Genomic DNA, 115343 nt, shown 5'->3' on the forward strand with positions numbered 1-115343 from the left:
GCTGCATGAGGGCTTTAAGGATGCCCTGCAATTTCTCAATAAGCTCTACAATGAAGGGATGATCAGTAAGGACTTCAGTCTGGACGAGGATAAAACACAGTTGGCCAAGGATATCCAGAACGGCAATGTAGGCTACTGGTCGGAGGATGTGGATGTTTTGTTCTATGCCGATGGTACCCTGGATAATCTCTACAAAAATGTAGAGGGAAGCAAGGTGCTGCCGGTAGACGTCTTAACCAACGCCAACGTTGATAACAAGCACATTAAATCCCGGTATGCCTCCAACGGCATGTACATCATGATTCCGAAGAGTAGTAAACGCGCCGTGGAAGCCGTTAAGTATCTCGATTGGATGGCTTCGGATAATAATCTGATTGATATCCAAAATGGCGTAGAAGGTGAAAACTACGACCTGGTAGACGGTATTCCAGTGGCCAAAACAGATGTTTCCCAGGAGTTCGCCGATCGTCTATTTAATGCTGGCGACATGGCCATTATCTCCAACGGCAAAAACATCGGTGATCAGGCCACTAATGAAAAAGCATGGGCGCTGGGCTTCCCGGAACGTAACCGGGAGATGCTGACTCAATCTATCGCTATCGCCAACGCTGACACGGTGGGTCCGCTCGTCTTCGGCAAGCCGATAGAAGCGGAATCGCAATATGGCACAACGCTCAAAGATAAGCTCAACGTAATTATTGTAAAGACGGCAATGGCCAAACCAGAGCAATTTGAAGCGGTTTACGAGCAAGAAATGAAAGATTACATGACTTTGGGCGGAACCAAGCTGAAAGAGGAACTGGAGAAGTCGTTTAAGGAACTTTCGGCTCAATAAACAAATATATAGTGAAAACCGGGGGGAGATGGTGCTGCGCTCCACCCGGTTTTTCTCCTTAGGAGGAAAACGACTTGAGCAAAGCGACATACTTTAGACGGTATTGGCAATTGTACGCGCTGCTTTCGCTGCCTATTATTTATTTCCTGATCTTCCGCTATGGTCCGATGTATGGTGTGCAGATTGCTTTTAAGGATTTCAATTTGTTTCAGGGGATTGGAGGCAGCGAGTGGATTGGCTTTGATGCGTTCCGCGAGGTTTTTGGAATGAGAGAGTTCTACACCACCTTGCGCAATACCTTTATGCTGAATTTTCTGGATTTACTTGTCTCTTTTCCGGCTCCGATTATCCTGGCGATTATGCTGTTCGAAATTCGTTCGGTGTGGTTCAAGAAAATATCGCAGACGATTTTGTATATCCCCCACTTTATTTCCTGGGTGATCATCGGGGGGATCGTATATCAATTGTTCGGCAACCAGTCCGGTATGGTGAACGGTGTGCTGGAGAGCTTAGGCCTTACTCCCATCCCGTTTCTGACTGAAAAAAATCCGTGGCTGATCACTTATTTATTCACAGGCGTCTGGCAAAGTGCCGGTTGGGGGACTATCCTTTATCTGGCGGCGTTAACCGGTGTCAACCGAGAGCTGTTTGAAGCTGCTGAAGTGGATGGAGCGACAAGGCTGAAGAAAATCCGCTACATTACACTTCCTAGCATAAAACCAACCATCGTGACGCTGCTTATCCTCAATCTGGGAAAGATGGTCAGCATCGGTTTTGACCGCCCTTACATTATCGGTAACACTGCTGTGCGTGAGTATTCTGATGTGCTCAGTACCTTTGTGTACCGGGTGGGTCTAGAATCCGGACAATATACGTTGGCTACTGTAGTCGGATTGTTCCAGGCCGTGGTGGGACTGGTGTTTATTTTTGGCTCCAACTATATTTCGAAAAAAGTGACCGGAGACGGTATTTTATGATAAAGAAAGAAGGAGGCGGAGTGCTATGAGTGAACGTACCTCAAACCGGATATTCGATATCGTCAATATAACGTTTGTTGCCTTGTTCGTCTTGTTCTGCTTGGCTCCGTTTTTGCATGTGATTGCCGTGTCGCTTAGTTCCAACCGGGCAATTACTTCTGGAGAAGTAACGATTTTCCCCATTGAATTGAACTGGAATGCATACATTAATGTTTTTTCCAATAATGCGATGATCCGCTCTCTTGTCTTTACGGTTATTCTGACGTTTGCCACAACGGTGCTGTGTATGCTTTTCACTGTCGCAGCAGCTTATCCGCTGACCAAAAGAAAACTGAAGGGCCGTAAATTTTTTATGTATCTGATCGTTATCACTATGTTTTTCAGCGGCGGTATTATTCCTGAATATTTGTTGATCCGTGATTTGCATTTGATTAATTCGGTCTGGTCGCTTATCCTGCCAGGTCTGGTCAGCCCCTTTAACCTGATTATCCTGATCTCCTTTTTCAATAACATCCCTGCCAGCCTGGAGGAATCGGCCGAAATCGATGGCAGTTCCCATCTTCGTACCCTGATGAGTATTATATTGCCGCTATCCATGCCGGTTATGGCCACATTGGCGCTTTTCTACGCAGTGGGAAGGTGGAACGGCTTTCAGGATTCTTTGATGTATATCAATAATCCGGATTTGTATCCGCTCCAGCTCAAGCTGTTCCAGATGGTGCAGAACAACATGGTATCCGAACTGACACAAATGGAAGGTGCCAACCGGACCCCACTGACACCAGAGAGCCTAAAAGCGGCCACCGTTATCTTTGCAACAGTACCGATCCTTGCCGTATATCCATGGCTGCAGAAATATTTTGTCAGCGGTGTAATGCTTGGTGCCGTAAAAGGTTGAACCGTAAGCTGTAACAAGGGAGGAGAACATAATTATGGAGGACAAAGGCATATTTTCGTTCTCAACTTGCTGGAACATTAAGCGCCACACTGCCGGTGACGCCATGTTGCGGGAAATCCGCGATCTCGGCTTTCAGCAGGTGGAGCTGAACTATAATGTGACTAAGGAAATGCTGGAAACGATCGAGCCTATGCTTGAGCGGGGGGAGATGGGGATCTCCAGTGTCCACAACACCTTCCCGCATGTGCAGGACTCCGATTATGGCACAGATTCCGTGCTGCTAGGTTTTGAGGATGAGGAGAAGCGGCAGCGGGCGATTGAGCTGCTGATTGGCTCGGCTAAGTACGCTCAGCGTTACGGAGGAGAAGCTGTTGTTGTGCATCCCGGTGAGGTACCCTTTCCAAATGATATCAGCAAAGAGCTGGAGCAGATTTATAAAGGTGAGGGTAGAGATTCTAACGCTTATCGCAGCAAATGGGCGGAACTGATGGAGCGGCGGGAAGCCTATAGCGCCGGCTATGTGCAGAAAATTATTGAAAGCCTAGATGAAGTATGTAACCGGGCAGTTTCTGAGGGGCTAAACGTACGCTTTGGTATCGAAACACGTTCCAAACCGCAGCAGATTCCGACGCTTGCGGAAGCCAAAACGATTATTAAGGCGCTAAAAGGAGCACCTGTGGGCATATGGTATGACACCGGGCATGCCATTATGATGGACCGTTTGGGTTTGTACGACAGTGTGGCGGAAATGGAAGGTCTGATGGATGATATTGTAGGTGTTCACATTCATGAGACCATCGGTCTGTCTGATCACTGGTGCCCTTATGTAAACAGCGGGAATATGGAATTCTATGATGCTTATCTGCCGATGATTGAACGGGCGCGGGTCAAGGTGTATGAGCTGAAGGCAGCTTGCCAGCCGGAAGAAATTGCTGAAAGTCATCGGCTGCTTATGGCCAAGTTAGCGCGTAGAGGGCAGGTCTGATGTTGAACGATGAAGACCGTAGGTTAGCTATGAAGTATGCTCCGCGCTTATTATTCGATCAGAACGAGCCATTTTTTCCGGTACGTCTCGGTATAACGGTGATGCGGCAGGAGGAGGAGTCTCTTTCCTTCCGGCGCCGTCTAGCTGTGAACCATCCGGATGTGCTGGCCGTTGTGGAATACGCGATTTATTACGATTATGATATTCAGCATTTATATGATCTGGAGCATGTGTGGGTTTACATCGGTAGAGACGGGGAAGTGGTGGATGCCGAAGCGAGCTTTCACGGGAAATTCCTTAAAGCGCTGCTGCGCGGGGGCAGCAATCTAAGCGGGACACGGGTGGACCTCTATGTCCAACCCGGCAAGCATGCTCTTGCCCCGTTCCCTGAAGTCTTTGAGCTGTTACCGGGATTCGCATCCAGTACACAGGATGGAGCAGGTGCGGAGGGTCTGATTTATGGCGACTTTTTTCACGGCATTCTGGCGTCCGATGGAGAAACTGACCGTCTTGTCCACCGTTATCTGCAAACCTGCCGGTTCACGCCTTCCCTGTCCTATTCGTGCTGGGAATATGCGGACCGGGAGGAATTGTTCGTTTCTTGGAATCAACTGTTCACGGAAATTCCTGACCGTATCCGACAAGAGCTGGCGCGGCTTCAGCTCCTGTTACCACCCAGACATTGAGCAGATTGTTAACATGGAGGGAAGTATAATGTACAAGCAACTGGTAGCCAGTAATGATAGAGCGGCAGTGGAGGGATTATCCCGGCAGGTGCTTGATCCGACGAGCCGCTATTATGGAGGGACAATAGATCCGGGTACTGGCGTTGCCTGGGTTAATCATACGACCGGCACACCAACCGATATGTGTTATTGGGGAGCGGCTCTGGTTAACCCGGATTCCGCATTCTACCGTGATGAGCTGCTGCTGGCCCGCCTGCTGCTGGCGACGGAGTTCGTGCTGCGTGCACAACATGAGGATGGCTCGATCTCTCCGGGCTGGACGAACTATCATTCTCCCCCGGATACAGCCTTTGTCATCGTCGGCTATGCTCAGCTATACCAACTGTTGGCGTCGCAGGATTGGGAGCCACTGCAACAGGTGCTTGATAATATGCTCTTGTTTCTTAAGCGAACTATTCCCGTCATGCTTACAGGGGGCTGTCACACGCCGAATCACCGTTGGGTATTGTGTGCAGCACTGGGATTTCTGCATGAACTGTTCGGACTGGAGGAGGCTGTCCAACGGGCGGAACAGTGGTTGGCGGAAGGGATGGATATTACACCTGATGGAGAATGGACGGAGCGCAGCAACGGTATTTATAGTGCGGTCAGCGACATCATGCTGATTCATGCCGCTCGTCTGCTGGATCGGCCGCAGTTGCTGGAGCCAGTTCGTCTGAATTTACACATGATGGTCTATTTGGTGCATCCTAAGGGCGAAGTTGTGACCGATTATTCTGGGCGCCAGGATCTGGGGAGCTTTCACGACCTGTCTCCATATTATTTACCGTACGCTATTCTGGCCCGTTCCGATAAGGAGCCATTGTTTGCGGGGATGGCCGAATGGGCAGGCAGAGCACTGGAAAATCCGGGGGTCTGCTCTGTCAACGTACTTGTACGTATGCTGCTGGAGCCGGAGCTTCAGCAACCTTTTGAAGATTCGGCAGCTCTGCCTGTAAAATATGAGAAAATACTGAACGGCGATTTTCCACGACACGGCTATCTGCAGGATATGGAGAAGTCCGGCCATCAAGGGCGAATTTACCACAGCCGGCTGCATACTGATTTCGGAGCACCGGTTGCGCGCTACAGGGACGGGAACACTAGCGTGACCTTAATCACGGAGACGCCGTCTTTTTTTGCACTCCGTCACGGTGCCGTCAGGCTGCTTGCAGTCCAACTGGCTTCTTATTTTTATCCGGGATATGTACCGATGCAGGAAATGATCAAACTACCTGACGGATACCACCTGTCAGGAGAACAAAAGAAGGGTTATTACGGTCCTGTAGAAGGTGAACTGCTTCCGCAAACATCTGGGGAGCCAGTAAGCCCTTGGTATCTGCTACCGCATCAGAGCCGCGCACTTACGCATGAACAGACATTCCGCGTGGAGACGGAGGTTCAACGCACGGACAGAGGGTGGACCCTCCGGTTGCATGCTGAGGAACCTACAGAGGTTATGACACAGCTGTCTTTTATTTTTGGACGGGAAGGATGTTTCACATCGGGTGAATTGCAGGCTGTCGGAGAGGACCATTATCTCTGGAACGGCGGTAACCTCCGCTATAGTTGTGAAGAGGACTGGATTGAACTGACAGGGGGCGAGCTTGGCCATCTGGCGGCTACGGTGCGTGAGGCGAAGCTACAGGATAACTGCAAGGCGGTGTTGGTCAATTTTATGACCCCATTCGATAAGACGATTACGATCACTCTATCTCCTTCCATGATAAGAGAGTAACCTTTGCAACAATTTACAATTTAGCAGACGTTGACGTTACACCTCAGTTTTAGAGTAATAAGCCTTATTAAAAAACCTTCCATTAGAAGCAAACCTGGAGTTATCAGGTCTAATGGGAGGTTTTGTTATGCATCTGCTAAGCATAGACTCACCAGATTTTAACCGTGCATAATGGTATAAGTAAGAAATCCGGGGACACCAGCAGTCAGTGATTCAAACATTCTCCGAAGCCGTGATTGTCAGCTTTTATAAAATTTCCTTTAGTTTGGTTTACATAGGCACTTTTTTCGGTGGTCAAGTGTTATAGAGATATAAAGGTTAAGGAGGTGCTTACATCGCCACAGGATTCGCTAGACTCGACAGAGTTGGAAGAGCTAATCGTTAGGATTCAAAAGGGAGATTCCGAGCAGTATGCTTTAATTGTCAGGTCATTCCAAAAGCCGATCTATCGATATTGCTATCGTTTGTTAGAAAACAAGCAGGATGCGGAGGACGCGGTTCAGGATATTTTGGTAAAGGGTTATCAATCTATCCGGCAATACAAAACGCAAATGCATTTCTCGGCATGGCTCTATCGTATCGCATATCATCATTGCTTAAATCTGCTGCGCAGGCGTCGTCTGCATAAGCAAGTCATGCGTATTTTTCGTCCGGAAGTACTGTCTGCAAGCCCTGAACAGGAGCTGGATGCTCGGTTGTACAGTCCTTCATTGTCTGCGGCTTTAGCGGGATTGTCGCTTGAGGAGAGAAACATGCTTATTCTGCGGGTGTTTGAGGAACAAACTTATGCAGAGATAAGTGAGATTCTAGGGGTCAGTCCCAATGCGCTAACTAAAAGAATGAATCGGATCAAGCTAAAGGTTCAGGAAGCTATGAAGTCGGAGGAGGAGATCACATGGAAAGAAACAAAATCAGCAATGAATACCAAGATATAATTTATGCCTCGGCGGGCAATGAACTTTTGGATGAGGTAGATGTAGAAGATAAGGTCATGGGGCGTATTACTGGCATAACAGGTCGAAAGCGATCGTTCTCGCTGAGGGTGATGAATAAAACAACGGCAGTGGCCAGTATGTTAACGCTGTTTCTGCTGATTTCTGTGACTGCGTATGCTGCGTCTGAATATATCCAAATCCGCAATAGTGAAGGAGTAGTGAAGGTCCAACATGTTGCGCCGACTGAATCTGCAGAAAGGGCTTCTTATGATAAATATGCGCAGCAAGCAGAAGAGTTCGCTAAACCGGGTGAATTGATCGCTTATCTTGTGAAAAATAAAGCAGGTGCAGCAGGCTTGGCGACAGAATTGCAGTTTAAGTATAAAGAGCAGCGGATAGATGCGTATTCTGATTTTTTAAAAGAAATCAAAAGAACAGGGGCGCCAATGCTTCCCGAAATGGCAGCGGGGTACGCTTTTAAATATGGTGTAATCCATCCTAATTCTCCGACTACGGATAAAGCTAAGCTAGGTTCTCTGTATAAGGAAACATTAAATGATCTTACCGCTCAGGCAAATAAGGACAAGGGGACCCGCAATTTGTTTATGAAGGCTATACCGTGGTCCGAGCCAGGGGGGCTAAGTGTAACTTATTCGAAGAACAATGCTTTTATAGGGATCTCAGCAACGCTCATGCATGGCGGTAAGGTTTTCGTGGAACAAACGCCTGAGAATCAAGCTAATAAGCTCACAGTTGCAGGGACAGAAGTTATCTATAACAAGGTAGTAAGGGAAGAAGTCAGCTATGATTATCTGAACTGGTATAACGAGAAGCAGGATGCGTATTATACACTCACCAGCTATGGAGATACGATTTTGACCCAGGAGCAATTTTTACAGCTGGCTGAGGAGCTATTGAAGTAGAGTTTTGAAGTTTGAAGTTTGAAGTTTGAAGTTGGTAGTTCGTAGTGTGTAGTATGTAGTGTGTAGTTTGAAGGTGCATGCGCTAAGTTAGTTGTATTATGTGCAATTAAAGTTCACCAATAGCTGTATATAGGCCCTTTAGTTGTATTTGATGCAGCTATTACTGGTTAAATTAGTGGAAATAGACGTTTTTACGGATTTTAGTTGTAGAGAATGCAATTAGAGAAGAGGCTATGAGCGGATCAGAAATAAATAAGTGTATAAAATACAGTTAAATCGTATACAGGGAAGGCAGCAATTGGATCCAGATATAAAAAAAGGTATCCCCAAAGCGAGAACTGTAGGGATACCTTCTTTATATTCTTATGTCTTCGGAAATTCGAAGAGCGTTAGCCTTCTAGCAGTAGTGCTTCCGGATCTTCCAGCAATTCCTTCACTTTGACCAGGAAGCTTACCGCTTCAGAGCCGTCAACGATCCGGTGATCATAGGAAAGGGCGATGTACATCATTGGACGGTTTACGGTTCTTTCTTCGTCCAGCGCGATCGGACGCAATTGAATCTTATGCATCCCTAGAATACCCACCTGTGGTGTATTCAGAATCGGTGTGGATAACAAGGAGCCGAATACGCCACCGTTGGTGATGGTGAATGTTCCGCCTTGCAGCTCGGAGAGGCTGAGCGTATTGGCACGTGCTTTGGAAGCGAGCTCGCCAATCTGGCGCTCGATTTCCGGGAAGCTGAGCCGATCCGCATCACGGACTACGGGAACTACAAGTCCTTCTTTCGCTGCAACAGCAATACCGATGTCGTAGAATTTCTTAACGACCAGATCTTCACCGTCGATTTCGGCGTTCAGCAGTGGATAGGTTTTAAGCGCACCGATCACGGCTTTGGTGAAGAAGGACATGAAGCCTAGTCCAACTTCATGTTTCTCTTTAAATGCATCCTTGCGGCGCTTGCGGATGTCGAGGATCGCTGTCATGTCCACCTCGTTGAAGGTGGTAAGCATGGCCGCGGTCTGCTGCGCTTCGACCAAGCGGCTGGCAATCGTGAGCCGTCTGCGTGACATGCGCTTGCGCTCCACGTTTTTGCCCTCGTCCGGCGTGGCTTTGCCCGCTGCCGGCTTCGCTGGCTCCGGCTTGCCTTGCGGCGCCGGAGCTACCGGTGCAGCGGCCTGCGGCGCTGCTGCACCATGACCGGACACATCGGCCTGACCAATCCGGCCGATAGGATCACGGGCGCTAACCTCGCCGAGGTCGATGCCGCGCTCCCGTGCCAGCTTGCGTGCGCCCGGCGATGCCAAGGCAGCATGGCTGTCGCCACCTGCTGCAGGCACTTCGGGCGCAGCTACAGGCGCGGCGGCTGCTACTGCGTTGCCGCCTGCCGGAGCCGCTTTAGGCGCTTCGGCTTCGCTTGCAGCGGCCCGCGGCGTACTGCCGCTTGCGGCTCCAATGATGCCGATGGCTTCGCCAACGGCTACGTTCTCGCCCGCTTGACGCAGGATGGTGGAGATGACACCCTCCACCTCTGCACTAATTTCCAGATTGACTTTATCCGTTTCCAGCTCAGCAAGCACATCGCCTTGACCTACCGTGTCGCCTTCTTTAACCAGCCATTTGTAGATGGTTCCTTCGGATATGGATTCTCCCAGATCGGGTACTAAGATTTCTGACACAGGCCGTTTCCTCCCCAAACATAATGGTTTACGCTATTGTGATACCGTCCTCTTAAGAGGACGGTACAGCCGCTTGTACGTTCGAATTTGATTTTAGGGCTTCTGTTACAATTCTACGTTGTTCGAAGCTATGCACATCTGCATAACCACTGGCCGGGCTGGAACGTTCCGGACGGCCGATATATCTTACGCCGGCATTTTTCGGTGCGATGGCGCGTAACCGAGGCTCACTATAGCTCCAGCCGCCCATATTTTTCGGCTCTTCTTGCACCCAGACAATTTCCTGAAGGGAGCTGAAGGAGTTTAAATGTTCGCTTAGCTCCTGTTCCGGGAACGGATAAAGCTGCTCTAGGCGAAGAACATGCAGCCATGACCAATCCTTATCCGGTGCTGCTTCCAGTTCTGTTTGGATGTCGATAGCGACTTTACCGCTGCAGACTACGAGCCGTTTAACTTCACTTGGTTTCTGGCCAAGCAAAGATTCAGCTAATACAGGCTTGAATTGTCCTGAAGCCAGCTCGGTTCCGGCAGAAGTGCTGCGCGTATTCCGAATGAGACTTTTCGGCGTCATAATGACTAGCGGTCTAGCATCTTCCTGCCCGCATAACGCTGCTTGGCGCCGCAGCAGATGGAAATATTGCGAAGCGGTAGTCAGGTTAGCGACCGTCCAGTTCTCCTCAGCGGATAGCTGCAAGAACCGTTCCAGCCTACCGCTGGAGTGCTCAGGTCCCTGTCCTTCGTAGCCATGCGGCAGCATGATGACGAGATTGCTGCGCTGTGTCCATTTGGCGCGTCCAGCGGCAATGAACTGGTCAAAAATAACCTGACCCGCATTGGCGAAATCACCATACTGTGCTTCCCAGATTACGAAGGTTTCCGGTGCAAACACATTATAACCATATTCAAAGCCTAATACTGATGCCTCTGACAATGGACTGTTGTATACGCCAAAGGAGGCACGGGAATCGCTTAGCTGATGCAGCGGAGAGAATAAATCTCCTGTTTTACTGTCGTGCAGCACCAGATGGCGATGTGCGAAGGTTCCGCGCTGGGCATCTTGACCGCTCAGTCGGATGGGCGTTCCATTTTTCAGAATGGTAGCGAAGGCTAATGTTTCAGCTAGTGCCCAGTCGACCTTTTCACCCTCATTCAGTGCATCTTTACGACGTTGTAAAATGCGCTCCAGCTTCGGATAAACCTGGAATCCAGCAGGAACCGTCAACAGTTCACGATTGATCTCCTGCAGGCTGGAGATGGATACCGCTGTAGTGTTTGCCGCTGCGCGGTCCGTTTGTAGAGGAATGAAGGCTTTGGGTTCTTTTTTCTTATGATTGCCTTCCTTCATAGTATCGTACGCACGCTGCAATACGCTTTCTGCTTCAGCATTCATCTTTTGTACGTCTTCGGCGGTAAGAACCTTTTCGTTTTTCAGTCTCTCTGCATAAACCTTGTAGACGGTTGGATGATTGCGAACCTTGCCGTAGACAATAGGTTGTGTGGTTTCAGGATCATCCATTTCGTTGTGACCATGACGGCGGTAGCCGATGAGATCAATTACGAAATCTTTTTTGAATTGATGGCGGTATGCGCTAGCTAAACGTACAGCTGCTACGCAGGCCTCTGGGTCATCAGCGTTGACATGGACTATTGGGATTTCATACCCTTTGGCGATGTCACTCGCATAATGCGTAGAACGGGAATCTTCACTTTCAGTCGTAAAACCAATTCGGTTATTAACAATGATATGGATCGTCCCACCATTTTGATAACCTTGAAGTTTGCCGATATTAAGCGTTTCTGCAACAATTCCTTCACCTGGAAAAGCAGCATCGCCATGCATCAGCACCGCCATAGCTTTACTGGTATCAATCTTCGGCAGTCCTGCAGTGCTCCGATCTTCTTGTGCGGCACGAGTGAAACCTTCCACGACAGGATTGACGAATTCCAAGTGACTTGGGTTATTCGCTAGTGTTATTCTTGTGCGTACGGTTTCTCCTTCACGGACAGCACGGTCTGCACCGAGATGGTATTTCACATCACCTGTCCAACCATAGTTAATGCCTGTGGAGCCTTCGGAAGGGAAAAGCTCCTTGTTCGGAGAATGATGAAACTCTGAAAATATGATATCATAAGGTTTGCCCAAAATATGTGCAAGAACGTTGAGGCGGCCGCGATGCGCCATGCCCATCAAAATATGCTCCGCACCGTCATGTGCAGCAGCACGTACGATTTCATCTAACATCGGCACAAGAGCATCATTGCCTTCAAGACTGAAACGCTTCTGACCTACAAAAGTCTTGTGGAGGAAGGTTTCAAATTGCTCTACCTGAATCAGGCGGTTCAGGAGCTCTTTGCGTTCTGTATTATTTAGGGGTGCTGGTGAGCTGGTGGATTCTGCCTGTCTATTTAGCCATTGCAGTTCTTTTTCTTCATGCACATGCCCGAATTCATAGGCGATGGTCTTGGTGTATGCCTGACGCATACGTTGCACGGCATCCCATCCGGTATGCACATCATTCGGCGCATTTTCCCATATAAGCGTGGCAGGCAGTGCGATCAGGTCTTCGCGGGTCAGCCCATAGGTTTCAAGCTCAAGATATTTTGCCATGGGATTCTGATCGCGTACCAGCGGATCAATTTCAGCGGCCATATGGCCATATATACGAATATTGGCGATTAGCTTGGAAGCTCTTACTGCTTTTCTAAGCCATTCGGTGTCTCCCGAGATGCGCGGCTGAGGAGCCGGTTCGCTATCCGGAGTTAGGGGAGGAGGTCCCGAATTTGTAAAAAGCTCGCGATAATTATTTTCTACGGTGGAGGGATCTTTCACAAACTGTTCATATCTTTCTTGAATGTAGCCTAAATTGGGTCCGTAATACTTACTCCAAATGGATTCGTTATAGGGCTCTTTGGCTGCCATGAATACATCCTCCTTAACGGATGAACTCCATACGTGACATTTTGTGTCAACGCTTACTGGAGCTGTGATGATTGCGGTTTCATTTCTCATCTTATTGTGCTACTTTCGGCCACTGTAATCAATTCATTCTTTCGTCCAATACGTTCGCAAAATGGTATGGGTTAGCTTGTTCTAATGAAAAGAAGGGTGTTTCTTCTCATTACCCATTCTAAAGGCCTATTAAAATGATTCTATTATCCTTATTTTTAACTATTAGGTCAGTAAATATTTATTTTGCTAGTACAATTTATTTTATGTAACGGACGAGTATCGTGATAATCGGACAAGATCTTTGAAAAAAAATCTTTTATTTTTCGTTTTTAAAATAGAAAGTAACCAGGAATCGACACACTTTTCCGCTTTCTTTTTGTATAATGTTATTGCAGATAGTAATTTTATAGTTTTTTAAGCAGATCCTTTCGTGAAAAGGGTCCAGTAAAAGGTAAACTTGCCGAAAGGCAGGGGCACAAAGTCGCGGGTCTAAGGTAGAGATACTATGACAGCCGGATTGCCTGGGGACGTAAAATCTTAGGGGGAGATTTTTTGGAAAAGTCCAACCAGGGTAGCAACAGAGAACAGCAGTTTATTGATCTGGATCAAGAGTGGGTACATTTATTATTAGCAGCTAAGAAGGCTGGCATTAAGGCAGATGAAATCCGCCAGTTCTTTCATGAGAAAACTGTGCAGATCGTGCAGTAATACATTAGAGGGGTTACATATCGAAAAAGGGCACAGCGGTTCTTCGCTGTGTCCTTTTTCGATATGATTTAGTAGAAGAGAGGATCGTACCAGATTAGTAGGAAGTATTAATCCTTTTGATCGAGCTTCCATTTCTGATAGTCCAGAAATTCTTTGAATTCGCGTTTGCTAATGCCTGAGTCCATAGCTTCCTGCACCAATCGGAACCATTCCGAATCTAAATGTGATTCCTCTGCATCATTGGGTTCTCCATAGAGTAGGGCATGAATGGATACCTGAAGCGCGTCAGCGATTTTTTCGATAAACTGGATGGATGGATTGGATTGGATGTTTCTCTCCACGTTGCTAAGATACGACTTAGCCACATCTGCTCTGTCCGCAAGCTCAGATAGGGAGAAACCCTTGTCTAGGCGGAGCTGCTGGATACGTTGGCCCATATTCTGTGGCACTATGCTGACGCCCCTCCGTAATTTTTGTTATTAGTATAGCAAATATCAATAAATCGGACAAAGTTTATTGTAAAGAGAAGAGCAGCAATCTGCTTATCCGTGGCCGGATTCAGGATCTGCTGCTCTTCGAGTATTTTATTAAATTACTTTATTGATCTTAGTAGTCTTTTTTCGCACCTTGTTTAGCTACGAAATCCCAAGTCAGTGTTAAGCTATCGCCTTGGAAAATATTTTGATCTTGGTTATTTTCCACAAATTCGAATTGGACGGAGAAGCTGTCGTTGGTACCGGCTTTAATACCGGATGCTTCGGTAAAGAGTTGATCCCAACCTGTATTTTTTACGAGATCCGGATGCTGACTTTTTAAAGCAGCAAGTGTAGTCTCATAAACTACATTTTCAGGAGAGACGATAGGTACTCCTTTATCATTATTTCTAAGGAATTTAACTTTAATGAACTCGGCTAAATCCAGGTAGTTATCTCCTTTAGCATCCGTGATTTGAGTCGATGTATTCAGAATAATAGATCCGATATCGAGCGAACCATCGTTTTTCAATTTGAAGGATTTAGTTACCGTATCACCTGGTTTCAGGTTAGGAATATTAACGATGACAGAAGGGTCGGAGTTCAGATCGAGCGTGCCCGCTGCGAATGTAGCTGTGCTTTGCGCAGTGTCGCTAAAGTATGCGAAGGTTCCTCCGCCGATTAATGATAAACCCAGTGCTGCAGATGCTACGCCAAGACCCAATGTTTTCTTGATACCCATAATAAAATTCCTCCTCAAATTTGTGTTTGAATTTTTTATAAAATTTATATATTGTATCTTCCGGTTCGTAAGCGGAAGTGGACAATCAACTTAGGGCTGTGTTTCTGTTGGGGGCGGTGAGGCTGGCAGTAGGGCAGCATTTTTCTTTTCTAATACAGCTACAGCCTTCCAAGAGGTATACAGAGCATAGAGCAGAAGCATCAAGCCAGGCACGATCATGAGGACTACACTTCCAGCTTTGGAAACCGCGAAATTCATAGCGTAACCGACATAGGGTACAGTGACCCCGGTATACTGAGCTACAACATTCACAGAACTGGTAGGGTTCATGTCGGGCGCGTCGTTGTTATCGCCTTTAGTGCGATAAACAGCTTCACCAGTAGCGTTATTGACGGTCGCTTCTACAATCCGGTGAGTAATGAGCAGATTATCTTCATTCCTAAAGGTGATGACATCGCCTGGTTTGAAACGATTCATATCCCCTCCGGGTTTTAATGCGACAATTGAGCCTGTCTGAATTCCTGGTTCCATCGATCCTGAGAGTACGGTTTTGATCTCATATCCGAAGAAAGCAGGTTCACCGCCGGAGGCCTTGGATAACACTACGGCTGCCACCAGCAGAATAAAGATCACAAGCATTAAGCTCGATAGGGTATTATTGATAATTTTTTTAATTCGCATCTTATTCTCCACCTTTCTCAGGTTGAGGGTCCGAAGGAGCTTGGGTTGCTACCGGCGGGGTAGTCGTATTGTCTTCCGCCTTTGGCGTCTCTTGTGGAGCCTCTTGCTGAGGGACATCTTTTGGAATTGTGAGCTCTTCGTCAATTTCCGGCTTAACCGGGTCAGTGGCTGGGGCTTCAGGTTGTTCTTTATTTGGGGCTTCCGGAGCAGCTTCACCTGATGTTGGAGGGGTTGCCTCAGCTTTCGCTTTATCCTCGGCTTCTTGTTGCTTTTTCTCCTCAGCCAAACGTTCTTCTTCTTTTTTCGCTTCTTCTTCTTTCTTTGCTTGCTCTTCTTCTAGCCGAGCTTTTTCAAGCTCTTCTAGTTTTTGCTCGCGAGTCTGACTGATCAATTGGAGTTTATCTTGAAGGGTAGTGATACTTGAGGTTGCCGATTCTTTATGGTTAGTCAATTCGGTATTTAGAGCTTCATAAGATGAGGTGAGGTCGCTAGAGATCACGCCGTCTGGTTGAGTGAAGGTAATCAGGAATGGCAGTGGCTGTGGGAACTCTCCTTCGCGTAATTCAAGTTGTCCATATACATCACTGGTAACTACCGAAGCGAATGGAAGACCGACATCGTGTATGGAGGTTAGGTAACTAATAACTCCATTTAAGGAAGCATTCAAGGATTCCGAGATCACACCGCTTTGATTCAGGCTGCTTTGTAAATCTCTGAAAAATTGCTCGTCCTTGATTTCTAGACAGTTGGAATCTAGAGATGTCATATATCCTCCTATCTGGAAGAGTAAGGCTGCTGCTGCACTTAGCTCATTGTGGATTTGATTCCAAATTTGGCTGTTAGCCGCCAGTTGCTCGTTAACGCTATCTATTTGGGATTGAAGCGCCGCTATTTGCGAAGAAATCTCTTCTGCAGCGACATCAAGCTCTTCCAGCGACATCCCTTCTATTCCCGAAACGTCCGAGTAGTTAGCTGATGAGGAAAAGGGCTGTAGTGATTCTTTTAAAGTGAGCGCTCGATTAACATGCTCTTTGAACTCTGTAAGCAGTGCCTTGATCGAATTCGGAAATACTTCGCAAAAGCTAATCGTGCTAGTGGTTTGCGTAGCGGCTCCAAAGCCTCCATAGGTACCACCAACTTGCTGCGAGGTATATAGAAATAAGACGGAGACAGCCATTCCTGATTGCAGTATACGTAATCCGATTTTCCTGTTTCTTCTAGGTCTTCTCCTTGCTGATCTGGGTCTCAGAGGAATACCTCCCCTCAATGTCTGTTTCTTTGGTTCGTTATTATCGTTCTTTATTAAGAACAACTTCTGTAATGAATCATACATGGAATAAATCAAAAAGAAAACTGCCAATAACGCGCATTTGTGCTCTATAAAGAACAAAAATGATAATTTATCTCTGAATAACTCCATTTATCGCTCGTTTACTAAATATATTCGCAATAAAGAACGATCCGTTAGGGTGATTCGCAAAAAAATACCCGGCTCGCAGTAGTAACGCGAGCCGGGCATAAGCGGAGTAATGAAGTTGAGAATATAAATGTATATGTTACGGAAGTTTTGAACCGCGTGAACTAACATACAGGTCATACCATTCTTTACGGCTAAGCTCCAGCTTGTCCGCATCGGCACAGGCAGTAATACGCTTCGGATTCACAGTTCCAATAACAGGCTGAATGGCAGCTGGATGTGTCATTAGCCAAGCCAGTACAATGGCTTCGGGTGTTGTTCCTTTTTCATCTGCGAGCTGTTGGACCATAGCTGCTGTTTGGACGATATTCTCCGGTTGATCCTCTAATGAACGCCCGCTAAATAGACCTTGGGCGAGTGGCCCCCAAGCTTGAAGCTGAATGTTCTCCATTCGACAATGTTCAAGGGTTCCCTCAGGGAAGATAATATCCTTCCATGGTTCACGATTTACACTGATTCCAGCATCCACCCAGCTGATCTTAGCCAAGCTCATATGCAGCTGGTTTACGATAAAAGGTTCATCGCAATAAGTCTGCAGCAGCTTGATCTGAGCGGCGCTCATATTGGAAACCCCGAAATGACGAACCTTACCAGCGGCCTTCAGTTGATGTAATGCGGAGGCTACTTCCTCGGGATCCATTAAGGGATCAGGTCTATGCAGTAGAAGAATATCAATGTATTCGGTCCCAAGTCGTGACAATATTCCATCTACACCGTTCAGAATATGTTGGCCAGAGAAATCAAACGTATTAGTACTGTCTCCAGGTTCCATTAGCTTAATTCCACATTTAGATTGAATTATGATTTCTTCACGTAGTCTTGGACGATCCTTAAAAATCTGACCGAATACCTTCTCCGCCTTCCCACGAGTATAGATATCTGCATGATCAAACATGTTGATGCCGATGGAAAGGGCGGCATCAACCGCTTCATGTCCCTGTTTAACATTCTCCGCAGTAATCGGCTCATGGTCCCAGTCACCGCCTAGCCCCATGCAGCCTAAAGCAATGCGGCTTGCGGGAATCCCGCGCTTGTTTAAAGGTAACGCTTTCAACAATGTGATTCCTCCTTGGAAATTATGATTGCGTACTTGTAGATATTGTACACTCTCAGAAGCCCGTATGGTATTTTTTGTCGCTGGAAGAGCGGTGTTTGGTCTCTTCTTTATTCTTTTCTTCTTGCTTTTCCAGCGTCAAATCTTCCATCGGAATCGGGTCTACATTCTGCTCACTTTCATGAAGATCGAATAGACTTTCTTTTTCTGTTGGATATTGTTCCGGGTGATCCCGTTTGTCACTATTCAGCTGATGTTTTTCTTGAGTCATTTTTACCGCCTCGCCTTTCTTTGAGATTTAATGGCTATTGTGCTCGTTAATAAACGTATTTTGACTCCCTTAAACAGAAAAAAGAGGCCATTAGGCCTCTAAATTCAACGGTGTCCCTATGTCTTTTAGCTTGCGCGCTACAACATCATCGTATAGGCGCTGCAGCCATTTCAGCTCAGTCAGGGTGTGCTCATATGTACCGTACATTAGATGCAGGGCAGAACGAGGCACGATGGAGATATGCTCCTCGTATACCTGATAAGCCAGATTAACCTGATGTTCTGTTTCCCGGAGGCGTTCCTCGAGCAGCTTCTCGACCTTGTTCTGATCGATATGACGGGACATTGCCAGGGCCATATACATCGGATGATAGAAGGGTTCGTTTTTCTTAATTTGTTGCAGGATAAGCTGTTCGAATAAAGCTTTACCTTGCTCCGTTATGGCATAGATTGTTTTGTCCGGCCGATCACTGCTGCGGATGACCTCTAAAGCTTCTATATAACCATCTTGTGCAAGCTTATCCACAGCATAATAGAGTGATCCCATCTGCAGCTTCGTGATCCGGTCCATGGAACGTTCCTTCATCACTAATGTGATTTCATAGGGATGCATGTTCCGCTCCAGCAGTAAACCTAGAATGGCTAATTTCATGGACATAATGGTTACCTTTTGCCCTCGGACGCCTGAACAGCTTTAGCAGGAATGGTAAGACGGTCTTTTGGCATGAGCAGTACAAAGACTAGACCGAGCACTGCAGGAATCAAGGCCCACATAAAGGTTTGTGCAATAGAGGTGGATAACGCACTTGATATTTTCTCTAATATTTCAGCAGGGATCTTCGCTCTTGCTTCAGGTGTTAACGCAGCGCGTGGATCTCCGAAAGCTGCTGACTGTTCACTACCGCCAAAAGCATCGCTTAGACTGTTAGTAAAGCTATTCCGCTGAATAATCCCAAAGATCGTAATTCCCAGCGTCATTCCAAGGGAGCGCATGAAGGTACTGGTCGATGTTGCCGATCCCCGTTGGCGCATATCGAAATTATGGATAGCTGCCATACTCAGCACGGAGAAGGAAAAGCCTACGCCGAACCCAGTCAGAGCCATAAATACATTAAGCATGAGACGGGAGGTATCTGGTGATAAAGTGCTTAGGCTGTAGACCCCTGCGACAAAGCAGACTGCGGATAGGATCATAATGTTGCGGAAGCTGGTTTTTGTGGTAAGCAGCCCCCCGGTCTGACTGCCAACGACCGTACCGATCATCATCGGCATAAGGATCAGCCCTGAGTTCGTAGCTGAGCCGCCAAATACACCCTGCACAAAGATAGGAATGTAAATAGTAGCTACGATAAAAGCAGAGCCATAAAATAGGCTGGTCACGCTGCTTGTTGCAAACAACCGTTTGCGGAACATAGCGAACGAGATCACAGGTTCAGCAGCTACTCTCTCAATAAGGATAAACGCCAGCAAGAGAACAGCAAAACCTACGAATAAGCCAAGGATGGCACTGGAATCCCAAGCATATTGATTACCACCAAGTTCCAGAGCGAACATTAGGCAGATAATCGCGCCAACTAGAGTGAAGGCTCCGCCCCAGTCAATGCGCTGTTTAGCGTGGGAGATCGACTCCTTATAAGAAGTTGCAATCAGGAACAGTGCAATAATTCCTAGCGGCAGGTTAATGTAGAATACCCACTGCCAACCAACATAGTCGGTAATATAGGCACCGAGTAAAGGTCCAAGTACACTGGAGATTCCGAAGACGGCTCCAAAGAGACCGGTCAATTTCCCTCTTTTTTCAGGCGGGTAAATGTCGAAAACGATGGTGAAGGCGATTGGCATTAGTGCACCGCCGCCGATCCCTTGAATGGCACGGTAAATACTGAGCTGTGTGATACTGGTGGCAGTACCGCACAGAGCCGAGCCAATCAGGAATACAATCAATCCGAAAATGAAAAAACGTTTACGTCCATACATATCAGAGAGCTTGCCGAAGATAGGGGTTCCGGCCATTACCATTACCATGTAAGCGGAGGTGACCCATACGATTTTATCCAGACCGCCAAGATCTGAGACTATCGTTCCCATAGCTGAAGCTACAATGGTATTGTCCATTGCGGACATAAGAATCCCAAGCAGCAGGCCAACCACTACGAGTTTAAGATTACTTTCTTTAGTATGCATGCTTCGCAGCTCCTTTTTCTTAATAGTGATAGTGATAGTGATAGTGATAGTGATAGTGATAGTTCTGTTCGAAAAATGTTCATAATTAGAAGCAAAATTTATTATATTCAAATTTGAATAGGGAGGCAATAGTTTTTTTGAAAAAATAGAGATGTATAGCCAACCGTAGAAGAATACGGCGGTAATATAGGGACAAACTACCCGTGGAGATCATCTGTGGATGAATTAGGAATGCCTCTTGACATACCCTACGGGGGTATATTATATTATAACCAAGGAGGCTGATTCTTATGTCTACTGCCAAGAAAGAGCAAGCTGCAGAATCCTGCGACATAAATTGTCATTCTTCATCATCAGGAGAACGAAAAAGTCATCATTCGGCAGAATTCAAGAATAACTTGAATACGCGCCTCAACCGGATTGAAGGCCAGATCCGCGGGGTAAAGGGTATGATTGAGCGGGATACCTATTGTGATGATGTACTCAACCAGCTCGCGGCGGTACAGGCGGCGTTAAATGGTGTCGGTAAGATGCTGTTAGAAGGACATATGAAAAGTTGCATTGTTGAGCGAATCGAAGCTGGCGAACATGAGGTTATCGACGAGCTCCTAATTACGGTTAACAAATTAATGAAATAATAAGCTAATGCTTCTAGAGCATAGCTTCACAACATTTATTGGAGGTTATATTAATGTCAAACGCTACATTAAACGTTGAAGGAATGTCTTGTGGTCACTGTGTTAACTCTGTAGAGAAAGCCGTAGGCAATCTTGGAGCCACAGCTAAAGTTGATCTTGCTGCTAAGAAAGTTTCCGTCGAGTATGATGAGAACAAAGTAAGCCTTGGTGCGATTAAAGAAGCAATTGTAGATCAAGGGTATGACGTAGTTTAATTTGAAGCACAGTAATAAGGCTTGGAGTGATATGGGGAAGCTGCCCAAAGCTCCAATGCCTTTTCTTTTAGAAATTATCATACCCTATAGGGGTATGTGGAGGCGTGGAAATCATGGATAAAACCAAAACAACAGCTTCACCAAACGAACAGCAGGCAACTGTACAGATTACAGGTATGACCTGTTCCGCTTGTGCAACCCGAATTGAGAAGGGTTTGTCCCGGATGGACGGCGTATCTCGTGCGAATGTGAATCTAGCCTTGGAACAGGCTACTGTTGGATTTGATCCGACAGTATCAGGGTTGCCACAAATTGAAGATAAAATCCGTTCTCTTGGTTATGACACTATTAAAGAATCTGCGGATTTTGATATATCGGGGATGACCTGTGCTGCTTGTTCCTCACGGATTGAAAAAGTGTTGAGCCGTACACCGGGCATAGCAGCAGTTAATGTGAATTTGGCGCTGGAAACAGCACATGTAGAATATACACCCGGTAATATCAGTCCAAGGGAGATCATGGAGAAGGTAAGCAGTATCGGCTATAAAGCTTCTCTTAAAGAAGACCGCAAGGATCATGTGGATCGTCGTGGAAAAGAAATTCAGCATAAAAAGTGGAAATGGATCATTTCTGCAATTCTTTCGTTCCCATTGTTATGGGCGATGGCGGGTCATTTCTCCTTCACCGGCTGGATTCCAACACCGGATATATTTATGAATCCTTGGTTCCAGCTTGTGCTGGCTACCCCTGTGCAATTTATCATCGGTTGGCAGTTCTACGTCGGTGCTTATAAAGCCCTTCGTAACCGGAGTGCCAATATGGATGTGTTAGTCGTATTAGGGACGTCGGCAGCTTATTTCTACAGTCTTTATCTGACTATTGATTCCTTAAGCATGAAGGGAATGAATCATACTGTAGAAATGTATTATGAGACGAGTGCTGTACTCATTACACTTATCCTTGTCGGTAAATGGTTTGAGGCGCTGGCGAAAGGCCGTTCCTCTGACGCAATCAAAAGCTTAATGGGGCTTCAGGCAAAAACCGCCCTCGTAATTCGGGATGGGCAAGAAATGAATATCCCGACAGATGAAGTCATTCCTGGCGATATTGTACTGGTGAAACCCGGAACAAAGGTACCTGTGGATGGTGAGGTAGTCGAGGGATCTTCTTCTGTGGATGAGTCTATGTTGACCGGAGAGAGTATTCCTGTGGAGAAAAAAGCAGGGGATACCGTGATCGGTGCCACTATGAATAAGAATGGTATCTTGAGAATCAAAGCCAATAAAGTGGGTCGCGACACTGCGCTGGCTCAAATTATCCGAGTAGTGGAGGAAGCTCAAGGCTCCAAAGCTCCGATTCAGCGGATTGCCGATGTAATCTCAGGGATTTTTGTGCCGATTGTTGTGGGTATTGCCGTAATAACTTTTCTGATCTGGTATTTCTGGGCAGCCCCTGGCCAGTTCGCTGATGCCCTCGAAAAAGCCATTGCAGTGCTCGTAATCGCTTGTCCATGTGCGCTAGGTCTGGCAACGCCAACCTCCATTATGGCAGGATCGGGCCGGGCAGCAGAGCTTGGAATTCTCTTCAAGGGTGGGGAGCATTTAGAGGGAGCGCAAGGGATTCAGACCGTTGTACTAGATAAAACAGGTACAGTGACGAATGGTAAACCCGTGCTTACCGATGTTGTGACTACTACTGGAATTGCAGCTTATGGAAAAGAAAACGCGGAAAACCGATTGTTAGCTTTAACTGCAGCTGCTGAAAAGCTATCTGAGCATCCACTTGCGGAAGCTATTGTTGCTGGCGCTGCTGATAGAGGTTTGGCTTTGCCTACTGCTGAGCAGTTTGATAATGTGCCCGGACGTGGAATTATGGCCGTTGTCTCCGATCAGCAGGTTATGGTAGGCACGCGGCGGATGATGGAAGATCATCAGCTTGATATCACAGAATGGACTCCAATTATGAAGAAGCTGGAGGAGTCGGGAAAGACAGCTATGCTAGTAGCGGTAGAGAGTGAAATCGCTGGGATTGTGGCCGTTGCTGATACGATTAAACCGACCTCAAAAGCGGCTGTAGCCGCGCTCCATGATATGGGTATTGAAGTCGTAATGATCACTGGTGACAATAAAATTACAGCTGAGGCTATTGCGAAGCAGGCAGGGATCGAAAAAGTGTTAGCAGAGGTTCTGCCAGAGGGCAAAGCCGAAGAGGTTCGCAAGCTCCAACAGAATGGGACTAAGGTTGCCATGGTTGGGGATGGGATCAACGATGCTCCGGCACTGGCTACTGCCGATACGGGTATGGCGATTGGGACAGGAACGGATATAGCTATGGAAGCAGCTGATATTACGCTGATGCGCGGGGATCTGAAGAGTATTCCTGATGCGATCATGATGAGCCGCAAAACGATGAGAAATATTAAACAAAATTTGTTCTGGGCGCTTGCTTACAATACAATAGGAATACCGATTGCTGCACTTGGGTTTCTAGCCCCATGGCTGGCAGGAGCTGCGATGGCATTTAGCTCCGTGTCTGTTGTCTTGAATGCACTTCGGCTACAGCGGGTAAAGCTGTAATATCACTATCACTATTTAGGGAGTGGCCACAGTGCAAGTAAATAACGATACAATTTCTCTGTTAATGAAACATGCATCTGTCCGCAAGTTTCAGGATAAGCCAGTAAGTGAAGATCAGCTTAGCGCTATTATTGGAGCAGCTCAGATGGCTTCAACCTCAAGCAATGTTCAGGCTTATAGTGTTATTGCAGTTACTGACCCGGCACTAAAGACGGAGCTTGCGGGACTAGCGGGCAATCAGGCTTATATAGAACAATGCCCAGTGTTTTTGGTCTGGTGCGCTGATCTGTATCGGCTGCGCGAGGTGACGAAACCTCATTTGCAGGGAGAGACTTCTTATGAAGATTCTGCTGAGAACCTGATTGTTGCTACCGTTGATGTTGCGCTTGCTGCACAGAATGCTGCAGTGGCTGCGGAGTCACTAGGACTTGGAATTGTATATATCGGTGGAATCCGTAACCGGATCGCGGAGGTATCGGAATTGCTGGGACTGCCTGAATTGGTCTATCCGCTATTTGGGATGTGTGTAGGTTATCCTGACGGAGCTTCGGGCCTGCGTCCGCGGCTTCCACTAGAGGCTGTTCTGCATCGTAATCGCTACAATGCGGAAACCACTGTGGAGCAGGTCAAAACTTACGATAAAGTCTCCTCAGACTATATGCGTGAGCGGACCCACGGCGCCAAAGACACCCCTTGGTCGGCCATTATGGCGGAGCGATTGTCACAGCCAGCACGGCTGCATATGAAGGAGTTTCTGCTGGAAAAAGGATTCCTTCGGAGGTAACTAAACTTGCTTCACCTAAAGAGGCTGCCTTATTAGTAGTTCATTCTACTGATAGGGCAGCCTCTTTTTTTTATTCGAAGCCAGGAAGGTGACAGTTGTCATCTTAAAGAAATGACAGTCCATACTAATGTCATGTCTTCTTTTTCCATATGATTGAAATAGATCAAACGCATTCGGAAGCGGAGGGATTACGTTATGGATAATATTATAGAAATGCACGGGGTCAGCAAAATATATAAGGATAAAAAGGCCGTAGATAATATCAGCTTTAACATTGCTAAAGGTTCGATTACAGCTATTCTGGGACCGAACGGAGCGGGTAAAACAACGGCATTAGGCATGCTGCTGGGGCTAATAGAGCCTACCGAGGGTACAGTGGAGTTGTTCGGTCATCATCCGAAGGATAAAGCAGTACGTGAAAAGACTGGAGCGATGCTGCAGGAGGTAAGTGTAATGGATCGGCTAAAGGTGCGGGAGATCATTGATCTGATCCGCAGCTATTATCCAAAGCCTATGGATATGGAGTTTCTAATTAAGGCTACTGGACTTGCGCCAGCCGATTTGAATAGATACGCCGAGAAGCTCTCGGGCGGTCAAAAGCGTAGTTTGGGCTTTGCGCTCGCCCTCGCGGGTAATCCGGAGCTGATCTTTTTCGATGAACCTACAGTCGGACTTGATATTACTTCCCGGCGGCGGTTCTGGGAAACGGTTCGTGGACTTGCGGAGCAAGGAAAAACGATTGTGTTCACGACCCATTATTTGCAGGAAGCAGAAGATATTGCGGATCGTATTCTATTATTCAGTAAAGGCCACTTAGTTGCGGACGGAAGTCCAGATGAGATTAAATCGCGGATTGTGAAGCGTTCCGTGTCCTTCCTGCCTGTGGGTGATCGCTCGCAATTGCGCAGAAACCTGCTAGACCTAGCTGCTATAGAGGATTGTTATGAAAAAGATGGCCGCATTCACGTGACCACAGAGGATACAGATGAGGCGCTTAAAGCGATTTTTGTGGCTGGACTTCCTGTGAAAGATGTTCGAATTGATCAGGGACGTTTGGATGAGGCTTTTGAACAATTGACCATGAACCAAGAGGAGGCTGTCTAACCATGAGACTAATTACTGTACAGTGTAAAGCGGAAATGCTGCGGATCATCCGTAATCCCTATTATGTGTTCTGGTCTTTGCTCATGCCCATCATGTTCTATTTCATCTTCACCCGGGTGGTCAATACAGGTAGCGATGACCTAACGTGGCGTGCTCATTATTTAATGTCTATGGCGACCTTCAGTGTAATGGGCTCAGCCATTATGACGCTTGGCATCCGGTTGGTGCAAGAACGAACACAAGGCTGGACCACCTTTATTCGGATTACACCGCTGCCGGGATCGATCTATTTTTTCGGAAAAATGTTCGGACAGACGATGATGCATCTGTTTTCGGTCATTTGTATTTTTATCGCAGGCTATTTAATCAATGGCGTCTCTTTATCCGCAGGTCAATGGGTGCTTAGCGGGCTGTGGATCCTGATCGGTTCTCTACCATTTTTAGCGATTGGTACGCTTGTAGGTGCTATGAAACGGGTGGATACAGCCAGTGGAGTCAGCAACGTGATTTATATGGCTCTTGCTGTAGCAGGGGGCATGTGGATGCCGATTGAGATTCTGCCACGATTAATGCAGCGGATTGGTCATTGGTTGCCTTCCTATAACTATGGGAATGGAGCATGGGAGATCGTTCGTGGCTCAGCTCCGACGTGGAGTAATGTCTTGATTTTACTCGGATATTTGGTAGTTTTTATGTTACTATCGGTCTATATTCGAAAAAAACAGGAAGCGGTGTGAATGAATGGCTGAGCGTGCGAAGTTCCGGTTATTTCCACAAAAACAGGGATTTTTCCCTTTTGTATGGGCTGTTTATCTGGTTATGCCCATCCTGAATTTGCGCGGGGAGACTGGAATGAAGCTCATTCTGGGCGGGATTATGATAGCGGTATTTGCCCTCAGCTATCGCCAGCTGTATTGGGTGCGGGGTGGAGTGTTTAATGTTTGGTTAATTATTCAAATGTTGATCATCGTGGTGCTTAGTGTGTTCTATACCCCCTATAATCTGTACATGGGCTTTTTCACCGCAAATTTTATCGCATATTATACGGAGAATAAAGGGTTCAAAATTGCATTTGCTTCTTTTGTGATCATGATCCTTTCGGTGCTGGTCTTAGTGGGTCGTGAGATGGAGTGGGGAAGCGTGATGTTTTTAGCTCCGTTTATTATTATTATGTTGATTAGTCCGTTCGGAGTGAGGTCCATGAATCGGAATCAGAAGCTGGAGAAAGAGCTGGATCAAGCCAATGAGGTGATTAAAGAGCTGGTGAAGCGTGAGGAACGAATGCGAATCGCCCGTGACCTGCATGATACCCTTGGCCATACCTTGTCCTTGATTACGTTAAAGAGCCAACTCGTAGAGAAGCTGGTGACGAAAAATACGGAGCGAGCTCAAGAGGAAGCACGAGAAATTCAGCGCACTTCACGGGCTGCGCTCCGTCAAGTGCGTGAGCTAGTGTCGGAAATGCGAGCGATCTCAGTAGCAGAGGAACTGGCTGAAGCTGGAGAGATGCTGCGAACGGCAGAGATCGCCTTAGAAGTGGAAGGGGATATCTCTCTGGAGGGGGTATCCGACCTGACGCAAAATATCCTTAGCCTCTGTATCAAAGAAGCAGTGACTAATATCGTAAAGCATAGTAGAGCGGACAAATGCTTCATAGGAGTGGCAAAGCTGGCTGGAGAAGTGCGAATTACCGTTAAGGATAACGGCATTGGTCTACAGCATGGGGAGAGAGGGAATGGTGGGCTTAGCGATGGAAATGGCATGAAGGGAATGGCAGAGCGTCTATCCCTGATTGATGGCTCCCTGTCGCTAAGCTCAGCTGAGGGTCAGGGAGCTACGCTGATCGTTACCATCCCGCTAATCGTAAAAGATGCACAAGGGGGTGAGACTGCATGATAAGCATTGTTATAGCGGAGGACCAACGTCTGCTTCGGGGAGCGATGGCTTCTTTGCTGGATCTTGAAGACGATATCGAAGTAGTCGGAGAAGCTTGTGATGGGGCGGAGGCGTTAGCTTTAATCGACAAGCTTCAGCCAGATGTCTGTCTCATGGACATTGAAATGCCGTTCAAGAGCGGGCTGGAGGTTGCAGAAATATTGCGGAGTAAGGGTTGTCCGACCCGAATTATTATTTTGACCACCTTTGCCCGTCCAGGGTATTTTGAGCGTGGAGTAAAGGCTGGTATTCAAGGGTATTTGTTGAAGGACGAGCCTGTAGATAAGCTAGCTGAATCTATTCGTCGTGTCATGGCTGGACATCGGGAGGTATCTCCTGAGTTAGTCTTCGGCAGTCTGCGGGAGGAGAATCCATTAACAGCACGGGAGCGCGAGATTTTAAAACTGGCTGGAGAAGGGCAAACCGCGAGCGAGATAGCCTTTTCGCTGCATCTGTCTTATGGCACTGTCCGCAATTACATCTCTGAAATACTCAATAAGCTGGAAGTGAAAAGCCGGATTGAGGCGGTACGGCTGGCGGAAGAAAAAGGCTGGATTTGAGGGGAGGAGGGCATTGTTATGCAAATATTTCTGATTCGTCATGGTGATCCGGACTATTCCATAGATGATCTAACGGAATTCGGGCATCAGGAAGCAGCGGCATTGGGAAAACGCATGGCATCTATCGGACTGGATGAATTATATGCTTCACCATTGGGTAGAGCACAGACAACAGCAAGTTATGTGGCCAAAGAGACGGGACTTGTAATTCAGACAGAACCTTGGACTTGTGAATTGGATTGGACAGGGATTATGTTGGATGGACAAATGGCGCCTATATGGGATAGTCCGGGAGAACATATTAGTGAACTATCGAGTGGAAAAAGAGAATGGTCTGATCAAACAGATCATTGGTTAAAACAAGAGGAATACAGATTGCGGTTTAGCGAACTACAAGCGGCTTCAGATCAATTCTTGCTTAGCCACCACTATAAAAGAGAAGATGGCCTATATCGTATCCTCGAGCCTTCTACCAAGAAGATTGGAGTTGTGTGTCACGGTGGCTTTGGCCTTGCATGGCTAGCCCATTTATTGCAGATTCCTTTAGCCTTGGCTTGGTCCGTATTTTGGCTTGCTCCAAGCTCGGTAACGACGATCTTGTTTGAAGAGCGCAGCGAGCACTATGCAGTTCCCAGATGTATTGGATTGGGAGATGTCTCCCACCTCTATGCTGGGGGTATGAACTATCGCCCAAGGGGATTAATGGGTAATCATGTTTAAGGTGACTGATTAAGAGCGAGCAAGAACATTGTCTATGAAGTGAAAGGCCATCCCGCAGAGGATGGCCTTTTTTAATAATACAAGAAAGTATAAGTTTGGCACGAGACATTATCCTTCTATTTCTCCCATAAACGCTTACCGTCCTTTAGGGGCACCGAAGGCGCTTTTGCTTGCATATAAGAATCATGCCCCTTGCCCAGTTCCTGATTTCCACTTGCTATTGTGCTAACGGACTTAGATGCAGCTATTTGTACATTTTAAGCCTTTTGGAGGAAGTTGCGGACTCGAGAGATCTTATTTTCCATAAATGGAGGGAATATCGTGCTATTTTAGTGATATAAAGTCTCTGAAGTCCGTTAGCATCCCAGAACAGCGAAATAGTTACGAATAAGGGCTGTGGTGTCCGAACGCAATTCTGAATTCTGCTCGCAATAAAGCTACATTTGCAGATAGCAGCAGCTTTTTCATGAAATGGTCCACTAATTTTGGTTTTGAGCCTAAATTATCTGAAATTCCACTCTTCACCGTGGATTTAATTTCACCTGTGAACCTTTGCCACCTGTCTGTATGCCAGTTTCCTTCGTTCCAACTTCCTTCAAGTCAGTCACTAGTCGTTCCAATACGGCCTTGGAGGCAGCAGCTTCCTTCGCACCGGAAGCTTTGACAACTAATTGCACCGGCTTGCCGGAGCGTAGATGCTTCTCGGCCTGACGGAGCTTCGTATCGTAGTCATGCTCTTCAATATGAGCAGTGAAGCGGAGCTCTTTGACCTTCTCCTTGCTGCCGCCCTTTGCAGCTGAGCCCCCACTGGCCTTGCGTGCTGAGGCTGCTTCTTTCTGCGCGGCCGCTTTTGCTTTGCCCTTTGCAGTTAGGCTGCAGGGCGGTGGGCTGCTCATTAGCGAGGTGCATACCAGATCAGCTCCCGCTGATCTGGCCATGGCCAGCGCCTCTTCCCGGGAGACGATCCCCAGCTTTTCACCCCTAAGTCCTGTAAGGACTACTTCGGATGCTCTGATTTGTTCATTGATTAATACTGCCACTGCTATGAATCCTCCCCTGATAACGATGATAAAGCTATCATATATGGAACTAGCTTGAGGTTCAAATGTGGAGCGTAGGATTAGCGTTACTAATCCTCTCAATTTCTTTTTTTATGATTTGTAGGATTAGTTTTTTAGATGATGTTGCTAGATATTCTCGGTTGCGCTGCTGTAATATACCCACTTGAATGAACGGCTCGCTTAGTTCAACATCTATTTTTACGATATCTGTCATTAAAGCTGTCGAATCAAGCACTACCCCCACCCCAGGGTTCTTTCTTACAAAATGAGGAATAGCAGAAATTTGGCTTATGGTGGATAAAGTGGGCTTTGATTCGAATCTCGAAAATTGCTTAGCTAACCGAAGGTAATATAAGCAAGTGCGTCCTCCAGCTATAATTGGATATTCAAGAATTTCTCGAAATGAAATCTCGTCTCGTCCGTTTAAAGGATGATTTTCATCTACTATAAAAGCGATTTTCTCGTGATAAAGCGGTTCGAAATAAAAGAAAGACAGGTCGGACGGCTCACCGCAGATGGCGAAATCCAGTTCTCTTTGTAGAACAAGTTGTGAGAGGGAATCAGTGTTACCCTGAATGAAGTTACATGCCATCTTTGTTTTTTGCTCCTGAAACTTTCGCAAGGCGTTCGGTAGGACGGATTCCATCATGGATTCAATGCTTCCGATATGAAGTGTACCAATTTCGTCATGCTGTAAAGCTTTGGTGAGTTCTGTTACATAGTTCCAATGTTGAATAAGGTTATCGATTTCCCCTGCAAAAACTTGCCCAGCACTTGTCAGTTCTACTTCCCAGCCTCTGTGAAAGAGTTGTATGCCCAGTTCTTTTTCAAGTCGTTGAATTTGGTTGGTAATAGTAGACTGTGCATAATTCAACTTCTCGGCAGCGCGTGAGAAAGTGCCTTCTTGAAGAATGGTCTTAAAAGCCATCAGTTCTTTTAGATCCATCGATTGTCACCTCTATCGGTATAATTGATTAAGATTATTATCTTATTCAATTATATAAATAAAAATACTGAGAGTACAATAAAAGAATTCCAAAGAAGGAGTGAATTAAAATGCCATTTATTAGAGTCAGTTATCTGGAGCAACAATACGACATTCATCAGCTAGAAGGAATATGCAGAGCGATTATGAGCGCGTTAATTCAGCATTTTCATGTACCGGAGGATGATATGTTTCAGGTTTTTCATGCGCATAAAGCGGGGGAATTTTTTTATAGTAAAGATTATTTAAATATTGAACGAAGCGACGGACTGATATATATCCAAGTTACGCTAAAATCCGGAAGATCAACGGAACAGAAGAAAAGCTTTTACGCGAGGCTAGCCGAGGAATTATCGATGACGCTAAACATCAGAAAAGAAGATATATTCATTGTGCTCGTCGATACGGAATTCGAAGATTGGTCGTTTGGTAACGGTGTTGCTCAAATGCTACAACCTCCGGTTAGGGAGGTGTAATATGGCGCATCAGAAAATCGTCACAAATGTACGGGAATCGTTAGGGGAGTTCGCTCCGGCATTCGTCGACTACTCGGAAAATGTGTTATTTGGGGACTTATGGAGACGTGAGCAATTATCACTTCGGGATCGTAGCATGATTACGATTTCTGCCTTGGTGATGGGGGGCATGACGGAACAACTCCCCTATCATCTGCGCTTGGCTTTAGAGAACGGCTTACAACTTGAAGAAATCGTGGAGGTCATCACCCACCTTTCTTTTTATGCAGGTTGGCCGCGAGCCTCTTCAGCTCTAGAGGTTGCAAAGGATGTCATAGGAAAAAATAAATAATGTCTGACTTTTCAATCCCATCCGTAACCTTTAGGAACTTCATTGGCACTTGTATATAATACGGAAGAAGGGAGCGGAGGACAGATGCTTCAGTATATCGAAGAGGCTAAACAAGGAGACCGACAAGCTTTTGAACAGATTGTTAAGCACTTTACACCGATGGCCAATGCAGTTGCGTTCGAAAAGCTGCGTGACTATCAATTAGCGGAAGATGCTGTGCAGGAAGCTTTCACAGAAGCCTTTTTGCATTTGAATAAATTACGAGCAGTAGAGGCATTCCCGGGCTGGTTTAAAGCTATTGTGGTGCGGCAATGTTATCGCATCTTGCGAAGAAAGCAGCATCCTGCATTACCCTACGAGGAAGCTGCGCAAGCGACAGAATCTTCATTTTCTATAGCAGATATTATTGAGAAAAAGGAAACCCAACGGCTGGTTCACGAGTCTATAGCTGCATTAACGTCCAATATGCGGATTGCCGTTCAATTATATTATTTTCAAGGCTACTCACTACAAGAGATTGCTGACTTTCTGGGGACTTCGGTTTCGGTATTGAAGAAGCGACTTTTTGATGCCCGCCGCAAGCTGAAAGGTGCATTGCCTGTAGCAGATGTTCTTTCCGTATTCAACCATTTGTACGAAGGGGGAAAAGCTGTGCTTCACATTGTAAATGGAGATGTAGTGGGAGAGAAGCTGCGGCAAGGAATCGTGAAAGGTGATGTACTAGTGTGGAGAGAGGTATATTCGCATGGGCCGGTATTTTTGGATCCTGCCGATGGAGATAACCGCGCTGTTCGAGCGCAATATTTGGAACAAACGATGGGGATTCCGCAGAGGGAATTTATCGCCAATAGTGAGAGGCAAGAGAAGATTTTAGCTGATTTCCATAAATATGAAGAAGTGGTGTTATGGTTCGAGCATGACCTTTTCGATCAGACGATGCTCAGTTATTTACTCCATTGGTTCTCGAAGCAGAAAATGTTAACCACCAAGCTAAGCTTACTATGCATTGGAGAGTATCCGGGAATAAAGTTATTTCGAGGACTTGGACAACTTTCTATAGAGCAGATGGAAACATTATCAGGCACATGGAAGCTAATCGGAGCCAAAGAATTAGAAGCAGGTCAAGCACTCTGGGAAGCCTATGTATCACCGAATCCAGAATTGCTGCAACAACGATTAACTACAGATACATCGGCGTTACCCTTTGCACATGACGCCTTCCGGGCGCATTTATCGCGCTTTCCTTCTACTACAAACGGACTTGGCATCGTAGAACAAATCACGCTGGAGATGATCCATGAGGGAATAAAATCACCCTATGAGCTGTTCAAAAATGTGGGTGATAAGCTTCATATCTTGGGAATGGGCGACTTGCAATATTGGCATATCCTAAGAAAGATGGTACAAGGCACGTACCCTTTGCTACAAACCCATGGATGCAATGAGTTCCCTGTTTATAACGATTCAGTAATGCAATTTAAAGACTGTGAGCTTGTATTAACAGAGCTAGGTAAGAGTGTAATAGCTGGAAACGAAGACTGGGTGCAGAAGAATGGCAGCGATGAGTGGTTTGGAGGTGTACATCTGCAAGGATTGACTCCGCGCTGGCGGTGGAATCCGTTGGTCGGTGCGCTTCAGGAGAGAAGTGCCGAGGCGTAATTTATTAATCTAAATGTTTGCTACACAAGGCATATTGAGCATAAAAAGACTTCCACTAACTTGGAGATACTCAAACGCTCCAGAGGGGGAAGGCTTTTTTGTTGTATCCATATATTATATGAATAGTAAATATAGTATATATCATCTATTTAAAGGGTGATTGATCTTTGTTGGAGAATATTATCTATAGAATAAATAGTGAAAGTATTCACTTGATGATGCAAAGGGAGGAATATTCGTTATACGATAGGAGGATGATGTATCAATGTCCATACAGAATAAAACAGCAATGATAAGAATTGCAAAAGCAAATTTAAAAGCGGAAAAAACCAAAAATTACTTTGTAGGCAGTGTGATAGCTTTAGCTGCGTTTTTATTAACTGTTGTAATGACCTTTGGTTATAATTCTTTTACTAACCTACAACATGAGTCGAATTTCCAGGCTTTATTCTATAATCTCAATAACAATGAAATCTCACGATTGAAAGAAATAGAGGGAATTAATAAAATCGGACTCTATAAGGAAATAGGCAGAGAGAAAAAAGAAGAACGCTTATTGTCCATTCTCTACACGGATCAAGCCATGATGGATTTATCAAATGCCAATATCGTTCTGGGGAAGTTCCCTACAAAAGAAAATGAAATTGCAATAGAAAAAGACTTTCAGTTATCCGATGATCGAAGCCTGGGGCTTGGCGATTCTATTTCTTTGCAATTTAGAAACAATGCCAGCAAAGAATTTCAAACCAGCCAATTTGTGATTTCTGGAATTCTGCAAACAACCGCATCAGGTAACGAGAATCGAATCGGCTACAATGCTCTGGTATCAAGCGCGTTCGTTGAGGCAGATCCGTTTCTTTCCAAAGAGGATTACTCCGCGGCAATTAGCATCAACAACAGCAGCAGTTATTCCAACGAGGAACTGAAGTCAAAAATCAAAGAAATAGGGCAGCGAATGGGTATCTCTGAGAGAAATATTCAGATCAATAATGTGAATGTGGACAGTAATAATCTGTCAGGAAGCACTGTGATATCCATCTTGTCTATCATGCTGATCATCGCACTGGCTTGTTGGCTAGTTATCTACAATATCTTTTATATTTCAATTACTAAGCGAATTAAACAATACGGACAACTTAGAGCAATCGGTGCAACAAAAAAGCAGATAAAACAGCTAGTTCTATATGAAGGGAAAAATCTTTCAAGAAAATATATCCCTATTGGAGTTATCTTAGGATGTTTAATGAGCTGGATTTTAAGTGGCTTTCACTGGAATGCAGTTCCAAGTTTTTCACTTGCCTTTTTAGCCGGTTTGCTCACCAAAGTAACAGTTAGAGCTTCATTAAACGCACCATCTAAATTCGCATCAAGAATCTCTCCTATAACGGCGATTAGACATGTAGATGCCGATGTTAATACAAAAAAGGAGAAAAGAAACTCGAAAAGACTCACACCATTTTCTTTAGCTGCATTGAACTTATCAAGAAGCAGGAAAAAGACGGTGTTAACTTTGCTGTCTCTTTTTTTAAGCGGAACGCTATTTGTTTCCTTGGGGACATTGTTAAACTCGGTCGATCCAATCTCAAAAGCAGAGAAATATTTTCCGAATCATGGTCGGTTTGATATTCAAATTAATAATGAGTTGTATTCTGAAACAACCTCATTAAGTGATCTTCAGACGGAAGGGCAACTATCTACTTCTTTAAAAAATAAAATCCTAGCTATAAATGAAGTTGAGGACGTAATCGAACATCAGTATATTGAAGCTGCTATCGAAGGAATAAAAACGGATGATGGGGCCGCGATAGTCAGTATTGAGAATATCCCTACGTTAAACAACGAAAGATGGAGTAGTCATTTGGCTGAGGGGAAGATCCCGGATGTTGATTCGTCGGATGCATCCTACATTCTCCTTAACAGCGCCAGTAGTGACTTAGATTATTACGGGGCTCATTACGCTGTCGGTGATCATATTTCATTCATAATTGCTAATGATCAGGAGAAGGTTAAACATGATTTTGAGATCATTGGAGATATTACGGATAAGAATTCAGGAACTTCATTTTATCTTCCACCCAAAGTAATGCAAACTGTAGCCCCTTTTAATAGCAATAAGAGCTACGAAGTTATTACTATGGATAAATCGAATGAAGAGTTAATAAAGAGTGAGTTAGAGGGTGTGATTCTCAATGAGGATACACTCAAATTATTGTCTTTTTCCGAAGTTGTGGAATCCAATAGAATTGCTTTTAGAACTATCACTATTTCAGTGTATAGTTTTATGGTTTTTATAGCAGTATTCAGTATGATCAATCTCTTGAACACCATAATCACCACTATTTCTGCAAGAAAAGGGGAGCTAGGCCTTATGCAAGCCATAGGAATGAGCCGAAAACAATTAATGGCTATGTTAACCTATGAAACAGGATTTTTAGTTGTTGGAAGCTTTACGATGGCTCTTTTTACGGGCAATCTAATGGGATACATGATAAGTAAGAGTGCAGGGAATATGGGGGGGCTTTCCTACATTCAATACCAATTCCCTTGGAGTGCTATTTTCCTGTATTTCTTGGTTATTTTACTTGTCCAGACTGGTATGGTTCAGTTTGTTAGACGATCAATATCGAAGCAGAGCATTATAGAGCAATTAAATTAACGATGCGGAAAGTTTAGCTATATTTAATAAATCCCTCGCCTTTATACGGGCCAAACGTGAAAATAAATAGTGAGTAGCAATTAACGTTGAAGGGTGATTTATATGCTGAAACTGCCGGTGTATCATTCCGTAATTTCTTCCCATGCCATAGTACCCGTAATTAATGATCTTTATGAAATCGGGGATGTTCTGGAGTGTAGTTTTTATGAGAACGGACTTAATGATACCTATTTACTAAAGACCTCTATTGATAAATACATTCTTAGGATCTATAAAGCTCATTGGCGAAATAAACATGAGATTGATTTTGAAGTGGAGTTATTGAATCACTTAAATAAGAAGAATATCCCTGTATCGGCTCCGGTAATCAGCAGGGATGGTGGTTACCTAATTGAGCTGGAGGCTCCTGAAGGAACACGTTACGCAGTTCTGTTTACTTTTGCAAAAGGCAATTATTCCGATGAAAAAGCTAGCTGTGAATTATACGGTGAACAAGTGGCTAAGATGCATCTGGCTATGGATGATTTCGAATGTGGGCAGCAAAGATTTACGCTTAATCTGGATCATCTGCTTAAAGAACCGCTTCAATCGATTCGCAAGCCTTTATCCCACAGGCAAGAGGATATCGATTATCTAGAATCTTTGTCGGAAGTATTGGCAAATAGCATAGCTGAAATCTCATCAGAGCTGGATTGGGGGGCATGTCATGGTGATCTTCATGGAGCGAACGTACATTTCTACGAGGATACCCTGACTCATTTCGACTTTGATTGCGGAGGTTTTGGCTGGAGGGCCTATGATGTTTCCGTGTTTCTGTGGTCAAGGGTTAGAGGGAAAGAACGAGAGCATTTTGACAATGAACAATGGACTGTTTTCCTGGATTCATACCAAAAGCATAAAGTATTATCTGAGAACGATTTAAAGGCAATCCCTATATTTGTTGCTATCCGGGAGATATGGTTGATGGGTCTGCACACAGGGAACGCACAGGTTTGGAGTTGTGGGTGGCAAAACGATCATTACTTCAATACTAATCTGCAATTCCTACGTAATTGGTGTGAAGTTCATTCTATCCAATAGACAATACCCAAACAAGAAGCCACTCCATATTTAGGGGTGGCTTTACTTCAGTCATTATTCATAAACGTCTTATGATAAGCGTTACGATATTGGGTGGGTGTCATGTTTTCGTATTTTCGGAAGAGGCGCATGAAATATTTATCGTCGGTGAATCCCGTCTCTGTCGCGATGTCCCTCACGCTTAATGCGGTTCTGGTTAGTAGCTCCTTCGCTTTAGTCACACGTACTGAATGGATATATTCTAATGGCCCCATGGAGGTATGCTGTTTAAATAGCCGAGCTAGATAGTCCTTGTTGTAATTGAATTTATCCGCGATGATGGCCACGGTAAGCGGTTCGCTTGCATGTATCCTTGTCCACTCAGCTATTTTGACGAAGGTGACATCTTGCTGTGCGCGGATCAGCTTACTGGCGAACGGCTGAAGTGCATGCTCAGACAGCTCAATTAAAAGCGAGGTCAGCAAATAATTAACGCTGGAATAGGTTAAATACCCCGAGTTGGCCACATGAAGGATTTGATTCGCTAGAATATGAATCCGGTCACTATGTTGGATTTTTATGATTTGGGGCAGATATAGATCATGTACGGACCATAAGCGCTGTGTGCGCGAAAAGATTTCTTCTGCCTCAGGCTTCATTTCCTCCTCACTCAGTAATAACCCCTCGGTTGTCAGTTCGAAATGAAACCAATAAAACTTAACCCCGGGTCGTGACTCTCTATAGCCGACATGTGTGCGATTAGGCATGAGCAGAAGAGCTTCGTCGGGGCCTACTTCAAATTGTTTGTTCTCCTCACTCAAATATACCGTTTCGTTCACGCCAATGATTAGTTCGTAGTTCCCCATAACACGCTCCACATGCTTCCATGGTGTTTCTGAGATAAATTCACCTGCCGCTGTAAAATGAACAGGTGCATCTGCATTTATTTTTAAATAGCTCATGCGGTCCTCCTAGTATTCATAAGTCGGGTTTGTCCACTATTTGTACGACTGGTCTACCGACAAATCAACGTTCCGGTGTTATCTTATGGATACAAATATACACTTGTCATCTAACCCTGACAAGATTGCGAGGGAGCGATTTCATTGAAGACGCAAGCTTTTGATCTACAGAACGTACGAATTGATTCAGGTCCACTTCTCCATGCGATGGAGTTAAATACTGATTATTTACTTAAGCTTGAGGCAGATCGGCTTCTGTCGCGTTTTCGCGAATATGCTGGCTTAGAGCCTAAGGCTGCTCACTACGAGGGCTGGGAATCTCAGGGTATTAGCGGCCATACGTTAGGCCATTATATTTCTGGATGTGCGTTAATGTATGCCTCTACGGGAAATGAAGAGCTGCTACAACGCGTGAATTATGTAGTAGATGAATTAGAGCAATGTCAGGATGCGCATGGCAATGGCTTTATTTCCGGCATTCCTCGTGGCAAGGAGTTATTTGAGGAAGTGAAGGCAGGCGACATTCGCTCACAGGGCTTTGACCTCAACGGAGGTTGGGTGCCGCTTTACACGATGCATAAGCTGTTTGCAGGTCTTCGCGATGCTTATCGATTGGCCGGCAATCAGAAGGCGCTCGTTATTGAAACGAAGCTGGGGCTGTGGCTTGAGGATATTTTTGCAGGGCTGAGTAAAGATCAGATCCAAGAGGTGCTGCGTTGTGAGTTTGGCGGCATGAATGAAGCGCTGACGGATTTGGCAGAGGATTCCGGAGAAGATCGTTTCCTCGCGTTAGCGGAAAGCTTTTATCATGGGGAAGTGTTTAATGATCTGGCCGTAGAAAAAGATACCCTAGCTGGAAGACATGCTAATACACAGATTCCAAAAATCATCGGAGCTGCTAGACAATATGAGGTAACTGGGAAGGAGCATTATGCAGGTATTTCCCGCTTCTTCTGGGATCGGGTCGTGAATCATCATTCTTATGTGATCGGCGGCAACAGCTATAATGAGCATTTTGGTGAACCGGATAAGTTAAATGATCGATTGGGTGAAGGCTCTTGTGAGACATGCAACACGTACAACATGCTGAAGCTGACTAAGCATATGTTCCAATGGGATGCGTATGCAGCGTATGCAGATTACTACGAACGTGCGATGTATAACCACATCTTAGCCTCTCAGGAGCCGGTAGATGGCCGGGTATGTTACTTCGTATCTCTCGAGATGGGTGGACATAAATCGTTTAATTCGCAGTTCGAAAGCTTTACGTGTTGTGTAGGTTCGGGAATGGAAAGCCATTCTATGTATGGCTCGGCGATATACTTCCATAGTGCAGATGAGCTTTATGTCAATCAGTACGTACCTTCTACAGTGGCTTGGAAAGAGCAAGGCATTAGCTTGCAGCAAGAGACCAGGTTCCCGGCAGAGGGACAAGGTATACTACGGATCAGTGCAGCACAGCCAACGAAATTCACATTAAAGCTAAGATATCCTTACTGGGCTGAGCAAGGGATGAGTGTTAGCGTAAATGGTGAAGACGTTCAAGTAAATGTAGGCAAATCTAACTACTTTACTTTGGATAGAGAGTGGCAGGATGGAGACGTTGTCGAATACAATATTCCGATGTCGGTGAGAATCGAGACGATGCCGGATAATCCGAACCGAGTTGCATTCCTTTACGGGCCACTTGTGCTCGCAGGTGATTTTGGGCCTATAAATGCAGAGACCAATAGAGATCGCGCCCTTGCTTCCGTATTAATCGGAGATCGGGACACACTGACGGACAACCTCATCCAATCTAATGTGAGCAAAAATGTGTTCCGGATGAAAGGTTTAGGGTATACAGGGGATCATGAGCTTCGTCCGTTCTACCCTATGCATGATCATCGTTATTCCGTGTATTGGGATTTATTCACACCGGAAGAGTGGAAGCTGGCAGAGGCTGAATATCGCGAAGCTGTGGAGAATAACTTGCTGCTTGAGCAGTTAACTGTCGATTCGGTACAACCTGCTGAAATGCAGCCTGAACGCGATCATAATTTCACAGGTGAATTTGTAGGCTTAGGTAAAATCCACAATCGCAAGTATCGGGACAGCTGGATCAATGGCTGGTTCTCCTTCACGATGGAAGTTTTGCCGGATAAGCAAGTGGATTTGGTGGTCACGTATCTGAAGTCGAACGATACTTCGCTGGCATTTGATATTTTGGCGGATGGGGAGCAACTTGGTGTAGGCACTCTTGAGTCTGAGGAGATGAATAAGCTGGAGACGATTCGCTATGAACTCCCGCAGCCGATCACGAGCGGCAAATCAGCAGTTACGATCAAGTTTGCTTCTCATGAAGGACATAAGGTTGGCCAAGTGGCCGGACTACGTATCGTTAAACGTAATTCTTGAATAAAAAGGCTTACAGAATTATAATAGGGTCAATTCTTTTAATTGAGGTGAAATGGATGTCTTTCCGTACCGTTACAAGGAACTAGTTATCGGGCTGGGTGAAACGCGTACCAGCTATCAAGGGGGGAGTCTACCCTTTTGATTACAACTAACTAGAGCTTTGAACGGTGCCATAGGCAGCTATTTTTGTAGAGCCAGGCACTTAACCTATTTAACTTAGAGAACCGTTTATTTGTGGATGGTTTTTTACAGTGGGATAGGAGCGTCTGGCTTTTTTGCATTCAATTAAAAGAGGGGATAAACGATATGTTAAAAAAGAGTCTAGCTCACCTAAAGTGGTGGGTATGTGGTTATATTTTATTGGGTTTTGCCATTCAGCTGTTAAGTAGTTTAGGGGTTGTTGTCTTTCAAAAAATATTAGATAAGGCCACGGTAATCAACAGTTTTGGTGAAATATCCACATTAATTATAGTGTATGGGGCTCTGCTAGCTGGGGTGGCGATCCTGAATTATATAGACGAATACCCGAGTGTGTTTTTATCGAACAGCATCACGGAGCGGTTAAAGATTCTTGCACTGTCCAAAATATCAAAAATGGATTATCAAGCGTATCAGGATATGGGAACAGGGCAGATGATTAAGGTGATCGAGAACGGGGCAGCGGCTGGAAACAGCATTATTTTTTCTTTTTTTCTCAAAACACTACATGAGTTGTTACCTACTCTTCTATTCAGTCTAGTCTTTATCAGCTTCTATGATCTAAGGATCATGTTAGTGATTGCAGCTGGCTATGTGGTCGTCTTTCTGATAACAAATCTGTTGTTGAAATTTCTGTATGCGATGAAGGCTGCCATTCTCCAAGAGCAAGAAAAGATGTCCAGATTCTCTATCCGCGGGTTTATGGAATTGGTCGTCTTTAGAACCAACAAGAGATATGAGAAAGAGATCGATAAATTAAGCCAGACCGCACGCACTATCATTCATAAAAATGCTCAGCTAAAAATGATCCATGAAGCTTTTTTTGCTATATTCGAGTTATTTGTCACGATCATTAAAGTTGTTGTCCTGATTTATGGTGTGAAAAGCATTGTCGCAGGCGAGACCTCCCTTGGTATTGTGGTCGCATTGTTTATGTTCATCGATAAAATTTATACCCCAATTGCCATCTTTAATGTTTTATTTGTAGATTACAGACTGAATAAAGTGACCTACAGAAGATTCGAGGAATTTATTGCTGCCCCAGAAGATAAGAACTTGGAATCCGGAGAAGCCATCACTGAGCTCCAAGGCAATATTGAGTTTAGGGAGGTGTCCTTTACTTATGGGAATGTGCAGATTCTGAATAACCTGTCATTTTCGCTTACGCGAGGAGTTTCCGTTGCTATTGTCGGATTAAGTGGAGGCGGGAAATCTACGCTGATTAAATTGATTGTGGGGTTATTAAAAAAGGGCGAAGGTGAACTCTTACTGGACGGTAAGGATATCGATGAGATTCGTTTGAATAGCTACTATGATCATATTTCCTATCTATCCCAAGATACGCCGATTTTTGATGCTACGATAAGGGATAATATTGTATTTGATGAGGATACTCTGTCGGATGAAGAGCTATATGAGATTCTGGGAAAAGTTCATTTGCAGGAAAAAGTAAGCCATTTGCCGGATCGCTTAGATACTTTGGTGGGCGAAAAAGGTCTCAAATTATCAGGAGGCGAAAGACAGCGATTAGCCTTTGCCAGAATCATTGCCCAAAAAAGAAATATTCTAATTCTGGATGAGCCTGTGTCAGCGCTTGATAATATCACTGAGCAAAGTCTTATGGAGACGATTTTAAATGAATTTAAGGACAAAACTATCATCATTGTGGCCCACAGGCTTAATTTTATAAAAGACGTTGATAAGATATTGGTAGTGGATCAAGGGTCAATTGTTGGGGAAGGGAAGTTTGATGATTTAATAGAACAGTGCGAAGCTTTTAAAGCGTTATGGAATAGAAAAATATCGTTTACAGATTATCGATAAATTGCTAGACTCTTCTAAAAAAAGAGGTGCTATCTATGGCTTGGCCAACACATATTGTAGCGGTGGGTGGAATTGCAATAAATGAAGAGGGAGATATTCTTTTAGTAAAAACACATCATGGTGGGTGGGTATTTCCTGGAGGACAAGTGGAAGTTGGAGAAAACCTAATGGATGCACTAATTCGCGAGATTAAAGAGGAAAGTGGAATAGATATCGTTGTTTCTCAATTGATTGGCGTGTATTCGAATACAGGTATGCATAAATGGTATGACGGTGAGACGGATGTTCCTACCAAGGTCATGTTAGACTTTATCTGCAAGCCCGTGGGTGGAGAATTAAGTACTTCGGAGGAAACATCTGAAGTGATGTGGGTAGCCAAGGAGAAGGTGCTGGATCTGATTTCTGCAGCGGCTATTCGTACCCGCTATCAAGCTTATTTGGATTTCGACGGAAATACTAGGTACATGGATTATGTAACTGGAGGTGCGTTTGGAGTTAAATTGGATCGGACGGTGTAAAAAAAGAAGCTTTGAGGCTTTCCCGAAAGGGAAGGCCTCTTTTGTTGGGAATGAGCAATCATTCCGCTATATCGTATAAGGATTGTATCGAATCATCTCAATTAAATTCACTGCGGCTGCTGATAAGGGCTCATTTTTACGTGTACAGATTGCAATGGTATTTTTCAGATGGACTCCTTCTAAATATACTCGGCACAATTCTCCACGCTCTACATATTTGCGTACGACTAATGAAGAAACGAAGTTTGCGCCATATCCGGCGATAACGGCTTTGATGGCTTCATGTAGTCCATTAAATTGCAGAGAGATGATAGGAGCGGGTGTGTTGTATGTGCGGCATAAAGATAATAATCGCTCCCGCGTTGAACTCCCTTCTTCACGCATAACGAAGGGTTCCTTCATCATTTCGGATAGAGAAACTTGCTGATTGGCATAACGATGATCGGGTGCGACTACAAACCATAACTCGTCCTGAAATAACTCCTCTGTCTGGATTGTATCTGGATAAGCCTCGGCGATTCCTCCATAAATAGCTATATCCACATCTACATTTAACAGCTGCTTGAGGGCATCACTTGAGTTGGTAGTGGTGATCATCATCTCCACTTGTTCATATTGCTGCTTAAACTTTGCAATCCAGGTAGGAATGAGAAAGTGAGCAGGCAAATACGTTGCGGCTAGACGGATACTTCCGTTACTGCCGTTAACATAATCTTGAGCGAATTGCTCAATTTGTTGTTCTACGGCGAACAGTCGCTTGGCGAGTAGAGTAAGCTCTTCCCCTGCATCTGTTAAAGCAATTCCTCTGCCTTGAGGTTTAAATAGGGCAAAGGACAGTTCCTTTTCGAACTTCTTAATCTGCGCAGTGATGGCAGGCTGACTTATATTTAAAATTTCTGAAGCGCGTGTCACACTGCCTGCCGATGCGATTACATGGAATAAGCGTAAGGCATGTAGGTTCATGGTTAAACTCCCATTCTTCGATTCATATATTAAATATATAAATTAAATATAAAGATATATTATATTTATGATTATAACTGATTTACAATACAGATATAAAGATGAACTTGGAAAGATGAGATTAGGGAAAGGAATAATGGAGAGGAGGTTTGGAACTGTAGGAGCGTAGCGATCGCCTTTGTCTCCGGATTTCAACCATGAACAGTGTTTAAATTGAAGAAATCTGGAGACAACAGCGACCGGAAGTCCAAACACTCCTCATAGTTACGAACGATCCCTAAATGTGGAATTTATAAGTTCATCTAAACCAAAATCAATACTAAAGGAGAAGTGATAAATATGAATCAAACGACTACTTGGGATAAAGTCGATCAGTATATTACAGAGCGCCTGATTCCACAGGACGCTGTATTGGAAGAAGTGTTGGTCACCAATCAACAGGCAGGGTTGCCGCCCTTTGATGTTTCGCCTAGTCAGGGGAAATTCCTCAATCTACTGGTGCAAATGAAAGGTGCACGCCGGATTTTGGAGATTGGCACCTTGGGCGGGTACAGTACGATTTGGATGGCAAGAGCCCTGCCGTCTGACGGACAGATAGTTACCTTGGAGCTGGATCCTATTCATGCGCAGGTAGCTAAAGCTAATCTTTCGCTTGCTGAGGTGGATCATCTGGTAGAGCTTCGTGTAGGGGATGCATTAGAGCAACTGTCTCAGATGAAACAAGAGGGCGTTGAACCCTTCGACTTTATTTTTATAGATGCCGATAAACCGAATAATCCTAACTATTTAAAGTGGGCGCTGCAATTCTCCCAGCCCGGAACGGTGATCCTTGGAGATAATGTGATTCGTGAAGGCGAGGTCATTAATGAGAATAGCGAAGACGCTCGTGTAGTAGGCGTACGGGAATTTTATGATCTGTTGGCTGAAGAGTCTAGAATTTCGGCTACTGCCATTCAGACGGTGGGAAGCAAAGGTTATGATGGATTTGTATTGGGGATTGTGAATAGCTGAGGGATTCGACAGATCCTCTAAGCGTTACGGACCCCGTTGGCGTTATTTGCGAATTTTTAGCCTATAGAGCAGGGTTTCGGACTCCAGTGACGCTATTACTTAGAAAGAGGTTCATCTGTGTCCGATAGATGCCGGTGCCTCCTACCTGTAAATGATATCAAATCAAACAAAGGTGTCCCTAAGCCATGATGGCTTTTGGAACACCTTTGTTATTTTAAAGCGCCTCTTTAATTACCTTTTTGTAATAGAAGACGGACAATATTGCAAAGATCGAATACAAAGCAGTGTATAACAGCATCACCAGAATCATCGGTGTCCAAAGCTCTGTGCCGAATAAGAACCAGCCGGATTTAACGGCGAAGTAGCTGTGAAGCAGACCTATGACTAATGGAATACCGAAGTTGAACAATTGTTTCATCTGTATACCTCTGAGCAGATCGCCTTGCGTGAATCCAAGCTTTCTCAGAATAGTGTAGTTAGGTTTTTCATTTTCACTTTCATCCATTTGTTTAAAGTATAGAATACATCCGGAGGTAATCAAGAAGGTTAACCCCAGAAAAGCAACGATAAACATAATGAGTCCCATATTTTGTTTTTGACCTTTTATCGACTCTAATTGAGAGTCTTGTTTGTTTTTCTCATCAAATTTCAAGGTCTTGAAAAGTTCATTTGCCTGTTCAACGCTTGCCCGGACTTTCATATCAATCCCGATATTAAGGGAGGATCCCCTTTGAAGGGCAGGATCTAAATCCTTCTTTAAGCGCTTAAAGATCGATTCGTCTACAACCGCAACCGGTAAGCCACCTCCTGTGTAATACCCTGAAATGGGACTTTCGATATCTAATCTTTTATAATCCTGTGGAAAAACCTCATGTAACCCTTTGAGTTCAATCGCACCTTTATCTTTCATAGTAACAAAATTATCCAGTGCACTGCTTGATTTCGTAAAATAAGCTTTATCTGGAGTTAGATCAACGTCTTCAAGTGCATTTTCACTTATGACCGCCAGGGTCATAATATTTGAAAACATATTGTCTCCGTCCGGTTTTTTAACAAGAATCTCTTCAACATCTACATCGACCTGAAGGACTTGGGTCCTTCTTTCTGTAAATACTAAATCATTTGCCGTTAGGATCTTTGTAAATTGTTCAGCCTCTTGGGCATTCGTGAATACAAAATCCGTTGGGACATATTGCTTGGAAGTTTTCTCAGCAGAGTAAAAGGAAATGTAGCTAAGGGATAATAAACCCAGGGCTAGTGCCGATACCGTTGTAATGATGGTTAATAATACGGCATTGGATTTCATGCGAAACATAATGGAGGAAAGAGATAGAACCTCTCTAATGTTCAGATAGCCGTTTTTCCGCTTACGAATGATATGAAAAATAAAACTTACCGAGCCTTTATAAAATAGATAGGTCCCAATAATGACGGATCCCAAAATAGTAATCATGGATATAGCCAATTGATTCATTGAGGTTACGTCTTCGGTAAGTAATTTAGAGGAGAGCACATAGCCCAGTAGGATTAGGCCAATTCCGACAATCCCTATGATCATTTCAAAGAAGGATAACTTTTTCACTGTACCTTCTGTTGTTGAGGTTACCCGGAACAAGGATAAGATACTTTGTCTTTTAATAAATCCATAATTCATCAGCATGATCAAAAGATAAATCACACAGAATACGATCAATGTCTGAATCAAAGCTTCGATAGAGAAATGAAGGGAGGCTATAGCATCGACCCCCATTATTTTAAATAAGATCATGAGGATCAATTTTGAGATAGAAAAGCCTACTAATATCCCTAGGATCAGGGAACCGAAATATAGGATAAAGTTTTCTGCCGAAAGAATGCGGAAAATTTTATTTTTGGTCATTCCAATTAACTGAAATAAGCCAATTTCTTTGCCGCGTCGTTTGATAAAGATCGTATTAGCATACAACAGGAAAATAGAGACAATTACGACTAGTAAAACCGAGGCAGCCGTGATGGCGGCGCCCCCTTTGATAGAGCTTTCCAGCTCATCCATCGAGGGATCGTATTGCAAGGTGACAAAGGCGAAATATAAGGCCACACTAAAAACTAGCGCAAACACGTATAGGTAGTAATTTCGGATGTTTTTTCGCAGATTTCGAATCATTAATACATTAATGCTCATTCTGCACACCGCCTAATACACCCTGTGTTTTTATAATGTCGTTGAAGAAAACTTGTCTTGATTGTTCTCCTTTATTTAGTTGCGTATAGATTTTTCCATCTTTTATAAAAATAACTCTACTGCAATAACTGGCAGCCACTGGATCATGTGTAACCATAACGATGGTTGCTCTTCGTTTTTGATTGAGTTCACTTAGCTTATTTAATAAATCAGAAGCGGATTTAGAATCCAGCGCCCCGGTAGGCTCATCAGCAAAAATAATACTTGGATCATGAATGAAGGCACGAGCTGCTGAGGTACGTTGTTTTTGACCGCCAGAGATTTCATTGGGGTACTTATTTTTTAATTCCAAAATCCCCAATTCCTTTGCGAGACTTTCGAATTTCTGATTGGCGGCTTTCTTGGGTGTATTGGTAATGGATAGTGGCAGCAGGATGTTTTCCTTTACCGTCAGCGTGTCCAAGAGATTATATTCTTGAAATATAAAACCTAAATGATTCTTGCGAAATTCAGCAAGCTGCTTCTCTTTCATATTGGAGATTTCATTGCCCTCGATGGTAATAGATCCGTTACTGATTTTGTCGATCGACGAGAGTACGTTGAGTAGGGTGGTTTTACCTGAACCGGAAGGCCCCATGATGCCAACGAATTCGCCTTCTTCTATACGAATATCGAGTCCGCTTAACACGGATTGTTTGTTTAATTTATTGCCATAGCTTTTATGAATTTTAGTAGCTTCTAGAATTGCCATAATGATTCACTCCTTCGTTTCTTCTTGTATAGCTTTATTATAAAAAAGTTTATTGTTCTTATCCTGCGATTGCCCGAACAAAATATAAAAGCATGTGACATTGTTGTCACATGCTTGAGATTTTAACGAATTCATTTTTGAGTGGGAAGGTTAGCGTAAATGTTGATCCCGCTCCGAGCTTGGATTGAACCCCGATGATGATGAGTAAGGATTGAGCTGCTTTCTGAGCTAAATATAAGCCCATGCCTGTGGCGGCATTGTCGCGATGTACAGTAGTGGAAGTAAACCCTCTGTCGAAGATGCGCGGCAGGTCCTTCGGATCTATCCCGCGCCCGCAATCCTTTACCTCAAGAACGATATGTTCAGCTTGCTGGTAGCTATTCACTGTAATATCAGAAGCCTCACTATATTTTACGGCGTTGGTTAGAAGTTGTCTGAGGATAAAAGCCAGCCATTTAGCATCACTAAGCACTTCAGCAGCTTCTAAGTTCAACTCAAAGCCGATTCCCTTCTGAATACACCAAGATTGTAATGTCTTAATCTCACTAAAAATAAGCGTTTCTATATCGATTTGCTCCATGTACAGGTCGTTTTCAATAAATGGTATCCGTCTTTGATGGAGCTGCTGATCCAGCAGCAGGTGAATACGCAGCCACTCATAGGTCAAGTGCCCCTTCATAACATCATCTTCTATACGCTCAATCATTAGATGCATTGCGGTCAGTGGAGTCTTTACTTCATGAATCCAGGATAACAGCTCATCCTTCTCTTGCTCCAAATTCATTAAATTGTCTGAAGCAGTCCGCTTTAACAATTTTACTTGGTTGGTGATGCTCTCTTCGATGATTTTCTCAAAAGGACTTTCGGCAAGAGCGATGCTTGTCAGATCGAGATCATCGTCCCGCTCATTTAAGCTTTTATAAAATCTGGTTTCCTTAGGATAGCGAATGACTAGAAAAATTACGAAAAAAATCATCGATAAAGAGACCAGATAGAGCACTGAAGACAGGGGGATGGTCGGGTCCATAAAGGTGATAAAGAGCATAAATAGATGTACAAAGAGAAAAAGCAAAATCCAACCGAGTCTTTCGAGCAGGTACTTTTTAATCATAGAGAATCCTCTTCAATGGCTACGTACCCTTGTCCAACCTTCGTCTCAATAAACGCCCCTAATTCAAGCTCGTCGAGCTTTTTGCGCAGCCGATTTACGTTGACGGTAAGGGTGTTATCGCTAATAAAGCGCTTATCGTCCCATAAGCTATTAATTAATTCCTCGCGGGTGACAATTTTATTCTTTTTCTCAATGAGCAATTTCAATATGAAAATCTCATTTTTGGTAAGCTCAATCGTTCCCGTGTCGTTGGTCACTGAATTCCGCTCATAATCGACGGTAGCTCCGCACCACGTTTTGAGTTCAATGTTATCCGTATTGTAATTGTACACACGCCGGAGAATGGCTTGCACCTTGGCAATGAGTACATCGAAATGGAAGGGCTTTTGGATATAATCATCGGCTCCCAGCTGCATGGACATCACCATATCTGTCGGATGATCCCGAGAGGATAAGAAGATAATCGGCAGATTAGAGTGAGAGCGAATCATTCTGCACCAATGAAACCCATCGAATTTGGGTAATTGGATATCAATTATCACTAAATCAGGTTTGATTTCCGTGAATTCCTGCGTAACATTGTTGAAATCTTGAATGCCATATACATCATAAGACCACTGCGTAAGCCGTTCTTTGATCTCATTAAACAGCGTTGTATCATCTTCGATTAATAAAAGCTTGAACAAATCGGTCACCACACTTTTAGTTTCGTGCCTTGCGTTTAGAATACGCTTAAATGATTGAAGCCATACTTTGATTGTGCTTAGAGCATTGCAGATAACACTGTCTGATAATGCGCAAATTCCTTCGTTTCATTAAACTGAGGGCACATTTTCAAGGAGAGCAGGGCGCTTTCGATTAAGAACTCTCTTGGTTCCTTGTTGTTCATGATCTCTTCTTGGATAAAATATAACAGCTTCAGTGCATTGGACAGGCTAGGATCATCGGCGGCGAATGATTTATCAATAATTTTTTTTAAGCTTACGGTCGCAAACGATAAATCATTATTAAAAAAATCAGTGTATTCAGCAACAGGCAATAGTTTCCCTACATGATCGGGGGAGATAAGCTGCATTCCTTTTTCACTTAAGTCCTCAACAATCGTCTGGATAAGAGTAGTGCAATAATTAATGATTTGTTGAGAGGTAATGACTTCATTCATGGCACTGTTAATTTGCAGCATATGTTGCAAGATGCCTGTGAAAATGATGGCTCCATCCAGTAGATAGGGTTTTTTATCTTCAGAAAATATATGCAGGAAACGTTCATGCACCCAGGTTAATAAGGTGAATTTAGTTTTTTTGATGAACGTAATTAAATCCGGATCATTGGAGACCAGGGCATCTTCAACCAGCTGCAACAATTTATTTTTTTTATTGATTTTCATAACCAGTTGAACTTGTTTAGCGAATATATCAATGTCAGAGGGGTCCTGGCCAATGAGCAGGCCATTTCTGCCTTCTTCCAGCTGGTCATGAATAGAGGTGAATACAGCTTTAAAGAGATCCCCCTTGGAAGGGAAATAATTATAAAAAGATCCTTTGGAGATCCGGCTGTGATTCAGAATGTCCTGTATGGATGTGGCGTGGTAGCCTTTTTCAATAAATAATTCATGTGCTTTTTGAATCACTTGCTCTTTCCGTTTATTTATCATCTTAGGTGCCCCTTTAAGCTGGACTCTTTTGTGCAAAAAAACTCTTCACGTAGAATAGACTAGCTTATATTTCCACTTAATACAATTTAGTTTTTAAATGAATTCTGACTTGCCAAGCAGTAAATATAAGAGTAATATATTCTACGTTGTAACATAAGTTCAAATATGAACCGACGGTATGATTATAGAATGGAGGATTCCAAAATGAAAACGAAAGAAAGTAAAGCGTCCTACGGGATTTTGGCAATCCTTATGATTGGTGCATTTGTTGCCTTACTGAGTAATACCTTACTCAATATAGCTTTACCATCGATTATGAAGGATTTTGATGTCAGTGCCTCAACGGTACAGTGGTTATCGACGGGTTATATGCTAGTGAACGGGATCATGATTCCTTCAACGGCCTTTTTAATTCAAAAGTATACAGCCAGACGATTATTCCTAATCGCCATTGGATTATTTGCAATAGGGACCTTTATTGGAGGCTTTGCTCCAAGTTTCCCTGTATTATTGATTGCGAGAATGGTCCAAGCCTCAGGGGCCGCGATTATGATGCCATTATTAATGAATGTATTGTTCACCACATTTCCACCTGAAAAACGTGGCTCGGCCATGGGGATGTTTGGTTTGGTTATGATTTTTGCACCAGCCATTGGTCCTACACTGTCAGGATGGATTATTCAGCATTATGAATGGCCTGTGCTGTTCTTTATGATTGCACCGATCGCCGTATTGGTGTTCATTCTTGCCTTCTTCAAACTGCATGATCCTAAAAAAGATGTGGCTATTAAAATTGATATTCTATCTGTAGTTCTATCAGCGATTGGGTTCGGGGGTCTTCTATACGGCTTCAGTTCCGCTGGGAATAAAGGATGGGATGATCCAATGGTCTACTCCACCCTTATTATCGGGGTTATTGGTTTAGTGATATTCATTATGCGCCAGATGAAGATGAAGGAGCCTATGCTTAACTTCAGAGTGTACAAATATCCGATGTTCGCTTTATCCTCAGCGATTTCGATTACACTGAATATGGCGATGTTCTCAGCCATGATGTTAATGCCGATTTATCTGCAAAATATTAGAGGCATTTCACCTCTGGATTCGGGACTCCTAATGTTGCCTGGTGCGTTGATTATGGGGGTTATGTCTCCAATCACAGGTAAATTGTTCGATAAATTCGGCGGCAAAGTCTTAGCGTTAATCGGTCTGGCTATCGTAGTGATCAGTACGTATTTCTTTAGTGATCTAACTGAGACAACGAAATATTCGACACTTATGATTTTGTATTCTGTGAGAATGTTCGGGATTTCAATGGTTATGATGCCTGTGATGACCAATGGTCTGAACTCCATTCCGGCTAAATATACACCGCATGGTACAGCCATGAACAGTACGATTCAGCAAGTCTCCGGGGCGATTGGCGGGGCGCTGCTTGTAACGATTATGTCTAACAGTACCACATCACATGTCAAAGATATGGTAGCTGAAGCTGTGAGTAAATTAACGGCTAAGCCTTCTGCAGAGCAATTGCTTGGCATTCAAAACCAAGTCATCGCAAAAGCAACGATCGAAGGAATTAACGATGCATTCTTAGTGTCAGTAGGCGTAGCCATCATTGCCTTTATCCTAGCTTTCTTCATAAAAAGAGGGATACAGCCTAAGGATACAGAAACAATCGAGGAAAAAGTGGCTGTTAAACAAGTTTCATCCGCTAGATCGATGTAATTTGATATGTAGAAAGACGCTCACCTATGGTGGGCGTCTTTTTGTCTTAATTAAAAATAGAACTCTGAGTGAGTCTTGGTCCATCTTGAATGACCGTTATGGAGTCGTTTCCACCTACATAAATTCTATTTGTGAGCGGGTTTAGCACAGTGCTGCCTGATACGGAGGAGAATCTTGCGAGCCGTTTAAACGTGGTGGCGTTATAAACGGACATATGATTCTTATCAAAATTACCAACAAATAAATGATTTGTATTCGGGTTGATAATCGTGTTGGAGGAGGTAGGCAACACCTTTGTGGTTATAATTTTGTTGTTGCGCCCATCTATGACAAACAGCCTGCCCTTACCCTCCACTTGTGCACTTGAGACATAAATACGATTCGTCAGCGGATTTATAACGACCTCACTTTGCAAACGTCCCAGCTGTACATTACGCAACAATTTATTGGTTCGGCCATTGATCACAGAAAAAAACCGGCTCAAGTTATTAGCGACATAAATACGATTGGTAATTTTATTAAGTGCTGGCGCTATCACGGGGTTACTTCCGACTTTTATTGTCGCAATGATCGCCTGTGTAGTTCCGTTAATGACGGTGACGCTATCATTTACTGTATTGGTCACATAGACACGGTTGGTAAGCTCATTGATAACAATTCTGGAGGGGCGTCCACCGATTTCAATCTTTTTACGGACCTGATTTGTTTTCCCGTCTATGACGAATAGGGTTCCGAATGCGCTAGTTACATAAATCAGATTGGTTCGAACATTTACTCCGATATTGTCTGGGAATCGGCCTACTTTGACAGTTTTGATTACCTGGTTTGTCCGCCCGTTTATGACAGATACGTTTTCGTCACGGAAGTTAGGTACATAAATCCGGTTGGTTTGGGGGTTGATTCCGAGCTGAGACGGCAGTCTTCCTACAGGGATCCGAGCGATAATGCGATTAGTTCTGCCCTCCAATACCCCGATAGTTCCAGCCTCGGTGTCTGGGTTTACAAAGTATACTCGATTCGTGACGACATTTACTTTTATATCTCCGATCGGTCCGGCAGAGCGGACTGTAGCAATCACTTTTGGCTGCGCCATGCTTTTACCCCTTTCCAAGTAAATAGATACTTCATTATATTTAGGCTTAGGCAAAAGGGTACTTCATTTATCCTTGCAAGATATATATTAGGAGTGTAGAATGGTACTCCATTATCCAAATATTAGGTTAGGTGTAGGCGTTTTATTTTTTGAGAAATTGAGATTGATTGGAGGTTGGGGTTGAGATGGTGAAATCAGTGTTGTCGGATATTTTATTAACACCTGATAAGACGCAGGTTCATAGCGAATTATTAGAGGAAATTGGGCAGTATATCACACAAGAAATTCTAAATCATCCGTTAATGAAAGAGGAGAGTCAGCGGGTAAGTATTCTCCTTGATGGATCGACCGCACTTGGTGTGGTGGATGAGCAGTCGGATGTGGATGTAATCATTATTTGTCAGGATGAGTATTATAGCAGCATTAATCATCGGTTCGAGCAAGCGGGGCTGATCCCGGAGCAAAGTAGTTTTTTTATGGATTTACGACTTCCCAGCGGCAAGTCCGGACATTACACACTGCATAAAATATCAGAAATTAAAGCGGCGTTAATGAGCGGAAATATGGAATGGCTGTGGAATGCTTCTATTTCATATATCTACTATGACCGATTGGATGTAAAGTCACTTTTTGATGCCTATGTGCCCCTCCAACCTGAAGTCCTAATGAGATTTCGTAAGAATTCATACATACAGTTAAGAAGTTATGCCAAAAGCTTAGATAATCCGGTAGTGCGTGGCGACGCCTTTCCTATTTTATTTTTAGCGGTTTCTCTTTATAAAGAAGCATTACGCTGTGCCATTACTATTGAAGGTCACCCCTACCCCTATGACAAATGGCTGGTACCTGTAGCCAAACAAACGACTGTCGGCCGAAAGATTTTGGAGTGTGCGGGCGATTTTTGGAGTTTTATTAGAGATGATGAATCCTTTGCCCCTATGTACCAGGAGGATAATAACTTTGTCAAAATGGAAAAACGATTCCGGAAGATACTTGTAGAGGAATTCCGCATGCGGGGGATCGATGAATCTTGGTTAGTAGAGTGGTGGAAGTTTATGGAGGAGTGAGTGGAGCTATAGGGTGTTTGGGTGAGTAGAGTAGCTGTGGTGGCGGGGTTGCTGGGGATGGCTGTAGTGGCTGGGATGGTCGGAGTGGTGGAATGGTCGGATGGTTGAAGTGGCTATAAGTATTTGGGTGAGTGGCTAGCTGGCTGTAGTGATTAAGTAACTTAAATGACTCCCCTTCCTCCTCTTGATTATGGTAAGGTATATTGAAGTGGAATTTTAGTGAGAGGTGATTATATGGACGGGACAGTTTCAATATTAGGAGTTCCCTTTTCAAAACTAACACTACATGAGACAACACTTCATCTAACAAAACATATTCAATCTGGGGAATCGAAACTTTTCCATTTGATCACGGCTAACCCGGAAATTACGATAACAAGTCAATCGGACGAGCTGCTACGAACCATACTTCAAGAAGCGGATCTAATCACTCCTGACGGGATTGGCATTGTGATGGCATCAAAAAGAAAAGGCGATCCTATTGCTGAGAGGGTAACTGGATATGAGCTGCTTCTTGAGCTTTTGGAGCAAGGAAATAGCTTGGGATGGAGTTTTTATTTCTTGGGAACAGATGAGCTTACCAGCTGTAAAGCGGTCGAAAAGATCACGGAGTTATATCCGAATGTGAAGATTGCAGGAAGACATAATGGTTTTCTTACCAAGGAAGAGGAGCCTGCCATTGTAGCAGAAATACAGCGCGCACAGCCAGATTTCCTGATCGTTGCGATGGGTGCGCCATACTCTGACAAATGGGTATATAAGCACAAACAGGAGCTTACGCAGGTAAAAGTTGTTTTTGGCGTGGGGGGCAGCTTGGATGTAATAGCGGGAAAAGTTACTCCTGCACCAGCGCTATGGAAAAAACTCAATCTGGAGTGGTTGCATCGACTTTTGTTCGCTCCCGTTGCGAAGGGACAAAAGTCGCGATGGCGCAGACAGGCAGTGCTGCCCAAATTCGTGTTCCGAGCTATGATTAGGAAATGAAGAAAAGGCCTCGTTTATGGGGCCTTTTTTAGGTTCGGTTGGTGGGAGAGGAGGAGGGGGAAGAGTAAGAGAGATTAGTGGGAGTAAGGTGAGGAGTATGAGCAAGAGTGAGTAGTGAGATTGAGGTAAGGACTAGGAGTAGGAGTAGGAGTAGGAGTAGGAGTAGGAGTAGGAGTAGAGTAAGAGTAAGAGTAAGAGTAAGTAGTGGGATTGAGGTAAGGAATGGGAGCAAAAGTGAGTAGTGGGAGTATGTGTAAGAGTGGTGAGTAGGATGTAAGTGCGACTATAGCTGTGACCTTTAAACAAATTAATAATAATAAACAACACCGATTCTGGTTGATGCCATAGTCTCGTATTTAATTCAAACTATAAGCTAAAGAGGAACAATAAGGGCAAAAATGCCCCTGAGTCACTGGAATTCCGCCCGAAGAGGCAAAAGAAAGGCAAAAATGCCCTAGATCGGGCGCAATACAGCCCTAAGGGGCAAAAGAAAGGCAAAAATGCCCTAGATCGGGTGCAATTCAACCCGAAGTGGCAAAAGAAAGGCAAAAATGCCCTAGAATCGGTGCAATACAGCCCGAAGAGGCAAAAGAAAGGCAAAAATGCCCTAGAATCGGTGCAATACAGCCCGAAGAGGCAAAAGAAAGGCAAAAATGCCCTTGAATCGTTGCATTTCAGCCCGAAGTGGCAAAACAAGGGCAAAAATGCCCTAGATCGGGTGCAATACAGCCCGACGAAGCAAATCAACGGTATAAATCCCGCAGAATGAGCCAAATCCGGCCCGACGAAGTGAATTAACGGTATAAATCCCGCAGAATGAGCCAAATCCGGCCCGACGAAGTGAATCAACGGTATAAATCCCGCAGAATGAGCCAAATCCGGCCTGAAGCAGCAAATCAACGGTATAAATCCCGTAGAATGAGCCGAAACCGGCCCGACGAAGCAAATCAACGGTATAAATCCCGCAGAATGAGCCAAATCCGGCCCGACGAAGTGAATCAACGGTATAAATCCCGTAAATGTCCCCAGCCCGCCCGGTTACTATCCATTACCAACAGGGAGTCGGTTTTCGCCACACATTTAATGTGATCCCTATTATGATGAGTGAAATTTGTTTAATTGAGCAGATACATCCGCGTTAATTGAAAATAGGGTAGGAGTTTATCGCTGCAAAATAAAAAAACTGACACCGCTATACCAGCGATATCAGTTTACAGAGCTTAGCGATTAAGCTAGCGGCTGCCTATTTTTAGCTTGTTCCTCTCGCATCCACTGTGACAACTGGCGTTTGAGCTTAAGGAACTCGGGAGAGTCCGTAATCTCATCACGGCGTGGCCGCGGAAACGGCACATCGACTGTATGCAGAATGGAGCCGGGGCGGCCGGAAAATACATAGATACGATTAGAGAGCAGCAACGCTTCTTCGATGTTGTGAGTGATGAACAGCACAGAGCGGCGATTCTCTTCCCACAGCTCAAGTAGCCAGCGCTGCATTTCACTGCGAGTTAGTGCATCCAGTGCACTGAAAGGTTCATCCAGCAACATTAGCTCCTGCGGAGCGAGCAATGCTCTGAGAAAAGCTGCACGCTGCTGCATCCCGCCAGACAGCATATGCGGATAAGCATGTTCGAACCCGCTTAACCCAACCTTGGCAAGCCACTGGCGCGCTTCCTCGCGGGCTCCATCCCGCAGTGCGCCCTTGATCTCCCCAGCAAGCAGCACATTATCCTCAATCGTACGCCAAGGAAAAAGCGCAGGCTGCTGCGGCATATAACTAATTTCACCGCGTTGACCTGTAACGACCTTACCGTTCATGCGGATCGTGCCTGCATCGGGTTTCACAAGGCCGCCAATCATATGGAATAAGGTGCTTTTTCCGCAGCCGGAAGGACCAACGATCGAAACGAACTCTTGTTGCTCTACCTTGAGAGAGACATTATTCAGAACGTTCGTCTCACGGCGACGATGGGAAAAAGATTTGGAGATGCCGCTCACTTCAAGGGCGGGTGCCACGGTATGAGCTTCAGGAGAGCTTATGACTTCTGTTGTTCTGTGTTGCATTTGCGTCGCTTGAGACATACAGGCATCTTCCTTTCTATGAGTTACGGCGCGGCTTCCAGCGAACCAGCCATTTTTCCAGCAATGCAATAATAGCAAAGAGTACAAGACTTAAAAGTACAATAATAACAATAGCAACAAACATCCGATCCGTACGATATGCGGATTTCTGCAGAAGCATATAATAGCCAATACCTTTATCCGCGCCAATCCATTCAGCGACCACGGCGCCCATAACCGCATAAGTAGCAGATATTTTTACGCCGGAAAATAGTGCCGGGATAGAAGAGGGCAGCTCCAGCTTGGTGAAAATTTGCCACTTGCTTGCGCCAGCCATTTTCATATAATTCATCATGACCTGATCACTTTGGGCCAGACCGCCCATCGCAGCGACAGCTACCGGGAAGAAACATACTAGTGTAATCAGCACGATTTTGGGCAAAAGACCAAAGCCGAACCAGATAATGAGCAGGGGTCCGAGCGCGATGGAGGGAACATTTTGACTCAGAATAATAAGTGGATAAAAAGCCCGTCTAGCCCAAGGCAAAAGATGCAAAAGCAAAGCAACGATCAGGCCTACCCCCGTACCAATGGGAAAACCAATTAAAGTGAGCCGCAGCGTAGCCATCGTATGAGCCCAAAGACCAGAAGCGTTACTGGTGGATTCACGAGCAATATCAGCAGGACTCGGCAGAATCCAGGATTCAATATGAAATACAGATACAGATAGCTGCCATACGGTTAAAAAGAAGACGACCGCCACAAGGGGCGGCCATATTAGCTTCCAGGTCGATCTCACGGCCGATATTTCTCCGTCAATTTATCCATGCTGATTCCGTTAGGATTATGAGCGATTTTGATCTGCGAAATTACGCTTGGACTGCCTGCTTCGATCAACGCCTCCTGCATCTGACGCACAACCTCCAGCAGCTCGCTAAGCTCACCTTCCATTGTGGTTTCCAGCGGATTCACTTGATGTTTAACACCGGATTTCTGAATGACCTCAATCGCTTTATCTACGTATGGGATGGAATCCTCATTGTTCGGAGTTTTTGGAATTACTTGAATGCTTAGTAGGGTGTTAGCCACAATAATCAATCCTCTCATTTTATAAGGTAAGTTCAAAAAGCCAACTTTGATAACGAAGTAATTCATTACAATTGTTGTTTACTCCGCCGGTAAAAAATCATTACTGAATGCACTAGCAGCATCCAGCGGTTTATCCAGCAACTTCAGATCGTACATCCAGTCGCCATAATTCTGCCAGACCTCGGTTTTTTGCTCGCCCCAGCGGGCAGCATCGTCCTTGTATTTTGGGCTAAGCCATTTTTGGCTAGCTAGGACAAGGTCGGCGTCCAGGTCAGGAACGGCCTTCGATAACATACCGGCAGCCTCTTCCGGATGATCAATGGCATATTGATAACCTTTTGATGTGGCTTTCATGAAGGCCTTCACCAGATCAGGATGATCTGCAATTTGCTTCTCACTCGTCGTCAGCACAGGCGTGTAATAATCGAGCTGTGGCGCATAATCCTTTAAGTACAGCATATCCAATGGCTCGCCACGCAACTCAGCCTCAACACCAGTCCAAGCGTAGAAAATCCAGGCGAAATCAATGTCACGTTTGACGGCGGTAAAATAATCAGCTTCACCGATACTGATCAGCTTCACCTTTTTTACATCGCCACCTTCAGGATCCATGATAGCTTTCATGGCTGCTTCTTCGGCCGGTGAGCCCCAGCCTCCGTAGGTTTTACCTTCAAAATCCTTTGGTGATTTAATATTGCGATCTACTGGAGCAGCGAATCCCGACGTATTATGCTGAATAATAGCTGCTATCGAGACAAGGGGTACGCCTTGTAGACGGGCTAGTGTTAATCCTTCTTGGGCGCTGATGCCAAATGCGGCTTCGCCAGAAGTAACCATAGTATCAGAACCCGCTGCGCCTGGCTGAACGATCTCGACGTCCAAACCTTCTTCAGCGTAGTAACCAAGATCCTTAGCTACGTATAGACCGGTATGATTCGTGTTCGGTGTCCAGTCGAGTGCGACTTTAACTTTGGTGAGCTCTTTTGGAGCATCCGTCCCAGCCGCAGCAGTTGGATCAGTAGCATTTGCTTTGTTTCCGGCTGTATTCCCATTGTTGCTTCCGCATCCGGCAATGGCAAGAATGAGTACACAGGTGAGGCACAACGTAAGTGCTTTTTTGAGGTGCATGTCTTCTTCTCTCCTTTAAGGTTACAAGAATCCCGTCTTCACAACATGAACCGTAAAGTGTAGTATGTACGTTTTTCTACATCTTTTAGTGATCTTACAAAAAAAGCGCCCCGAGTGATCGGGACGCTGGCTTGGCGCAAGGTTAGTTAAGGTCACAGGGACCAGAACCAATTGGCGATTCCTACGCTGGCATTATCCAGATCAGGTATAAGGGTCAGTATCTTGTGGGATACAATCTCAGCCGGCCAATTCCAGCACCCCTGGTTCTATGAAGTTAACGGGTATTTCTATGTGCAATATAAGTAAGTATAAGTTTTGTACCCATACTTTATATCTTATATTTCTCGCATACGGTGTATTATAGACGGCTGTACTCGGAATGTCTAGTAGTGCACTCCTGAATTTTTCCAATCCAGTAGTTTCTTTTTTGCTAGTCTAGATCTTTATATTTCTTGCGGTGACGCCGTTTAAGCTCACTAACCAGCGCCCCTAGCGTGAGGACAACGCTGATCAGAATCCCGCTCATGATCACGAAGAGGGCAAGAAATTCAAAGGGAGAATAACCAATCATTTTACTCCATTGAATCTTTCCATCCAGATCGTCAATGACCTGATTCATGCCGTAAATCCCGCTTACTACCGTAAATACAGTAAGAATCATCAGCAGATTATCCCGTCGCTTGGATTGAAACTTATCCTGATACTGAAACAGGTCATTTAAGGTTTCTTTCACTTCCTCGAACAAAGCGTCGTTTCCGTATACTTTACGCAGCTGAAGAAATATCTCCCGGCCCTGCGACTGGGAAATCAACTCCAAGAAGTAGAACTTTGCCGAGAACTTATTAATGGAGTAGATTAGATTGTCTATTTCCTCATAATCATGATTAATCCGAAGTCGGGAGTGCATATTGGCGAGCTTTAGCAGAACGATTTTGTGGAAAATATTGAGTAAAAATCCGTAATAATATTGCCCGTACATCTGGTTGGCTAGACTAACAGCAATCTCCTGTTCAGCGCGGGTCATGCAGCAAAAGGTTTGCTCATTCATCATATAATATGTGTCTGGACCCCAGCGATTATAGGAATGCTCATGACAATAGTTTGCAATATACGCAGGATCGCTGGCACTGGCATAGGGCTTTCCGTTTAGATCAATTCCATCAAGCTGTGAAGCACGATAGCGCAGATTTACACTAATCTCATCAGAGCTTTCTTCATTCTGAAAGCCATAAAAAGCTTGCACCTGCATTCTTTCATCTACGAAAAAAGGAAGGGTCTCGAAATAAGCCCCATTGATATCCGATTGATCCAGATATGGCTCCAGTCCATCCACCAAATTTCGGAAGACAAAATCCTCTACCATCTCATAGGTCTGTTCCCCGCAATGAATATAAGTGTAATCATCCTGTATGAAGGTATTCTCTAGCGCACGGAAACGATCCGCGAATTCTAGGGCAATACTAAAGGGAATTGAATCCCCCTCCAGCTGGACACGTATCGTCACGAATCCAAGCTGAAAAGGACATATGAATATATCCGTCGAGAGAATTTTGAAAAATATAGATTGCTGCGGAATCTCCAGAATGCAGTCGAGATTATTTACTCTGGAAAAACGGCGAAACGAGTCGGCATCCTTCCTGCGTGGAAAAAGGACATGTGCAGCAAACGGTAAATAGGTGCGCTCCATTCGTTCATGGGAAACACAGTAGCCATCTCCGTAATAGGCAGCTTCAAGCTCTTTATTATCCAGAAAAAAACGTGTGAAGCCGTCGTTCTGTAATTGCTGGATAAGCTGCTTAGAATCGCCCTTTTTTATAGAAAAGGGAAATATAAACTGCATGAGCGCAGTATGTAACAAAGGCTCAGTTGAAGACTCATTCATTCATCGTCCATCCTTGTGCTCAGAATATGCTTATAGATCACATTACCCTAAAAGGATAACGTTGATACTGTTCTAAATACGGGAACTCTTTCCTTTCACCGCTTGCATGGACTGGAACCTCCATGCGGCAATGCTTAGCAGAAACAAGAAGGCGGCAAAAGCGGCGAGTAATCCGGCTGTTTGTGCCACTTCTAAATGGTCCATAGACCAGCCCATAAACAGAGGTAGCAAAGCACCGCCAACACCTCCGGAAGCAATCATAATGCTGGGTGTTGACTCTTCGGTGCCAGGCAGCATTTTGCTGGAGAAGACTAAAGCAATGGAGAAAATACCGGACATAAACAGCCCCAGCAGCAGAATTACAATGAAAGCAGCCATTCGATTGTCAGTGAACGGAAAGAGTGTCAGCAGTAACAAGGTTAGTAAACAGCTGCTGAGAATGTACACGCGGTAAGATATTTTTTCGGCAATTACACCCGCAAACAATCTTCCTGTAGACATCGCCAGCCAAAAGAAAGTGACTGTCAGTGCTGCGGCAGACTCCGTCATCCCTAGCTTGGCAATAAAGATAGCCGGCATAAAGTTGACTAAACTCATCTCTGTGCCTACATAAAGAAAAAAGAAAACGATGAAGATCCCTAACAGAATCCATTGCTTACCTTTATACGGAAATTTTTTGTTAGAACGTGAGCTTGAGGATTGCGAATTGTCTGCTCCTTGGACAGAGGCACGTTCATCCAGCATTCGTTGTAGATTACCGAAGTGCCCTCTTGTCCAGAGGATAAGAGAAATTAAGGAGAAGGCAGCGACGATTAGAAAGGCCAATCTCCACGCTCCGGCAGCAATGAGTGGACTGGCGATAAGCGGCATCACGAGTGCGCCTATCCCGAATAGCACTTCAAGCCGGCTCATTGCAATAGCAGTTCCTTCGGTTACAGCACCAATAATAATGGTGCCGATAACCGCTTCGATCATCCCGAAACCAAAACCTGCGGCAACAGCGATAACATACATCCAGCCCCAAGGCGGTAGAAAGGCGTAGGCAATTTCTGCAACTAGTAGAAGACTGGTGGCAATGAGGATGCCTCCACGTTTACCGAAGCGGCGATTAAGCAGGGGAGAGACCAACACGCCTGCTAAAAAACCAGCGAATTGACTAAAGATTAATTCACCGCCAGCACTATAATTTTGATCATAATGTTGCAGTAGAACGGGCAGAATAGATCCCAGCACAACATGTGCCAGACCGATAACGAAGTAGGAAAGACAGCCGATCCAAATCAGTTTTTTCACGAAGTAAGCTCCTTATCTTGAAGTAGTTTATGAAGTAAGGTCGGATTCAATGTGAACCTGAAGGGTACATTATAATAAGCACCATTGTTATGATAAATCCAAACGGTGAGCTTGGATATATAAACTTTTGTTTACATGCTTGAAGGGAGAGATTTACGTAATGGATAACAAACAACTGGAGCAACTCATTATTAAAGCATTGGATGACAACAAGTTCGGTTCCTTTGGTACGATCGAAGAAGGAAATAAGCCGAAAGTACGTTATATGGCCATTTTCCATGAGGGTTTGAAGATTTATTTGGCTACAAATCGCAAAACTCATAAAGTGGAGGAGTTATCCGATAATCCGAATGCTTTTGTACTGCTTGGCTATGAGGCAGGCGGAAGCAAAGATGTGCTGGAGATTGAAGCAACTGCTACCGTCTCTAAGGATGAAGGCTTGCGCTCCAAGGTATGGAATAAAGAGCTGGAGCCATGGTTTACAGGACCTGATGATCCTAATTATGTAATTCTGGAGCTTACTCCAACACGTATTGAGTATGTAGGCAGCAATAAAGAGCATGGAGTATGGCAGCCGTAAGCTTTAGCGTTGAATTGATCAAACAGCCCTCCTATCCCATATGGGGTAGGAGGGCTGTTTGATGTGTTATAATGACTTCAACTTTTTAGGTATTCATATCGGGGAGGAGCTAAAGCTACATGAGCGTTACTCTGTTATATATTGAAGATGATCGTGAAATTGGCAGTGTAGTGTCTGCTGATTTAAGCGAAAGAGGATATAGTGTCCGCTGGTTACGGAGCGGCGAAGGAGCGATGGAAGAAGCCGGCGCCTGCCAACTGGCTATTCTCGATGTTATGCTACCAGGTCTGGACGGGTTTACGATCGGGCAACGTTTGAAACGTTCTTACCCTAAGCTGCCCATTTTGATGCTCTCCGCCCGGACCTCGATTGATGATAAGCTGCAAGGTTTGGAGTTCGCAGATGATTATTTGACCAAGCCCTTTCATCCGGATGAATTGGCCGCTCGAATCGAAGTGCTGCTCCGAAGGAATGGGGCATCGGTTCAGGATTCACTCACACTTAAACATCTAGTCGTATATGAAGGGGATAACCGCGTGATGAATGCTCAGACTCAGGAAGAAATCATGCTTACAGGTAAGCAATTTCAGATTTTTTCCTATTTGCTGCGTCATCTTAACCAAATTATGACGAAGGAGCAGATCTACGAGGCCGTGTGGGGTGAGGCTTATATCGAAGGAGATAAAACTCTAATGGTACATATTCGTTATTTGCGTGAAAAGCTGGAGCTTGATCCGGGTAATCCGGAAATTATCGAAACTGTCCGTGGGATCGGCTACCGGGTAAGAGCATGAGAGGATTAGAGCGCATTCGCAAGAAACGTAATTCCTCTTTGTTATCAGGGTATTTGCTAATTATCGTATCTGCACTGCTATTTATCCCTGTGGTCCTTCCGTTGTCTTTTGTTGGCTACAATATTCTTAACGAAGTGACCAAAGGTGCCCCGCCTGTAGATACATCCCTGTATTCGAATATTGCACCGCTGGAGACTATGTGGCATAAAGAGGCACTTCACTTAGAAAATGCTTCTTCGGAAGCCATAAATCAGCGGCTGCATGAATTGAGTCGAAAATACACTGAGGCTACTATGTTTTGGGTAGACGGGCAGGGAAAAACCCAGTTGATTCTCACGCCTGAAGAAGGGGATAAGGATAAGATTTACCCTGAAGTTCCTGATCAGTGGACTGCGGCTGAGGCTATTTCATTTATGAAAGAAAGTACGAATCGTGATCCTTTAGCCATCGTTGCTTTCGTGGGGGACAAAGTGGAGGCAGACAAGGGATTTATGGTGATGCAAATTCCAAGCAAGCTGCTGAACAAAGGGGCTTATGGGGGATTAGGGGCTTGGGCTTGGTATAACTTTGTGTTATTTACCCTTTTTGGAGGGTTCGCTCTGGTTTCATGGATGTTCTTTAGAAAAATTCGCAAACGGCTGCTGCAACTGCAAACCGCGATGACGATCACAGGCCCGGATAGAATGCCTAAGTCTATAGTGACAGGAAAACTGGACGAGATCGGTCGCTTGGAGGAAGCTTTTAATACGATGGTAACTAAACTGGATGAAAGCCGACGCAGGGAAATAGAAGAGGAAGAGTTGCGTAAGCGTCTAGTCTCGAATTTATCTCACGATTTACGCACACCCCTAACCGTCATTCGCAGCCATATCCATGTTATGACCAAAGAGGATCTGACCTCAAAAGGTAAGCAGTCCTTACAGCTTATGGATGAGCGTATTGCGGATCTTAGCGTCCTGATCGAGAATCTTTTATCTTACAATCTGCTCAATAGTGGACGGGTAACCTTAAAGCTGGAACGTAAAGATGTTTTACGCTTGTTACGGGAAAGTGCGGCTGCTTGGTACCCCGTATGGGAAAAAGAGGGCTTCGATATTGATATTAACCTGGAAGCCGAACCGCTATTCTGGAGGGTGGATGAGGTCTGGTTCCGCCGTATTCTCGATAATTTGTATCAAAACATTGTACGACATGCCAGCAGCGGGCATTATGTCGGGATCTCAACGGAGCAACGTAATGAACAACGTGCCATAATTATTGCGGATCATGGTCGAGGCATTCAGAGTCCATCCGATTACAAGGGGGCAGGTTTGGGATTGTCTATCGTCGATCTTTTGATGAAGCATATGGAGCTGGAATGGGTTGTGGAGAGCACAGGCAAAGGCACTTCTATTGTAATCTTTGATCCGCGTCGTGAAATTTAAACAAAACTTAAACTTGGCACTTCCTTGTTCTTAACCTTGGGACGTTATGCTGTATACCGAGGTGAAGAACATGGAAGAAACAGTGATTAAAACTAAGGATTTATTGAAAAAATATCGTGGCCGGGCTGCGGTAGAAAATTTGAATTTAAATATCCGTAAGGGAGAGATTTATGGTTTTCTGGGCCCAAACGGAGCTGGGAAAACTACAACAATCCGTATGCTGCTTGGCCTAATTACACCGACATCTGGAAAAATTGAAGTGTTCGGCCAGGATCTTCGGAAGAATAAGCTGCAAATTTTACGGAAGGTAGGGTCGCTTGTCGAATCCCCCTCGTATTATGGGCATCTGAGTGCTGTGGACAATCTCGAAGCGATCCGCCGCATTCTGGATGTTCCGAAGTCACGAATCGCTGAGGTGCTAGATATTGTTTCTCTAACCGGGGAAGAGAGACGTCCGGTCAAAGGGTTCTCCCTCGGGATGAAGCAGAGACTCGGTATCGCAGCTGCCTTGCTAGGGAATCCAGAGCTGCTTATTCTGGACGAGCCAACGAACGGACTCGACCCGTCAGGGATTCAGGAAATTCGTGGGCTTATCAAACGTTTGCCACAGGAACAAGGAATTACGGTTGTAGTATCCAGTCACCTGCTTAGTGAAATTGAACAAATGGCAGATACCGTGGGTATTATTCGCCAAGGGCAAATGGTATACCAAGATACAATAGCTAATCTGCAACAACAGGCTGCTGGCGAGATACGCCTTGCGGTTTCGGAACCAGAGTCTGCGTTACGTCTCGCTGGAGGCCGGGGGTATGAAGGGACACTACAAGAGCAAAAACTGATTTTTTCAAGAATGAACGATGCAAGAGTAGCGCTGCTAGTCAAGGCTTTGGTAGAGAATGGGCACGCTGTCTATCGTGTAGAGGAGCGGAGACAATCGCTTGAGGACTTCTTCCTACAGGTTGTGGGAGGCGGGGAATCATGATGTGGCGGGCGTTGTCAGCGGATTGGCTTAAAATCCGCGGCAAAGGAATTTGGTTTCTAGTGTTTCTAGGACCGATTGGTCTAGTAGCCATGCAGGGCCTTAACTTTGGCCTTCGTTATGATTATCTGCGTCAGCAGTATAGCGCGGATTTATGGGGAGGACTTCTGGATAATGTGTCCGGGTTTGTGCCCACAGCTCTTTTTCTGGGAGGCACTTTAGTATGCTCGTTGATTGCAAATGTCGAACATCAGATGAGTTCATGGAAGCAGCTCTTGGCACTGCCTATCTCTCGTACCTCAGTGTTTATGGCTAAGTTAATGCTCTGTCTGCTGCTAGTGGCAGTTTCCTGCTTGTTGCTCTCAGTGGGGATAGTTGTTTTAGGGCTTATTTTGGGCTTCAAAGCGGATCTTATTCCTTATGTGGATGTAGTGCGGATTGGCTTTATGTCCTATATTGCGGCTCTGCCGGTCATCGCGCTACAGCTGTGGCTTTCCCTGGCTAATCGTAATCAGACACTGCCAGTTGCCCTGGGGATCACATTATCTTTGACGTCATTTTTCTCCATGTTCCTTTCGGAGTGGGTGCCTTTAACATGGCCATATTTGGCGTGGGACTCCTCTAATCGCCTTTTGTTCAGCGGTGCGGGTCTGCTGCTGGGAATGCTGGTGTTTTTGCCGGGTGCAGTGCATTTCGCTCGAAAGGATGTGGATTAAGATGATGTCATTTTGGAGAGTATTGTCCTCAGAGCGATTAAAAATGTCTAAATCATATGTTTGGCTTTTAGTCATAGGAAGTCCGGTTTTATCACTGGTTCCCGGATTGTTATCGGATAATCAAGGTGAGAAGATGTCTTGGGAGCTGCTGTTAAGTGTGATGTCAATGATGCATGCTTTGCTGTTTCTGCCTGTGCTTTCAGGCATTTTTGCGGCCCTGATCTGTCGTTATGAGCATCATGACGGTGGTTGGAAGCTATTGTTGTCTCTGCCTGTAACCCGGTTGTCGGTGTATCTCTCAAAATATGTGATGATCATCGGATTGCTGGCTGCTGTGCAAGTAACGTTCCTCGTTATGGTGCTGGGAATGGGCTTGTTCCAAGGGGCTCCAGATCCAATCCCTTGGGCTCTACTGCTAAAATCAGTATTTGGCGGCTTTGTAGCCTGTCTACCTCTCGCCGCATTGCAGCTGGCGATCTCGCAAAGCTGGAGCAGTTTTGGCGCACCGCTGGCGCTGAATGTGAGTCTGACCATTCCCAATATACTGATCGCTAATTCTTCAACCTACGGCCCCTATTATCCTTGGGTACAGCCGTTGTTGGCCATGAGTCATTATGGTGATGACGGATTTGGTGCCTTTAATCTGCCTTTAGAGACACTGATGATGATAGTGGGAGGAAGCTTGATTGTCTTTTTTGCCGCAGGACTAATCTCCTTTTATCGTAAAGCAGTCTAATTCACAATCAGAGGCTATAAACTCCTCCTCAATGGACATCCCGTGCTGTTTTTCTTATAATTAAAGAATATAATTAGCTAAGATGGAGGAGGGCGAGAGCATGGAGCCAACGGCATTAGAGGACTGCGACAATACATGCAAGGGTTCAGAGCTTGAACCGGAATCCATTGCATTGATCCTGCCAGACCGTGGGATTACTGATAAAATGGCAGAAATGTTCAAAGCGTTGGGTGATCCAACACGAGTGCGGCTCATTTACGCTTTGTCACAGCAAGAATTATGTGTACATGATTTGTCCGTGATCCTTGATATGGGCCAATCTGCGATATCCCATCAGCTCCGTTATTTACGGAATCTACGGATCGTGAAGCGGCGTAAAGAGGGGAAAACGGTATTCTATTCGCTGAACGATGCGCATGTGGAGCAGATCTTTTTGCAGACCCACGAGCATGTCCGACATGAATAGCTAGTTGCAAAAAAAGAGGGACTCCAGCAGCCATTGAATGGCTTTTGGGAGTCCCTCTTTTTATTATGCCGACGAGTCCCAACCATCCACTACGGCTTACGGACCCAGCTGACGTTATTTGCACAATAATCGCTTTTTGAGCAGAGTTGCGGACCTCAGTGCAGTTATTCTTTAGAAAGAGGTCTTATTTTGCTCTTTTTCATGCCAATAGCGCCTATGGGGTCCGATAATATGCTAAACCGGGGATAATACTGCTTTTAGTGTCAATTGGGTCCGTTAGCTGTGTGGTTTGCGACAAATATTGCTCTAATGAAGCTAAGTGGCATCTCAACTGAACTAAGTAGCACCTCAATTAAACCAGGCTGCATAGGGGTTAACCAATGCGTTTAAATCCAAGAAGCCTTGTATTTTGAAGTAAGGATTTAGCTTATTAGCTGGCTTGATTTAGGTTCTTCGTTAGGTTTGGTTTTCTAAAGGACAACACTAGCCAGACACATTGCACAGCAAGCACTAGCAGGATAAATAGATCGATTCCCATGTATTCACTCGTATTATCATTGCCCACAAACTGAATTAAATTATGTATAAAATGAAAGGATATCAGCGGAAGAATATTATTATTTTTTAGCATCAACAAGGCTAGCGCAAAACCGATCAGAAGCGCATATACGAGTTGTAGAAGAATTTGTGTGATATCTGTGCTGGATAATGCATTAAGTAAGTGGGTAATAGAGAAAAGAATACTTGAAGTGATCACTGCTGTTTTAGCCCCTTTAGGAAGCAAGGTCTTAAAAATCAAGCCGCGATAGATACTTTCCTCCACAAAAGCGACCAGCAGGGTGAAGAAGATAAAGAACAGTACTTCAGATGCACTGATCTCACGAAATCCCTTAAAGGATATGGTAATCAGGACCACTACTAGCGGGGCATAATAGATCCAGTTGCCCGAGGATATGGTGTTTAGAGGTCGGAAGCCGAGCGTGCTCCATTTGCGCTTAACTGTAAAGTAGATGATGAGTACAAGCGCGATTGGGATGAAGGAGATAAGTACAGGGGCGGTGTACGCAAGTTCCTTAATTGTTGCGAAAGCCCCGGCGGCAGTTACGGCTACAAGTAATAACACTTCGATAATAATTACGCTCCAAATAGGGTGTTTCTGTGAAAAAGAAGACGTTTTGGCTAGCTTTGACATGTTCTAAATTCATCCCTTCTGTGTAAATCATTTGCCCATCGAGCTTCATTGATAATGGGGTCATTCGTATGTAAGAAACTTACTTTGGGTCATACATGATTTTACATATTTTCTCGTAAAGGTCAATTGATTTAATTTTTAAGATAATGTAGAAAAATGGTGTATATCGCGTATTGACCTTGAAATATAAAGGGAATATAATAGGGCTAAGATAACATATGAACAAGTGCTCATATATGGTTTTTATTTGAGGAGATGTGCCGTATGGATACAATGCAAGGAAAATTAAAACGTCAGTGGGAATTAGAAGGCTTGGATTGCGCCAATTGCGCGATGAAAATTGAAGATAAGGTGAAGAAGATTGAAGGTGTATCGTCTTGTTCCGTTAATTTTGTAACAAAAACAATGACGTTGGAAACTGCCGCAGGGTATGAGGAGTCAGCGATTGTAGAAGCGAAGAAGACGGTGAAGGCACTTGAGCCCCACGTAAATGTGAAAGAGAAGGTTGGGGGCAATCACAAGGCGCGCAATAGTGGCGCTCATGAACATACGCATGATCACGAGCATGGTCATGAGCACGGCCATCAAGCTGCTGGACATCATCATGGTCATGAGGATGCTGAAGGTCATGGTCATACTCACGAGCACGGGGAAGGTGATACACGCAAAATATTGCTGCGGTTAGGCGCTGGTGGAATTCTGGCTCTAGCTGGGATATTCCTGCCCGTGAATGGAGTAGTTGAATTGCTGATCTTTTTGGCAGCCTATCTTATCGTGGGTGGTGAAGTTGTCTGGCAGGCGGTTAAGAACATCATCCGTGGCCAGGTGTTTGATGAGAATTTCCTGATGGCTCTGGCAACTATCGGTGCATTTGCGATTGGTGAGTATCCAGAGGGCGTGGCAGTAATGCTGTTTTACCAGATTGGAGAACTGTTCCAAGGTCTGGCTGTGAATCGTTCACGCCGATCTATTACGGCACTTATGGATATTCGCCCCGAGTTTGCCTATCTCAAGCTTGGAAATGATCTGAAGAAGGTCTCACCTGAGGAAGTAGCCATCGGAGATTTGATTGTTGTTAAACCCGGTGAGAAGGTACCCCTTGACGGAACAATACTTGAAGGTAACGCCATGATGGACACATCTGCACTTACTGGAGAGTCGGTACCACGATCAGCTGGTCCAGGAAGTGCGGTGTTAAGTGGTTTTATTAACCGGAACGGCGTAATTACTGTGCAAGTTACTCAGACCTTTGGAGAATCGGCCGTATCCAAAATACTGGAGCTAGTGCAGAATGCGTCAAGCAACAAAGCTAAAACCGAGAACTTTATTACTAAATTTGCACGTGCCTACACGCCTGTAGTAGTGATCACAGCAGTTCTGCTGGCCATCGTTCCTCCACTGCTGATCAGTGGTGCGACTTTTTCGGATTGGATTTACCGTGCACTTGTATTCCTCGTAATCTCTTGTCCTTGTGCGCTTGTGGTCTCGATTCCACTGGGATTCTTCGGAGGGATTGGTGCAGCTTCACGCAGCGGTATTCTGATTAAGGGAAGCAACTACCTGGAAGCCCTAAATGATGTGAAGGTAGTTGTCTTTGATAAAACAGGAACGTTGACCAAGGGACAGTTTAAGGTTACGGGGATTTATCCGTCGGGTGGCAAATCTAAGGATGAATTACTGCGGACAGCCGTTTATGCGGAGAGCCATTCCAATCACCCGATTGCCGAGTCGATTCGGACGGCTTATGGTGAACAGATTTCTAAGGAAGCTATCTCCAATTACAATGAAATCTCTGGTCATGGTATCGAAGTAACTATCGAAGGCAAGACCGTATTTGCAGGTAACGCACGTCTGATGGAGCGTGAGGGAATTGCTTATGAGGTCCCAGAGCAGAGCGGTACCGTTGTTCACATTGCAGTAGATCATCAATATGAAGGTTATCTGGTGATCGCTGATGAAGTGAAGGAGGACTCACTGCAGGCCATTCAGCGCCTCAAAAAGCTGGGTATACGCAAGACGGTGATGCTGACAGGTGATGCTTCCGCCGTAGCTGAAGATGTAGGGAAGCAGTTAGGGGTAGATGAGGTACACGCAGAGCTTTTACCACAGCATAAGGTAGAGGCCATCGAGAAGCTGGATCGTGATAAGTCTCCACGCGAGAAGATTATTTTTGTCGGAGACGGAATTAATGATACTCCTGTACTGGCTAGAGCCGATGTCGGGATCGCTATGGGAGGACTTGGTTCCGACGCTGCCATTGAAGCAGCAGATATTGTAATTATGACCGATGAGCCTTCGAAGATTGCTGTAGCTATCGGAATTGCCAAGCGTACTCGAGCCATCGTATGGCAAAATATTATTTTTGCTTTAGGTGTAAAAGCTATATTCCTTCTGCTCGGTGCATTTGGGATTGCCACGATGTGGGAGGCTGTATTCTCAGATGTAGGGGTAACCGTACTTGCCGTACTGAACAGTATTCGAGCTTTAAAAGTGCAAGACGAGGGTTAAGAATCTTTGGTGTATTAAATAAATGATTTCAACAAAAGTAAGCTTTAGGATTCCGGTTTTAGGGGTCTTAGGGCTTATTTTTTTTATTCTCCAGCAAAGAATTTGTCTATTTTTGCCGATATAGAAGATATATCCACATCAGGAGATATTATAACAAATGGAGTGAGGAGGCTATTTCATCGTGAATGAAAATGAAATGAAAGGAAACAAGATGAAAAAAATGAGAAAAAATGTAACGAAGAGAAAAGCGACGTCAATTCAACTTAAGTGGTCATCTGTTATATTAGCTATTGCAATCGTGCCGCTCATGGTGGCGACCATATTTTTACTTGATTATTTCGGCAATGTCACACGCACAGACAGCGAGCAAATGGCGCAGGACACCATTAATACGAACACATTCCGGATGGATGAGTGGCTATCCAATAAAACCTCGTCTGTAAAGGATCTGGTATCCCAGCATCCTGAGTTTGATTTTACAAATCCGGCAAGTATCTTCCCTGTGATAGAAGTGCTGGAGGAAAGTGACAGTGAGACAGAAGGTTACAGTGTCATTAGTAAAGACGGCCAGTTAACCAATATGATGAACATGACCGCAAATGTAGCAGATGCGAGCTATTTCTTGAAAGCGAAAGAAACACATGCGCCTGTGTTGGGGGAAATGTCCTATCTGGAGCAGCTTGATAAATATATCATTCCAATCGTAGTTCCTGTCATGGATAAGGATAAGCAATTTATGGGAGGTATTGTCTTCTCGATTACTCCTGAAGTTCTTGCCCAAATGAGTAATGAAATTACTATGGCGGATACCGGATTTGGATACGTAATCTCAAATGATGGCATGTATTATACTTATCCAGACGTCAGTCGTATGGGCAAAAAAATTACCGATTACGCTAAAGAGCCGGCTCTTCAGAAGGTCGTTGACAAGATTTTGAGCAACAAAGAGGGGTCCGAAACTTATAAGGGCGAAGATGGTAAGAAAGTCATTACATACTTTAAGACAATTCCAGATACTGATCTGAAGCTTCTTGTAACAGTGCCGGAGAAAGAGGTTTTTGCCAAAGTGACCTCTGCACAAAGAACAGCAATGTTCATCTTACTGGCAGTTATACTTGTCATAATTTTTGTTTCACTGTACCTTACTCGTCTTATCGTTAGACCCATTAAAGCTATTTCCTCGACTATGAAAAAGGTGGCAGAGGGTCATCTGAATGAGAGGGTTAAAGTGCAGTCCGGAGATGAGATCGGCGAGATGAGTCAAAATATCAATGATATGATTGAGACACTCTCCGGTATTGTCAACAAGATTGATACAACAGTAGTGGAGGTTACTTATTCCTCAGAAGGAATGCTGAAATCGGCTCAACGTTCGTCCTATACTTCAGCAGAGGTTGCCACAGTTATCCAAGAAGTAGCTCAAGGAATGGAAGAGCAATTTAGAGGCTCCGAGCAATCCGCAAGAGCAACGGAAGAGATGGCCGTAGGTTTGCAACGTATTGCTGAGTCCTCTGCAGCGGTATCAGATCAGGCTGAGACAGTCAACTCAGAAGTAGAGAGTGGCTATTTGGAAATTCAATCTACACTGCAACAGATGGCTGTTATCAGTTCCACAGCTAATCAGACTGCCGAGATGATTGGGAAATTAAGTGAGCAATCGGAACAAATCGGACAAATTGTGGATGTAATTTCTGAGATATCCAATCAGACAAGCTTATTATCTTTGAATGCTTCTATTGAGGCTGCCAGAGCTGGAGAACATGGTCGTGGCTTCGGTGTAGTTGCGAATGAGGTGAAGAAGTTAGCAGAGCGGACAAACAGCTCCATCATTAGTATAGTGGAGCTAATCGGCGGCATTCAGTCTTCAACAACAAGTGCAGCGGATTCCATGAAGAAGAGTATTGAGGAAATTGGCGATGGAATGGGGAAAATGCAAAACGTCGGTGTTTCCTTTGATCATATCCGTTCTTCGATCCGTGAAGTATCGTCGCAAATACAGGATGTGTCAGCAATTAATGAAGAGATGTCAGCCGGCACGGAAGAAATAACGGCTTCTATATCCGATATGCTCGGAATAGCTAAAGAATCTGCTGAGAATGCTCAGGCGGTCTCCTTAGCTTCAGCGGAGCAGACAGAGATTATGAAGGATGTCGTGTCCTCCGCGGAATCACTTAATGAAGTGATGTCTGTGCTGAAAGAAGAAATCGAAAAGTTTAAAAAGTAGGAGATAAACTGAGATTCATCTCCTAATAATACAAAAAATCGCTCTCTGGGAGCTGGTAGGTGATCTCACCAATTCCCAAAGTAGCGATTTTTTTATGAATTAAACGCTGTCTTCCAGCTGTAGGCTCTCGATGCCTGCACGTACAATGTTGCAGGAGTGGTTCAATTTCTGGGTTTCCTCTGTATTTAAATTAAGCTCCAGCAGCTCTTGAATCCCAGTGTTGCCTATGATGGCGGGCACGCCCGTGCATACACCACTATGTCCGTACTCTCCATCCAGAATGGCGGATACGGCGATAATTTTGTGCTCATCATTCAGGATCGAACGGGTAATGTAGGCAAGTGCGCTGCCAATCCCGAAATGTGTGGAGCCTTTGCGGGTGAAAATTTCCCAGCCGGCATCTTTTGTCTTGCGGGAGATATCCTCCAGATCCAAATGCGGGAACCGCTCGCGATGCTGATCTAAAATTTGCAGAATAGGCTTGCCACCAATTGTTACATGGGACCAAGCTACAAATTGGGATTCGCCATGTTCACCTAAGGCGTAGCCATTAACACTGCGCGGGTCAATGGAGAACACATCGGAGAGCAGGGTTTTTAGGCGCGACGAGTCAATGGAGGTCCCGGTACCAATAATTCTGTGGCGAGGCAGACCTGATATTTTCCAGACCATATAAGTGACAATATCGACCGGATTAGCGGCGACTACGAATATTCCATCAAATCCCCCAGCCATGATGTTGGTAATGATTTCTCGAGTAATAACCGCAGAGGCTTCCAATACGTCAAGTCGGGTCTGCCCGGCTGTTGGATTAGCACCAGCGGTTAAGATAACTACATCCATTTTTGCACAATCGCTATAGGTTCCGGCATACACCTTAGTGCGTGTGCTTGTGAAATCCATACAGTGCGAGAGATCAAGTGCTTGTGCCATAGCCCGATCATAGGTGCGGTCGATCATCATAATTTCGTCGCAAATGGCCTGATTAACCATGGAGTAAGCACAGCTTGAACCCACCATTCCGGCCCCGACGATGGCTACTTTTCTCGATTTACTTTTCAATTGCCTTGTCCTCACTCTCTAAAAGTTATACGCAGTATAGGCTTCCAAATGATATTTATTTCAGCATTAAGGTCTTTTGGAAGCTTATCGTTAGGTATGCTTATAGTTTAACGTATCCCTTCGCAAGTTACCTGACATCGGACTTGCAAAGATTATATTTTTTCTGTTTAATGCTGAATAGGTGACATGATGAGTTAGTTATTTCAGGAGATCTATCCCTATAGTGTATGTAAAGTGCTTAAAGAGGATGTAATAAGAGGATGGCTAATTGATGTCAGAAAAGGGTGGAAAGTAGAAAAAAGCAGAGGAGAACATAAGCTTGAGTTACAAGAGGTAAGAAGTCATCTCAAGGATATCGTGTAAGAACCCTGAGATGGCTTCTTAGGATTATTATTGATAATCATGGCTGCGGCAGCAGACTCCCCGAGGAGGTCATAGCCTTATAACGCTTGAACATAAAAAATCTCCAATGAACAATCATGCCGAAGGCTAAAATAAAGAACAAACCACCGGACTGTGGAATAGACACATAACGGTTAATAAATTCATGGAGTAAAGTGCGGACTAGAAGAAGTCCGAGCAGGATAAACGCAAAGCTCTTGGAGCGTTGAGCGTAAATTTGTCCATCACGTTGTTCAAAGTGGGTGCTGCGTATAAGAGGATACGCGAAGATGAACCAGCCAATCAAAAAGGCGACTGCCGCCCACCATAATGGGAATCTGACCGCAGGTGCCACAAACATGGCAAAACCCGTCGACATACCGAGAGGTGGAATCCATATTTTTCGAATGGTAACCGGACGTGCGCTTGCTTTTAGACGAATGAAAATAACCATCAGCGCCATGAACAAAGCCCCTAATGTGGAGCCAATATGTAGAAGCGAGGGGTTTATGTTACCCATGATACACGACCTCTCTATGATTTCAGTCACTTGTATCTTCATTATAACAGAAAAACGATGGCAAAACATTGAAGTGTATTGGCTCCATCCCCGCAACAATTCCAGCAGAGGAATTTTTTCTTAAAGGAACGATACATACAAAAATCCCCGCCAGAGCATACTCTGACGAGGATTTATTGATGTGAATAATATTATCTCAGCCCAGACTTACGAACGGCTGCGTCCACTTGTCGAGCGAAGAATAAGGCTCACGATAAAGATCAGCACAACGGCACCGATCAAAGAAGGGAAGAAGTAGAAATCACTTACTTTAGGTCCCCAGCTTCCCAGAAGCACGCCACCCAGCCATGAACCGATAATACCAGCGATGATATTACCGATAACACCACCAGGAATATCTCTGCCCATAATCAGACCAGCCAACCAACCAATAACCCCACCAACGATTAACATCCATAGAAAACTCATGTTACTTCAACTCCTTCGTTTTGTTGTTTGCGATGTCTACTATTAACCTTTGTGACCATCTTTAAACCACATGGAAAAACTTACTTCTTCCGGAATGGTTAGGAAGTAGGCTCTAAATGCAGTTTCGATAATGTATTACAACTATAAACATGCTATAGTGAAAAAATATTATAAAATTATGAGTAAACCCCTATTAGTAAAGGGTAAGTAAGAAGTAATACAATACATAAAAGATAAAGGAGCCACTATTATGGAACGGGCTAATGAGGCATTGTTTTATGTAGGAACGTATAACTCTGAGAACGAGAAGGCGATTCAGTTATGTGCGCTTAGTCTTTTGTCGGGGGAAATGAGAATTCTTGAGGGTACCGAGGGAATTGAGAATCCATCGTTTTTAGCTGTGAATAAAGCAGGCAGCGTGTTGTATGCAGTTAGTGAGAAGGATCAAGGTGAGGTTTACGCATATGCAATTGATCCTGCAACTAAAGCGTTGAAATCACTTGGAAGTCGTCCTACGGAAGGTGGCGCTCCTTGTTATGTCTCCATTAGTCCTAAGGAAGATTACATATTCGTCTCCAATTACTCGGGAGGCAATGTTAATGCTTTTCCTGTAAATGAAGATGGTTCGCTTCAAGAGATGTCCGACCAAGTAAAACATATGGGTTCAGGCATTCGTGAAGACCGTCAGGAGGCTCCGCATCCGCACTCTGTCATTCCGGACGCAAGTGGTAGACATGTGCTGGTGTGCGATTTGGGACTGGATCAAATTGTGATCTATCGCCCTGAAGAGGGCAAACTGGTAAAACATCGTGAGCTTAATCTGCCACCTGGTTCAGGTCCACGTCATCTGGCGGTGCATCCCTCTGGACAATGGATCTACCTGGCGAATGAACTGAATTGTACAGTAACGGCATTTGCTAATGATGAACAGGATGCAAATCTAAATGTTTTACAGCATCTTAGCACGCTTCCTGATAATTATACTGCCGGTAGTGACGATACAGCTTCCGATATTCATGTCTCCCCTTGTGGCAGATTCCTGTATGTCTCCAATCGGGGACAAGACAGTATCGCCCTGTTCCATATCGATGAATTAACGGGTCTGCTTGAAGCAGTGGATTGGCAGGGTACCGGCGGGCGTACTCCGCGTAACTTTGCAATTATTGGGGATAAGCTGCTTGCTGCTAATCAGAATAGTGATAATATTACCTCGTTCTCTATCGATAGTGAGAGTGGCAGATTAATCCCTACAGGAAATGAATTGGAAATGAAGTCACCTGTTTGTGTGCAAGCGTTGTAGGCTGAGACTAGGTTATTGTATGTCGTAAAAATAAGGGCTATTCCCGTAATCCATTCATTTTTTCGTGAGTGGAGGTTGGGAATAGCCCTATTTTGCAAATGAAGACCTAAGGATAATAGCAAGTGATTTTTTAAAATGTATTTCGGATACCTAAATCGTAAAAACCGATGTCATCCAGCATGATCCGGTCGCCTTCTTCATCAAGATAGAAGGTGATTTCCGTCAGGTTGTCAGGATCCAGCTCTGGTTCTTCCTCTTGAAATTGTTCGAACGGCATCTCGTAGGTTTGAAATACAGCTTCGGAAAGGTCACCGTATTTGCCATCGTTTATCCGCTCTTCAAGCCATGGGAATAACGTGAACTGAGTTTGTGGAAGCGGCAGTATGTCCATTACTTCATCCAGCGTCAAGCGGGCTGAGGTATCATTATGGTCAGTTAACTCCACCTCAACCTTTGGAGGTAGTGGAACATCCATTTCTTCACTAAGGTCACCATTCAGATTTGCCATAGAGAACGTAAGGCCATCTGCCCCTAAAAGAGCAGTTTCAGTACGGACACTGTCGTTAAGCTTAATGTTGTAATAAGCTTCTTCGTTTTTGCTGGCTGTGCGTTCAAGGACAACACCATAGGTGGCTTTGCTTTTTGACTCTCGGTCTTTAGCCAGCTCTTCTGACCAAGAAACACCCGATGCTTCTGCTGTTCCCAGTTCTACTGTGTTTTTGTTACGGTCATCGTCGAATGTGGCTACAGGACGATATCCCCCGCTTTGGAATCGATTGTAGTAGGCGGTATCTGGTAACCACTTCAGCCCGCTGCGATAATCCCGGAACAAGCTTTGGTATTCCTCTTTTTCATGCAAGGTGGTCTCCAAGAAAGCTGATACATAGACCTTAGCGATTTGCCGTTGTTTGTCTGCATCCATGATTTGTGCCCGATTTAAGAAGAGTCCAGCTGGCAAGGTCTGATCATACCCACCCCAATCGCTGTTGAATTGACTGTGATTGGCGTCCGCAATATACAGTGAGCTTTTGAAAGCAGATGATCCTTGGGAATAGGAGGTACGTATATACTGCCGATCACCATAGAAATCATGTACATCTCCATCGCGGGCTCCCTGCAGGGTCAAATAATTGATGTCTTTGAGACGGGCTTGCTGGTCATCTATCGTTTTGTCCGTTGGTGCAAGCGCGATTACAGAGGTTATATTAAAGCGATTAACTGCCGCCATCACCGGATCATCCTTGAACCAACGAGTGGCATCCGCGGCCATAGCTACGGCTTGTCCTCCGCGGCTATGGCCGAGCAGGGCGGTTTTTGTGAAATCTATTTTCTGATAAAAAGGACTGCCCGGATCATCTGAAAAGTCTGCTAGCTGCTCTAAATGTTTCAGTAGGATCCAAGTCCGTACTTTAAAATCATTGTCCGGAATACCGGACCAAGCAGAATAATTCAGGAAATTCTCATCGAGCGAGATCGCGATAAATCCCCGGCTTGCCAATAGTTCGCCGAGATAAGCGTACCCGCCATCAGAGTAATCTTCCATCATATGATTGCCGTGCACCATCAGTACTACTCGATATGGACCTTCGCCTTCTGGCATCCATACGCGACCATTCAAGGGAAGTGCCTTATAATCGAAACCCCAGAATAAAGTGCGCAGCTTTGACCAATCCTTAATATAAGCAGAAGCATCGGCCGTAGAGGATATCAAGCTTGTATCCTTACCGTATTCGGCACGATGTAGATCGGTACCACTGGCATAGGTGAAGGTCTGATAAGCTAGATTACCTGGTTTTCCAGGATCGGAGGCTGTAAGTGGAACAACTTCCGTATCGTTGATGTCGACCGACTCTGAAATAGGCAGTTCTTGCACTCCGCTTGCCAGCGCAAGTGGGGAAAAAGTCACTGCCACTGTTAGCAGAAGTCCTAGTGTTATTCTTTTGCTGCGGAGCAGGCCAATGGCTAATCCGCCTAGTGCTCCTAGCAGTGCAAGCACGACCGCAATGACAACCGCAGCCTCAATTTCAAAATCTGCATAATATAAGATTAGTAGAATAGCTCCAAAATCACTCAATACACAGCCTGCGAATAATCTTGGGATACGCAGTCCGGTCAACGCTAGCAGAACAGCCAAGATATTGCCGGAAATCGCCAGCAGGACAGTGCCTGCACCTGCAGCAAGAGCGATATCGGTAGGTTTACCTAATCCAGTAGGAATGCCTAACACGGCAGTACTAAAGGCTAAAAAGCATACTATCCACAGACCGGCTATAGCTGTTCTCCAAACTGCTGTATCGTAACGGTAGGTTCCCCTAATTCTTCGTCCAATTTCTTGAGCCATACGTCTGTGGAGCCGCGGTTTCAACGGCGCAGGGACGTACTCTAAATCCATACCCATGACTCTCTCCCCTGACATAAAGCGGTAATTTCTCTTAACCCATAAGCTGTAGCAATAATATTACTTTATAGCATCAATAACAAGTGGATCTTACAGGAACCGACCCCATAGCTTGTATGGTGTGGTGTGTGTGAGTTTTCTTTGACATAGGCTGGAAAAAAAGGTTTGACACAGTTAAAGGGTTTCAGTATTATATCCATATAAACCAACTAAGTAGATAGGAATAATTGAAGAAAGTTCTTACCGTACGAACGGAGGAACGCCTGCATTAGGCTCGCAGACACGGTCTTAGGACCGGTTTGACCTGCCATACGTAGGCTTTCCTCCGTTCTTTTTGTGTTACCCAAGGGTTTGTCTGGTACGAAAAAACATGGGGGAGTGGAAAAGATGAAGAAAAAGATGAATAAAGGGCTTCTTGTAGGGTTTAGCTTGTTGCTGACGGCAGGGCTTACTGCTGCTTGCGGCAGCAATAACAATAACGGCAATAGTGCTAGTCCGGCAACAGACGCACCAGCAACAACCAATTCAGCGGAGGCCACAAATGCGGCTGAAGCCACCAAAACTCCATCTAAAGATCCAGTAGAACTACTGAACGTATCTTATGACCCTACTCGCGAATTGTACGAGAATTATAATAAAGCTTTTGCTGCCTATTGGGAGAAAGAAACAGGACAGAAGGTCACCATTAAACAATCCCACGGTGGATCGGGGAAACAAAGCCGTGCTGTGCTTGATGGCCTGGAAGCGGATGTTGTGACATTAGCACTTGGTTATGATATTGATGCCTTGCAGGAAAAGGGACTGATCAACGAGGGCTGGCAAAGTAAATTCGATCATAACAGCTCGCCTTACACCTCGACTATCGTGTTCCTTGTACGCAAAGGGAATCCGAAAGGAATCAAGGATTGGCCAGATCTGCTCAAAGAGGGCGTAGAGGTTATTACACCAAACCCGAAAACATCAGGTGGAGCACGCTGGAACTACTTGGCGGCTTGGGGTTATGCACTAGACCAGAACAATAACGATGAGGCTAAGGCTGAGGAATTTGTAAAAGAACTGTTCAAGCATGTGCCAGTGCTGGATACCGGCGCGCGTGGATCTACGACAACGTTTGTGGAACGTGGAATTGGTGATGTGCTGATCGCATGGGAGAATGAAGCCTATTTATCCGTGGAAGAGCTGGGACCAGACAAATTTGATATCGTGAATCCTTCGGAGAGCATTCTGGCTGAACCGCCAGTAGCTATAGTAGATAAGGTTGTGGACAAAAGAGACACGCGTGAGGTATCCGAGGCGTACCTGAAGTATCTCTATAGTGAAGAGGGACAAAAAATCGCGGCTGAGAACTATTACCGTCCTACATTAGATAGTGTGAAAGAAGAATACAAAGATAAGTTCCCGGAAATCAAGCTGTTTACATTGGCTGACAAATTCGGAACCTGGAAAGAAACGCAAGAGAAGCATTTTAATGATGGCGGGATCTTTGACAAGATTTATGTGCCGGGTGCCAAATAACAGATGAATGAAATGCAGGATATGATCATTGAGATTTGTCCCGGTAGGGGCTGATCGGCTAAAAGGCCGAAGGCGAGAAAGGATGAATAGGGGATGAATGTCACCACTACGGCTGCACCAGCAGCAACGCGGCGCAAAATACTGCCCGGCTTCGGGCTGACGATGGGCTACAGTGTTTTATACCTGAGTCTAGTGGTTCTACTGCCACTTTCGGCGCTACTGTTCAATTCTACAGGTCTGAGCTGGGCGAAATTCTGGGATGTAGCTACGGACCCGCGGGTATTAGCTTCGTATCGTGTGAGCCTGTCGACAGCTGCTGCGGCTGCTTTTGTAGATGCAATTCTAGGTCTTTTGCTGGCGTGGGTACTGGTACGTTATGAATTTCCGGGCAAAAGAATATTTGATGCGCTGATCGATCTCCCGTTTGCCTTGCCGACAGCTGTAGCTGGTGTCTCCTTGACGGCGCTCTATGCAGGCAATGGCTGGATTGGGTCTTGGCTTGAGCCGCTGGGATTAAAGGTGGCATTCACTCCGCTCGGGATTACCTTGGCTTTGATGTTCATCGGCATACCGTTCGTTGTCCGGACGGTGCAGCCGGTGCTGGAGGATTTGGACAGAGATATGGAGGAGGCTTCGGCAACCCTTGGCGCAGGCCGCTGGAGAACCTTTCGTTCAGTAGTTCTGCCTGAGCTGTTTCCGCCACTGCTAACAGGTTTTGCTCTAGCTTTTGCTCGGGGCATCGGTGAATTCGGCTCCGTCGTGTTCATCTCCGGTAACATGCCGATGAGGACGGAGATTGCTCCGCTGCTTATTATGTCTAAACTGGAGCAATATGATTATGCCGGAGCTACCGCCGTAGCCCTGCTATTGCTCCTCATCTCTTTCTTAATGTTACTTGTTATTAACACACTTCAGCGCTGGGTTCGTAAGACTTCTCGTTGAGGTAATTGCCATGACAGCAGACGTCCGAACATGTTCAAACTTACTCGGAGACACTCGATATCTGCCGTCGATACTGAATTTTCCAAGCTATCTTGTCTTCGTAAAACCCTTTAAAGGAGGAATAATTTTGGCCGGTACCGTCCCTCTCCATACCCCCCGGCTACAAAAGAATGCGTCCTCGTCCGCGACAACGGAAACCCCAATTGTAAAATGGGTGTTGATCGGAGCGGCTGGGCTAGTCCTTTTTTGGCTGATTGCTCTGCCATTAGTTGTTGTGTTAACCGAGGCACTTAAGAAGGGCTGGGACGTATATATTGCTGCCCTGACTGATCCGGATGCCCGCTCAGCGCTGCGATTGACGCTGCTTGTTGCGGCGATAACTGTGCCTCTGAATACCTTTTTTGGTGTAACAGCGGCGTGGGCTGTAACCAAGTTCCGTTTCCGCGGCAAAGGGTTTCTGATCACCTTGATTGATCTCCCTTTTGCAGTCTCGCCAGTCATCGGCGGCCTAATCTTTGTACTCGTCTTCGGAGCAAACGGATGGTTTGGTCCTTGGCTGAGCGCCCATGATATTAAGATCGTATTTGCGCTTCCGGGTATCGTGCTAGCCACGTTGTTTGTGACGTTTCCTTTTGTAGCGCGTGAGTTAATCCCGCTGATGGAGGATCAGGGTACACAGGAGGAAGAAGCGGCAATTACACTCGGCGCACATGGGTGGCAAATCTTTTTCAGAGTCACGCTGCCTAATATTAAATGGGGGTTACTATACGGCATTATTTTGTGTAATGCGCGGGCCATGGGTGAGTTTGGTGCGGTTTCTGTGGTGTCCGGGCATATCCGTGGGGAGACGAATACGCTGCCGCTGCATGTTGAGATTTTGTACAACGAATATCAATTTTCAGCATCTTTTGCAGTAGCTTCTTTGCTCCTGTTATTGGCTTTGGTAACGATGATTATTAAAAGCTGGTTGTCGCGAAAAAATGCCCATTGACATGACTTTTAGTTCCATGCTAAGTTAATTCATAGTATACTGGTTGGTAATAACGGAATTGAGGAAAAAAGGAATTTAGGCGGATATAATCCTTTGGTGAGAAAGGGAGGCTAGAGAATGGCTAAACCGCTGAAAGTGGACGATTTATGGCTTACGCGGATTGCAGGACTTCTGGATGATATGGAATTTGGCTCATTGCATATTGTGGTTCATGAAGGTCAGATTGTTCAGATGGAGCGTACGGAACGCAAACGGTTTGAGAATAGCAGTGGCAACGCAAATGGACGTTATATTGGTGAAAGCGGCAGCCGGCGGGCCGATTCTCAATCGGCGGGACGTTGATTCAATCTCTGGGCAATCATAAAGGTATATATCATCTTTTTGGATAAAAGATTATGGAGTTGTCACATAAGCCACGAAATGGCTGCTGGGGCAACTCCTTTTTCTTCGTATGCTTGATATTTGGCACGTATGACGCACCATATGTCGCACCCCATCGGACTCAGTTGACGCTAAACGCAGTATTATGCCACATTTGCCCCGATAACGGACCGCATAGCCGCTATTGGCATAAAAAACGCCACATATGGACCTGATTCTAAGCAATAATGTCCCTGGAGTCCGAAACCACGCTCCAAAAGCTGAAAAGGTGCAAATAACGTCATCTGGGTCCCTAGGTCGCAGGAATGATGATTGTTGAAGCAGACCGCTCATGAGTAAAAACATAGCAATATGTCATCTGGGTCCGCAGGTCGCCGGGAATGATGATTGTTGAAGCAGACCGCTCATGAGTAAAAACACAGCAATATGTCATCTGGGTCCGTAAGTCGCAGGGAATGATGAGTGTTGAAGCAGACCGCTCATTAGTAAGAACATACAATACGTCATCTGTGTCCGTAAGTCGCAGGAATGATGAGTGTTGAAGCAGACCGCCCATGAGTAAGAACACACAATACGTCATCTGTGTCAGTAAGTCGCAGGAATGATGAGTGTTGAAGCAGACCGCCCACCAGTAAGAACACACAATACGTCATCTGGATCCGTAGGTAGGTCGCAGAGGATGATCTGTCTTTTTACGACTTTTACAAATGATTCGGCCCGTGGGATAGCTACATATTTTGATGACGCAGTACGTTTGTTAATAACGAGGGGCTTGGCGTGAGGCGGATACGCCCTCCATCAACAGGATGAACGCAGTAATGGCGTGCATAATCCAACCAACGATCGGAACAAAAGCTAAAATCGAGGTGATAATGCCCAGAACGTTACCCATGAATGGTTTATGTTCTCTTTGCAGCACAACAACGGCTACAGCATGAAGCAAAAAGGCAATGGCCAAAGGGACCCAACCATTAGCAATGATAAAGAGTCCGCCAATCAACGGCAGAGCCAGAAAAGCTTCATAAAGGCATGTTCCCCATTTAAACAGCTTGGCTACAGGAGACATAATGCTTCACCCACCCTTTTAAAAATATTGTTACAGATACTATTCCACACAGTCAGTAAAGGAATTCAAGAATATAATGCTTATCCCTCAGTTTCAAAAACATCCCTAGCAGTGAGCCTTGCCTGTGAACCATGCAGTCGTATATAGTGGGAACAGCAATGCTGAACGGAGGAGTGCGGATGGAAACAACTAGTAAGCTTGATATACGCCATGAACAGCCTTCAGTGGAACAGTATTTGGCGCTGAGAAAAGAAGCTGGGCTGAGTGAAATGAGTGTGGAAGGTGCAGCGATCGGTTTGCCTCGTTCTATTTTTGCGGTAACTTTGTATGAGGAGAATAACCTAATCGGGATGGGGCGGGTGATTGGCGATGGGGGATGCTTTTTTCAGGTCACAGATATTGCGGTCAAGCCTTCACATCAAGGACGAGGTTTGGGAAAGCTGATCATGCGGGAAATTAGAGAGTTCCTTAATACTGTACCGGACAAGGCTTATGTAAGTCTGATTGCAGATGGAGAAGCCTCGAAGCTCTATGCACAATATGGATTTGAATCGGTTATGCCACGTTCTCAGGGAATGTTTTTGCGTCGCTAAGCTAAGGCGAATTCATGCTGCTTTTTTAGTAGAGAGTGCCCCTTGTATTGGTTAAGGGGTTTTTGGTCTGGAAGTGGAGTAGTAGGTGCGATCTGGTTTCGATTGGATCTCAGGGGATAAATAATGTTTAAAGGCTGTAAGGGAAAAGCTATTCAGATGAGCATCAAAAAAATAATTGAGCAGAAGGCTGCACGATAATGGTCTTGCTCGTAGAATGTGAGGAACAACAAGATGGATGTTGTAATATTGGGCGCTTCAGGAACGATTGGAAAGGCAATTGTACAGGAGGCATTAAAAAGAAAACACGAAGTAACAGCTGCGGTACGCAATCCAGAGTCAGTAACTCTCGAACACGAGCGTTTACATGTCACAACGGTGGATATTCTTGATCCGGCTTCAGTAGCAGCTGCGGTCCGTGGCCATGAAGAGGTAATTAGTGCTTATGGACCAGGAGCGGGCCACGAGCTGGATCTGATTACGGCGGCAAAAGCGTTGGTGGAGGGTATGCAGACGGCAGGGTTAAATCGGCTGTTGGTTGTTGGAGGTGCAGGTAGCTTAAAGACTGAAACTGGAGAGCTGCTGATGAATACACCGGATTTTCCGGAAGAGTTTAAACCAGTTGCAGAGGCGCATGCGCAGGCTTATGAGATTTACAAAAATACAGAATTGGATTATACGTATCTCAGTCCTGCTGCGGTAGTTCATCCAGGTCGTCGTACAGGTCATTTCCGCATCGGATTGGACCGTCTTATTCTAGATGAGAATAGTGAAAGCAAGATTAGTGTGGAGGATTTCGCTGTAGCTATGGTGGACGAGCTGGAGGAAGGGAATTTTAGTCGGGCCCGATTTACTGTCGCTTACTGATATCAGACTTGCGCCGGACTTGCGCTCGGACTTGTATTTGGAATTGCCTGTGAAGCTTTGGAACGGTAGATAGCGGAAAGGGGCTAAATCATGTATCTGGTAACTGCTGAGCAAATGAGGCAGCTGGACAGCGAAACGATCCAGCAGCTGGGGATTCCAGCGATTGCGCTGATGGAGAATGCGGGAAGAGTTATCGCAGAGGAGATCATCGCGCTTTGCCGGGAGAGAGGCGGGGCAGGCTGCAGGAATGCAGCCGAAGGGAACGATGCCGGGCTAAAGGAGGCCGCGCTGGGTGACCCAGGCAAGGCATTTAAGGTCAGCGCAGATCATGCGCTGACGCTTGCCTCTGCCGCAGCCGAGCGATGGTTCATCCTCGTCGGCAAAGGCAACAACGGCGGCGATGGCCTCGCCGCCGCACGGTACCTTCGCGAGACCGGCATCGCCGTCACGCTCGTCTATGCGGTGCCGCCGGAGTCGCTCTCCGGCGAGGCCGCCCTGCAGCGCGATGCGGCTGCAGCCATGGGCCTGCCTGCCGTAGTATACGGCAGGGATCGGCTGGACCTTGCCGAGTGCAGCGGCATCCTGGATGCGCTGCTCGGCACCGGCGGCGCGGGAGCCCCGCACGGCGCCTATGCGGAGCTGATTGCCGCAGCGAACAGCAGCGGCAAGGTCATTGTGTCCGCGGACATCCCCAGTGGTCTGAACGCGGACACAGGAGAGACGCATGAGCCTTGCATTCATGCGTCAGTGACGGTATGCCTCGCGTTTCTCAAGCGAGGCCTCCTGCAATACCCCGGTGCAGGCGCAGCGGGGCATGTCAAGGTACGGGCCATCGGCATTCCGACTGCTCTGGCTCTTAACAGCGGTGTGCAGACTCATCTGCTGACACCGGAAGTGCTGCATGCCCATCTGGGGGTCGATCTGGCCCGGCGGCGGTCGCCAGAAGGCCATAAGGGAACTTATGGGCATGTACTCCTTGCTGCCGGCACCTTACGGATGAGCGGCGCCGGACTACTGGCAGCCCGTGCTGCGCTGCGCACGGGCTGCGGACTGGTGACGTGGGCGCTTCCTAAGAAGCTGTTACCTTCCGTCATCGGTGTTGTTCCTGAACTCATGCTGGCTGATGTAGGTGGCAGTGAAGAGGGAAACTGGGAGGCTGAGACCGCGCCCGAGCTACTGAAGTTAAGCGAAGAGCGAGATGTAATCGCTGTGGGACCAGGTCTTGGACGGTTCCCGGGTGATACAGATTGGCTTCGCAGTCTTTGGGAAGGCAGTGATTGCCCGCTGGTTATCGATGCGGATGCTTTAAATATTCTGGCTGACTCCGATTATAAGAGTTGGGCGCGGCGCCGTCATTCTGTAATTCTGACACCTCACCCAGGCGAAATGGCTCGCCTGGCTAACCTAACTACGGCTGAGGTCCAACGTGACCGAATCGGTCTGGCTATGGACTATGCCAAGGAGCATGGGGTTACGCTTGTGTTAAAAGGAGCACATACCGTGATAGCAACTCCTGAAGGGCAAGCTTATGTAAATACCACAGGCCATCCCGGCATGGGCACTGGTGGAGCTGGTGATGTGCTAACGGGCATGATTTCCAGCCTGCTGGCTCAGGGACTTCATGCTACGCAGGCAGCAGCTTTTGGGGTATACCTGCACGGATTAGCAGGAGAGGAAGCAGCCCGTCAGCGGAATAATCCGGCGGCTATTATTGCCGGAGATATCATTGAAGCGCTTTGAGTATCCCTAATAAAGCTTATGACAGCAGTAAGCAGAGCAGTGGCAGAAATAGGGCGAATACTGGCAGCAACAGAGGAAACCTTTCTACACCAAGCTGGGTCACTCTGAGAAGGAGTAGTCCCAGGACTCCACCCAGACCCCATAGCAGATACTCTGCACCTTGTTCCGCTGCCAGCCATAGACCTGCACCAAAACCCGTGACGACATATACAGCAAGGGGCAGGATAGGGGATTTGGAGCGCAGAATACGCAGCAGTACATCTGCTACTAACGCCGCAGGCAATCCATAAGCATAAATGGCATAAGGAATCGATAGTGGCCAGCCTTCAGGAATTCCATCGGATTGTGGAAATCCAAGCATAAGTAAGGTAATAAGGACGTAAGTTAGCCCTGCGCAGGCTAATTTGGTTAATGCGTACATGCCACTGCTTAGGCGGACAGAAGAGATATCATAATCATTTATCTTATTCATTTGATATACATTCCTCTCGTGGTGTAATGCATCAGCTGGTGACCATGTCTCCACCATTGACATGAATACATGTCCCGGTAACATACGAAGAATCCGGTCCCGCTAAATAAAGATAGGCTCCTGCTAACTCATATGGCTGTGCGGCACGTTTAAAGGGTGTATCCGTCCCAAATACACTAACCTCATCTGCAGAGTAGCTGGAGGGAATTAGTGGTGTCCATACGGGTCCGGGAGCTACGCTATTGACACGAATGCCAGAGTCTACGAGTGATAAGGCTAAAGAGCGGGTAAAGGAGACGATCGCGCCTTTAGTTGAGGAATAATCTATAAGCTCTTTATTTCCTTGATAGGCAGTAATGGAAGCAGTGTTGATGATGGCTGCGCCTTTTTTTAGATGTGGAAGTGCGGCTTGTGTCAGGTAAAAGAATGGAAATATATTCGTCTGAAACGTTTGGTAGAGCTGTGCTTCCGTGATATCCAGAATACTTTTTTGCGGGTACTGGACGCCATGATTGTTGACGAGGATGTCCAGCTTGCCAAAAGTGCGAAGGGTATGCTCCACAGCCTTGAAGCAGTTTTCCTTATGGCGTAAATCAACTTCGATCCGCAAACAACGTTGCCCTAATTCTTCAATTCGCCGCTGAGTGACCTCTGCATCTGAAGCTTCGTATAAATAAGCTATAGCGACATCTGCGCCTTCCTTTGCAAAAGCAATGGCCGCCGCTTTACCAATTCCGCTGTCGCCTCCGGTGATGAGCGCAATTTTTCCTTTTAGCTTTCCGCTGCCGGTGATCTCCGGATTTTCACTGATGGGGCGAGGATTCATTAGACTCTCTAGACCAGGCTGACGGTCTTGGTGCTGTGGGGGAAAAGCAATAGGCTGTTCCTTACATATCGTTTGTTCCCCATAATAGGGGTAGGTGGGGTTCATTTTTACATACACTCCTCCTTGCCTTCTATCTTCCGTATATTTCTATGCATGCGCCTAGAAAAGCGTGCGCTGTTATCCGGTCCTGCCTGTGTTTATAACCTAGTTCGAGGGAGCGTTTGTCAGAGATGAATGATTGGCGAAACATAGAGTATCTGAATCGTGGAACTCCAGTGCAAAAAGAGGTCTATACCCTGTTAAGAAAATTAAATATTATGAGTTTGCTGGCCGACTATAACCCGGTGCTGGTTGGCACAGTGCCGCTTGGTATTCAGGTGAAGGGCAGCGATCTGGATATTATTTGTGAGGTGCATGATTCCGTAAAGTTTACGGACATTGTTAGTCGATATTTCGGAACCATGGATGAGTTTACTAGTGTATCGCGTGTGGTTGATGGGGTCCCACGAACGAAAATTAACTTTATGGCCGGTGGCTGGCCTATAGAACTGTTTGGGCAGCCGCGACCCACAGCTCTGCAGAATGGTTACTTACATATGATCATTGAAGCGGAAATTCTAGCTCAGCTGGATAATGATTTTCGCCAGCAGATCATTACAATGAAAACAAACGGGTGGAAGACCGAACCTGCCTTCGCGCAAGTGCTGGGCTTGGAAGGCGACCCTTATGAAGCGCTGCTGATGCTGGAAAAGCTTCCGCGGAGTGCTCTTTATGCTTTTTGTCATTCTATACAAGCGAGGGGATAGACATGAATTATCGAGAGATGATTGCGGATGATTATGAAGCTGCCCACCAGCTATGGGAAAATACAGAGGGAATGGGACTTAGTGAAGCGGATTCGAGACTGGAGATTACGCGTTATCTGGAGCGTAATGCTGGCTTCAGCCAGATCTGCGAGAATGAAGACGGCCGGATTGTAGGAACTGCATTGTGTGGACATGATGGGCGAAGAGGTTATATGTATCATGTTGCAGTTAGTAATGACTGCCGAGGCATGGGCATCGGGCGTGAGCTTGTAAAGCGTTGCCTCGGTAATTTACATGCAGCTGGTATCGCAAAATGTCATCTGATGGTGATTGGAACCAATGAACAAGGAAGAGGATTCTGGGAAGGGATAGGCTGGCAGTATAGAGGTGGAATTATGTTATACTCCCAGGATATCTTGTGATACATAAGATGCGAAATGAAAATACTATCTAAGTAAAATATCATTAGATTAGAAGTGGATATATCACAGCAAATGTAACGGTGAACTCCGACTGCCAGTGCAGTATACTATATATGAGTTTGATAATTGCCTATTTTGCAGGCAGGAGGTCTTTTATGCGTTTCAAAGATGTGTTTTCAATTATTGGTCCGGCCATGGTCGGGCCTTCAAGCTCGCATACAGCCGGTGCGGCACGGATCGGAAGGGCTGCAAGGCAGGTGCTGGGTGAAGTGCCGCGTGTGGCAGAAGTGACGTTTTTTGGTTCTTTTGCAGCTACTTATCAGGGCCATGGCACAGACAGGGCTATTGTCGGAGGACTTTTGGATTACGCTACCGATGATCATCGGTTACCCGACTCTCTGGAGTTAGCGGCTGAAGCTGGGATGGAAGTATCTTTTGAGCAAGGAACGGGATTGTTTCCTCATCCTAACACAGTTAAACTGCATCTTATCGGACAAGAGACAGGAAGTGAGCTGACTTTAACGGGGACATCCATCGGTGGTGGAAACATTGAGATCGTCGATGTGGATGGTTTTGGAGTAAAGCTTACGGGAATGTATCCGACGGTATTGATTCATCATATGGATTATTTAGGTGTTCTGGCGAGTGTTACAGAAGTGATGCGTAACGGACAATTTAATATAGGGCATATGTCTCTGGATCGGAAGAATCGCAGCGGTGCAGCCTTAACGGTACTGGAGCTGGATGAAGCTGCTACTCCAGAGCTTATTGAAGCGCTTAAAGCGCTCACTGCGGTGAAATCGGTGAAATTGGTTAATTTAAACGAGGGTAAGCAAGATGAGAAGGGGAAGGAAAGCTTAACATGAATTTTCAAACACTTAGCCAACTGGCTGTATTATGTGAGGAACGTGGCCTCACCATTGGAGCCCTTATGCTTGAAGAGCAAAGCGCGGAATCGGGACGTTCCAGTGAACAGGAATTTGCCACTATGCGTGAATATTATGGGGTGATGAAAGAGGCTGTTCATCGTGGGATGCATGAAGATACCACTTCGCGCAGCGGTCTTACGGGAATGGATGCCCAGCGTGTAGGAGCCTATAACGCAGCAGATGAACCATGCCTAGGTGGACCCGCTGGTCAAGCAATGGCCTATGCCTTGGCTGTGTCCGAGGTTAATGCCTCAATGGGCCGCATAATTGCTACACCTACCGCAGGTTCATGCGGAATTATTCCGGGTGTATTTCTCAGCTGCCAGGAACGGTTTGGCTGGGATGATGACTATATGGTTACCGGTTTGTTCGCTGCAGGAGCGATCGGTTATGTCATTGCCAACAATTCGTTTGTATCTGGTGCAGAGGGTGGCTGTCAGGCGGAGGTCGGGTCGGCCATCGGGATGGCGGCAGGAGCTTTAACCGAACTGCGTGGAGGAACGCCTGCACAAGCAGTGCATGCTGTTGGACTGGCGCTTAAGAACACATTAGGACTGATTTGTGATCCGGTGGGAGGACTTGTAGAGATTCCTTGTATCGTTAGAAACGGATTCGGTGCAGTGACCGCGCTCGCCGCCGCCGATATGGCACTAGCTGGCGTACGTAGCGTGATTCCTTCAGATGAAGTAATCAAGGTCATGCTTGAGGTAGGCTCAGCTATGCCAGAAAAACACCGCGAGACCGCAGGTGGCGGATTAGCACAGACACCTACCGGCCGCAAGATCATGCAGGATTTACGTAAAAAGAAGTGATTTTAGAGCATTTTGAAACGTTCCAACTGTTCCCATAATCCTTCCTTCCGAAGGATTTCTGCTTGTTTGGGTCCCAAAAGGTCAAAGTGGGGGAATGGCGAACGATTATGAATATATTTAGCCGGCAGTCCATTTTCCTCACACCAATATGTTAGTCTGGTCAGGTCACTACAGCCGACCTTGGTGACAGTAGTCATGCCGGGAAAACGCGGGTCTAGCCAGTAATGGGTTAAGAAAGCGATCTCTCCTGCGGAGACAGCCTTTTTCCAGCGGGTTAATTCTTCTCTGTTGATGCCGAAGGCCATTACGTCTCCTCCTTATGTAGTATAGTTGACAACATTATAACCCATTGAAAGGGGATTACATCATGAACGGACAGGTAAGAGCCGATATTCGTCCTGGGCTTGAAGTGGATATTGTGCTTAAGCAGGATCAGCCGACGGGTAAGCTAACACATGGAACGGTAAAGGATATTCTCACGAACTCACCTCGACATCCGCATGGCATCAAGGTGCGTTTAACCAGTGGACAGGTAGGACGAGTTAAGAATATTGTTGCTAACTAACAACAATAAACTTTACCTTTGATTTTTATAAAAAAGCGCCCCTAATCAACAGAGATTGGGGCGCTTTTCTTTTTTATCTGCTCATAAAATCCTCAACGGACTGATCGGCTTTGGTCTGATTACATAACGTACAAGCGCAAACGCAATTATCCGGAGTAGTATGGCCACCTTTAGCACGGGGGAGCAAGTGATCTATAGTGTCTCCATAGGAGCCACAGAAGTAGCAAGTATAGTTGTCTCTGGTCAATATATAAGCACGGAAATCCTTATTGCTGTAAATCCGGCGGATGGTTCGGCGATTCACTACGATAGCGGCATGTTCTCTGACTAGAGTAACTGCAAGCTCGTAGTCAATTTCCTGATGCCAGCGCCGTCCTTTATCACTGTGGCCACGCATTAGAATTTTCCCTTTGGCAGAGGGAATCAATTGCGTTGGATCTTCGGGACTCAGTTTCGCGCCTTGAGAATGAGAATGTTTCCTTCGTTGTTCCAAGCCCCGTATGCGCTGATTTGGGTTGGATTGCGGTGAAGAAGCAACCGTGGAAGAAGGCTTTCCTTGTTTGGAGCGTTCCTTGACAGCTGAAGAAGGGGATTGAATGGTATCAGGTTGTACTGGAATGGGACCTGCTGCAAGAGTGAGATCTATGTTTTGTCGTTGTTTGCGGCACTCCCGACAAGCGCCACGGCGAGACTGGCCTTTGGAACGTTTGCCGGTACGTTTACGAAATTCAGAGAGCGGCTTCTGTTGCTGGCAATAGGTACATTGTTTGGTGGATAAAAGATGGGTATCGTTCATAGATATGTTAGGTTCAGCGCAACTTAGCGCCCGTCCTGTCTCCTTGTTTTTTAGGATCCAATGTATTTTATTTATTAGATTCAGTCGGCAGGGTTAACATTTCGTTCTAATCTTAGTATAGCGTAAAATACAATCGTTCACATCGCACTCAAAAAATGCTTAAATACGGCTTTTTGTGTGATATCTGTCTTGGTGACATTCAGGAAAAACATGTAAAATCGAAAAGAGCTGTAAGGAATGCTCTACTTTTTAAACATGGGAAGGGGAACTGAAATGAAGCCAACCAAAAGAAGGCCGTTTACGGTAACATTGCTTTATATTCTTCATATATTTTTGGGGGTTGGAGCGTTAGCAGGAGGCGGGTCAATGGTCATAGATCCTAGTGGTGATCTGATACATATACCCACATCTATGCTGGAAAGATCGCCATTTTCAGATTTTTTAATTCCGGGTATTTTGCTATTCATCGTATTTGGTATCCTGCCTATGTTCGTGTTATATGGGTTGATCAAGAGACCAGAATGGCATTGGGTGAATACTTTGAATCCCTTTAAGAAATTATATAGCTTCTGGGCATTGTCCCTATATATCGGATTTGGTCTAATCATTTGGATTATGGTACAGACGTATATGCTCGACAGTGTGGTAATCATACATCTGGTCTATATGAGTCTAGGGCTTTTGATCCAAGCTGTTACGCTGCTTCCTTCCGTACAAAGTTACTTTTTGCTGGACGGCGGTACCGAAAGACGTTAAAATTGCAGTGAACAGAAGGTATTTTATTAGTCTGGGCAAGGAGTGAACCGGATTGACAACTATATACGATATTGCCAAAAGAACCGGTTACTCTCCTACAACGGTATCCAAGGCGTTTAATAATTATTCCGATGTACGGGAGAAGACTCGCCAGGAAATTTTCCGGGTTGCCCAAGAAATGGGATATTTGCCGAATTCCCATGCCCGTACACTGACTACTAAGAAATCATGGACCATTGGTGTATTATTTGTAGAGAATACGGGATTTGGTATTCGCCATCCCTTTTTTAGCGCTGTGATTGAGAGCTTTAAGAAGGTTGCTGTGGATAAGGGGTATGCCCTCATGTTTATTTCCAAGGATGTTGGGGGTAAACAAAGCGGGTATTTGGAGAATTGCCGAATCCGTGGTGTAGATGGTGTTGTCGTTTTCTTGTCTGATTACGAGGACCCCTATTTCCGTGAGCTGCTAGAGAGTGATATTCCTACTGTGATTCTGGATTTTGAGACTACGCAGTCGCATACGGTATGTTCGGATAATACGGCTGGAGCTCAGCTTGCGATAGAGTATTTAGTTTCTTTGGGTCATCGCAAGATTGCTCATATTTCCGGGGGGATGAACACTTTTCCCGGTAAAACTCGGGAGTTAGGGTATAAGAACGCTATGAAGCAGCAGGGGCTTGACGTGCCGGAGTCCTATGTTGTGAATGGAGCTTTTTATTCTCGTGAAAGTGGTTACCATGCGATGCTGGAGCTTCTTAAGCTGCCTGATCGGCCAACCGCTGTTTTTGCTTCGGGTGACATGTTAGCTTTAGGGGCTATTATGGCGGCAAAAGATAGTGGACTTTCCGTACCGCGGGACATTTCAGTTGTGGGTTACGATGATATTGATCTAGCTGAGTATGTTACACCTGCATTGACAACCATTCGTCAGGATACGGCACTTTTAGGAAGCCGGGCAGCGGACATTCTTTTAGCATCGATTGAAGGGAAACAGTTGGATAAGGAAGCGGTTTTAGTTCCGGTAGAAGTGATCGAACGGGAATCCTGTGCGCCTCCGGCTAGCAGGAATTAGAGCTGTATCAAATTCCATAACTACAGAGAGCGGGCTGCTATCCACAGGATAAATCTTGACGTAGAGAAAAGAGTCCTGATAAAGTAGAGGACATCATAGCTCGAATTTTTCCTATGTGGTATTTGCTACAGCGTATTCAGAGGAATAGGGCTATAATGGGCATATTGTTATGCCGCTTTTTTCCTGCTCTCGTTAGATCATTTTTTTTCGTTATAATCGAAACCGGTTTCGATAATAGGTTTCGAATTGAGATGAAATCAAAATTTACCGAGGGCTTCCTTGAATTTTCTCAAACGTTTCAGTGGCCCATCGCTCCGAACCCTAACATCGGATGGTGATCCAGTAAAGGCAGTGCTTGTTGTTAGTAACAAAACAATTAGAGGAGATGGATGAAATGGCAAAAGTTCAAACTGTAGTAACTGCAAAAGATACAGGGGAACGCTTAACTCCGAAAGAGGCAATTGTTTTTAGCACAAGAGTAGATTCTGGATCTGCCGATGTAGAGCTTAGGCCAGAGCAGGAGTTCCAAAAGATGATAGGATTTGGTGGCGCTTTCACAGAAGCTGCGGCCTATACGTTGTCACGGCTCAGTCCTGAGAAACGGGCAGAGGTTATTCACCGCTATTTTCATCCGGTAGAGGGGTTAGGCTATAACATGGGTCGTGTTCATATCCATAGCTGTGACTTTGCTCTTGGAAATTATACTTATGTCGCTGATCATGATACGGAGCTGGCTACCTTTGATATCTCTCATGATCATAAGTGGGTGCTTCCGCTGATTAAGGATGCAATGCAGGTAAAAGGCGGGCCGTTCACGATGTTGGCGTCTCCTTGGAGCCCTCCGGCATGGATGAAAACAAATGGTGAAATGAATAATGGAGGATCACTCAAGCCAGAATACGCTGAAGTTTGGGCACGCTATTATACCAAATTTATCGAAGCTTATGGGAAGGAAGGCGTACCTATTTGGGCGGTTTCCGTGCAAAATGAGCCGGCTGCTGTTCAAGTCTGGGATTCTTGTATTTATAGTGCGGAAGAGGAACGCGATTTTGTTAAAAATCATCTCGGTCCAGTGATGCAGCAGGCAGGCCATTCCGATGTGAACATTGTCATCTGGGATCATAACCGCGATATTATGGTCGAACGTGCTTCGGTCGTATTGTCTGATCCTGAAGCTGCACAATATGTGTGGGGTACAGGCATCCACTGGTATGGTGGTGAGGAGTTCGACAAGGTACAAAAGGTACATGATCTATTTCCTGAGAAACATCTATTGTTCACTGAGGGCTGTCAAGAGGGCGGCGTCAAGCTTGGCGAATGGTTTACAGGTGAACGTTACGGCAGAAATATGATTGGGGATCTCAATGCATGGACAGAAGGGTACCTGGACTGGAACCTGGTACTGGATGAGACCGGCGGGCCCAATCATGTAGGGAATCTCTGTGATGCCCCAATTATTGCAGATACAACAACAGACGAATTGCACTATAACAGCTCTTATTATTATATCGGGCATTTCAGTAAATTTATCGCGCCAGGTGCGGTACGGATTGGCTTTACTTCTGAAGCGGAAGGAATCCTATCCACAGCATTCCGTAATCCGGACGGCAGCATTGCTGTCATATTGATGAATGAGAGCGAAGAAGTTCGCACGGTAACCCTGGGGCTTGGCGAAGAGATTGCCAACTGCGAGCTATCCCCTCATTCTATCGTAACGCATCTGATTTCATAAATAAGTAACAGTTTAGGAGGACATTAACGTGAGTAATTATTATTTCGAATCAGGTAACTTTGTAATGGAGCAGTTTGATACAGGAAAGCCTTTCTCTAGTTTCCTGCCAGGTCTTGCAGGTCTTAAGGGAATTCCAATGTGGACTTTTTATGTAAACCGGGGGCAAGCGATTTGCAGCTTTGGGGTACGCGACAAGAACTCGCCAATCATGGAATTCTCTCCAGCAAATATCTCTTATAAAGACGTAGGAACCACCGGATTCCGAACCTTTATTAAAATAAAAGGCGAGCAAGAGATTTATGAGCCATTTCAATCGGCACGTCCAGATCCTGCCGCCAAGCGGATCATGACCATTTTGCCTAACGGACTGACCCTTGAAGAAAGCCATGCCGGGCATGGGCTGAAGACGACTGTACACTATTTTAATCTGCCTAATGACGATTATGCCGCGTTGGTACGTCGGGTGGAGATTGAGAATATCGGTGGCAAAGAGATTGAGCTGGAGCTGATGGATGGTCTGCCTGAGATTTTGCCTTACGGAGTAGAAAACAGCGGCTACAAGGAGATTGGTAACCTGCTGCGCAGCTGGATGGACGTATACAATCTGGAGAACGGTATTCCGTTCTATAAGCTGCGTTCCAGCACCAATGATAGTGCACAGGTTAGCGAAATCACAAATGGACATTTCTATCTGTCGTTTACTGGAGATGGAGAAAAAGTCGCGCCAATCGTTGATTTCGAACTTATTTTCGGCGGCAATACCTCTCTTACTTACCCAGACCGCTTTGCGGGATTAACGCTTTCGGAGCTGAGTGAGCTTCCACAATATCCAGTCAATAAGGTTCCTTGCGGCTTCAGTGGTGTGGCTAGACGTTTGGCACCCGGCAGCAGCTTGACCCTGAATACTTTGGTTGGGCATGTAAATGACATCGACAAAATCAATAAAAAGGCGGAGCGGTTATGCCGGGATGAATATATCCTGTCCAAATCCAAGGAAGCCGCAGGTCTGACAGAGGAATTAACAGAAGACATTGCCACGCACACTTCATCGGCTGTGTTTGATGCTTATTGCCGTCAGTCCTATCTCGATAACTTCCTGCGGGGAGGCTATCCTTTTATTTTTGACAATGGCGGAGATGGCTTTGTAGTTCATTTATATTCCCGCAAGCATGGCGATTTGGAGCGCGACTATAACTTCTTCTCACTTGCCCCAGAATACTATTCACAGGGGAACGGTAACTTCCGCGACATGAATCAGAACCGCCGGAATGATGTGTTTTTTAATCCGAAGGTGGGCAGCTTCAACATCAAAATGTTCTATAGCTTGATTCAAGCAGATGGCTACAATCCACTAAGTGTTCAAGGAACAACCTTTGAAGTGAAGCCAGACAGCAAAGCTAAGGCTGCGGAATGGATCGGAGAAGCGGCTGCGGATCATCAAGCTGAGCTTGTTAAGCTATGCAACAGCCGGTTCACCCCAGGCAGCCTGATCAATTACATTGCGGATCAAAACGTTACGCTGAAGGTTAGTGAGCAGGAGTTTCTGTCGGGTCTGCTGGCTCTTTCACAGCAAAACATTGAGGCTGCTTTTGGCGAAGGCTTCTGGTCTGATCACTGGACATATAATTTGGATCTCGTAGTAGGTTATTTGGACATTTTCCCTGACAAGAAGCAGGAGCTTTTATTTGGGGATAGTACTTATGCGTTCTATGACAGCCCAGCATATGTGCTGCCACGTAGTGAGAAGTATGTAATTAGTGACGGAAAAGCCCGGCAATATGGCGCCCTCCTTGAGGATGAGGAGAAGCTGCATAAGCTGAAATGGAAAGCTGGAGATACCCATTGGCTGCGTACCAAAGGTGGGCAAGGTGCTATTTACCACACCAATCTGTTCGTGAAGATGTTGTCTCTTGCTTTGAATAAATTTGCTACGCTTGACCCTTACGGCATGGGTGTGGAGATGGAAGGCAACAAGCCGGGCTGGAACGATGCTATGAACGGTCTGCCGGGATTGTTTGGCTCCGGAATGAGTGAGACTTTTGAGCTGAAGCGTACTGTAGTCTTTTTGCTGGATGTGCTGAACGGTGCTGAGAATGTACAGGGAGCTGTAAAGCTGCCAGAAGAAATCGCGGAGCTGCTTGAAGCGGTATATCACGCGGTAACTGCTGTCCTAGCAGGAGAAGTGGAACAATTCAACTATTGGGATACAGTAGCTTCAGCCCGTGAAGCTTATAGAGCAAGTATCCGGTTTGGCATTACGGGTGCTGAAACTGAAGTAACCTTGGAACACATCCGCGAAGCCCTTTCCAAGTTCCTGGTTAAAATTGATGAGGGGATCAACAAGGCGGTAGAAATGGGCAATGGACTTACCCCAACCTATTTCCGTTTTGAAGCGGAGAAATTCCATCAGGTAACAGATGCTGAGGGTCAGCCAGTCATTAGCGGATACGGATTGCCAAAGGCTGTGGTAGAGGAGTTTAAGGCTTATGCCTTGCCTTATTTCCTTGAAGGACCTACCCGCTGGTTGAAGACGATGAAGAACCCGGTGCAGGCAAAAGAAATCTATAATCTGATTAAGCAAACAGAGCTGTATGATCAGGCAACATCTATGTATCAGACCTCTGTTAGTCTAGAAGGTGAATCGCATGAAATCGGACGGATGAGAGCCTTCACACCAGGCTGGCTAGAACGGGAGTCTAACTTCCTGCACATGTCCTATAAGTATTTGCTTGAGCTGCTGAAGGGCGGGCTGTATGAGGAATTCTACGGCGAGCTGAAGACGTCGCTGGTGCCATTCCTTGATCCTGCTGTTTATGGACGCAGTACACTGGAGAATTCATCATTTATCGCAACTGGAGGCAATCCTGATCCAAATAACCATGGTAGGGGGTTCGTAGCGAGACTTAGTGGATCGACCGCGGAATTCTTAAGCATGTGGAGAACAATGATGGCTGGAAGCCATGTTTTCAGAATGGAGGATGGAGCGCTTACGCTGTCTCTCGATCCGGTATTGCCAGGATGGCTGTTTGATGAAGAGGGCAAACTGTCTTTCACTTTCCTAGGGAATACGGAGGTAATCTATTCTAATCCAAAACGTGAAAATACCTTTGGCGAGAAGAAGGTTAGCATTCAATCTTTGATGCTTGTATACCGCAATGGAACTGTGACTAAAATATCTGGAGCGTTCGTGCGCGGTGCAGAGGCAGAGGCTCTGCGGCGTGGAGAAATCGTGCAAATTCAAGCAGTATTAGCATAAAAATAGAGGGGCGAGCTGCGGCTCGCCCTTAAATTTTCACTCAATCCGAAAAATGGTACCTATAATCCGAAATTCAAAGCCTTACGGAGACAGGCAAAAGCAAATACAATGGATACATAAACATTGTAAGCGCTTTAGATTAAATACAGATATAGAGCCTGGAGGTCCAAAGGATGGAGAACAAAAAAAGCATGGAAGTAAGCTCAGCGATGAAGCCGTTAATTCCTGGCAATTTCGAAACCGGTAAAGTAAATCGGAGCCCGCTTTGGAAGAGGTTCATTGCCCAGCGTCATTTGCAGACAATGGCTCTACTCGGCATTGCGTGGATGATAATCTTTAACTACATTCCCATGTATGGAATTATCATTGCTTTTAAAGATTACAACATCGTTAAAACGATTGCAGAAGCCCCATGGGTGGGACTTACACATTTCAAAGAGTTCATGGATGATGACAATCTCTCGAATGTAATTAAAAATACGCTCGGCATCAGCTTGTTTAAGCTAATTATCGGATTTCCATTGCCAATAATATTTGCTCTATTTCTGAATGAAGTTCGTTCAATGAAATTCAAGAAGACCATACAGACGATTTCGTATTTGCCCCACTTTCTCTCATGGGTGGTACTCGGAGGGATTTTGGCTACATGGCTTGCTGATGTAGGAATTATCAATAACATTTTGCTAGCGCTTCATCTGATTGATCAGCCAATTACATACTTGGCTGAGCCTGGTTACTTCTGGACAATTATTATCTCCTCTGATATCTGGAAAGAACTTGGATGGTCAGCGATTATCTATTTAGCAGCAATTTCCGGTGTATCTCCTGAAATGTACGAGGCGGCGACAATCGACGGCGCGGGCAGATTTCAGAAGATGTGGTATGTTACCTTGCCGGCGATTAAATCGACAATCAGCATTCTCTTCATTCTCGCGGTCAGCGGAGTGCTGAACTCCAACTTTGATCAGATTCTGGTCCTGCGCAACTCACTGAATGATAGTGCAAGTAATGTAATTGATTACTATGTGTACTATACAGGGATTCTCTCAGGCCGCTTCTCTTACTCAACTGCAGTTGGATTGTTAAAATCGGTTATCGCTCTAATATTGCTGCTGATTGCCAACCAAGTATCTAAAAAAATCAACGATACATCGTTGTTCTAGGATAAGGAGGACCATATATGTTTGCACTTAAGCGTAAAACGAAGGGCGAGGCCCTGTTCGATATCATCAATAACCTTATCATGTTATGTATCTGCTTCATAACGCTTTACCCGATCTGGTACGTATTGGTTAATGCCTTCAATAACGGTAATGACGCCATGCGGGGAGGAATCTACTGGTGGCCGCGGATGTTCAGCTTTGAGAATTTCGAGGCCGTGTTTGCCAGCCCCGGCATCATGCAGGCGATGTGGGTTACTGTCGCCAAAACACTTTTGGGTACTGTACTGCATGTATTTTTCACAGCGATGGTAGCTTATGCATTCTCCAGAAAAAACCTCATTGGCGGTAAGTTCTACATGCTGATGGGTACAGTGACTCTCTTTTTTGGCGGGGGACTCATTCCTACCTTCCTGCTGATGAAGGATCTTCACCTATTAGAGAATTTCCTAGTCTATATAATTCCTGTTATGTTTAGCTTCTTTGATCTTATTATCTTCATGACCTTCTTCCGGGAGATTCCCGATGGGCTGGAAGAAGCAGCACGGATTGACGGTGCTAATGATTGGTCCATCTTTCTAAGAATCGTACTTCCAGTATCCATGCCTGTAATTGCTACCATTGCGCTGTTCCATGGCGTGTATCAGTGGAATGATTACTTCACGGGTATGATCTATATCAATAATACTGATCTACAGCCGATTCAGACGTATTTGTTCCGGGTCGTCGCACAATCGAGCTCTAGTCAAATGATGGTCGCTGTACAAGGCAGCAGCGTTACGAGAAGCGTAACGTCACAGTCCATTAAGCTGGCGACGATGGTAGTGACCACACTGCCGATAGTATTCGTGTATCCGTTCCTGCAGCGTTATTTCGTTAAAGGGATGATGATCGGCTCCATTAAGGGCTGATGTCTAGCAGTGATAACTCCTCCGGTTGCCTACAGCTGTAGGCACTGGGGTTGAGCTTATAATTAACATTCATAGAAAAGGGGTAAACAAGCATGGGCATGAAACGTAAGCCAAAAGCAATGGGAGTTCTGCTTCTCGCAATAATGATGTCATTGTCAGCCGCAGGCTGCTCCAGCGGGAATAATGCTGGCAAGAATGCCGAAGGTAATGCTAACAGCGCTAAAGCTACTAATACGGAGGCAAGTGCTGAACCGACTGCTGCTGCATTATCAGCAGATGAACCGGGATGGAAGATTGATACTTCACCCATTACATTTGACTGGTACCTGAACTTCTCATGGTTCCCTAATAAATGGGGCGTGGACCCAACCTCCCAATATGTAACTAAGAAGACCGGAGTTGATATTAATTTCATCGTTCCGGCTGGTAACGAGAATGAGAAGCTTAACACGCTGATTGCATCCGGTAAATTGCCTGATTTCATCACTTTGGGCTTCTGGGAAGATGCGATTAAGAAAATGGTCGAAGGTGAACTTGTTCTTCCATTGAACAAACTTGCTGATGAATATGATCCGTACTTCTTTAAAGTATCCGATGCTGATAAGCTGGGCTGGTATACACAAGAAGACGGCAATGTGTATGGCTATCCTAACTCTTCTTCCTCTCCTGCCGACTATGAGAAATATGGAGAAAATTACGTATCCAACCAAGTATTCGCTGTCCGCAAGGATATGTATGAAGCTATTGGAAGTCCAGATATGCGCACACCAGAAGGTTTCTTGAATGCGCTTAAATTAGCGAAAGAGAAATTCCCTGACGTAAATGGACAGCCGCTTATTCCACTTGGTTTGCATGAATTTACCGAGAACGGTAACGATTCTTTGGAAGGTTACCTGCAGAACTTCTTGGCAATCCCAAGAGAAAAAGATGGCAAGGTATATGCTCGTGAAACTGATCCTGAATATATCCGCTGGATGAAGGCACTTCGTCAAGCGAATCAAGACGGTCTGCTGGCTAAAGATATCTTTATCGACAAACGCCCACAAATGGAAGAAAAAATTGCCCAAGGCCGTTATTTCGCAATGCTGTATCAACGTACAGACTTTGCAGCACAACTAGGAACGATTTACCAACAGGATCCAACTAAAACGTATATCGCTGTTGACGGACCTTCCAATACCAACTTGGATAAACCAACCCTTGATGGCCCTGGTATCTCCGGTTGGACGGTAACACTGATCTCCAAAGATGTTAAGGATAAAGCACGTGCTATCCGCTTCCTCAGCTACTTGAACAGTGAAGAAGGCAACAAAGACTTGTTCTTAGGCGAAAAAGGTGTCAGCTACGATACGATTGATGGAAAAGATCAATTTAAACCAGAAGTGTTTGATTTGATGAATAAAGACCGTTCGACGTTTGATAAGCAAATCGGATCTTCCTTTACATTCTGGATGCTGCAAAATACGAATATCACAGACCAATGGGCTCCTAAATCGGTAGAACCATTTAAGCAATTGGAAGATTGGACTAGAGGTAAATCCATAGGCTCCTCGGAGTTCCAACAAATCGAACCAACAGGAAACTCTCCTGAAGGTATCATCGCTTCGAAGCTGAAACAGCTGCGCGGTAAAACTATGCCGAAATTGCTCATGGCTTCCTCCGATGCGGAATTCGATAAGATTTGGAATGAGTATTTAGAGAAGAGAAAGAAGGAAGGCGAAGATGTATTTGATGCCTACCAACAAAAGAAATATGAAGAGAATAAAGTGAAGCTGTCCATAAAATAAAAAGTATGACCCAAAATGCCCGCTAACTGCGGGCTTTTGGGTTATTTTCGAATTATAATAAGGAATAGATATTAAGTATTTGAATATTCACTATTTTAGCGAGGTGGACAGGACAGAAGTGTATAAAGTGAATAGGCGAGATCGAACCAGAGCATTATGGCATTCTTTTAGTTATTGGTGGGGGCGAAGATCACTTCAGAGCCGTTTAATTGCAGCTTATGTTTTTATTGTTTTAGGCCCGTGTATGCTGGTTTCTGTCTACTCCTATAAAGCCATTAATAATACCTATCTCCGCGATGCCGTCGAGAAAAATGATTATTTGTCGCAAATGGAGAAGCTGCATATTCATAATCAGATCGAAGCGATGGAACGGGCGGCGCAAATGGCTTATTCTGATGCCGAAGTAGAAAAATTCTTAGCGAATGAAACCGAACCGCAGCTAGTAGATTTGGTTGATTTTAATACAAATGCTTATGTGAATATGACTCGTATTCAATTTAATAATCCGAATATTGAGCATTTACGGCTGTATTCGAGAAGTAATAAGGTGCATGAAATTTGGCCGATTATCTTTCGCGAAGAGCGGGTTTCTTCCACCCCATGGTTTCAGAAAGCGCTTCAATTGAAGGGGCAGGAATACTGGTCTTTTCAGAAAAATGATCCGGATTTGATGCAGAGATACTTGGGAGCACCGACGGAGAGTCTGCCAAAGGTTTCTTTGCTGCGTGAGAAGAGTCGGCCAGCAGACAATCATATCGGCATGGTGCAGGTGGATATGCTGCTTAGTCGGTTTACACCCAAGACGTATACAGATGTACGGGATAATCAGACCCAGATGTTTCTTGTGGATAGTGAGCTGCAGCTTTTCACCAGGCCGGACAATTCTTTTTTGCAGGATAATCTAGAGATGGCTGATATGATTGCAGAACGGTATAAGCAGTTCCGGGAAACTGGCGAATGGGACAGTAATTACTCGGAGAATGGTAAATCGTTTTTGTTAATTAACACTCCGCTAGAACGAATTGATGCTTATTTGTTAAATGTAGTGTCAATGGAAGGAGTGATGAAGGATATCTCCCGCACGCGCAACTTAATCATTGGAGCCAATGTTGGTTTTATTACTTTACTAACGCTGATCGCTTATGTGACAAATGCCTTTATTCTAAAAAATCTGCGTAGATTGACCGAAACGATGAAAAAAGTGCGTAGAGGTGAAGCGTACACTGGAATAATGATTCGTGGTGGAGGGGAAGTCGGGGAGCTTGCCCATCATTTCTCCAAGCTGATGAACACCATCAATACGTTGGTGGCTCAGGCAGTGAGCAAGCAGGCGTTGTCTAAAGAGGCTGAGCTGCGTACGCTGCATAACCAGATTGACGCACATTTTTTGTATAATACGCTGGAAAATATAAAAATGCTGGCTGAAATTGAGAACCAGCGAACGATCTCGGACGCACTGACCTCGCTGGGTGGGATGATGCGCTATAATTTTAAATGGTCCGGAGAGTATGTGAAGCTGCGGGATGAAGTCCGCCACATTGAAAATTACATTGAAGTGATGAATATTCGTTTTGAATATCCGGTTAAGTTAGTGCTTCATATTGAACCTCGATATTTGGAGCTGGAGGTGCTGAAAATGTCACTGCAGCCTATTGTAGAGAACAGTGTTAAGCATGCTTGGTGCGACGAGAAAGAGAATTTACAGGACCCGAACATTCATATTCATATTTCGGAAACGGAAGGTGATATTTGCATAGAGCTTCGTGATAATGGCATCGGCTTAACTCCAGAGCGTTTGGTTGCTTTGAACGAGGCGATTTATGCGAAAGATGAGCGCTGTGAGAGTGCTTCAGAACAGAGGGATGTTGACCGCCGAACAGGTGGTATTGGACTGAGAAATGTACATCAGCGACTGCAAATCTTTTATGGTGATGAATATGGGCTTGTAGTACAGAGTGAAGCAGGGAGTTGGACGATGGTACGTCTGACCTTGCCGAAAGTTCTTTTGACAGGAGAAAAACAACTATGAAGAAGCTACTGATCATTGATGATGAAAAGAATATCCGTTACGGTCTCAAGACTATGATAGAAAGAGAATTTCCGTCCGTGTATACCATCACAATGGCGAGTAATGGCGCAGAGGGTTTCGAGATATTTAAGACCGAAGGTGCAGATATTATTATTACAGATATACGTATGCCAGTGATGGATGGAATTACACTGTTGGAGCAGATATCTAAGCTAACAAGTGGTGAGAAAAGCCCAGCAGTGCTCATCTTAAGCGGTTATGATGATTTCGAATATGCCAAAAGCGCGATTCGTTATCGCGTGAAGGATTACTTGCTGAAGCCGATTCGCCGAGATGAGTTGTTCGAAATTTTGAAGAATATCGATAAGGAACAGGAAGAACAGGATCTCAGCGCAAGGCAGCTGGAACAGGAAACGGAACACTTCCGCAGGGAACTGCGGTCCAGTCGTTTACGGGGACTGCTAATGCAGCAGGAGGTTCCGCTGGAACGTGAGCAGCAAGAGTGGCTAAGTGATCTGCAAGCACCTTTTACAGTTGGTGTGTTGAATTACTATTACAATGACGGAACAAGAATGAAGTCGGGGGATGTTCAAGGACTGGCGGAACGATTGATCGGACCGCTTGAAAAGTTTTTCTCGGAAATCACAACGGATTGGGATGGCAAATTAGTCTTGATCGGGAGCAGAAAACAGGATTTTATAGAGCTGTCCAGACAAGCTGAAGCTAAGGAAATAAAGGGATTATCGATTGGGATTAGCAGCGAAGGAGGAAGTCTTGAGGACCTCCGTTCCTGTTATAAGGAAGCATGCCGGGCACTGCAATATACTTTTTTATATCCGCAAGTGAGTTTGTTGGATTATGGGGATGTTGGTCAGGGACGGTCTAACTTTCCGTTACCTAAGGAAGAGCTTCGCAAGCTGCTCAATATGCTGGGAACAGAACGCGAGAAGGAGATGAAGCATCTTCTATCTGTGATTTTTCAAACTGAGCATTTGAAGGAACTGGACCTAGCTTATCTGGAGTCCGTGGGACAGAATGTAAACGAACTGGTGTTGGATGAAGTATTTCGGGTACATGGCGAAGCCTCGGTAGAGGTATTGAAGCTGTATCGCACGGTAGGCAATATGTACAACTATCGTCATTTCCACGAATATTATCGTGCGCTGGAGAACTTACTCTTGAGTGTGAATGAATACATTGTAGGCGTAAGGTCCGCGCATACCGAACATGCGGATATGGAAGAGGCACTGAGCTATATTGAAGCCAACTATGCCCGTCCACTGAATATGGCTATAGTCAGCAATCATGTGTCCCTGAATTATTCTTATTTTAGCGAAGCCTTTAAGGCATATACCGGTGAGAATTTTGTTATTTATTTAAAAAAGGTCCGTATCCGTCACGCTAAAGAGCTATTGGCAAAAGGCTGCAGTAAGCTCGCAACAGTCTCAGAAGAGGTAGGCTTCGAGAACAGTAAACAATTTGCCCGTGTTTTTAAAGAGCTGGAGGGGATTTCCCCAGGTGATTATAGAGCGAAAATAGTATCCGAAGAGTGTTGAGGCTATTGAAGATGCATTTAGAAGCGGCCCTCCTATATAATGGATTTGAGAAGATTCATTGGAGGAATGAAGGGTGGAAGAAATACAAGGCAATTTGATTACGGTTCAGACATTAGCAGCGGATTTTCGTCGACTGGGCGTTAAGGCGGGCATGACGATTTTATTGCATTCTTCTTTTAAATCGTTAGGCCAATGGGTAGCCGGGGGCCCGGTCGCTGTTATTTTGGCATTGGAGGAGGTCCTCGGAGAATCTGGCACGCTGGTAATGCCCACACATTCCAGTGACCTGACTGATCCCGCAGGCTGGAGCAACCCACCGGTGCCGGAGGCGTGGTGGCAGAGTATCCGCGAGCAGATGCCGCCTTATGATCCAGACCTGACCCAACTTAGAGGAATGGGGGTTATTCCGGACTGCTTCCGTAAACAAAAAGGAGTAAAACGCAGTGACCATCCGATACATTCGTTTGCCGCTTGGGGCAAGCATAGAGACGAAATTATATATGGTCATTCGCTTGAAATGGGCCTGGGGGAAGATTCTCCGCTGGCTCGGATTTACGATTTGGGCGGACATGTACTGTTGCTGGGTGTTGGCAATCTTAATAATACTTCCCTGCATCTTGCCGAATGCCGCGCATCTTATGCTGGCAAGAAGGAAACCCTTGGCGGGGCGCCCATTATGGTAGATGGAGTTAGGCAGTGGGTGGAATTTAAGGAGCTGGATTGGGATTCTGACGATTTCGTTCAGCTGGCAGATCAGTTTGGACAAGAGACGGGACTTATTACATATGGACAGGTTGCTTCCGCAACCGCTCAATTGATTCCGCAACGGGAAATCGTTGATTATGCAGTGAACTGGATGGAACAGAACAGGAAGTAAAACCTCATTGGATAGGGGAAACGGAAGGAGAAGCTGGCATGAGTACAACAACGATATTTTTAACCCGGCATGGTCAGACGGAATGGAACGTGCAGCATCGGATGCAGGGACATATGGATTCTGAACTAACAGCGCTTGGTGTACAACAGGCTGAATGGCTGAGCCGGGGGATGCACACTGAACAGCTGGATGTCATCTATGCAAGCCCCAGCCCAAGGGCGCTGCGCACAGCTGAAATTATTCGAGGAGAGCGGAGTACTCCGCTTAAGACCTCTGAGGCGTTCAAAGAGATTGGCATGGGGGTATGGGAAGGCCGTGATTCTACTGAGCTGGAGAGCGAGTATTCGGAGCAGCATCGCAATTTCTGGCAAGACCCTGAGCAGTTTAAAGTGGAGGGTAGTGAGACCTTTGCAGAGGTGCAGGCACGGGCGCTGGGCAAGCTTCAGGAAATTCTCATTGCCCATCAGGGTGAGACCATTCTTATCGTCACGCATACAGTAGTGATTAAGCTGTTAATGGCCTATTTTGAGGGCAGAGCGTTGCCTAAGCTCTGGGATCTGCCTTACATTTATCCGACCTGCTTATGCAGGGTTGATTTTACGGATGGTGTGCCGGAAATCCTGCTGCATGGGGATACGAGCCATTACGAAGAGAGTGAAGCTGGGATGGAATCATAACACTTCCTACAGATCAGATTGGGTTTATAAAAAAAGGCGGTTCCTCGGGTGCATTACGCACTCGAAGAACCGCCTTTTTGACTTCAGAGCTGGAGATCAGCTTTTGCTAGTTGATAAACTGGAGAGATTTCAATGTCTTCTCCAGCATCGTAACCGCTTCGGCACGAGTTGCCAGCTTCTGTGGAGCAAAGGATCCATCTGTTGCTCCTTGGATAATTCCCTCAGCAGCGATTTCTGCTACTGCTGCTTGGGACCAAGCTGGAATGCTTGCTGCGTCACTGAATTTAGCCAGTGCTGCAGGGTCGGCATTTAAGGTTTTCCCTGTGTACTTAATAGCTTTCGCTAATACCGAGGCCATTTCCTGACGAGTGATTGGGCTACCCGGCTTAAAGCTACCATCGGTATAACCGGAAATCAATCCGGCTTCTGCTGCGGTGCGAATAGCATCAGCATACCAAGCACTTGGGTTTACATCTTTAAATGTGGTCTCACCATTAGCTATCGCAAGTCCCAGAGAACGCGTAATTATTGCCGCGAACTCAGCACGTGTGATCGACTGTGAAGGAGAGAACGTATCGTTGCTTGTTCCGCTGACAATTAGTTTGGTAGCTAATAGATCAATGGATGATTTAGCCCAGTGTCCGTTAGTATCTGCGAACGTTTTGGAAGACTTAACAACGGTGTAGTAGCTGTTACTGTTCCGTTTAATCGTAACGTCCGTTGTTCCATCTGCTTTAGGAACAAAGATAGCAGGCACGAAGGAGATCTTACCTGAAGCAGGATCGAAGACCACTGCCGTTGCGTTATTTGAATTTAAGACGGCAGGTACATTGATCGTGCGCTTCACGTAAGTGCTGCCGAAATTGTTCAACTGCACACTCTTAGTTCCGGCTTGTGCTGAAACGCTGAATTCGATTACTGGAGCAGCTAAAGTAGCATTACCCAGCTGTGAGGCTATAGCTTGGTTTGTGCTGCTTAGTGTTCCCGAATTCGCTACTAGAATGGATACCGTAATTGTAAAGTCGCTGGTGCCTAATTGAGCGGCAAGTGCTGCGCTGTTTACAACACGGAGTGGCAAGGAATAAGAAGCACCATCAGTAGTAAAGGTAAGAACTGTGTTAGGTTGTGCTGCTGCTTGTTTTACAAGCACACTGCCTGGAAGCACTACTTGAGCGCCGCCTGTAGTGGCTTTAACCGGAATAACCAGCTCTTGGCTACCCGTTGGCAGTTCAGCAAGTTGTTTGGTTAGATCAGCAGCATCAATTGTTGTTACTTGTGCTGAAGCAATTGGAGCCACAGTTGGAGCAACAGTTGGTGATGGTGTAGCTGTTGGTACTGTTGGAGCCGATGTTGGTACTGATGTTGGTACTGAAGTTGGTACTGAAGTTGGTACTGATGTAGGCACTGAAGTTGGATCTGGTGTTGGTACTGGTGTTGGTACTGGTGTTGGGTCTGGTGTCGGAGTTGGATTTGTCTCCGGCAGTGGTGCACCTTTCAGATCAACAATCCGGCCTTCAACGGCGGAAGTGTTCGCAGTGACCGTTCCAACCTTCTGCAGATACTTCGTAAATACATCAAAGTCCGGTAGGTACAGCAGATTCACGCGGCCTTCTTTATAGGCCTTTTCAAGTGAAGTATAGAAATCTCCACCCTTCGCTGTGAAAGCATTCGTAGCTACTTCGTAGGATGCGTTCAGATCCAGAGGAACGTATTTATCCCCGTTTTTCACTTCAATACGCAATACACGTTCGTTCACAGGTTTCGTAGAGTCGTAATAGAATTTCAACCCTGCAACGTGTGGGAAACGTCCGTCTGCTGCCGGCGTTTTGGAAACCCCGTTCTCCATAGCATCCTTAATTTCTTGTCCAGTCAAAGTGATCGTAACCAGATCGTTGTTGAATGGAAGTACGCCGAGTACTTCGCCTTGTGTGATCGGTCCTTCGTTGATGGATTCGCGAATACCGCCGCCGTTTTGCAAGGCGATTACGGCATTAGTGCCCGCTTTTTGAGCTGCATAAAGCATGCCATCGGCAATCAGGTTACCAAGATTAGTTTCCTTTGTGCGCACATTATCACGAACGCCGTTTAGAACAACCTCTGAATTTCCTACTACCTCATTGGTTAGTTCTTGAATACCCGGCTTATACTCGGTATCCAGGATCTTTTTAGCTTCAGGGTCCTCTGCGATAACGTAGTTAGTACCGTTTTTAGCATCGATGGAGATTAATTGGTCTTTCCAATCGGTCAGTACGCCATCTTTGTTAAATTTAACTTCAAGTTGGCCAAGGAAAAGACCTTTTTCACCGGTCTGCACAATAAGCTTCGGTGCGTTAGGATCGGTGTTATCTACAACGGCTTGATCCAGTTGCGTGTGGCTGTGACCCCCAACGATAATATCAATGCCGTTAACGGCTTTGGCTAGCTTGAGATCTTCTTCATAGCCAAGGTGTGAAAGAACAATGATCTTGTTAACTTTCTCTTTTTCAAGCATAGCGACCGTTGCTTCCGCTTTAGCGAAGGCATTCTCGAAGGTCACTTTACCTGGTGAAGCAATGTTCGCTGTATCTTCTGTCGTCAGACCCATGATACCGACCTGTTGGCCGTCTACTTCTTTGATCAGCGCAGGGTAGATGGTTCCAGCATTACCTGAGCGGCCGATTTCATTGGTGAACATTTTGCTAAGAATATCATCCGCTGAGAAGTTCACATTGGAGGAGACAAATGGGAACTTTGCGTTGCCAATGAATTTGGACAGTACATCTGAATCTTTATCAAACTCATGATTACCGAAAGTCATAGCATCATATTTGACCAGATTCATAAAGGCCAGGTCTGCTTGACCCAGATACTTATTGAAGTAAAGTGTTCCGGAGAACACATCACCTGCGTCCACAAGAATAGGATTCTCTGTAGTCGCCTTGGCATCTTTAATTGCTGTTACACGGCGTAAGATGTTGTTTGGCGAGCTGACAGTATCTAATCCTGCATGTGTGTCGTTGGTGTGCAGAATGGTTAGTGGGAAGTCTTCAGCAGTATTAAAATCAATCTGTGCCAAAACCGCATCGTGATCGGATACCCGACCGTTCGATGGTGAGAAGTCGGCATTTAGATGAACGACATCTACTTTAGAAGAAGCCGTTAGATTTTTACTGACAAGAATATGATCTAGCACTTGAGAGTTTCCGTCATAGGTGTACGTATACTGCTCATTTAAAGGCAATGTATCGATCAAATTATCTAGTTCTGTACCTTTTAAGAGGGTTGCAGTTTTAGTAAATTGGAAATCATTCAAATCGCCAAGAGCTACGATGTTGGCTTTAGGATTTGCAGTCAGAACCTCTTTGACAAATCCGTTTACGACCGCCGCGATTTTATGGCGTTGTGTTTCACTGGACAATACAGGGGGCTGAACATTTCCGAAAGGACCGGTATCGCCGCCTTTTGAATTGAAATGGTTAGCGATCACAATTACTGTTTCGCCACCGAATACGAACTGTGCAGCAAGGGGTTTACGTGAACTTGCAAAGGCAGAGTTTGTTGGATCAATTCGTCCTGGATTGTAGGTCAATTGATCTGCCGCTGCGTTATATCCAACGGATTGTGTAGCTGTACCTTTTTGTCCGCTCACACTGTCTGCAAGCTGTACTCTTGCTGGATTGTACAGGAATCCTACGCGAATGTTTCCGCCTGGGGCACCGCCATCCATATTGTTCTCCGGAGCGATATCTGTGTATTTATATACAGGACCGCCAGCGGTTTCAATAGCCTTAATCAATTCGGCTGCACTTGCTTCAGTGATACCATTATTGGCTTCACCATTGCTGTCCTGCATTTCGACAACGCCGATAATGTCAGGTTTTTTCATATTGTTTGTGATGGAGTCGGCTAGTTTCTGGATTTTTGTTGCTCCGACACCCGGGTAGAAGTTTTCAATGTTGTACGATGCGATCAACAACTTACTATCATTGACTTCAAGAGTAGTTGTTTCTTGCTTAAAGGTACTTGGAGTGATGGCTGGAAGCTTACCGTTTTCCGGAATCACTTTGAAGTTACCGTTGTTGTATCCGATGACGCCAGTTACATCTCCCGCGAACTTATCTCCGGTGATGACTTCTTGACCCGGATTTCCGTAAGCAATGATGAGGCGCTGAGGATTGTATTGGTTGTATTCTTTGAGAACTAATCCACCAGCTGGTGTGATGACATCAGGTGTTTCATTTTCTACTCTTGTAGGGATGTTATACAGCATTGAATTTCCGCTACCACTTGTCCAGTAAGGACTGATAATCGTAGGGGTAGGGAGCTTGACGAGCATACCTTCTAACGATTCGTAGAAATCAATTGCATCTTCATTAGGCTCAAAATCAGCCATGCCGTCATTGTCAATTATGGAAGACGGAATGGCTCTCCCGCCTTTACCAAGTACGACAGGCTCTGGCACAGTATAACTTGAAGAGGAGTCTACTTTTATTGAAGTCATAGTAATTTGAGTAGAGGTTAAATTACTTGCGTTACCTTCGTTGTATTCGGAAACAGCTCCACTAACTTGGACTAAATCTCCAATTTGAGGCTTAAGGGATGAATTAGTGCTGTATACAAAAATACCTTCCGAAGTGTTTACATTATCGTCTGGCTGAGGGTCTTGCATAAAGAAACCTCTATAAGCGCCAGTGGCGAAGGTGTACCCATATTGGGTAACGATGCCTTCTACATCGGAAACGTTCTGACCTGCATACTCAGAAGTATGAGATTCTCCTTGAATATCATGTATACGAGGGAGTTCAGATGCTTTATATGCAAAGGTATAAACCTTACTTGTCTTGCCATCTGCTACGACAATTGCATGGATGGTAAGATCTTGATTAACTGTAATCGGATCTGAATAAAGCTTACTTGCTGTTGTTGGTTCAGTTCCGTTGGTCGTGTAGTAAATCTGTGCTCCAAGAGTAGGGCTGGATAGGGTCACAGAACTTCCTTTGATGATGCGACCTGCGCCAGGGCTGGCCATAACGGAAAAAGTTTCTTCCACCAAAGCATTTTCATTAAGTGGAATGAATTGATAAGTCGTACTATATTGCTCGATAACCCCAGTGATATTGTCAAAGGTTTTACCCTTAACTAGTTTAGGCAGGGTTGAAAAAATTGTGAATTGTTGTCCACC

101 protein-coding genes and 2 riboswitches (2 of these 103 cut by a window edge) are annotated in these 115343 nt (G+C 45.3%); of the genes, 63 read left to right on the forward strand and 38 right to left on the reverse strand.

The window, feature by feature from the left end; genetic code table 11:
- The 8 genes from MHB56_RS16325 to MHB56_RS16360 form a co-directional block, all read left to right on the forward strand.
- A protein-coding gene (locus MHB56_RS16325; RefSeq protein ID WP_280753318.1) for an extracellular solute-binding protein crosses the window boundary here: on the forward strand, positions 1-835 show its 3' portion. Its footprint begins 776 nt before the window's first position; 835 of the gene's 1611 nt are visible here — the last part of the coding sequence; its start codon lies off the left edge, out of view; its stop codon occupies positions 833-835.
- 74 nt (positions 836-909) lie between these two features.
- Positions 910-1812, forward strand: a complete 903-nt coding sequence (locus MHB56_RS16330) for an ABC transporter permease (protein ID WP_038568353.1) — start codon at positions 910-912, stop codon at positions 1810-1812.
- A gap of 25 nt (positions 1813-1837) precedes the next feature.
- Entirely contained in the window at positions 1838-2710 is an 873-nt protein-coding gene (locus MHB56_RS16335) for a carbohydrate ABC transporter permease (protein WP_038568356.1), read from the forward strand.
- 34 nt (positions 2711-2744) lie between these two features.
- Positions 2745-3695 (forward strand): sugar phosphate isomerase/epimerase family protein, encoded by a 951-nt coding sequence (locus MHB56_RS16340; RefSeq protein WP_341143755.1) that lies wholly within the window; start codon positions 2745-2747, stop codon positions 3693-3695.
- Positions 3695-4381, forward strand: coding sequence for a hypothetical protein (locus MHB56_RS16345; RefSeq protein WP_341143756.1), 687 nt, complete (start codon positions 3695-3697; stop codon positions 4379-4381). Before MHB56_RS16340 ends, MHB56_RS16345 begins: the two co-directional genes overlap by 1 nt.
- Positions 4382-4409: 28 nt before the next feature.
- Entirely contained in the window at positions 4410-6158 is a 1749-nt protein-coding gene (locus MHB56_RS16350; RefSeq protein WP_341143757.1) for a hypothetical protein, read from the forward strand.
- 326 nt (positions 6159-6484) lie between these two features.
- On the forward strand, positions 6485-7093 hold the full coding sequence (locus MHB56_RS16355; protein ID WP_076124651.1) for an RNA polymerase sigma factor: 609 nt from the start codon (positions 6485-6487) through the stop codon (positions 7091-7093).
- On the forward strand, positions 7054-8016 hold the full coding sequence (locus MHB56_RS16360) for a hypothetical protein (protein ID WP_341143758.1): 963 nt from the start codon (positions 7054-7056) through the stop codon (positions 8014-8016). The genes MHB56_RS16355 and MHB56_RS16360 overlap by 40 nt, the downstream gene beginning before the upstream one ends.
- Positions 8017-8405: 389 nt before the next feature.
- Here the strand turns inward: MHB56_RS16360 and odhB are convergent, their stop codons facing one another.
- Positions 8406-9692 (reverse strand): 2-oxoglutarate dehydrogenase complex dihydrolipoyllysine-residue succinyltransferase, encoded by a 1287-nt coding sequence (odhB, locus tag MHB56_RS16365; protein ID WP_076124648.1) that lies wholly within the window; start codon positions 9690-9692, stop codon positions 8406-8408.
- Between the two features lie 52 nt (positions 9693-9744).
- Positions 9745-12612, reverse strand: a complete 2868-nt coding sequence (locus MHB56_RS16370; protein WP_076185640.1) for a 2-oxoglutarate dehydrogenase E1 component — start codon at positions 12610-12612, stop codon at positions 9745-9747.
- 470 nt (positions 12613-13082) lie between these two features.
- Positions 13083-13167, forward strand: a riboswitch (cyclic di-GMP riboswitch).
- 27 nt (positions 13168-13194) lie between these two features.
- Here MHB56_RS16370 and MHB56_RS16375 point away from each other — a divergent pair.
- On the forward strand, positions 13195-13350 hold the full coding sequence (locus MHB56_RS16375; protein ID WP_232061118.1) for an anti-repressor SinI family protein: 156 nt from the start codon (positions 13195-13197) through the stop codon (positions 13348-13350).
- A gap of 107 nt (positions 13351-13457) precedes the next feature.
- Here the strand turns inward: MHB56_RS16375 and MHB56_RS16380 are convergent, their stop codons facing one another.
- From MHB56_RS16380 to MHB56_RS16415, 8 genes are all read right to left on the reverse strand, one after another.
- Entirely contained in the window at positions 13458-13787 is a 330-nt protein-coding gene (locus MHB56_RS16380; RefSeq protein ID WP_036682795.1) for a helix-turn-helix domain-containing protein, read from the reverse strand.
- 169 nt (positions 13788-13956) lie between these two features.
- Positions 13957-14565 (reverse strand): TasA family protein, encoded by a 609-nt coding sequence (locus tag MHB56_RS16385; RefSeq protein WP_036682781.1) that lies wholly within the window; start codon positions 14563-14565, stop codon positions 13957-13959.
- A 90-nt stretch (positions 14566-14655) separates the two neighbouring features.
- Complete coding sequence (sipW, locus tag MHB56_RS16390; protein WP_341143759.1) at positions 14656-15246, reverse strand: signal peptidase I SipW; 591 nt, start codon at positions 15244-15246, stop codon at positions 14656-14658.
- Between the two features lies 1 nt (position 15247).
- Positions 15248-16423, reverse strand: a complete 1176-nt coding sequence (locus MHB56_RS16395) for a hypothetical protein (RefSeq protein ID WP_341143760.1) — start codon at positions 16421-16423, stop codon at positions 15248-15250.
- 379 nt (positions 16424-16802) lie between these two features.
- Positions 16803-17780: an aldo/keto reductase gene (locus tag MHB56_RS16400; RefSeq protein WP_341143761.1), complete on the reverse strand. Its 978-nt coding sequence runs from the start codon at positions 17778-17780 to the stop codon at positions 16803-16805.
- A 52-nt stretch (positions 17781-17832) separates the two neighbouring features.
- The gene (locus tag MHB56_RS16405; RefSeq protein WP_051491260.1) at positions 17833-18048 is read right to left on the reverse strand and encodes a hypothetical protein; all 216 of its coding nucleotides are present in this window, start codon (positions 18046-18048) and stop codon (positions 17833-17835) included.
- A 90-nt stretch (positions 18049-18138) separates the two neighbouring features.
- Positions 18139-18705 carry a PadR family transcriptional regulator gene (locus tag MHB56_RS16410; RefSeq protein WP_341143762.1) on the reverse strand — a complete coding sequence of 189 codons (567 nt, stop codon included), beginning with the start codon at positions 18703-18705 and terminating at the stop codon, positions 18139-18141.
- A 5-nt stretch (positions 18706-18710) separates the two neighbouring features.
- Entirely contained in the window at positions 18711-20231 is a 1521-nt protein-coding gene (locus MHB56_RS16415; protein WP_036682771.1) for an MDR family MFS transporter, read from the reverse strand.
- A 290-nt stretch (positions 20232-20521) separates the two neighbouring features.
- Between MHB56_RS16415 and MHB56_RS16420 the strand changes: the two genes are divergently transcribed.
- The 9 genes from MHB56_RS16420 to MHB56_RS16460 all read left to right on the forward strand — a co-directional run bounded on the left by MHB56_RS16420 (position 20522) and on the right by MHB56_RS16460 (position 28802).
- Positions 20522-20869, forward strand: a complete 348-nt coding sequence (locus tag MHB56_RS16420) for a metal-sensitive transcriptional regulator (protein WP_076124636.1) — start codon at positions 20522-20524, stop codon at positions 20867-20869.
- Between the two features lie 53 nt (positions 20870-20922).
- Positions 20923-21123, forward strand: a complete 201-nt coding sequence (locus MHB56_RS16425) for a copper ion binding protein (RefSeq protein WP_076124634.1) — start codon at positions 20923-20925, stop codon at positions 21121-21123.
- Between the two features lie 113 nt (positions 21124-21236).
- Positions 21237-23699 carry a heavy metal translocating P-type ATPase gene (locus tag MHB56_RS16430; RefSeq protein WP_076124633.1) on the forward strand — a complete coding sequence of 821 codons (2463 nt, stop codon included), beginning with the start codon at positions 21237-21239 and terminating at the stop codon, positions 23697-23699.
- 31 nt (positions 23700-23730) lie between these two features.
- A complete protein-coding gene (gene nfsA / locus MHB56_RS16435; RefSeq protein ID WP_076185647.1) occupies positions 23731-24483 on the forward strand; it encodes an oxygen-insensitive NADPH nitroreductase in 753 nt (250 codons plus the stop codon).
- A 195-nt stretch (positions 24484-24678) separates the two neighbouring features.
- A complete protein-coding gene (locus tag MHB56_RS16440) occupies positions 24679-25587 on the forward strand; it encodes an ABC transporter ATP-binding protein (RefSeq protein WP_076124631.1) in 909 nt (302 codons plus the stop codon).
- A gap of 2 nt (positions 25588-25589) precedes the next feature.
- Positions 25590-26324, forward strand: a complete 735-nt coding sequence (locus tag MHB56_RS16445) for an ABC transporter permease (RefSeq protein ID WP_036682760.1) — start codon at positions 25590-25592, stop codon at positions 26322-26324.
- 4 nt (positions 26325-26328) lie between these two features.
- A complete protein-coding gene (locus tag MHB56_RS16450) occupies positions 26329-27483 on the forward strand; it encodes a sensor histidine kinase (RefSeq protein WP_339189276.1) in 1155 nt (384 codons plus the stop codon).
- Positions 27480-28082 (forward strand): response regulator transcription factor, encoded by a 603-nt coding sequence (locus tag MHB56_RS16455; protein ID WP_036682756.1) that lies wholly within the window; start codon positions 27480-27482, stop codon positions 28080-28082. Before MHB56_RS16450 ends, MHB56_RS16455 begins: the two co-directional genes overlap by 4 nt.
- 18 nt (positions 28083-28100) lie before the next feature.
- Positions 28101-28802: a histidine phosphatase family protein gene (locus MHB56_RS16460; protein WP_076275989.1), complete on the forward strand. Its 702-nt coding sequence runs from the start codon at positions 28101-28103 to the stop codon at positions 28800-28802.
- 521 nt (positions 28803-29323) lie between these two features.
- Here MHB56_RS16460 and infC read toward each other — a convergent pair.
- Positions 29324-29842: a translation initiation factor IF-3 gene (gene infC, locus MHB56_RS16465; RefSeq protein WP_076124627.1), complete on the reverse strand. Its 519-nt coding sequence runs from the start codon at positions 29840-29842 to the stop codon at positions 29324-29326.
- A 61-nt stretch (positions 29843-29903) separates the two neighbouring features.
- Positions 29904-30809 carry a LysR family transcriptional regulator gene (locus MHB56_RS16470; protein ID WP_076185655.1) on the reverse strand — a complete coding sequence of 302 codons (906 nt, stop codon included), beginning with the start codon at positions 30807-30809 and terminating at the stop codon, positions 29904-29906.
- Positions 30810-30919: 110 nt separating this feature from the next.
- On the opposite strand from MHB56_RS16470, the gene MHB56_RS16475 reads away from it, so the two are divergent.
- From MHB56_RS16475 to MHB56_RS16495, 5 genes are all read left to right on the forward strand, one after another.
- On the forward strand, positions 30920-31324 hold the full coding sequence (locus MHB56_RS16475; RefSeq protein ID WP_076185657.1) for a tautomerase family protein: 405 nt from the start codon (positions 30920-30922) through the stop codon (positions 31322-31324).
- Position 31325: 1 nt separating this feature from the next.
- Complete coding sequence (locus MHB56_RS16480) at positions 31326-31655, forward strand: carboxymuconolactone decarboxylase family protein (protein WP_341143763.1); 330 nt, start codon at positions 31326-31328, stop codon at positions 31653-31655.
- An 84-nt stretch (positions 31656-31739) separates the two neighbouring features.
- Positions 31740-33314: a sigma-70 family RNA polymerase sigma factor gene (locus tag MHB56_RS16485; protein WP_341143764.1), complete on the forward strand. Its 1575-nt coding sequence runs from the start codon at positions 31740-31742 to the stop codon at positions 33312-33314.
- Between the two features lie 265 nt (positions 33315-33579).
- Positions 33580-35970 carry an ABC transporter permease gene (locus MHB56_RS16490; protein WP_341143765.1) on the forward strand — a complete coding sequence of 797 codons (2391 nt, stop codon included), beginning with the start codon at positions 33580-33582 and terminating at the stop codon, positions 35968-35970.
- Between the two features lie 102 nt (positions 35971-36072).
- A complete protein-coding gene (locus MHB56_RS16495; RefSeq protein ID WP_341143766.1) occupies positions 36073-37050 on the forward strand; it encodes a phosphotransferase in 978 nt (325 codons plus the stop codon).
- 47 nt (positions 37051-37097) lie between these two features.
- On the opposite strand, the gene MHB56_RS16500 is transcribed toward MHB56_RS16495, so the two are convergent.
- A complete protein-coding gene (locus MHB56_RS16500; protein ID WP_076218986.1) occupies positions 37098-37991 on the reverse strand; it encodes a helix-turn-helix transcriptional regulator in 894 nt (297 codons plus the stop codon).
- A 144-nt stretch (positions 37992-38135) separates the two neighbouring features.
- Here MHB56_RS16500 and MHB56_RS16505 point away from each other — a divergent pair, with 144 nt between their 5' ends.
- The 3 genes from MHB56_RS16505 (at position 38136) to MHB56_RS16515 (ending at position 42928) form a co-directional block, all read left to right on the forward strand.
- The gene (locus MHB56_RS16505) at positions 38136-40388 is read left to right on the forward strand and encodes a beta-L-arabinofuranosidase domain-containing protein (RefSeq protein WP_341143767.1); all 2253 of its coding nucleotides are present in this window, start codon (positions 38136-38138) and stop codon (positions 40386-40388) included.
- 306 nt (positions 40389-40694) lie between these two features.
- Positions 40695-42410, forward strand: a complete 1716-nt coding sequence (locus tag MHB56_RS16510; protein WP_248549119.1) for an ABC transporter ATP-binding protein — start codon at positions 40695-40697, stop codon at positions 42408-42410.
- Between the two features lie 35 nt (positions 42411-42445).
- Positions 42446-42928, forward strand: a complete 483-nt coding sequence (locus tag MHB56_RS16515; protein WP_248549118.1) for an NUDIX hydrolase — start codon at positions 42446-42448, stop codon at positions 42926-42928.
- A gap of 66 nt (positions 42929-42994) precedes the next feature.
- Here the strand turns inward: MHB56_RS16515 and MHB56_RS16520 are convergent, their stop codons facing one another.
- A complete protein-coding gene (locus tag MHB56_RS16520) occupies positions 42995-43891 on the reverse strand; it encodes a LysR family transcriptional regulator (protein ID WP_341143768.1) in 897 nt (298 codons plus the stop codon).
- Between the two features lie 339 nt (positions 43892-44230).
- Here MHB56_RS16520 and MHB56_RS16525 point away from each other — a divergent pair, with 339 nt between their 5' ends.
- Entirely contained in the window at positions 44231-44902 is a 672-nt protein-coding gene (locus MHB56_RS16525; RefSeq protein WP_076302322.1) for an O-methyltransferase, read from the forward strand.
- Positions 44903-45116: 214 nt separating this feature from the next.
- On the opposite strand, the gene MHB56_RS16530 is transcribed toward MHB56_RS16525, so the two are convergent.
- From MHB56_RS16530 to MHB56_RS16550, 5 genes are all read right to left on the reverse strand, one after another.
- Entirely contained in the window at positions 45117-47063 is a 1947-nt protein-coding gene (locus MHB56_RS16530; RefSeq protein ID WP_076302323.1) for an FtsX-like permease family protein, read from the reverse strand.
- Positions 47053-47814, reverse strand: a complete 762-nt coding sequence (locus MHB56_RS16535; protein ID WP_076192732.1) for an ABC transporter ATP-binding protein — start codon at positions 47812-47814, stop codon at positions 47053-47055. Before MHB56_RS16535 ends, MHB56_RS16530 begins: the two co-directional genes overlap by 11 nt.
- A gap of 106 nt (positions 47815-47920) precedes the next feature.
- A complete protein-coding gene (locus MHB56_RS16540) occupies positions 47921-48925 on the reverse strand; it encodes a sensor histidine kinase (RefSeq protein WP_076185674.1) in 1005 nt (334 codons plus the stop codon).
- On the reverse strand, positions 48922-49611 hold the full coding sequence (locus MHB56_RS16545; RefSeq protein WP_076124606.1) for a response regulator transcription factor: 690 nt from the start codon (positions 49609-49611) through the stop codon (positions 48922-48924). Before MHB56_RS16545 ends, MHB56_RS16540 begins: the two co-directional genes overlap by 4 nt.
- A gap of 77 nt (positions 49612-49688) precedes the next feature.
- Complete coding sequence (locus tag MHB56_RS16550) at positions 49689-50579, reverse strand: TetR/AcrR family transcriptional regulator (protein WP_248549116.1); 891 nt, start codon at positions 50577-50579, stop codon at positions 49689-49691.
- A gap of 204 nt (positions 50580-50783) precedes the next feature.
- On the opposite strand from MHB56_RS16550, the gene MHB56_RS16555 reads away from it, so the two are divergent.
- Positions 50784-52307: a DHA2 family efflux MFS transporter permease subunit gene (locus tag MHB56_RS16555; protein WP_076185676.1), complete on the forward strand. Its 1524-nt coding sequence runs from the start codon at positions 50784-50786 to the stop codon at positions 52305-52307.
- Between the two features lie 46 nt (positions 52308-52353).
- Here the strand turns inward: MHB56_RS16555 and MHB56_RS16560 are convergent, their stop codons facing one another.
- Positions 52354-53400, reverse strand: a complete 1047-nt coding sequence (locus MHB56_RS16560) for a YncE family protein (protein ID WP_076185678.1) — start codon at positions 53398-53400, stop codon at positions 52354-52356.
- 185 nt (positions 53401-53585) lie between these two features.
- On the opposite strand from MHB56_RS16560, the gene MHB56_RS16565 reads away from it, so the two are divergent.
- Entirely contained in the window at positions 53586-54467 is an 882-nt protein-coding gene (locus tag MHB56_RS16565) for a nucleotidyltransferase domain-containing protein (RefSeq protein ID WP_076185680.1), read from the forward strand.
- A gap of 234 nt (positions 54468-54701) precedes the next feature.
- Positions 54702-55451: a WecB/TagA/CpsF family glycosyltransferase gene (locus MHB56_RS16570; protein WP_076192743.1), complete on the forward strand. Its 750-nt coding sequence runs from the start codon at positions 54702-54704 to the stop codon at positions 55449-55451.
- A gap of 709 nt (positions 55452-56160) precedes the next feature.
- On the opposite strand, the gene MHB56_RS16575 is transcribed toward MHB56_RS16570, so the two are convergent.
- The 7 genes from MHB56_RS16575 to MHB56_RS16605 all read right to left on the reverse strand — a co-directional run bounded on the left by MHB56_RS16575 (position 56161) and on the right by MHB56_RS16605 (position 62901).
- Positions 56161-56397 carry a hypothetical protein gene (locus MHB56_RS16575; RefSeq protein ID WP_341143769.1) on the reverse strand — a complete coding sequence of 79 codons (237 nt, stop codon included), beginning with the start codon at positions 56395-56397 and terminating at the stop codon, positions 56161-56163.
- A 281-nt stretch (positions 56398-56678) separates the two neighbouring features.
- On the reverse strand, positions 56679-57512 hold the full coding sequence (locus tag MHB56_RS16580; protein WP_076124748.1) for an ABC transporter ATP-binding protein: 834 nt from the start codon (positions 57510-57512) through the stop codon (positions 56679-56681).
- A 34-nt stretch (positions 57513-57546) separates the two neighbouring features.
- Complete coding sequence (locus MHB56_RS16585; protein ID WP_036682669.1) at positions 57547-58308, reverse strand: ABC transporter permease; 762 nt, start codon at positions 58306-58308, stop codon at positions 57547-57549.
- On the reverse strand, positions 58305-58598 hold the full coding sequence (locus MHB56_RS16590; RefSeq protein ID WP_036682688.1) for a thiamine-binding protein: 294 nt from the start codon (positions 58596-58598) through the stop codon (positions 58305-58307). The genes MHB56_RS16585 and MHB56_RS16590 overlap by 4 nt, the downstream gene beginning before the upstream one ends.
- A 78-nt stretch (positions 58599-58676) precedes the next feature.
- Entirely contained in the window at positions 58677-59726 is a 1050-nt protein-coding gene (locus MHB56_RS16595; protein ID WP_076124596.1) for an ABC transporter substrate-binding protein, read from the reverse strand.
- A 161-nt stretch (positions 59727-59887) separates the two neighbouring features.
- Positions 59888-59998: riboswitch (TPP riboswitch) on the reverse strand.
- Positions 59999-60156: 158 nt separating this feature from the next.
- Positions 60157-61608 (reverse strand): hypothetical protein, encoded by a 1452-nt coding sequence (locus MHB56_RS16600; RefSeq protein WP_076124594.1) that lies wholly within the window; start codon positions 61606-61608, stop codon positions 60157-60159.
- Between the two features lie 72 nt (positions 61609-61680).
- The gene (locus MHB56_RS16605; RefSeq protein ID WP_076192749.1) at positions 61681-62901 is read right to left on the reverse strand and encodes an MFS transporter; all 1221 of its coding nucleotides are present in this window, start codon (positions 62899-62901) and stop codon (positions 61681-61683) included.
- 160 nt (positions 62902-63061) lie between these two features.
- Between MHB56_RS16605 and MHB56_RS16610 the strand changes: the two genes are divergently transcribed.
- The 7 genes from MHB56_RS16610 (at position 63062) to MHB56_RS16640 (ending at position 68596) form a co-directional block, all read left to right on the forward strand.
- Positions 63062-63481 (forward strand): pyridoxamine 5'-phosphate oxidase family protein, encoded by a 420-nt coding sequence (locus tag MHB56_RS16610; protein ID WP_036682665.1) that lies wholly within the window; start codon positions 63062-63064, stop codon positions 63479-63481.
- Positions 63482-63600: 119 nt separating this feature from the next.
- Positions 63601-64275 carry a response regulator transcription factor gene (locus MHB56_RS16615; RefSeq protein WP_038568445.1) on the forward strand — a complete coding sequence of 225 codons (675 nt, stop codon included), beginning with the start codon at positions 63601-63603 and terminating at the stop codon, positions 64273-64275.
- Entirely contained in the window at positions 64272-65699 is a 1428-nt protein-coding gene (locus MHB56_RS16620) for a HAMP domain-containing sensor histidine kinase (RefSeq protein WP_076142063.1), read from the forward strand. Before MHB56_RS16615 ends, MHB56_RS16620 begins: the two co-directional genes overlap by 4 nt.
- A 70-nt stretch (positions 65700-65769) precedes the next feature.
- Positions 65770-66681 carry an ABC transporter ATP-binding protein gene (locus MHB56_RS16625; RefSeq protein ID WP_038568451.1) on the forward strand — a complete coding sequence of 304 codons (912 nt, stop codon included), beginning with the start codon at positions 65770-65772 and terminating at the stop codon, positions 66679-66681.
- The gene (locus MHB56_RS16630; protein WP_076124588.1) at positions 66678-67394 is read left to right on the forward strand and encodes an ABC transporter permease; all 717 of its coding nucleotides are present in this window, start codon (positions 66678-66680) and stop codon (positions 67392-67394) included. The genes MHB56_RS16625 and MHB56_RS16630 overlap by 4 nt, the downstream gene beginning before the upstream one ends.
- 1 nt (position 67395) lies before the next feature.
- Positions 67396-68130 (forward strand): ABC transporter permease, encoded by a 735-nt coding sequence (locus tag MHB56_RS16635; RefSeq protein ID WP_076307937.1) that lies wholly within the window; start codon positions 67396-67398, stop codon positions 68128-68130.
- A gap of 100 nt (positions 68131-68230) precedes the next feature.
- On the forward strand, positions 68231-68596 hold the full coding sequence (locus MHB56_RS16640) for an ArsR/SmtB family transcription factor (RefSeq protein WP_036682656.1): 366 nt from the start codon (positions 68231-68233) through the stop codon (positions 68594-68596).
- Between the two features lie 430 nt (positions 68597-69026).
- Here the strand turns inward: MHB56_RS16640 and MHB56_RS16645 are convergent, their stop codons facing one another.
- Complete coding sequence (locus MHB56_RS16645; protein ID WP_341143770.1) at positions 69027-69788, reverse strand: CPBP family intramembrane glutamic endopeptidase; 762 nt, start codon at positions 69786-69788, stop codon at positions 69027-69029.
- A gap of 264 nt (positions 69789-70052) precedes the next feature.
- On the opposite strand from MHB56_RS16645, the gene MHB56_RS16650 reads away from it, so the two are divergent.
- On the forward strand, positions 70053-72296 hold the full coding sequence (locus MHB56_RS16650; protein ID WP_341143771.1) for a heavy metal translocating P-type ATPase: 2244 nt from the start codon (positions 70053-70055) through the stop codon (positions 72294-72296).
- A gap of 181 nt (positions 72297-72477) precedes the next feature.
- Positions 72478-74520: a methyl-accepting chemotaxis protein gene (locus tag MHB56_RS16655; RefSeq protein WP_254848740.1), complete on the forward strand. Its 2043-nt coding sequence runs from the start codon at positions 72478-72480 to the stop codon at positions 74518-74520.
- Positions 74521-74619: 99 nt separating this feature from the next.
- Here the strand turns inward: MHB56_RS16655 and MHB56_RS16660 are convergent, their stop codons facing one another.
- The 3 genes from MHB56_RS16660 to MHB56_RS16670 all read right to left on the reverse strand — a co-directional run bounded on the left by MHB56_RS16660 (position 74620) and on the right by MHB56_RS16670 (position 76951).
- Positions 74620-75582 carry an L-lactate dehydrogenase gene (locus tag MHB56_RS16660; RefSeq protein ID WP_076124580.1) on the reverse strand — a complete coding sequence of 321 codons (963 nt, stop codon included), beginning with the start codon at positions 75580-75582 and terminating at the stop codon, positions 74620-74622.
- 400 nt (positions 75583-75982) lie between these two features.
- A complete protein-coding gene (locus MHB56_RS16665) occupies positions 75983-76483 on the reverse strand; it encodes a CcdC family protein (RefSeq protein WP_036682651.1) in 501 nt (166 codons plus the stop codon).
- Between the two features lie 207 nt (positions 76484-76690).
- Positions 76691-76951 (reverse strand): GlsB/YeaQ/YmgE family stress response membrane protein, encoded by a 261-nt coding sequence (locus MHB56_RS16670; RefSeq protein ID WP_036682650.1) that lies wholly within the window; start codon positions 76949-76951, stop codon positions 76691-76693.
- Between the two features lie 250 nt (positions 76952-77201).
- Between MHB56_RS16670 and MHB56_RS16675 the strand changes: the two genes are divergently transcribed.
- Positions 77202-78251 carry a lactonase family protein gene (locus MHB56_RS16675; RefSeq protein ID WP_341143772.1) on the forward strand — a complete coding sequence of 350 codons (1050 nt, stop codon included), beginning with the start codon at positions 77202-77204 and terminating at the stop codon, positions 78249-78251.
- A gap of 130 nt (positions 78252-78381) precedes the next feature.
- Here the strand turns inward: MHB56_RS16675 and MHB56_RS16680 are convergent, their stop codons facing one another.
- Positions 78382-80649 carry an alpha/beta hydrolase family protein gene (locus MHB56_RS16680; protein WP_341143773.1) on the reverse strand — a complete coding sequence of 756 codons (2268 nt, stop codon included), beginning with the start codon at positions 80647-80649 and terminating at the stop codon, positions 78382-78384.
- A 387-nt stretch (positions 80650-81036) separates the two neighbouring features.
- Here MHB56_RS16680 and MHB56_RS16685 point away from each other — a divergent pair, with 387 nt between their 5' ends.
- The 4 genes from MHB56_RS16685 to MHB56_RS16700 all read left to right on the forward strand — a co-directional run bounded on the left by MHB56_RS16685 (position 81037) and on the right by MHB56_RS16700 (position 84439).
- Positions 81037-82164 (forward strand): sulfate ABC transporter substrate-binding protein, encoded by a 1128-nt coding sequence (locus MHB56_RS16685; protein WP_036682645.1) that lies wholly within the window; start codon positions 81037-81039, stop codon positions 82162-82164.
- Between the two features lie 93 nt (positions 82165-82257).
- Positions 82258-83106, forward strand: a complete 849-nt coding sequence (gene cysT / locus MHB56_RS16690) for a sulfate ABC transporter permease subunit CysT (protein WP_076124574.1) — start codon at positions 82258-82260, stop codon at positions 83104-83106.
- 127 nt (positions 83107-83233) lie between these two features.
- Positions 83234-84097 carry a sulfate ABC transporter permease subunit CysW gene (cysW, locus tag MHB56_RS16695; protein ID WP_076101318.1) on the forward strand — a complete coding sequence of 288 codons (864 nt, stop codon included), beginning with the start codon at positions 83234-83236 and terminating at the stop codon, positions 84095-84097.
- 117 nt (positions 84098-84214) lie between these two features.
- Complete coding sequence (locus tag MHB56_RS16700) at positions 84215-84439, forward strand: YezD family protein (protein WP_076101319.1); 225 nt, start codon at positions 84215-84217, stop codon at positions 84437-84439.
- A gap of 796 nt (positions 84440-85235) precedes the next feature.
- On the opposite strand, the gene MHB56_RS16705 is transcribed toward MHB56_RS16700, so the two are convergent.
- Positions 85236-85544, reverse strand: coding sequence for a hypothetical protein (locus MHB56_RS16705; protein WP_076134873.1), 309 nt, complete (start codon positions 85542-85544; stop codon positions 85236-85238).
- 179 nt (positions 85545-85723) lie between these two features.
- Here MHB56_RS16705 and MHB56_RS16710 point away from each other — a divergent pair, with 179 nt between their 5' ends.
- From MHB56_RS16710 to MHB56_RS16720, 3 genes are all read left to right on the forward strand, one after another.
- Positions 85724-86137, forward strand: coding sequence for a GNAT family N-acetyltransferase (locus MHB56_RS16710; protein ID WP_081383325.1), 414 nt, complete (start codon positions 85724-85726; stop codon positions 86135-86137).
- Between the two features lie 231 nt (positions 86138-86368).
- A complete protein-coding gene (locus MHB56_RS16715; protein WP_280753300.1) occupies positions 86369-87001 on the forward strand; it encodes an NAD(P)-dependent oxidoreductase in 633 nt (210 codons plus the stop codon).
- 90 nt (positions 87002-87091) lie between these two features.
- The gene (locus tag MHB56_RS16720) at positions 87092-88741 is read left to right on the forward strand and encodes an NAD(P)H-hydrate dehydratase (protein ID WP_341143774.1); all 1650 of its coding nucleotides are present in this window, start codon (positions 87092-87094) and stop codon (positions 88739-88741) included.
- Positions 88742-88757: 16 nt separating this feature from the next.
- On the opposite strand, the gene MHB56_RS16725 is transcribed toward MHB56_RS16720, so the two are convergent.
- Entirely contained in the window at positions 88758-89213 is a 456-nt protein-coding gene (locus MHB56_RS16725; protein ID WP_076142073.1) for a hypothetical protein, read from the reverse strand.
- A 31-nt stretch (positions 89214-89244) separates the two neighbouring features.
- The gene (locus tag MHB56_RS16730; protein ID WP_076142074.1) at positions 89245-90144 is read right to left on the reverse strand and encodes an SDR family oxidoreductase; all 900 of its coding nucleotides are present in this window, start codon (positions 90142-90144) and stop codon (positions 89245-89247) included.
- Positions 90145-90269: 125 nt separating this feature from the next.
- Between MHB56_RS16730 and MHB56_RS16735 the strand changes: the two genes are divergently transcribed.
- From MHB56_RS16735 to sdaAA, 4 genes are all read left to right on the forward strand, one after another.
- Positions 90270-90845: a DUF4269 domain-containing protein gene (locus MHB56_RS16735; protein WP_076124562.1), complete on the forward strand. Its 576-nt coding sequence runs from the start codon at positions 90270-90272 to the stop codon at positions 90843-90845.
- A 2-nt stretch (positions 90846-90847) separates the two neighbouring features.
- Positions 90848-91267 carry a GNAT family N-acetyltransferase gene (locus MHB56_RS16740; protein ID WP_076142075.1) on the forward strand — a complete coding sequence of 140 codons (420 nt, stop codon included), beginning with the start codon at positions 90848-90850 and terminating at the stop codon, positions 91265-91267.
- A 155-nt stretch (positions 91268-91422) separates the two neighbouring features.
- Entirely contained in the window at positions 91423-92133 is a 711-nt protein-coding gene (sdaAB, locus tag MHB56_RS16745) for an L-serine ammonia-lyase, iron-sulfur-dependent subunit beta (protein WP_076142076.1), read from the forward strand.
- Positions 92130-93008, forward strand: coding sequence for an L-serine ammonia-lyase, iron-sulfur-dependent, subunit alpha (gene sdaAA / locus MHB56_RS16750; protein ID WP_076124557.1), 879 nt, complete (start codon positions 92130-92132; stop codon positions 93006-93008). The genes sdaAB and sdaAA overlap by 4 nt, the downstream gene beginning before the upstream one ends.
- A 2-nt stretch (positions 93009-93010) precedes the next feature.
- Here the strand turns inward: sdaAA and MHB56_RS16755 are convergent, their stop codons facing one another.
- Positions 93011-93313: a hypothetical protein gene (locus MHB56_RS16755; protein ID WP_076124555.1), complete on the reverse strand. Its 303-nt coding sequence runs from the start codon at positions 93311-93313 to the stop codon at positions 93011-93013.
- A gap of 62 nt (positions 93314-93375) precedes the next feature.
- Here MHB56_RS16755 and MHB56_RS16760 point away from each other — a divergent pair, with 62 nt between their 5' ends.
- On the forward strand, positions 93376-93573 hold the full coding sequence (locus MHB56_RS16760) for a YwbE family protein (protein ID WP_036682616.1): 198 nt from the start codon (positions 93376-93378) through the stop codon (positions 93571-93573).
- Positions 93574-93646: 73 nt separating this feature from the next.
- Here MHB56_RS16760 and MHB56_RS16765 read toward each other — a convergent pair whose 3' ends face one another.
- On the reverse strand, positions 93647-94369 hold the full coding sequence (locus MHB56_RS16765; protein ID WP_339170960.1) for an HNH endonuclease: 723 nt from the start codon (positions 94367-94369) through the stop codon (positions 93647-93649).
- Positions 94370-94642: 273 nt separating this feature from the next.
- On the opposite strand from MHB56_RS16765, the gene MHB56_RS16770 reads away from it, so the two are divergent.
- From MHB56_RS16770 to MHB56_RS16820, 11 genes are all read left to right on the forward strand, one after another.
- The gene (locus MHB56_RS16770; RefSeq protein ID WP_280753297.1) at positions 94643-95125 is read left to right on the forward strand and encodes a hypothetical protein; all 483 of its coding nucleotides are present in this window, start codon (positions 94643-94645) and stop codon (positions 95123-95125) included.
- A 52-nt stretch (positions 95126-95177) separates the two neighbouring features.
- Positions 95178-96197 carry a LacI family DNA-binding transcriptional regulator gene (locus tag MHB56_RS16775; protein WP_280753296.1) on the forward strand — a complete coding sequence of 340 codons (1020 nt, stop codon included), beginning with the start codon at positions 95178-95180 and terminating at the stop codon, positions 96195-96197.
- Between the two features lie 394 nt (positions 96198-96591).
- Complete coding sequence (locus MHB56_RS16780; protein ID WP_280753295.1) at positions 96592-97929, forward strand: glycoside hydrolase family 30 protein; 1338 nt, start codon at positions 96592-96594, stop codon at positions 97927-97929.
- A gap of 28 nt (positions 97930-97957) precedes the next feature.
- A complete protein-coding gene (locus MHB56_RS16785) occupies positions 97958-101185 on the forward strand; it encodes a cellobiose phosphorylase (protein WP_341143775.1) in 3228 nt (1075 codons plus the stop codon).
- A 173-nt stretch (positions 101186-101358) separates the two neighbouring features.
- Entirely contained in the window at positions 101359-102348 is a 990-nt protein-coding gene (locus tag MHB56_RS16790; RefSeq protein WP_036682605.1) for an ABC transporter permease, read from the forward strand.
- A gap of 17 nt (positions 102349-102365) precedes the next feature.
- On the forward strand, positions 102366-103256 hold the full coding sequence (locus MHB56_RS16795; protein ID WP_036682603.1) for a carbohydrate ABC transporter permease: 891 nt from the start codon (positions 102366-102368) through the stop codon (positions 103254-103256).
- A gap of 92 nt (positions 103257-103348) precedes the next feature.
- Positions 103349-105043, forward strand: a complete 1695-nt coding sequence (locus tag MHB56_RS16800; RefSeq protein WP_036682600.1) for an extracellular solute-binding protein — start codon at positions 103349-103351, stop codon at positions 105041-105043.
- A gap of 118 nt (positions 105044-105161) precedes the next feature.
- Positions 105162-107072: a cache domain-containing sensor histidine kinase gene (locus MHB56_RS16805; protein ID WP_081387132.1), complete on the forward strand. Its 1911-nt coding sequence runs from the start codon at positions 105162-105164 to the stop codon at positions 107070-107072.
- Positions 107069-108628, forward strand: a complete 1560-nt coding sequence (locus tag MHB56_RS16810) for a response regulator (RefSeq protein WP_341143776.1) — start codon at positions 107069-107071, stop codon at positions 108626-108628. Before MHB56_RS16805 ends, MHB56_RS16810 begins: the two co-directional genes overlap by 4 nt.
- Before the next feature lie 73 nt (positions 108629-108701).
- Positions 108702-109505, forward strand: coding sequence for an aminoglycoside N(3)-acetyltransferase (locus MHB56_RS16815; RefSeq protein ID WP_341143777.1), 804 nt, complete (start codon positions 108702-108704; stop codon positions 109503-109505).
- A 38-nt stretch (positions 109506-109543) separates the two neighbouring features.
- The gene (locus MHB56_RS16820; protein WP_076302339.1) at positions 109544-110182 is read left to right on the forward strand and encodes a histidine phosphatase family protein; all 639 of its coding nucleotides are present in this window, start codon (positions 109544-109546) and stop codon (positions 110180-110182) included.
- A 106-nt stretch (positions 110183-110288) separates the two neighbouring features.
- Here MHB56_RS16820 and MHB56_RS16825 read toward each other — a convergent pair whose 3' ends face one another.
- Positions 110289-115343, reverse strand: partial view of a 5'-nucleotidase C-terminal domain-containing protein gene (locus MHB56_RS16825; RefSeq protein WP_341143778.1) — the 3' portion only. It continues 1278 nt past the right edge of the window; only the last 5055 of its 6333 coding nucleotides appear in the window; the start codon falls outside the window, past its right edge — the gene reads right to left on this strand; its stop codon occupies positions 110289-110291.

This window comes from Paenibacillus sp. FSL H8-0315 (genome assembly GCF_038005365.1).
GTDB lineage: Bacteria > Bacillota > Bacilli > Paenibacillales > Paenibacillaceae > Paenibacillus_AQ > Paenibacillus_AQ odorifer.

Coding starts and splice junctions, on each gene's coding strand:
- MHB56_RS16610 (WP_036682665.1), top strand. CDS start 63,062: ATGGATAACAAACAACTGGAGCAACTCATTATTAAAGCATTGGATGAC.
- MHB56_RS16380 (WP_036682795.1), bottom strand. CDS start 13,787: ATGGGCCAACGTATCCAGCAGCTCCGCCTAGACAAGGGTTTCTCCCTA.
- MHB56_RS16620 (WP_076142063.1), top strand. CDS start 64,272: ATGAGAGGATTAGAGCGCATTCGCAAGAAACGTAATTCCTCTTTGTTA.
- MHB56_RS16635 (WP_076307937.1), top strand. CDS start 67,396: ATGATGTCATTTTGGAGAGTATTGTCCTCAGAGCGATTAAAAATGTCT.
- MHB56_RS16665 (WP_036682651.1), bottom strand. CDS start 76,483: ATGGGTAACATAAACCCCTCGCTTCTACATATTGGCTCCACATTAGGG.
- MHB56_RS16810 (WP_341143776.1), top strand. CDS start 107,069: ATGAAGAAGCTACTGATCATTGATGATGAAAAGAATATCCGTTACGGT.
- MHB56_RS16600 (WP_076124594.1), bottom strand. CDS start 61,608: ATGAATGAGTCTTCAACTGAGCCTTTGTTACATACTGCGCTCATGCAG.
- sdaAB (WP_076142076.1), top strand. CDS start 91,423: ATGCGTTTCAAAGATGTGTTTTCAATTATTGGTCCGGCCATGGTCGGG.
- MHB56_RS16765 (WP_339170960.1), bottom strand. CDS start 94,369: ATGAACGATACCCATCTTTTATCCACCAAACAATGTACCTATTGCCAG.
- MHB56_RS16535 (WP_076192732.1), bottom strand. CDS start 47,814: ATGGCAATTCTAGAAGCTACTAAAATTCATAAAAGCTATGGCAATAAA.
- MHB56_RS16335 (WP_038568356.1), top strand. CDS start 1,838: ATGAGTGAACGTACCTCAAACCGGATATTCGATATCGTCAATATAACG.
- MHB56_RS16670 (WP_036682650.1), bottom strand. CDS start 76,951: ATGAGTTTTCTATGGATGTTAATCGTTGGTGGGGTTATTGGTTGGTTG.
- MHB56_RS16560 (WP_076185678.1), bottom strand. CDS start 53,400: ATGGCGCAGCCAAAAGTGATTGCTACAGTCCGCTCTGCCGGACCGATC.
- MHB56_RS16460 (WP_076275989.1), top strand. CDS start 28,101: ATGCAAATATTTCTGATTCGTCATGGTGATCCGGACTATTCCATAGAT.
- MHB56_RS16730 (WP_076142074.1), bottom strand. CDS start 90,144: ATGAACCCCACCTACCCCTATTATGGGGAACAAACGATATGTAAGGAA.
- MHB56_RS16425 (WP_076124634.1), top strand. CDS start 20,923: ATGTCAAACGCTACATTAAACGTTGAAGGAATGTCTTGTGGTCACTGT.
- MHB56_RS16420 (WP_076124636.1), top strand. CDS start 20,522: ATGTCTACTGCCAAGAAAGAGCAAGCTGCAGAATCCTGCGACATAAAT.
- MHB56_RS16800 (WP_036682600.1), top strand. CDS start 103,349: ATGGGCATGAAACGTAAGCCAAAAGCAATGGGAGTTCTGCTTCTCGCA.
- MHB56_RS16715 (WP_280753300.1), top strand. CDS start 86,369: ATGGATGTTGTAATATTGGGCGCTTCAGGAACGATTGGAAAGGCAATT.
- MHB56_RS16490 (WP_341143765.1), top strand. CDS start 33,580: ATGTCCATACAGAATAAAACAGCAATGATAAGAATTGCAAAAGCAAAT.
- MHB56_RS16625 (WP_038568451.1), top strand. CDS start 65,770: ATGGAAGAAACAGTGATTAAAACTAAGGATTTATTGAAAAAATATCGT.
- MHB56_RS16340 (WP_341143755.1), top strand. CDS start 2,745: ATGGAGGACAAAGGCATATTTTCGTTCTCAACTTGCTGGAACATTAAG.
- MHB56_RS16415 (WP_036682771.1), bottom strand. CDS start 20,231: ATGCATACTAAAGAAAGTAATCTTAAACTCGTAGTGGTTGGCCTGCTG.
- MHB56_RS16780 (WP_280753295.1), top strand. CDS start 96,592: ATGGCAAAAGTTCAAACTGTAGTAACTGCAAAAGATACAGGGGAACGC.
- MHB56_RS16720 (WP_341143774.1), top strand. CDS start 87,092: ATGTATCTGGTAACTGCTGAGCAAATGAGGCAGCTGGACAGCGAAACG.
- MHB56_RS16595 (WP_076124596.1), bottom strand. CDS start 59,726: ATGCACCTCAAAAAAGCACTTACGTTGTGCCTCACCTGTGTACTCATT.
- MHB56_RS16405 (WP_051491260.1), bottom strand. CDS start 18,048: ATGACTCAAGAAAAACATCAGCTGAATAGTGACAAACGGGATCACCCG.
- MHB56_RS16345 (WP_341143756.1), top strand. CDS start 3,695: ATGTTGAACGATGAAGACCGTAGGTTAGCTATGAAGTATGCTCCGCGC.
- MHB56_RS16740 (WP_076142075.1), top strand. CDS start 90,848: ATGAATTATCGAGAGATGATTGCGGATGATTATGAAGCTGCCCACCAG.
- MHB56_RS16725 (WP_076142073.1), bottom strand. CDS start 89,213: ATGAATAAGATAAATGATTATGATATCTCTTCTGTCCGCCTAAGCAGT.
- MHB56_RS16395 (WP_341143760.1), bottom strand. CDS start 16,423: ATGGCTGTCTCCGTCTTATTTCTATATACCTCGCAGCAAGTTGGTGGT.
- MHB56_RS16370 (WP_076185640.1), bottom strand. CDS start 12,612: ATGGCAGCCAAAGAGCCCTATAACGAATCCATTTGGAGTAAGTATTAC.
- MHB56_RS16360 (WP_341143758.1), top strand. CDS start 7,054: ATGGAAAGAAACAAAATCAGCAATGAATACCAAGATATAATTTATGCC.
- MHB56_RS16675 (WP_341143772.1), top strand. CDS start 77,202: ATGGAACGGGCTAATGAGGCATTGTTTTATGTAGGAACGTATAACTCT.
- MHB56_RS16735 (WP_076124562.1), top strand. CDS start 90,270: ATGAATGATTGGCGAAACATAGAGTATCTGAATCGTGGAACTCCAGTG.
- MHB56_RS16710 (WP_081383325.1), top strand. CDS start 85,724: ATGGAAACAACTAGTAAGCTTGATATACGCCATGAACAGCCTTCAGTG.
- MHB56_RS16680 (WP_341143773.1), bottom strand. CDS start 80,649: ATGGGTATGGATTTAGAGTACGTCCCTGCGCCGTTGAAACCGCGGCTC.
- MHB56_RS16350 (WP_341143757.1), top strand. CDS start 4,410: ATGTACAAGCAACTGGTAGCCAGTAATGATAGAGCGGCAGTGGAGGGA.
- sdaAA (WP_076124557.1), top strand. CDS start 92,130: ATGAATTTTCAAACACTTAGCCAACTGGCTGTATTATGTGAGGAACGT.
- MHB56_RS16615 (WP_038568445.1), top strand. CDS start 63,601: ATGAGCGTTACTCTGTTATATATTGAAGATGATCGTGAAATTGGCAGT.
- MHB56_RS16525 (WP_076302322.1), top strand. CDS start 44,231: ATGAATCAAACGACTACTTGGGATAAAGTCGATCAGTATATTACAGAG.
- MHB56_RS16760 (WP_036682616.1), top strand. CDS start 93,376: ATGAACGGACAGGTAAGAGCCGATATTCGTCCTGGGCTTGAAGTGGAT.
- cysT (WP_076124574.1), top strand. CDS start 82,258: ATGAATGTCACCACTACGGCTGCACCAGCAGCAACGCGGCGCAAAATA.
- MHB56_RS16630 (WP_076124588.1), top strand. CDS start 66,678: ATGATGTGGCGGGCGTTGTCAGCGGATTGGCTTAAAATCCGCGGCAAA.
- MHB56_RS16640 (WP_036682656.1), top strand. CDS start 68,231: ATGGAGCCAACGGCATTAGAGGACTGCGACAATACATGCAAGGGTTCA.
- MHB56_RS16795 (WP_036682603.1), top strand. CDS start 102,366: ATGTTTGCACTTAAGCGTAAAACGAAGGGCGAGGCCCTGTTCGATATC.
- MHB56_RS16790 (WP_036682605.1), top strand. CDS start 101,359: ATGGAGAACAAAAAAAGCATGGAAGTAAGCTCAGCGATGAAGCCGTTA.
- MHB56_RS16470 (WP_076185655.1), bottom strand. CDS start 30,809: ATGGATCTAAAAGAACTGATGGCTTTTAAGACCATTCTTCAAGAAGGC.
- MHB56_RS16520 (WP_341143768.1), bottom strand. CDS start 43,891: ATGAACCTACATGCCTTACGCTTATTCCATGTAATCGCATCGGCAGGC.
- MHB56_RS16645 (WP_341143770.1), bottom strand. CDS start 69,788: ATGTCAAAGCTAGCCAAAACGTCTTCTTTTTCACAGAAACACCCTATT.
- MHB56_RS16430 (WP_076124633.1), top strand. CDS start 21,237: ATGGATAAAACCAAAACAACAGCTTCACCAAACGAACAGCAGGCAACT.
- MHB56_RS16820 (WP_076302339.1), top strand. CDS start 109,544: ATGAGTACAACAACGATATTTTTAACCCGGCATGGTCAGACGGAATGG.
- MHB56_RS16500 (WP_076218986.1), bottom strand. CDS start 37,991: ATGAGCTATTTAAAAATAAATGCAGATGCACCTGTTCATTTTACAGCG.
- MHB56_RS16510 (WP_248549119.1), top strand. CDS start 40,695: ATGTTAAAAAAGAGTCTAGCTCACCTAAAGTGGTGGGTATGTGGTTAT.
- MHB56_RS16685 (WP_036682645.1), top strand. CDS start 81,037: ATGAAGAAAAAGATGAATAAAGGGCTTCTTGTAGGGTTTAGCTTGTTG.
- MHB56_RS16450 (WP_339189276.1), top strand. CDS start 26,329: ATGGCTGAGCGTGCGAAGTTCCGGTTATTTCCACAAAAACAGGGATTT.
- MHB56_RS16700 (WP_076101319.1), top strand. CDS start 84,215: ATGGCTAAACCGCTGAAAGTGGACGATTTATGGCTTACGCGGATTGCA.
- MHB56_RS16555 (WP_076185676.1), top strand. CDS start 50,784: ATGAAAACGAAAGAAAGTAAAGCGTCCTACGGGATTTTGGCAATCCTT.
- MHB56_RS16530 (WP_076302323.1), bottom strand. CDS start 47,063: ATGAGCATTAATGTATTAATGATTCGAAATCTGCGAAAAAACATCCGA.
- MHB56_RS16485 (WP_341143764.1), top strand. CDS start 31,740: ATGCTTCAGTATATCGAAGAGGCTAAACAAGGAGACCGACAAGCTTTT.
- MHB56_RS16515 (WP_248549118.1), top strand. CDS start 42,446: ATGGCTTGGCCAACACATATTGTAGCGGTGGGTGGAATTGCAATAAAT.
- MHB56_RS16475 (WP_076185657.1), top strand. CDS start 30,920: ATGCCATTTATTAGAGTCAGTTATCTGGAGCAACAATACGACATTCAT.
- MHB56_RS16650 (WP_341143771.1), top strand. CDS start 70,053: ATGGATACAATGCAAGGAAAATTAAAACGTCAGTGGGAATTAGAAGGC.
- MHB56_RS16570 (WP_076192743.1), top strand. CDS start 54,702: ATGGACGGGACAGTTTCAATATTAGGAGTTCCCTTTTCAAAACTAACA.
- MHB56_RS16770 (WP_280753297.1), top strand. CDS start 94,643: ATGAAGCCAACCAAAAGAAGGCCGTTTACGGTAACATTGCTTTATATT.
- MHB56_RS16540 (WP_076185674.1), bottom strand. CDS start 48,925: ATGATTAAAAAGTACCTGCTCGAAAGACTCGGTTGGATTTTGCTTTTT.
- MHB56_RS16580 (WP_076124748.1), bottom strand. CDS start 57,512: ATGCAACACAGAACAACAGAAGTCATAAGCTCTCCTGAAGCTCATACC.
- MHB56_RS16410 (WP_341143762.1), bottom strand. CDS start 18,705: ATGTCCATGAAATTAGCCATTCTAGGTTTACTGCTGGAGCGGAACATG.
- MHB56_RS16455 (WP_036682756.1), top strand. CDS start 27,480: ATGATAAGCATTGTTATAGCGGAGGACCAACGTCTGCTTCGGGGAGCG.
- MHB56_RS16445 (WP_036682760.1), top strand. CDS start 25,590: ATGAGACTAATTACTGTACAGTGTAAAGCGGAAATGCTGCGGATCATC.
- MHB56_RS16550 (WP_248549116.1), bottom strand. CDS start 50,579: ATGATAAATAAACGGAAAGAGCAAGTGATTCAAAAAGCACATGAATTA.
- MHB56_RS16705 (WP_076134873.1), bottom strand. CDS start 85,544: ATGTCTCCTGTAGCCAAGCTGTTTAAATGGGGAACATGCCTTTATGAA.
- MHB56_RS16385 (WP_036682781.1), bottom strand. CDS start 14,565: ATGGGTATCAAGAAAACATTGGGTCTTGGCGTAGCATCTGCAGCACTG.
- MHB56_RS16755 (WP_076124555.1), bottom strand. CDS start 93,313: ATGGCCTTCGGCATCAACAGAGAAGAATTAACCCGCTGGAAAAAGGCT.
- MHB56_RS16440 (WP_076124631.1), top strand. CDS start 24,679: ATGGATAATATTATAGAAATGCACGGGGTCAGCAAAATATATAAGGAT.
- MHB56_RS16565 (WP_076185680.1), top strand. CDS start 53,586: ATGGTGAAATCAGTGTTGTCGGATATTTTATTAACACCTGATAAGACG.
- MHB56_RS16480 (WP_341143763.1), top strand. CDS start 31,326: ATGGCGCATCAGAAAATCGTCACAAATGTACGGGAATCGTTAGGGGAG.
- sipW (WP_341143759.1), bottom strand. CDS start 15,246: ATGCGAATTAAAAAAATTATCAATAATACCCTATCGAGCTTAATGCTT.
- MHB56_RS16495 (WP_341143766.1), top strand. CDS start 36,073: ATGCTGAAACTGCCGGTGTATCATTCCGTAATTTCTTCCCATGCCATA.